The following is a 115,343-nucleotide window of genomic DNA, read 5'->3' as shown; positions in this document are numbered from 1 at the left end:
CCGGTTGAGCAGACCAGGTTGTCCCATGACGACTGCTCCCGGCCAAGCTCCTCGCGGATGCGGCGGCGCTGAGCCGGGTCGCGGAACGCCTCCAGCGCTCCGGGAATGCCTCCCTCCAGCACCCAAGGCGGGAGAACAGTCGTCAGCGACGTGGAGCCGGCGGAATACGGATACACATCGACGGTTACATCCATGCCCCTCGCCCGGGCGTCCTCGACAAGCTCCATCGCCTCCAGCGCTTTGCCCCAGTTGATTTTGCCGGCCGCTTTGAGATGGCTGATATGCAGCGGGACGCCGGACTTCCCGGCAATCCAAAGCACCTCGCGCACCGAAGGGAGCAGGCTGTTCCCCTCGCCGCGAATATGCGTGCTAAGCAGGCCGTCATAACGCGGCAAAATCGAGCAGAGCTCCGCCAGCTCCTCTTTGGAGGTGTAGCTGCCCGGGGCATACAGCAGGCCGATCGACATGCCGATTGCTCCTGCCCGCAGCCCCTCCTCCAGCAGCTCCTTCATCCGTTCCAGCTCCGCCGGGGACGCCGGGCGATTGTCGAAGCCCATCGCGGCGATACGCAGCGCGCCGTGCGCCACATAGGTCGCCATATGCTCCGCCGGAGCGGAGCGGCTAATCACTTCCATATAATCACTCACCGTATTCCACGACCAGGGCTTTCCAGTATCGCCGATTACCGGCGTTATATAGCTGCGCAGCAGCTGCTCGCGATCCGGGAATACGGGCGCAGGCGCCAGGCCGCAGTTGCCGACGACCTCGGCGGTAACGCCTTGGCTGAGCTTGATTTCGCTGAGCGGATGACCCAGAATCATCAGATCGGAGTGGCAGTGGCCGTCAATAAAACCTGGGGCGATAACGTTACCGGCCGCATCAACCGTCTCGGCGGCTTCCTCGTCGATTTTTCCGACTGCAGCAATTCGCCTCTCCTTGATTCCGACATCGCCCCGGTACCACGGATTGCCGCTGCCGTCGACAATCCGGCCGTTCTTGAGCACCAGATCCAGCATTCGCTTGTCATCCTCCTCATTGGATACAGCCTCGCGCGGCGACCTCCACCTGGCGCAGCCCTTCCCGGCCGTTTATATACACGCTGTTATGCAGGTTCATCGTGCTGCAAATATGGTTGGGCACGATTCGCAGCACGTCGCCCGGCTCGCATGTATCCTCCGGCGCAATCAGAATGACGCCATGCTCCTCATTCATGCGCTCAAATACCGCATGCGGCAGCCCGATGATGCGCCCGAAGCCCTCCAGATGCAGAGGAGCTTTATTCGGCTGCACATCGGTGGCGAATGTTTTGCTGCCGCCGTCAATGACGATGCGGTCCGGCGCAGGACGGCTGATAACCGTCGCCCATACTTCAGCCGCGCATTCTTCTTGCCGACATACGCCAAATGCAGCCTGCATCCGGTCCTGAAACACATAGGTGCCCGGCCGGATCTCGGTGACGCCCGGCACCTCGGCTGCATAAATTGCCGTCGGCGTTGATCCGACGCTCACGTCTTGAATCGGCACGCCCTCGCGCCGCAGCGCCTCGGCGACGCCGGCCATCAGGCGGCCTTCCTCCAGGCCGGCCGCCCGCAGCTCAAGCGTCGGCGCGCCGCCAAGCAGCGCGCCGCGATAAGTGAAGATGCCCGTGAGCCGGAGGCCGGGCATCCTCATGATCTGCTCCGCGAGCGGCAATGCCCGCTCCGGGAGCACGCCCGTACGCTGGAGGCCGCTCTCGATTTCGAGGCGGACCTCCAGCGTGATGTCGGCGGCCTCAGCGGCCGCCGACAGCTGCTGCGCGCCGACGGCGCTATCGACGCCGACGACGAGCCGGCAGCGCCGCGCCAGCCTTGCGGCGCGCTCCGCCTTGGCGGCGCCAATCACGGGGTACGCGATGAAAATATCGCGAATCCCGTGATCCGCCATCACCTCCGCCTCGGACAGCTTGGCGGCGGTGATGCCGCAGGCGCCTGCGGCTAGCTGCCGATGCGCCAGCTCCGGCAGCTTATGCGTTTTCACGTGCGGGCGCAGCTGCACGCCGCGCCGTGCTGCCGCAGCGGCCATCGCCGCAATATTGGCGTCAACCGTATCGCTGCGAATGACGATGCAGGGCGTATCGATTGCTCGGACCGTCAAAAAGCCGCCTCCGGCGGCTTGAACGCCTGACGCGCTCCGGCTGGCGCTTGCCTTTTCCGCCGTCTCTACTGACGCTGCCTCCTGAAACTCGCCGCCTTGTTCGGCTCCCGCTGCCCTCGCCTCGCTGGCGCTTGCCTTCCCCACCGTCTCTACTGCCGCCTCCTCCTGAAACCCGCCGCCTTGCGCGGTCCCCGCTGCCTTCGCCTCGCTGTCGGCCTGAAGCTCCGCGCGCTTATTCTTTTGAGCCATCTCCCGAACCGCTCCCTTCCGCCCCGGCTGTTTTTGCCTCCTCCAAATCGCTGTACAGCGTATACTTTGAAATGCCTAAGTATGCACACAGTTTCTCCCCGGCCTTTTTAATGAGAAAAGCTCCCTTGCGGTCAAGCAGGCCAATAAAACGAACCCGTTCTTCCCGGCTCATGAATGCGGGCGGGCGGCCAACGGCATCCTCCGCCTCCTGAATCAACGAATCCAGCAGCTCGCCGACATTGCTGACAAACGATTCCTGAATCGGACTCAGCTCCTGCATGCCGATCAGCCCTTGAATCGCTTTTTCCGCCGCCAGCAGCTCGGAAATATCGAGGTTAATGCACATCGCGCCAATTGCCGTCCCCTCGCTGTTTTTCAAATAAATCGACGTTGAGCGCAGCATCCGGCCGTCCTTGGTGCGTGTGACGTAGTTCTGACGATGACCGCCCTCGCTGGTGCCGCGCATAACCTCCAACCCGAGATTAGTGCCGGGGTCCCCGACCTTTCGCCCGGTCACATGGCCGTTCGCGATAAATACGATTGTGCTGTCATAGGGCCGCGACCAGTCGTGAATGACCACCTCGCAACGGTCGCCGAACTGGGCTGCGATGCCCCCGGCGAGCTCGGACAGCGTAGGCAGCATTGCCTCTACAGAATCCAATCCTTTTCTTCCCCCTTTCCAAAACCCAGAAAAGCGCTTACAACGCTTCAACGATCTCATCCTACACCCGCTCACGCAAAACTAGCAAACTTTTTTTCTGATTCCTTAAATTTTGTCAGTTCATTTACTGGTCGTTTTTACCATTTGTATATGTTAAAATCCAACCCTAAGATGAAAATTCGATGTAGCCCGCCATGTTAATCTTCTAATTTTTTTCACATATTAAATATTGGAGAGATGAGATGAACATACAACATCTGAGGCTTTTAACCCATGAATTAGAGCTGCTTCACAAGTTTTACACGAGCACTCTTTCTCTACGTATTTTGCATCAATCAAACGATGAGTTCACGATTCGGGCCGGGCGCTCCCAACTCACATTTACGCGTACAGAACATTCAGGAGAGCAACCGTTTTACCATTTTGCCTTTAATGTGCCGGGAGATCAGCTGGAAGAGTCGCTTAAATGGCTTCTGTCCAGAGGAGTGAGCTTGCAGCAGCTCCCAAACGGCACCTGCAAAGAGTATTCCGCTACCTGGAATGCCACCTCGGTTTATTTTCTCGATCCTGCCGGCAATATCGTTGAGTTTATAGCCCGTCATAATCTTCCGCATTCAGACTCGCCTGCGTTTTCCTCCGGCAGCCTGGTTGGGATTAGCGAGATCGGGCTCGTCATAGAGGATGTTCCGGCTGTAAAAAGTTTAATTCAATCTAAAGTAACCATTGAAGGATATAAGTCCAGTTACCCTAACTTCGCGGCTGTAGGGGATGAAGACGGCCTGTTCATACTGGCTGCTAGCGGGAGAGTTTGGTTTGGATCGGACAAGCGATACGGCTTCACCGTACCTTGTACGGTGGACGTATGCGACGGAAATACGAGGAGTCTATCCATATAGTAAGAATTCTAGAATGACAAGCGAGCGAATGTATTTAAGACCGAGATTACGATTGAGGGGACTGCTAAAGGGAGCCTGCAGATCGGGGAATATCCGTATTTCATTATAGTCGTTTGAAAAGTACCATTGCTCACTACCTGAAGTAACCCGCGCCAATTCTAACGCAACTAGGATGCGTTATTTACCCATTTAAGCGAGTTTGAAAATTTTAACGCAACTGGGATGCGTTATATGGCGGTAAACGGGGAATTTCCCACTTAAAAAAGAGGGATAAGACCGCTCAGTTTCGTTACATTTCAAAAATGAGCTATTTACGCCGAATAAGCTCTCTCAGTTGCGTTAGCTGCGGGAAAGATCCATTCCACTGTATTAGCTAGCACCCGGACGAGCTCTCTCAATTGCGTTAGCCTCGAAATAAGCCAAAACACTGTATTAGCACTCATACGACTAGTTCAATACTCTGCGAAATGAGCCATTCCATCTTAGCAGCATTTATACCAGCACTCGCACAAGCCGCCTATCGGCTTCCAGCTGAGCTAGCCATTCCATTAGCTACAACGCCCGTATCCGCCGCAGCAGCCCGTATACCCGACACCCTGACAGCCCCCCCTATTTGCTGCAAAAAAACCGGCCCCGCATACGCGGAAGCCGGCTTTTCTATTAGTTTTCTACAAGCTCCACCGCTTCAGCATTGCGCTGGACCTGCTCCGGATTTTTGCAGCCAGGGATGACGCTGGTGACGGCAGGGTGGCGAAGGCACCACGCCAGCGCCCATGCCGCCATGTCCACGCCTTCCGGCACTTCGTTGCGCGCGATCTGCTGAACCTCTTCCAGACGGCTGCGCACCAGCTCAGGATCGTGGCGATGCCGCACGTCGTTGGCGCCGAATTCCGTACCCGGCTTGTATTTACCGCTCAAATAACCGCTCGCCAGCGGAACGCGCGCCAGTACGCCGAGGTCCTGCTCTTGGCAGGAAGGAAATACCCGCTCCTCCGGCTTGCGGTCGAGGCGGTTATACACCACTTGGATAGCCTTGGAGCCGACACGCGTGGAGGCTTCCGTCTGATGGAGATTGTCGTTGCTGCCGATGGACGTGCCCAAGTGGCGGATTTTGCCCGCCTGCACCTGCTTGTCCAGCACTGTCCACAGCTCATCGTTGTCAAACGACGAATCCGGCCCGGAATGGAACTGGTACAGATCGATATAGTCGGTTTGCAGCGCCTTTAACGAGCCGTCCAGCTGGCGCACGACGTCTTCCGCCGAGAACACATCCGTACGGGTGAAGCGCTCATGGAAATGATGGCCGAACTTCGTGGCGACGATCCAATCCTCGCGCTTGCGGCGGCTCAAATACCGGCCGATGAACTGCTCCGACAGATGATCTCCGTAACATTCCGCCGTATCAATTAGATTAATGCCAAGCTCCGCGCCTTTGTCGAGGATCGCATCCACATCATCCTGTGAAAAATCCATACCCCATTCGCCGCCGAACTGCCAGGTGCCGATGCCAACTACAGAAACGTCCAGCTCGGTTTTTCCTAATCGTCTATATTTCATTCGCCAATCCCTCCTCATATATCCAGCTTACCCGCGCTCAAGCCCCGATGCAACTTCACCCCATTGCACCCTGCTTTGCTTCCAATTACCCTCGCCTGTCTGTCCGATATTTCGCTTCCAAATACCCTGTCTTCCCGTCCCGTACTGCATGCCATAATAATTCTTCTCACCTTCCCCTCAGCCCGCACCTCACTCTGTTCCCGCTAAAATAATCCGCCTCTCACCCTGCCGCCGCGACGACGGCGCCCTCCCAACTCGAGCTACACTCACCGATCACCATCCAGCTCCCCAATGCGGAGAGTTTTTTCCTCCTATTGCCACAAAACTATTTTCAAGCTATAGTTAACTCAATTTCATAGCATGCATGGGGGCTCGATGAAGTCGGGCTGAGACTGCGGCCGTATGCCGCTGACCATTGATCTGATCTGGGTAATGCCAGCGTAGAGAGAATGCATCGCGCACGTCAGGCTTCGCTCCCGAACCGCCGCGCCCAGATTCCATCTGGAGCCGCCGGGAGGAGGGCTAGAAGCTTTGCCGTCCTTGCCGCAAGCGGGAGACGGCGGTCATGCGCGCCAACTTCGTTCAATCTAACCGCCGGGTTCCCGGCGGCTTTTTTGCATTTCCAGCCGAGATTTAAAAGACCGATGAACCGTACGCGCTCCGTCAAAACCGTCCTCCGATCGCTGGCCTTATCCGTTTCCTTGAAACGCCGGCGCTTCTGAGGCTCTGTCTTCGGCTTTGCGCGGGATTCACCGGACTTTTAACGCCATGCAGCTGTGGAAGCTCCATTTCCCGATCCGAAAGGAAGCTGATGTCCATGTCCACCGCATCAAAAAGATCCAAAGGATTGACGCTGACTGACATTCTCGTCACGATCGTCATCTCCGTCGTTTTCGGCCTGATCTACAAAATCTGGGGCCCGATGTACGACCTTCTGAAACCGCTTGGCCTGCACGCCGAACAGCTCAGCTACGGCATGTGGTTCATGGCCGGCACATTTGCGTTTCTGTTAATCCGCAAACCGGGCGCAGCCATTCTCGCCGAAGTGTCTGCCGCCGCAATTGAGGCTTTTCTCGGCGGCTCTTGGGGAATCTCCACGCTCTGGTACGGCCTGTTCCAGGGACTGGGAGCCGAGCTGTTCTTCGCGCTGTTCCTTTACCGCAAGGCCGGTCCGGTCGTTGCCGTCCTGGCATCCTTAGGCTCCGCCACCGCTTCGATTTTCATCGACCGGCATTACGGCTACATTGACCAGCTGGCGTTCTGGAATTATGCGCTGTTTATCTCCATGCGTCTGCTGGGCAGCCTCGTCATCGCCGGCCTGTTCGCCTGGGCGCTGGCCCGCGCTTTGGAGCGCACCGGCGTCGTCAATTTGCTGCGGCCTGCATCCGCCAAAGACTATGACGCTCTGGGGAACTAACCGATGACCGCTGCTGCGAGTCCTGTAGCCGTCATGGCGGAACGCCTGCGGCTCAAATATCCCGGTGAACAATCTCCGCTGCTTTTCCAAGGACTAAATGTAACGATCCGGCACGGCGAAAAGGTTCTCCTGCTCGGGCCGAGCGGCTGCGGCAAGTCAACGCTGCTGCAGGTGCTTGGCGGGCTCGCCCCCGCGGCCATTCCGATCCCGCTGAAGGCAGACCGCCTCATCGTGCCGGAACGGGCAGGGTATGTGTTCCAGGACCCCGACGCCCAGTTCTGCATGCCCTATGCGGACGAGGAGCTTGCTTTTGCGCTGGAGAACCGCGGCGTCCCGCAGGAGCGGATGCCCGCGTTCATCGCGCGCTGCCTGGAAGAGGCCGGGTTAAAACTGGACGATCCTCATACGCCGATTGCAACCCTGTCTCAGGGCATGAAGCAGCGGCTGGCGGTCGCCTCCATGCTGGCCGTAGAGCCCGATACGCTGCTGCTTGACGAACCGACCGCGCTGCTCGACGAGGAAGGCACAGCTCAAGTATGGGACGCGCTCAGGCGCATCTGGGAAGGACGGACCGTAATCATTGTGGAGCATAAAATCGGGCTTATTGCCGATGACATGGATCGCATCCTGCTGTTCGCTCCAGACGGCTCTTTCGAAGCCGACGCTCCGCCGGATGTCATATTCCGCGACTGCCGCAGCCAGCTGCAGCAATACGGCATCTGGTATCCCGGCTTCTGGGAAGATTACGCAGCCGATCGGCTCGAGGGGCATCTTCCGAAGCTCGTCGCTCCCGGCACAGCTAAAACCATCTGCAGCGCAGGAGCTGAGCTTGAGCTGGCAGCAGGCTCAGCAGGCATAGCTGGTTCAACAGACATGGAGCAGACGCAGCCAACCGCGCCATCCGCCGCTGCCCAACAAGCGCAGCCCCAGTCCGCTGACTCTGGCTCCGCCCAGCTGGCGGCGGCAGCTCCGGCCCCGCTGCTGGAGCTGGACGGCTTCGCCGGCCTGCGCGGCCGCGCAGCGAAAGTCCGCACCGGCAAGCTGTTTGTTTATCCCGGCGACTGGATCGCCGTAACCGGCGCCAACGGCGCGGGGAAAAGCACGCTGCTGCTCGCCATAATGCGGCTTGTCCGCAGCGAAGGGCGGCTATGCTTATGCGGCGTGCCGGAGCAGCGGCTGCGCAAGGCAAAACAGGCAGCCGAGCATGCCGCCTACTGCTTTCAAAATCCGGAGTTTCAGCTCGTCACCGACAGCGTCCGCGACGAATTGGACTACTCGCTGCCGGACACGCTGCAGGGAGAAATACGGGACGCTCATGTCCGTCAGCTCATGAGCCGATTTCGCCTGAACGGCCTCGGCTCCCGCCATCCCTACCAGCTGTCCATGGGGCAGAAACGTCGCCTCAGCGTCGCTTCCGCCATGGCGCGCGGCCAGCGGCTGCTGCTGCTCGACGAACCGACCTTTGGCCTTGATGCGGCGGGCACAGCTGCCATGATGGAGCATTTGGAGGAGCTGAGAAGAGACGGCTGCGCCATCGTCATGATTACGCATGACGGCGAGCTGGTGCGGCGTTTTACAACCCGTCATTGGCTGGTAGAGGACGGACAGGTGCATGCAGTCCCTTTTACAGCAGCAACCCCTTCGGCCGCCTCTACCACGGCTTCTCTTTCTTTTAAAGGAGGTTTGCCGGAATGAACCTGACCTTCCCGCACCGGCAAACCTGGCTGCACCGGGTTAACCCCGCTCATAAGCTCATGGTATCCGCGCTGCTTTTTGTGCTAGTGCTTTTCACGCATAATCTTAACGTTATGATATTATTGACGGCTGCGGCTTTGCTGCCTCTGCTGTTCACCGGACATCCCCCGCTGCGCCTGCTGCTGTACGCCTCGCCCTTCCTCCTGCTGTTCGTCAGCTCCGCTTCAGGCATGATGATGTTCGGCACAGGGGATACGGTCTGGTTCCGCTACGGGCTAATCCGCATTTCGGAGGAAAGCTTTTACCGGGGGCTGCATCTTGGCTTCCGTTCGCTGCAGGTGGCGGCAGTTGGATTGACGTTTGCGCTGACAACGAGGCCGGTCGCTCTCTTCTATTCGCTGATGCAGCAGCTCCGTCTGCCTGCGCGGTATGCCTACAGCTTTTTGGCTGCCTTTAATATGCTGCCGCTGCTGGCTGGAGAATTCCTGATCCTGCGCCAGTCGCTGCAAATTCGCGGACGCCGTCCACGCGGCTTAAAAGGCTATTACGAGCGGCTCCGCATGTACGCGATTCCGCTGCTGGCCCAGTGCATCCGGCGCGCTCACCGCACAGCCGCCGCTATGGAGGCGAAGCGGTTTGGAAGCGGCTCCGGGGTGCGCACCTACTATTACCGCTACAGCTTCACTGGCGCCGACGTCTGGTACGCAGGCTATATCGTACTGTCTAGCGTTCTGGCTTGGCAGCTCGGACAAATAGGGCCGTTCACGAGCGCCATCGATGTGCGGTAGCCGGGCATCCGCAATAGCTTCACCTTGCCTTTCTGGGCAGCCGCCCGGCCTCGCACAGCCGTTTACGGAAAACAAAAAAAGCTGCCCCCCTCATCCAGCTGGATGAGAAGGAGCAGCTTTTACAAGTCCGATTGCTGACGAAGCTTACAGCTTCACAACGTTCTCGGCTTGTGGTCCGCGGCTTCCGTCAACAACGTTGAACTCAACAGCTTGACCTTCGTCAAGAGTTTTGAAGCCGTCGCCCGTGATTGCGGAGTAGTGTACGAATACGTCGCTTCCGCCTTCAACCTCGATAAAGCCGTAGCCTTTCTCAGCGTTGAACCATTTCACTGTACCTCTTTGCATATGTGACACCTCCTGCCCGTGCAAGTTCTAACCTTTGTATCTGACATGCAACATATTCATTCGGTTATTGAACAATAACGCAACTAATATGAAGATTCAGCCGAGTGGTTATTACGGTAATGGTAGCATATTCATGAAAGCAATTGCAACAAGCCCACCAGCGAAAGGGAAAAATGGCTGAAAACGGCGTCATTTCCCGCTTTTCCAGCTAGGCGCAGCGCTGCTCCTCCGCTATTCTCTGTCAGCCTGCGGCAGCCAACGTTAGGTCCAAGCCCAGAAAAAACCGTCCCTATCCCACGCAACGCGGCCTCGGTGCAGCTTACGGAACGCTTTTTTCACTTCCTTTTCCAGCGAAACATTCCCCTGCTCGTTCACAAACACGTACGCCTCTCCATACTGGCTCCGAACGTAGGCAATCGCGTCCTCCTGGCGCAGCGATCCCTTGTCGCGGATCTCGCCCACCATCCATTGCGCGATCAGCTGCTCTTGGCGGACCGGCTGTCCGCTCTCTTGTTCTTGCTCCATCGGCAGCACCCCCTTCTTCTAATCGAAGTATACCACTGTCGTTTCGTACTGCGTCCTATACTTGCTAATTAAAAGCTTTTTCCCCGAAGGGCTCCAGCTATATTCTGTCGGAACCTTGTCTGTAAGTTCAATCAGTGTTGATCCGCCGCTATTTACATCCAATAAGTAAATCCCATCGGTAGCTGATTCAGGAGTGGTCCTCCGTTCATAAAGAATTCCCTTTCCGTCCGGAGTCCAGCTTGCTGTGAACATAGAACTGCTTTTTACTTGCAGCTTCTGATTGCCGTCCAAATCGGTAATGAGCAAGGTCGATTCGTATTGCCCTGTTTTTTTATTGGTTCCGGACATAAGCAGAGCCAGCCTGTCGCCTCTTGGGGAAGGAAATATTTTTTGAACAAAAGGGGCCTGCGGCACATCTATAATGATACGTTGCTTTCCCGTCTTGGAATCATAAGCTATAACCTCATTTCGAATCTCCTCTGTACCAACAGTGATATAGTACAAGATACCGCCGAACGAATTCACGTCAGAGATATAACCTTCTTTAGGAGTCAGTACCGTTTTGGTTCCGTCGAAATTATATAGACAAACAGACTCCTTTATTTTTTCCCCTCCAGCTCTTGTCACAAAAGCGATCGTATCGTAATCAACCCATGTTCCAGTTCTCAGTTTTACCGGATTCGACTGAATGGCTGTGACAACTTCTAAATGGTTGAGTATTTTGGCTACACCATTCGGCAGGTTATAATCCGTACCCTCTACAAAAAAAATGCGACTGCTTCCCGGCGATGCCTTCATAAATCCGATCTCTTTATCTCCCTTTTTAATTTCCTCCAAGCTACGCAAGGGGTCGCTGGCTTTTAACCCTATGGATGCCAGTGAATAGATGTCATAAGAGTCTTCTGGTCGAACAGCATTCTTCCCCTGTTCCAAATCGACATATTGTTTCACTAACAAGAACCTGTCCTCCGAGATCCAATCGAATCCGCGCCAATACTGTCCTATATCGACCGTTTTTATCACCCGTAGATTGGAGTTGTATACGGATTCGGAAGGATTGTTTATAACCGTGACCTTTTTCCCGGGAGATCCGCATCCATTGAATGCCGTTGTACTCGTCGAGATCAATAAAGCCAACGCTACAAAGCGCATCAGTGATTGGCGCAACTTTAAACCTCCTTAACCAGATAGTGCCTGCATAGCTCAGTCCTTTTGAGAGTAAAGAGGCAGATGCAGCCGAAACACCATACCTCCGCCTTTTCGCGGCAGCGCATAGACTTCTCCACCTTGTTTGTTTGCCAGTTCTCGAACAAGGGACAAGCCGAGCCCCGTCCCTCCCGACTCGCGGCTGCGATCTTTAATTACGGTATAAAAAGGCTCGAATATTTGTTTTAGCAACTCAGGCGGTATGCCAATTCCGTTATCCTCGACTTCAACAATAGCACTATCTTGGGGCCTGCATTTTAAACGGACAAAACCGCCAGGACGGTTATATTTGATGGCGTTGTCAATAAGATTAACAAGCATATGCACAAATGCTTCTTTATCGCACCAGACAGGCGTCTTCGCCAGATTCAGCTCCAAAGCGATGCCAAACCGCTCCGCCTTGCCGCGCATACGTCCAGCCAGATCTTCAATGACCGACTTTGCATCAAAGCTTTCCGCCTGAATTTCAAACTCATAACGCTCCAATGCGGAAAGCTGCAGCACTTTTTCCACCATTTCATAAAGCCTTCCGGTTTCCTTGTCTATATTCGAGTATGCTTCCTTCAGAAGCTGTGGATCATCCTGATACATGCCAACAAGCTCGATGTATGCTTTTATTGAAGTGAGCGGCGTTTTGAATTCATGGCTAATGCTTCCAATGAATTGTTTCTGCTGGCGTTCCAACTTCTGCAGCTTCTCTACCGCAAGACGCAGATGACGCTGTTCCCGCTCCATGGATTGAATGCCGTTTTCCAGCTCACGGCTCATGACCGCTATGCCTTCCCCCAGCTCACCAAGCTCATCGCGCCGCTCTACCGGGGAGTGCGCAATAAATTGGTGACCTCTAATTTGGTCTGCCGCCAGTTTAAGACGAAGGACAGCAGCTGCTATCCGACTGTAATACATAAAGCCAGACGCAAACGCGGCTGCAAGAACACCTAGCCCAATGATAAAAAACAACCGTTTCATTTCTTGGCGGAAAGCTTGAACTTCCACTAATGAATAGTCAAGCTGGATGGCTCCGCTCTGCCCGTCCGGACCATCTATCGGCGCCATATACAACAACCTGCTCTTTTTTTCCATAAAGGCCACTTTATTGTCTAGAGCATACTCAAGCAAGGTTTGTTCTTCGTTATTCGTCACGAGCTGTTGATCCCTTTGTTGTTGAACCACTCCGTTTTCAGCAGAGTTGCCTATCTTCACCCCAGAATCTGAGTAAATAGTTACCGGAATGCCGATGTAATTGTACAGCCCGTATGCTAAACGATTCCCGCTTTCCTTCAAAAAAGATGTAATCCTTTCACCGCCATCAGCATAAAAGTCCTGGCGTATATACAAATTAGCCAGCTTAACCTGTTGAGCCAGCTCCTGCTCTATTGCAGCTTGCTGGTTTTTCTGAATGCCGCTCATAACAAGCAAGCTAAGGATTCCAATGGAAAGAAGAAGCAGCACAGCAAGGAATAGCGTGGAACTCAGCTTGAGACTGATCCGCATCTATGTTTCTCCCCCAGCGCCAGGAGAGGCTTTATAACCGATGCCGTAGACGGTTTGCAGCACTGCCTGCCACGGTTCTCCCAGCTTTTTACGAAGTCGTTGAATATGGATATCCACCGTGCGGGCGCCTCCGATATAATCCATCCCCCATACCATATCCAACAGCTCTTCACGCGTGTAGACACGTTCAGGATGTTGCAGCAGCATCGCCAACAGATCAAATTCCTTTGGTGTCAGGTCGAGCAACCGGTCTCCTGCAACTGCGGTACGGCGCTTTGGGATCACCTTGAGCCCGCCGCTTCCCAATGCCCGCTCCTCCGGTTCTGCAGGAATGCGCTCCAGTCTGCGCGCAAGCGCCTTAACGCGTGCCAACAGCTCGCGAATTTCGAAGGGCTTGGTCATATAATCATCCGCTCCAAGCTCCAGCCCGACCACTTTGTCTACAACATCGTTTTTGACCGTAAGCAAAATAATTCCGATGTCTTCCCGGCTTTCCAGACGACGGCATACCTCGTATCCGTTAAGACGAGGCATCATGACATCCAATATAATGACACGGGGTTGAAAGCTTTTAACCTTAACAAGAGCCTCTTCCCCGTCATGCGCGACCTCGACCGTATAATCTTCTCGTTTAAGCGCATAAGAAATAGCAGATGCAATGCTTTTTTCGTCATCAACTACAAGCACCTTAGTCCCCATCGGAATTAACCACCTTTTACGCCCAAGAAATATATCTACAGTATGTCCCAATCCATCTATGAGTAAAGTAAATCGTTCCTGCAAGTAAAAAGCTGAAACCATTATGTTTCCAGGTAGGTATTATAGAGGATAACACGATGCGAAAGGATGAAGACCGATGTCTAAAAGATGGCTGCTGGCGCTAATCCTTGCGCCTGCATTGATTGCCGGCTGTTCGCTGCCGGGCAGCGTTAACGAAACGTTGGACAATGTGAATAACTCGCTGTCGTACGTCAATGAGGCTACGACCTACATCAACGACGCAACTCAATTTTCCCAGCAGCTGCCTGACTTGGCGCAGCAGGCTTTGACGAGCAAGGACTCCCTTGCACAGCTTGAGAGCGAGCTCATCGGCATGCAGGCCGATATTAAAGCTTTTAATGAACTTTCCGCTCCAGCATTCGCGGAAGGCGTGGATGCCAAACTCGAACAGTACAATGCCGAATTGAACACCCAGATTACCAAGCTGTTGGACACGGTTCAAGCCGGACAACTGACGGTGGAATCCCTTGAGCAATCCCAAATCGGACAAACGGTTTCGCAAATTTCGTCTATATTGGAACAGGTGCAGCAGCTCGGAAATTAATTCAATAGTTTCACGGCCCTCCGGTAAGAGCCTGATTTCCGCAAGTCGGAAAATCAGGCTTTTTTTGCGCGGTTAATTAAATAGACAATTCTCGCCCAAACTCCATCGTTTTAAAGCAGCTTTAACTCCGTAAAACCGTTGGAGACGACCTAAGTATATAAAGAAATTATCTCTAGAACATATCTCAAGTGTTTCCGACTTGTTTCCAAATCTATCGTAGATAAAACTTCTAACATTTCTCTCGTAATCTCAATACCTGCTGCCACATAGCAAAACCCCCGATTTCCGCGAGACGGAAAGCCAGGGGCTTCGTAAAAATCTATTTAAATGAGACAATACTAGTATAATAGGCTTGGCCTGTACCGTTAGGCACTTGGATTGGAATTGCATTCGTAATGAGCAGTTTTGTTCCCGATGGGCTCCAGCTTAATTGCATAGCCCGGTCGATGATGGAGCCGATTAATTGGGTTTTGCCTGTTTTAACATCCAAAAGTCGAATTTTATTATTCTCAAGATTTTTGAAATCCGACATATGATAAGCTATCGTATTTCCTTCCGGACTCCAGCTTGCCGCCAGGAATTGGTCGCCAGCAGCAACCTTTTTCGGCGTTCCTCCTTTTGCTTCCGTCAAATAAAGCTGGTAGTCGTTTCTAATTACATATTTGTTTAAGCTATCTTTTCCTGTTGCGACAAGAGCAGAGTTATTCGTCACGATGAGGAATCGACTCCCGTCTGGCGACGGAATCATTTGCTCCATTTTTCGGGTAATACCTTTAACCGTAATAACGTTTTCTTTTTTGGTATTTAGGTCATAAGACTTCATCTGACTGTCCCAGATTTGTTCGAAATCAGCTTTCATCTTGTTATTAACCGGTTTTTTTGAAACTTGGTAATACAGCTTATCACCGGACTTCTCCAGATTGCTGATCCTATCCGCCTTCGCCAATACGAAAATTTCTTTACCGTACGACATGTCATATCGATAAATAACTCTGCTTGTCGGTTTTGCCCCAGGCTCACTAATGGACCCGCCGCCAATAAAAACAATTGAATCGTTATTCAGCCATAGCCCTTCGCCTTCTATAACATAGTTAGACACAACAACTAGGACTTTACCTGTCTGCAAATTTATGATTTTAGCGGTGCCATATTGGGATTCGTATGTGCTTCTTTCTACATAAAAAAGATGTTTTTTGTCAGGAGAAAGTGTTGCTTGGCTGATTTCCTCTTTGCCCGCTGCGATTGCCTTCGCCCATTTTTCAGGAGCTGTAGAGGTAGGATTGCTGATATTCAGCGTAAACAAGTCGTTAAATTTTTTAGGCAGCTGGTCATGCTTTTTCCAGGAGGCTTTTGTCAGAAACAGTTTATTTTCAGCTTGCCAGCCCAAGCCGCTCCATCCCATGTCCAACTCCAGCGTTTTGATTTCCTTCAAAGCAGAAGAACTCGGTTTATTATCCTTAACGGATGCTTGTTTGCCAACTGTTTTCGTTTCAGGAGCTTTTGCGTATCCATAGGCGGCAGAGGACACCAATGCTGCTGCGCTAAGGGCGACCATAATAAAACGGCGTGTCTGTTGTTGTGGCATCATTTCTTTTTTCCTCCGGTTTCGGTGTAAGTCATTGATGATGTAGTAAATATAAACGAAGGTTTTATCCACAGAATTTCGCATATGTTTCTGACTCGTATCCGGGAGAATTTTTTAACTCCAGACAAAAAAACCGCCTCCCCTCTTCAAAGGGAATGCGGCTGGGTTAAATTTTTACGATAAATTTGACGTTAAGTCCCCTATTGAGACTCAGCCGTTCACATAATAAGGAGCCATAAACAAATATACAACCACTCCGGTGAAGCTGACGTACAGCCAGATTGGCATCGTCCAGCGAACAATGCGTTTATGCTTCTGCACCTGCATCGTCCAGCCCCATACAAGCGCGAATAAAGCCAGCGGCACAATGACTGCAGCCAGGAAGCTGTGCGAAATCAGAATGGTGAAGTAAATGGGACGCACGATGCCCTCGCCGCCGAACTTGGCCGTTTCCGGGGACAGATAGTGAAACGTCAAATAGGTGACCAGAAACAGCGTCGTGGAAGAAAAGGCCGCAAGAATAAAGCCTTTATGCAGCTTGATGTTTTTGCGGATAATCGCCACAAGAGCCGCCACCAAAAAGATAAACGTGAAGCTGTTCAAAATCGCGTTGATTCTTGGAAGGACGGTAATGTCCCAGGTTAAACTGCCTTTATAACCTACAGGCCCAAAAAACAGGAGCAGAATAACAAAGTTGGCAACCAAGGAAATGCCGATAATCCATGCCGTAAAATTGCGGCTTGTCGTCGGTTTTAATGAATCGGGAGTCTGGCTCAGAGCAATAAACCTCCTTACCGCATCGTATGCGGGCTTATGCCTTCATTATAGAGAAGCTCCGCTGTCTCATGTGTGACAACACCTTGAATCTTGTGACAACCCTCGTTCAAAAAGGCCTACCAGCGAATCCGTTTGACTGCTTCAACCTGCTCTCTCAGCCGCTCCGGCGCCTCCCAATCCCAGCCTGCCATCTCTTCCAGCAACCGGGAACGATTGGTGAAACCTTTGGCCAGCCCATTTAATCTGGCGGCTAGAGTAGACGATTGAACAGCATGGATGGAGCCGTACAGCTCTAGCAGCTTTGTGAGCGCATCGGGATATCGCTTCAAATAATACTTCTGATGCCGCTCCTCTGCCGGGTAAACCTTTGTCAGCTCCCGAATTTCGGAAGCCCGCTCCGGCAAACCCTCTGTATCTCTGCGCTCCACCCACAGGCGAATCGCCTCCCGCTGCTCCGGCTTGCTCCAGTACAGGATGGATTGATATTGCCTGCCTTTATAATCGTTTGTATTCGCAGGATTATGATGCTTCTCGAACAAATCCAGCAGCTTTTCGTAAGGCAGCACGGATCCATCGTAAAACACCAGCACGGTTTCGGAGTGATCTCCCATGTTTGAATACGTCGGCCCCTTCAACGTTCCTCCGGCATATCCTGTTTCCGTCTGAATGACGCCTTCCTGAGCCCCAAACAGCGCTTCCGGCGACCAGAAACATCCCATGGAGAACGCCGCCATAGACCGTTGCAAGTTGCCTCACTTCCCTTCGGCTACTTATTCTACTTCGTATTATGCCCTTTTCCGATTCGAACTCAAAACAAAAAGGAAACCTTTGAAAATGCTGCATGTCTCTCAGCATTAGTTCGGCTTCCTTTGTTCTTCCTCTAAGGCATAACTTGTTGCGGGTCCGTCATTATGTACAATGTTACTTGAGCGAACGGATGAGCTGGCTCACTCTGCCTTGCGAAATTCCAAGCAGTCTGGCCCACTCGCCCTGCGACGCGTTTGGATGAGTTTGCATCACTTCCGCCAGCCGCCGCGCCGTCTGCTCCCCTTTGCTGTAATGATTCCGGTTGCCTGATGGAGCCGGCATCCTTGCTGCCTCATTTGTTGTCCGCCCATCTGTTAGCCCCTGAGCACCAAATGCCGCCGGTTGCATTGCTGCTGATGCAGCCGTCTGCTGCAGTGCTTGAGCAGCTATTTTTCTTGCAGATCCGGTCACTCCGGCCACATGACGTTCCCGTTCAAGAGCCTGTTCCGCCTTAATTCCCGGTCCGTTCTGTGCGCCTTCAGCGAGTTGCGGCGGCATTTCTTCTAAACAGCTGGCGCAAACAAACCGGTTTCTGAAATAAGCAAGCGCTTCCGTGTTATGGCAGAACAAACATTCCTGAGAACGGTATTTGCGGAGCACCAAACGTTTTGATGATTCATCGACAAAAAACTCCACCGGGTCGCCTACATTCAGTTCCAGCACCCGACGAAGCTCAATAGGCAAAACAATTCGTCCAAGTTCATCAACCATACGAACTATTCCTATGCTTTTCATCCGACCTCACCCTTTTGCGTTTCTTTACTGCTTAATAATTCGATACGGAGAGTCAAATTCCTTTATCTTTAAATAAAAAAGGGACTGAATTTTCCGATGTCAGGTAAGTAATCACAAAAAAGCCCGCCAACTGGCGGACTTGCAGGATAATATTCATTTCATTTCCAGTTTTTCATGTCGCACCGGACTAATAAACCAATAAGCGGCTCCAACAAATAAAGCGCCGCCAACGATATTACCAAGCGTTACCGGAATCATGTTGTGGAACCAGCCAGTCAGCGTTATGGTATCCGGATGCGACAGCAGCAGCGACAGGCTGAGCAAGGTCATATTAGCAACGCTATGTTCATATCCGCTCGCGATAAAGGCGAGCAGCATCCACCAAATCAAAATCAGCTTAGCCGGCTCGGATCTTGTCCGCAAGCTGCTCCAGAGCGCTAGACAAACGAGCCAATTGCAGAGAATGCCGCGAACGAACAGCTCCCCGTAGCCTAAATGCATTTTTTTGGCGGCAATCGTCATGATGATATGATCGGGACCAATTCCATGAAAAATGCCCGAGGCCACGACAAGTCCCGCCAGGAGCAGCGCCCCAAGCAGGTTTCCGATGAACACCGCTGCCCAGTTGCGAACGGCGTCGCTCCAGCTTGTTGCACCTGCCAGACGCCCGATCGTGAAATACATATTATTACCCGTGAACAGCTCAGCGCCGGCAAAGACAACCAAGGTAAGGGCAATACCAAAAAAAGCGCCCATAACAAGCGATGTAACAGGAGAATGAACGGCAAGCAAAGGCGCTCCAATGGAAAAAATCAGTACAATGGCTAAGCCAACGTAAGCACCTGCCAGCATACAGTGCACCATATATCGCAGCGGCTCCTTCTCCAGCTTGTTCCTTTTGTCAGCTGCCAGCTGCGCAAGCTTCTCCACCTGTTCCTCGTACATCTCGAACACTCCCTTCTGCCCCTCCATTGTACCGCCGGCATCCGAGACTTAATGTGACCGTCCTCACTTGTGAACGCATGCATAGAATAAAAAAAGGGCCAGCCGAAATTCGGCTGACCAAATTCTATCCAACAATCTAATGGTACGAAATAACCGGCAACCCGTTACTCGTCTTTAGATTCCGGCTTGTTTACGACCTGAACCGCTGAGCCAGATTCATTCAGCATAGGAAGCTCACGGGTATCATGCTTCATCGGAGACTGACAAAGGAAGCAGACCGGCTCTTTATCCAGGGCGAAATTTTTGCGCATCCATCCATTGCAGTCCTCGTTCACGCAAGACCAAATATCGGTCATTTCGGTAGGCAACTCCGCCTGAGGTTTCTTGCGGGAATAATACATCGTTACTTCGCCTCCTGTTCAAAGTGAAAAAAGCCCTGCTCGGAAGTGGCAGGGCAATGCAGCTAGCGAAAAGAAGCGCCACCCTAGAACAAGAGCAGTATCGTGGGCCCTTCCTCTCGGCGAAACTTCGCCTCCTATACGATTCCAATATTGTATCATTACGGCATGCAAAATGCAAAGGATGAACCTAACACAATAACAAATTTATCTGAACTGGCTTGCCGAGAGGATTCCGAGCCGCTTCGCCTCAACAATTGCCTCCGATCGGGATCGAACGCCCAGCTTCTCGAATATGCGGGTCAAGTTATACTCCACGGTCCTTTGGCTCATCAACAGCCTTCCGGCAATATCCTTATTGCTGCTGCCGCTGGCGACCTCTTGAAGTATTTCCTGCTCCCGCTCATTAATGCTTACTTCCTCCAGCGCTTTCTCCTCACGCTCCTGCTGAAGCCGGATTTCGCGGCGGCGAAGCTGGCGAAGCAGCGTCACAGGAACGACAGCCTCGTCCCGCAAAACACAGCGAATGGAAGTAAGCAGCTGCTCCCGGGACGCGGTTTTGCTGACAAATCCGCTTACGCCTGACTCGATCAGCAAATTGAAGTTCGGGCTGATCTCATACCCTGTGTAAATGAGAATCCGATAATCGGGATTAACCGCCATCAGCCGCTTCGTAAGCTCCAAACCGCTGATTACAGGCATATTGAGATCAAACAGCATGACGTCGAATGATTCCGCCTTGACCAGCTCCAGTGCCTCCATCGAGGATTGCAGCACCGTGACATTCATTTCCGGGTCCTGCTCAATCATCGTTTTGGTGCCTTCACCAACTGACGGATGGTCGTCAACCAGCAAGATTCGAATCATGCCTATCTTCTCCTTCATAAGCCGCCGTCTCCTCTGGCAGCCAAATATCGACTTCAAGTCCTTTGCCCGGCTCCGTAAAGAAGCGGATTTTGCCGGAAAGACTTTTCACTCTCTCCTTCATGCCCGATAAACCCATATGCTGGTAGGAATCATCCAAGCTTTCCTGAGCCAGCCCGATTCCATCGTCCTTGTAGCGCAGACGAATGCCGTCCTTCTGACTGAGCTCGATCCAGATCCGCGATGCCTGCGCATGTTTGCTGGCGTTCATCAGCAGCTCCTGCACAATGCGGAAGAGTGTCAGAGTAATGTCGTCGCTTAAAGCGTCGGGCAGCTGCCCGGCTTCAAATTCAATGGAGTAATTAGCACGAATCTGCTGACGCTCAAACAGACTGCGGAGCGATTCCACAATTCCCATTTCCTTAAGCAGAGGCGGCCTGAGCTCATTGCATGTTTCACGAATCTGGTGAATGACGTCAAGCAGGCCCTCCCGAATATCCGTTAAATCATTCTGCAGCTCCGGCGATAGCTCATGGTCCAGCATGGCAGCTTCCAGTCTGCGGTACCAGATGAGCTGGTCTTGCAAAGCGGAATCATGCAGATCCGATGCCAGCTTGCGCCGTTCAATCTCCGCCAATTGAAAAATCATGCGCAGCACCCACGCAGGCGTGCCCTGTCGCTTCGACATTTCCGTCTCCAGATCGTCGATTAAATTTTCAATCAGATATAGATTTTCATATACGATGGCGCTGTAGTTGGCCAATGTTTTAAGCCAGCTCAGTTCATCCAGATTGAATTTGGTGCGGTTCGTTTTATCCCCGACCCATAAAATGTGGTAGCCTGATCTTTTTTGTCCGATAACAACAGCCAGTCCCTTGGAAAGAACGACGGCAGTGCCCACAGCGAATTTACGGCCGCTCTCGGTCAGCTCGCGATTCACTCGGTCGGAAATCGGCTCATCATCGGAGCTCGGTATGTAAGTCGCGCTCTCCTGCTCAGGTAAAGCCTTCATATCTTTTGTACGGTCCGTGTCATAACGGAAAAAGAACACTTCCTTAACGGGAAGAATTGACCTTATTTCCTGCTCAAGCACCCGTTCCAGGTCTGCTTGTTTCATGACACGCGAAATACGAGCCGAGAACCGGTCCAGACTGCCTTGAAAATTATTGAGGTCCTTGCTCCATTTTGGGCGCAGCCGATAATCCAGAAATTCCTTGCTGAATAGAAACACAATAATCATTAAGTAAACGACAAGGAATATTTGAACCCAGTTAACCCATTTAAGCTGATTCTGGCTTAATATGAGCACAGCCAAAGCTGTTATAAGCACTGTCGGGACAAACGCAATCATGGTGTAATAAGAGAAGCGGCTTAAAAAGAAATCAATGTCGAATAACCGCTGCGTCGTAAACATATAGAGATACACCATTGGGAGACCCAGGAGAAAAACCGCTGTAAATTCCGGTGGAATAAGCGGGATCGCAAACAAACTAGGCAAACCAAAGAGCAATAAAAACGGCAAAAACCCGACCAAATGGCCGAGGAGTGTCAGTTTAAAAAGTGACTTTAAATCATCCTGACGATGTAGTACATATTCATGAATAAGCCTGCAAAGGATATAAATGTTTCCAATCGCAAAATACGCCATTAATAACCAGTTGTATTCTCTAAACCCTAAATAGTCAGCTGCTTGTACGAGGAGCATTAATATGAAACCGCCCCACATAGAGGCCATTACCCATGGTGAGGAAAATCTTTTACCATAACGCTCTAAATATCGATTCAAAAATAATAAAAACATCATTGGCACTGCTGCGAAGGCAAGCGTTAATATCCCTCTCCCAATAGCATCTCCTCTAGCCGATGAGAAAGAGCTTAAATATGCTATTCCAATGCTTAAAAAGAACAAAATTAGGTAAAAAGCTGCTGGGTCATCTTTTTTGCGGCGGTACACAAAAGCGGCAAAAGTAGCAAACGTTAACATAGCCAAACCTGGCAGAGTCAATCTGAATACAACCTCATTACGAGTTAAATGCTTAGGTATGGAAAAAGACAGCTCCTGTAAGCCGTCCGCGCTGTTCCGTATGACTTTAACAGAGGAAGCCATCTCTAAATAACCAAACGTTCGCAGCGGGTATGAATTCTTAGGGGTTTCACCATCAACTTCTGTTATTCGATCTCCAAGTTGAAGAATTCCTTCTGCCCAATAACCAGGCGTTATATGGAACACCTCATATTGGCTTCCTTTAATCGGTCTAAGCTCTGCTCCAGTTAAAGGATAAAAAGCTATCGTCTGAATTAGATAAAAAACCAAGAGTGAAATACATAGGGTGAACCCAATTGGCTTAATATGCTGGCGCAGTTGACTTCACCCCTTTATTAATTACTTATTTCCACACATTTTCTTGGAAAAGGCGCGGTTCGCTTCCATTCGTACGTTTGTTAACTACGTCCGCAAGCGCTCTTTGCTCTGCGTTGCTGAGACCAGCCAGTTGAAGTTGTCCATTTTGAATTCGTTTCATCGAGCTAGAATCCTTCACAATCGTTTGAACCATTTCCTTCAACATGGTTTATCCCTCCGAAATTATGGTATAAGAGCGTTTTCATCTCTTGAAATTAATATACCAAGAAGCTTGTCCGACGGAAACGAAAATCGCTCTAGTAATTCCCACAATCGACATTGCGCTTCAGTTGCGGGACTTTGCGGTGCGCCTTACGGCCCTGATCACTTGCGTACCCGGACTTTTGTATCGGAACGGACTAATCCGTCCTTCATTTCATACTTAAAGAAGCTCCTCCCGATCAATCTGCTAGAGCAAGCATCTCTTCTTTCCAGCCTTCCCCTACATTCATCTCATCGAGAAAATCCAGGAACTGATAGTAATGCGTCCTCATTCGGACCGAAGAATAAAGCAGAGTCCCGGTTTTCTCCAGGATCGCTTGGAACTCCTCCCGCTTATGCTGCACATCATCCATCGACAGTTTTCCTTCAAAATATTCTACCACCCAGCTGTCCCCGCTGTTTTCGGCTGCAGCCTGCAGCAAATACAGTGTCGGAAGCGTGCGTTTGCGGTTAATAAAATCGTTTTTATGATCCCAGTTGGACAAGTCCCGTATGTCGTTTTTAATTTGGGCCGCAATACCGAGCTGCTCCGCATAGGACCGCACCCGCTCCTGCCACTCTCCCGTGGCAAGCACAGTGCCGATCATGCACGCGCATACGAGCAGCGCCGCTGACTTCTGACCTACCATATCAAGATAGGCAGCCTCGTCAGGAATATCGTTCAACAGGTCCAGCGTCTGGCCATGAACAGCCGTAAGCACCTGGCCGCTCAACAGCTTAGCCGCTTGTTGGACGCGCTCCTGCCCGAATCCGGTATCCAGCATCATCTGCTGGGCAATCATCAATATTCCAAGAGCCAGATTAAGCGTAATCTCCGGCGGATAGCTGTTCCATACCACCAGTTTGTTGTCTTTGTCCTGAACATCATCGATCATATCCAGACTAAGCACCATTAGCTCCACCGCTGCGGCAGCCCGGTAAATCCGCTCGTCCTCTCCAGCGAACATCCGGTAATGCAGAACGGTCATTTTGCTGAAAAGCAATGATTCCTGCAGCTTCTCCTCTAAACAAGCCTGCGCCATTTCCTGCATTCCCGGAAGAAGGAAATACGCCCGCAGACTGTCCCTCATCTCTTGTCCCAAACGCTCCGCCAATTGTTGCATAGCGCCCCCCTGTACTGATGCATACGCCTCTTGCCCCTCTGTCGCTACGGCCAGTCGTATGTATAATTTCCTATGACATATTCCATGGACCGAATCCAAATCCTGCTAACAAACGAATGCACTGGGAAGTCATCGCTACAATTCGGCAAAGCTCAACCAACAAAAAAAGGCCTGTCTGTCCCAAATCCGAATTTCTTCAGACGGACAGATCAAGCCTTTAATGGCGGTCTTGCGCGGGATAACTGGCCAGCATTTCCTTGAGCAGATTTTCCATCTCCTCTGGAGTAAGGCCGTATTTGATGCCTGAGCCGACGGCGCTGCGGAATGCCTCGCTGACAAGCGCTCTTGACCAGGAGCGCCGGCCGGAATGCTCCGCTCCCGGCAGCTGCACAAACGTCCCTACACCTTTTTGAATCGATAGGTACCCTTCCCGCTCCAAATCCAGATAAACTCTGCGGACGGTGATCAAGCTGCACTCAAGCTGCTTGGCCAAATCCCGCAGCGAGGGCAGCTGAGCGCTCGGCTGGAGGCTTCCGCTGCGGATTAATCCGCGGATCTGATCGCGAAGCTGCACATAGATTGGCTGTTCAGAACCGTGGGATATGCGGACCGGCAACGATTCTGCGGGGGGAGGGGAGCTATGCCGGTCTCCGCCGGGACGATCAGATCCATAACGCACGATTCGATTTCTCCTCTAAGTGCATAATCAGGCAGAACAGTACGATTTCATGAAGGCCGTCCAGCCCGAACAGCTCATGAACCCGCGTATCGTAAAAACCGAGAACCGGCTGCAGCCGGCAGTTGGAGCCCGCCGTACATTCTGTCAGCCGCTCCGTCAGCCTGCCCCCTTCCAGCAAGCTCAGCCGATATCCCCTCTCCCCGTACAGCTGCATCGGACGATGCAGGTTGGCCGCAACAAATACCGCCCCTTCCAAATATGCCGGCGCTACCGCAGGCGCAAACAAGGCATATCCGTTTTCGTCCTCAACCGATCCCAGCGATCTCAGCATGTCCCGGTGCGGATGGAAATAGATCAGCTCCAGCACGCCTGTTGCCCGGCTGCGCGACAGCAGATACAGCTCTGGAGAATCGGTTACCGCATCCCCGAGCTTTTCCAAAGGACCAAAATCCCCGAACGGAGGCGGAGCCGTGCTGAATTTTCTAAGCCTGGCCAGCAGCTCCATCACCGCAGGATGATCGTTCCACTTGCCCAAATGCTCCTTTTTCCTTCCGGCAGCCTCTCGAGTCTGGTTTAACGGAACGGCTTTGGACTCGGACTTTTTCCAAGGCACTTCCCTTTGAGAAAACAGCTGGCGAAGCATATTCATGCGGCACCGGGTTAACAGCTCCAATTGGGGGAGCTGGACTTCCTCGGCCCGGACGTCGTTGTGCCAATGTATAGAATTTGAGTGCATGACTGCCTTAGCCCTCCCGTTTGAATTGCAGGCTTGTTGATGTCAAGCGGGCTGTCCCGCTTCTGCTACAACAACATCATAAGGGATTCAGACTTGGGTCACACCGAAAACGATGATACGTATTGCCACAAACAATTTGCGGAGCTAACCGAATGTAAACCGCAACTTTCCCGCAATTTTGAGCCTGATTACCGCCGAAAATAAGAAAATTGGCAGTAAGTATTCAGAAAACGATAAGATTCTCAGCTCATTTATATAAAGAACTAACCCGCATACTTATTGATGTTCCATAACATCGCTTGAACCTGTTTATTGTTTACAAGTCGGAAACAAGGGCGAAATTCTTCACGTTTCGTTTCTGTTTTTTATGCCGGCAGTCTTAGGTCCTGTGAAAAGGAATAAGTAAACGGCCATCGCTCTGGAGGTGCATTCACAATTAAACGCAATTATTTGGCAGAGATTGATCTTGTGCGGGCTTTTGCCATGTTTGGTGTGGTAATGGTCCATGCCACTTCCTTCGCCACGGTTGATATGCGCGAGGACAGTCTGTTTGGCCTTTACAATTTCCTTAATATTTTCTCCAAATTCGGCACAACGACATTTATCTTTCTAAGCGCCTTTATCCTGTTTTACACCTACTTTAATCAGCCCTTCACCATGTCCGACACGATTCGCTTCTACAAAAAGAGACTGAAATTCATCGTCGTTCCTTACGTGCTTTTTTCGGGATTTTACTTTGTGCTGAACTGGTACGGCAGCGGAACCCCATGGGATACTTCGCTGATGCTGGAAAGCTTCTGGCTGAAGCTGGCGATCGGCAAGTCCCACGCACATTTATATTTCATCATTATTAATATCCAGTTCTATCTCCTGTTCCCATTCTTGCTATTCATGTTGAAACGGCTGCGGAAATATGCGGCGGCATTTGTGCTAATCGGCATTACTCTGCAATGGGGATTTTACATCGGGAACGTTTTATCGTGGGATGTACCGAATCGAAACAGCTGGGCCTTCTCTTTTTTGTCCTATTATTTCCTTGGCGCGTTTGCCGGGATTTACTACGAAAAGATCAAAGCCTGGCTTCTATCGCAGCATTCATCCGATTCAAGCTGGAGAAAGGTCATCTTTGTGCTGACGGGAGCCGTTTGGATGAGCGCTTCAACTATAGCGGTTTATATCATGTACCAGGAGCGGCTGCATAAAGTGGAGCTGCATCCGCTCGTGTTTGAAGCATTCTGGAATGCTTACACGCTCATTACAGCGATGATTTTCCTGATCATTGCAGTTTATATCGGGAACAAAAAATCGTGGCTGCTGGGCGTCATGCGCCGAATTGGCGTTTACTCCTTTGGCATTTATCTGGTGCATCCGTTCATTTTGGCGATATACCGGAAATTCCCGCTGAACACAGACAGCTCGCTGCTCAAGCTGGCCTGGTATGGAGGCGGATTCTTCATGGCCATCGCCGCCTCGTACGTCGTCGTTTACGCCATTACCCGCTTGGGAGGGTGGACATGGATTTTCTTCGGCAAGCTGCCCGGCCAATTGCGCGATTCGAGAAGCAGCGAAAAGCCTCCCCGTATGGCTCCAGAGGCCAAAGCCTGGCTGTAACGGGGGTTAGAAAATAAAGGGACGAAGCGGACCCCATGGTCCGTTTCGTCCCTTTGTCGTCTATCCTGCGCGTTTCACCCATAAATGGATAACTCGGGCGTGTAGTCTGTGAACCGGTACAGCTGCGCCGGCCGCTGCGAGTAGCGGTTGGACTGCAGCGGCTGCCCGTCCTCCCCGCGCGCTTCCTCCAAAATGCCCTTGCGGCTGCGTGTAGAGGTGATTTTGCGGATAAAATTGCGCTCCTCGAATTCCGGCACTACGGTCGTAATGACCTGGTACAGCTCGCTGATCGTAAACATCTCCGGCAAAAACTCCTTGGCAATCGCCGTTGTCATCATGCTCGTGCGAACCTTTGCCAGCGCATCGCGCAAAATGTCGCCGTGATCGAAGGCCAGCTCCAGCTGAAGCGCCTCCTCCACCGGGACAAGGCGGACCTCCGCCGCCTCGTCGGAGGTTTTGCGCTCCGCCAACGCCGCCTCCTGCACCAGCGCCATAAAGGCGTGCGAGATCATCCATCCGCGCGGATCACGGTCCGGTCTGCTGTATACGTTAAAGTAGTCCAGATGAAAATCCGCAACGCCGGTTTCCTCCAGCAGCTCCCTGCGGGCGCATTCCGCCACCGTCTCCCCTTCCCGGGTAAAGCCGCCAGGCAACGCCCAGCTGCCTTCAAACGGCGCTTGTCGCCGCCGGATGAGCAGCACTTGAAGCGTGCGCTCCGGAAGAGATTTTTGAGCGGTGCTGCGCTGCAAGGAGGTAATGGTAAATACGACGATATCCGTTGGAACCCCATCCGGACTGCGGTACCGGCCCGCCTCATAGGGAACGTTCATGTTAGCTGCATCACTCATAGTGGATCTCCTGACCGGATTAAACGCCTGCCGTGGGCAGCTGCTCAAGCAGCTCTGCGCGAATTTCGCCTAAAGTCAGCTCGCGAACCATTCTGCCGTCTACGAATACTTCCTCCAGCAGGTCTGCCTCTTTATGAAGAGTGTAGTCTTCTTTGCCCAGGTTGTCGATGTACGTCAATTCGCCATCCTGCTCGACCACACAGACCAGGCCCGTTTGCGATTTTTTGACTTTATTTTGGTCCGTTGCGGGATCCTTGTAGATTTTGCGCTCTTCCCCGTCCACAACCGCATAAGTCGATTTCAGCGCAAAACCAAACGTGTCCCGCGTGTTGTATTGATAGGTAAACGAGCCGATGCCGTAAACCATATTGGTCGAGGCAAATCCCTTGGCGGCCAGCCGCTCGCAGATGTCACGGCAGCGGTCCAGCGTAATGGCATCGCCGTAGATGGCGCCAATATGCGAATCGAGCTGTTTAAAGCCGCGCTCCGTTACCGTCCCTCCAAAAATATCCCACAGCAGCTCGATAACGCCTTTGCGCGCATGCTCGCTATCTGCATCGGGATCGCCGCAAAGAATGCGGACGGGATCTCCGCTGTCGGGGCGGATGACAACCTTGCCGTTGCGGCCCATAATCTCTTCCTTCAGCCCGCGAATGACCTCGTCCAGCACCTTCCACAAATCCCATGTATCCGATACGATCGACACAAATCCTTCCGGATATACTTCCTGGATCAAATAGCGGTACGAGCTCAGCTCGTCGCGGCCATGCGCGCACATAACGCTATGCTCCGTTGCCGGAATCGAAGCGCCGATCAGCTCGCGTTCCATATTCGCTCCGTAATAATCCTCCAGATACAGAATGGCCGGAATCGTGTCCGTGCCTGTGAACGACAGCAGATGTCCCGCGCCGCTTCCTTTGGCCGCCTCCAGCGAGGCCATGCCGCGCATCGAGAAATCATGTCCCTGGAACGGCACGCCGGCCGCGTCTCCGTTCGTCCGCAGTGCAAAGTCCTCCAGCAGTTTGCGATATTCAAAAGCAATCGTTGCGCTGGTCGCCGGCATCCACAGCTGGCACGACATCAGCGTTTCCAAATAATTGGTCAGCCAGAAAAACTCCGGCTTTGTGTTCTCAATTGTCAGCATCGGCACGCGTATCGGCACTAGAGCTCCTTCACGAACCGCCTTAATCCGCACCGGCAAATAGCCCAATTCATGCAGCTCGGCAATATGCGAGGCATCCGGCTCCGCAACACCAAGCGCATAACGGATCACTCTCTGGTACTCCTCCACGACCTCTTCTTTCGTTCTGCCAAAAAAATGCTCGTTGAAGTAACGGATTAAATATTCCTTGATGAACGCCTGGAAACCGAACGCTACGACATGTTTCACGTTGCTTAGTCTGCTTTCACGCGCCGTCCATGTCGAATAGACAAGCTCTGTTCCTTTAGGGTATTGATTTTTGTGGCTGACTTTATAAAAATCGCACAGCAGTGTTGCCGGATAAGTGTAGTTAGTCATGTTTCATTCCTCCAATGGGATAAAGGTTAAATTCCGTTTGTACGTCCGCTTGGCGTCCTGCTTCCACATCGGCCTCGCTCAGCATACTGTCCGTTGCATACACTCGCTTAATCAGACCCGATTGCAGCAGCTTTCCTTTAAAAATTGACCGCTCGCAATGCGCGACGAGCAGATAAATCGGCCCGGCTCCCAGCTCCTTCAGCCGTTCCGCGCTTAGCAGGAACGTGCCGCCGTACGAGCAGAGATCGTCAACAATGATGGCGCTAAACCCCTGTTTTAAAGGCAAGCTGTCTCCGCCCTCAACCTCAAGCTTGCTTATTTGGCCGCTTTGGAAATCGCGGGCTTTTTTGCCGACCAGCTGGCGAAGCCCGCTGAGCTCTCCATAACGCAGCTGTGCGCCAGCATCCGGGAAAAACAGCACATCCGAGTCCGTCTGGAACTGTATGTCTTGCATCACTTCGTCCAGCAGCTCCAGCGTAGGATAGACAGCGCGGCTGCGCTCCAAAAGCTCCAGCGTTACAGGAGAATGCGGCTCAACAACCGTTACGCTGCGAAAATTCAACGAATTCAGGAAGGCAGCCGCATACTTGAGTGTAAACACCGAGCTTCCCACTACGCGGTCCATCCTGCTGTAAGGCATGTAAGCAATCGTAAGCTCCGCCTCAAATCCATGGTCTGCCAGATATCCTTTAGCGAACATCAGCTGCATGAAATCGCCGTCCTGATCATAGTGTAGAGCCAGCTGTACCGGCTCCTGCTTGCCCAAGCCCGCCAACTGCAGCATCTGCTCGCCATCCGCTAACGTTTCACCATTCGGGTAAGCGCCGAAGTTCAGCTTTTCGCCGTTAAGCTTGATCATGTTGTGGCCTCCTGTTTCTATACTGTCATTTGTATATTATCATAATGACATTATATAAAATTGTCAATGGGCCTTATTAAAAAAAAAAGCATTTTGCAGAAAGCTCGGCTTTCTGCAAAATGCTCCGATGGTCGTAAAAAGCGTTTAAGTCGACAGCTTCAATCCGACCACCGCAAAAATAATGCCCAGAATGCAGCCTATCCGCAACCAGGACTTCGACTCCTTAAAAAAGATCATTCCGACAATAGCCGCGCCGACCGTGCCGATGCCAGTCCAAACGGCGTAGGCGGTCGACAGAGGGATGGTCGTCATGGCCTGAATGAGCAGCTGAAAGCTGATGACAAATCCACCGATTAACAGCAGATTGTTTGGCCAGTTGTTTTTTTCCGCCACTCTTTTAATTCCGATGACGCCGACAACCTCCAACAGTCCCGCCAATATAAGCAGCAGCCAGTTCATTTCGCGCCCCCTCCCTTCGCTGTCAGTTTTAATCCGATCATGCAGGCAAGAAGCAGCAAAATAAATCCGATTCGCAGCGGCGAAATTCCGCCCCCCGATACGACAGCATCAACCGCTGTTGTGCCAATCGTTCCCATTCCGGCAAATACCGCATAAACGGTGCCAACCGGAAGCACCTTGGTTGCCCGAATAATCAGATCAAAGCTGACAAGAAGCGAGATCAGGACGATCGCCCCGTTGATCGACTCGTATTTAAAGCCGCTCGCCCACACGATCTCAAGCATGCCTCCAATAACTACATACAGCCAAGCCCGCTGGTCGCTAATTGCTTTCTTTTCCTCCATTGTTAAGCTCATCCTCTCCAGAATGCTGCAAGTACCAATCGATCATCCGGTCTATATAATCCATAACATCTGTATCCATGCCATAAACTCGGGCTTCCTCACCCTGCTCAGGTCTGATATTGTCCCAATATTTCTCAATAAGCTGCTCGTCATGGCCGAACCACTCCATCGCCAGCTCCAGAATTTCTCCGGCCAGCTGCTGCGATTCCGGGGACTCCGGCGGCTCATGAAGCCGCTCTCTGATCTGCCGAATCAGCTTCGCCCAAGCGAGATTCCGCTCGTCATTATCGCCCAAATCCGGCAGTCCCTTTATAATCTCGCTCTCCTGCTCGGTAAAATTGCGGGTCAAAAACCGGTCTCTCATCTCGGGTGTCACATTCAGCGCCCGAATGAACAGGAAAATATCTTCCGGATCAATTTCACCCTTCATCTCGTAAGCATAACGGGCGTTGAGCAGCAGTTTCTCCATTTCGTCAAGCCGCTTGCGCTCGTTGCGGATGGCCGCCAGCTCCATCTGCAGATAGGACTCCCACTGGGCCGCTTCAAGTCCAGGGCCTGAACCAAGCATTTCTTTAATAGAGGCAAGCGTGAAGCCCAATTCCTTCAAGGCTGATATATGCTGAAGACGTTTAATTTCCGCCTCGGAATAGTAGCGGTAACCCGATTCGGCCACCTGCGCCGGTTTGAGAAGGCCAATTTCATCGTAATACCGTAAGGTCCGGATCGATAAGTTCGTTTGTTTGGCGAGTTCGCCGATTCGGTACATCAAGTGTTTCACCTCTAGGTCTAGAATAAAGTATGACGTTTACGTGAGAGTCAAGAGCCAGCGTTTAAATGATGTGCAGGTTGACAGGTTTCGACATTTACTGCAGAACAACAATGGTACTATTTCCTGGGCAATATCCTCGGCAATTTCCTTTTTATGTAACCTATGGATACTCCAATCGTACACTATCTTAATTATTACTGTTAGAGGAGGACTTTACATGTTATTGGGACCGCCTGATGGAATGAACATCATGTTTACAATCGTACCCATCATTATTGGAATCGGGTTTATTTTTATCTTCGCCATGATTATCGCCTCAGCTGTTAAATGGGCGAGAAACACCAATTCGCCTGTAAATACGGTATACGCAACGATCATTTCCAAACGGACCGAAGTCTCCGGCAGCTCGGGCAGCCATTTTAACAACTCGATTCATACAAGGGGCTCCACCCGAACTCATTATTACGTCACATTGGAACTGGAAAACGGGCAGAGGCAGGAGTTTCTCGATGTGAAAAAGCTCTATGGTCTTGTCGTTGAGGGAGATGAGGGATATGCACAAGTTCAGGGGGAGTGGATTGTAGCTTTTGAGCGAAGCTCTTGACTCGGATTTTTAATAGAGAAAAACCGGTCCCTAAGGCCGGTTTTTCTGCTGTTTATTGAGATTTAGGTACGGAGAGTTTATCTGCAACAGCCTTGGTTAGCGATTCAACGTTTTTCGGTACAAACTCCTTCATCACACTGTTCATCATCATCGCCATGAAGCCTTGGCCGCGAATTTCTAGAAATCCCGTAAGCCGCGTTGAGGTTTCCCCCAGAGACACCGCTTCAAAACGACCCGCTCCTTCAACCGGATCGGACAGGCCGCTCAGCTGAAACGCAATTTTTGAAGGCTCGGCAAGCTCCTTAATGTTGACCTGCAGTTTAATCAGCTTTGTCGTGATGCCGAGGTCACCTTTGAAGGTCCAGGTTGATTCACGCTCGTTTATAATCTCATGTCCAATATATCCGGTCATCAGCGGCTCCCAGTTGGCAGGATCCTTCAAAAACCTCCATACTTGTTCAAGGGGTGCCTCCACATCAACCGCATAAGTTCCGGTAGGCATTCGCATCCGCTTCCTTCCCGCTTCGATTTACACTCAAGGAGCTTTAAGATGCCGTATAACCACAAAGTAAGCGCTATCATTTGTTTATCATAGCGATTCATTCACGTCAATAACGGAATGCCCGGCACTTTTTTCCTCATCCGCTTCATGGTACCATGAACGCTGCATGAATAAAGCGCTGAGACCCCATCCTAACAAATAAAATATAGTCGCTCGCTCAAACTGTGAAAGGAGGAATACGATGTCGATCCGCTTTAGGCTGCTGCTGTCCTTCACCTCCGTTGTCGTCGTTTCGGTCATTTTGTTCGTTCTTGCGGCGTACTTGCTGTCGATTGCCGTAACGGGCGATGTTCGGAGCTTCAACAGCTTTTATAACATTCATTACTCCCTGAACCCGTTATCGGAGGAAGAAGAGAATCTGTTCCTTGACCTTAAATACATCGCAAAAAACGATCCCGGGCAGCTAAAGGATCAGACGCTGCTCCAGGAATTTGATACCCGGCTGAAAATGGTGCAGGCCGGTCTCATCGTTAGGGAGGACAACTCCGTCATCTACTCCGCAGCGTCGCTCAACGGGTTGGATCTGTCCACGATTTTGCCGGCTTACGAAATGGGCAATAATTCGATCCGAAATACGATGAACAAAGGAACCCGTTTTTTCTCCTATGCCAAGTTTGATTTTTATTTCTCGCCGGAAACGGGGGAACGCGGCAGCATTTATGTCTTCCATGAAAGAAGTCCGTTTGCCCAGGTTGTCCGCCAGATGCTTCCGCTGCTAATCGGGCTGTTCGCCGCCATTCTGCTGCTTACCGGCTGGCTGCTCTACCGTTACGTCACCCGTAAAATCATTCAGCCGCTTGACCGGCTGAGGCAGTCCGCCGAGCTGATCAAGGACGGTGATTTGACCTTCCAGCTGCAGTCGTCTTCGCGCGATGAGGTCGGGCAGCTTGTCCAAACCTTTGATCAGATGCGCCAAAAGCTTTACGATTCCATCCAGCTGCAGCTCCGGTACGAGGACAACCGCAAGCAGCTGCTGTCGAATATTTCCCATGATTTGCGAACCCCGATCACAACGATTAAAGGGTACGCGGAGGGAATTCGGGACGGCGTTACGAATACTCCCGAAAAGCTGGACCGTTACGTTGCGGCGATTCATACAAGGGCGTCCGATATGGAGCGGCTAGTGCAGGAGCTTCTATATTATTCCAAGCTCGACTTGAACAAGGAGCCTTATTCCTTCATCCGGCTCGAGCTGAGTCCGTTTTTGCACCGGATTGCGGACGAGCTGGCGATTGAGTTTGAAAATAATGCTGTGGAAGTAACCTGGGAGGAAGAGCTGGGAGGGCCGCTGTTCGTGCTTGCCGATGCCGAAAAGCTGAAGCGGGTTGTCATGAACCTGCTCGACAATTCGTTAAAGTATATGAATCAGCCTCCGAAACGGCTGAACATCACGATTCAAAGAACAGATAAGCAGGCCGTCGTGATCGTTGCAGACAACGGCCCCGGCCTTGAAGAGTCCTCCCTGTCTCAAATATTCGAGCGGTTTTACCGCGAGGAGCCTTCCCGCAGCCAAGCTATCGTAAGCGGCAGCGGGCTCGGGCTGGCCATCGCCAAGCAAATCATCGAAGGCCACGGCGGTTCAATCTGGGCGGAAAGCAAGCCCGGCAGCGGATTAAGCGTTTATTTTACCCTCAAATTATATGAAGATCGTCGGTGATAAGAGATGAAGCGCATATTAATTATTGAAGATGACCCGTTGATTGCAGAGCTTGAAAAGGATTATTTTCTGCTGCATGACTATCAGGCGGATATTTGTCCCGATGGCCACGAAGGCCTGAAAAAGGCGCTGAGCGGCGACTATGATCTCATTATTCTCGATCTGCAGCTGCCGGGAGTGAACGGCTTTGACATCTGCCGCGCGATCCGCGAGCAGCTGGACGTTCCGGTTCTGATCGTATCCGCCAAAAAAGACGAGCTCGACAAAATCCGGGGCTTCGGCCTCGGGGCCGACGACTTTGTCACCAAACCGTTCAGCCCTAATGAGCTGGTTGCAAGAGCGAAAGCGCATCTCTCCCGTTACGAGCGCTTCACCGGCAATAACCGCGGCAAACAAAGCAATCAGCTGCATATTCGGGAGCTTACGATCGATAAATCGTCGCGGCGGGTATTTGTGCACGGGAATGAAGTGACGCTTACGACCAAGGAATTCGAGGTGCTCCTCTTTATGGCGAATAACCCGAACCGGGTGTTCAACCGCGCCGATCTGTTTGAGCGAATCTGGGGAATGGATTCCAATGGAGATATCGCTACGGTAACCGTCCATATATCGCGCATCAGGGAAAAGATCGAAGCAGACCCTTCCAATCCGCAGTTTATCGATACGGTGTGGGGCGCTGGCTACCGGTTCACGGTATAGGTGGCTCTTTAAACATTGTTATCCGTCTGTTTAGAAACTGTTTAGACTTCCTTATCCCTCTGTTTAGCTGGCTCGTCTAAGATGAATTCAAGGACGAAACAACAACGACAGGGAGGAATCATTCCTTATGAAAAAACAGATCAAACAAACGGTAGCCGTAGCGGTGCTAGGCACGATGATCGGCGGAGCCGTATTATTGCCGGGCCAGGCACAGGCGCAAACGCCAGCTCAGCCTGCTGCTCAACCTATTTCCGCCAGTTTGGGACAAGCGCCGCTGCTTAATTTCACCGAACAAATCGAGCAAGCGATTAACCAGCTCGTTAACCAGCTCGTCCTTTCCGGATATGCCGATGGACAAATGCGCGCGGACAAGCAGGTGAGCAACGCCGAGCTTCTCAAAATGGTCGTGCTGTCGCTGAAGCTGGAGCCAGCCGATACGGAGAAAAACAACCGCAGCAGATGGTACACGCCTTATGTGGAAACAGCGGTTAAGCATGGTCTGATCGAAAACACCGATCAATTTCAGCCGAACCAGCCGGCAGCCGCCGCTGATGCTGCTGTTATGATCGCAAAAGCGCTGCAGCGCGACGTCAAATCGGTTCAATACTGGATGAACGGCTTTGGCATCGGCGGCCAAACGATGACTCGCGGCGAAACCGCTCAGCTGCTGCTGCTGTCCCAAAAAGCAATCCGTTCCGCAAATGCTGAAATCACGTCCATAAAGGCGCTGAACAAAATTACGCTGGAAGTTACGTTCACCTCGCCGCTCGTTTTGGCGGACGAAGCTACCGATAAGGCAAACGCCAACTTTGCCTTCAGCAATAACCTGAAGCTGGTCAACCAGCCGCGCCTCAAAACCGGCTCCATCTCCACTTATATTGTGCCGGTGCAGACGATGACGGAAGGCATGGTGTACACGACGAACTACAAAGGCAAAGACCAGCATAGCGTAACCGCCAGCTCGGAAACCATCCGTCTGAACGAGGTTCGCCAAGTAACGGCTGACACGTTTGAAGTGGACTCTTTCCGTGAGGACGGCGTCATTGATTACGGCTACCTGATTTCCGCATACTCCGGCGGCCGCGGCGCTAATGCAGCTGTTCTGGACGAGAACAACCGCGTGAACGGACAGCCGATGCAGGTGATTCCATCCCTTGCACAGCGCCAAGCAACGCTCACTCCTGAGAACGGGCAGCCGATTACGGTTAGCTACGTGGGCTTCACCCAGTCGACCGACGGCAAACAAGAGCCTAAGTTCCGCCTTCCGGCTGGAACTACGCTGCAGCCGGGCGTGAAGTACACCGTGACGTCGGACTGGTTCGTGCTGGAGAACAACACGTTCACGGCGCAAGCCATCGCTCCGCTGACGATTGCATCCGTGGAAAAAGCAGACTCCTCCGTGCTTAACGTTACGCTGAGCGAAGACCCTGGCGACGAGCTGTTCGCTTACCGTTCCATTCAGCTGAAAGGCTCCGACGGCACGACGCTCACCGCTCAATACAAGGTTCAAACCCGCAAAGGCGCAACCGGCGTGTTTGAGCTTCAAAACAACGGCAAGCTGGCCGCTGGCGTTGAGTACGAGGTGGTTCCGCTGGGCAGCTGGGCGGTAGCGGCTGGAATTCAGCTCGCCGGGAATTAATGGCGTGCTGATTCAGTGAAATAGTGACCGCTGCGCCCAAGATCGGCCCTCCGATCGCTGTTGACCTCAGATTTCTTTGAATTAACATCGCTCAAGCGGTAGAAATCCGACGTCAAAGGCGAACGCTGACGCTTCTCCGGGCTCGATCTTGGGCTCCGCTCTCCGCCTCACTGGAATTTTAAATAGATGAGGGCCATTCTCAAGATTACTTCGCTTGAGAATGGCCTGAGTTAAAAAGATGAAGCTTCCATTCCCGCTAATGATGGGTTTGGAAGCTTCATTTGCGTTGGATAATTACTTTTGAACGGACCTCGGTCCGCCTAGCCTACATAACGTCCCGAAGCTGCCGCTTGCTATGGCTGTCCAGCTGCTCATAATCGCGGATTTCGCAGCGTTTACCATTCATATCGGTCAGGATGACACGGTTGTTCCCCGGAAACTGCATGAACTCGTGCAGGTTGCGCATGACGATCCGCGTATCGCCCAGATTCGTCCCCAGCTCCCAAATCCACAGATCGGCCTTTTGCTTAACGGACTCGATTCGCGTCACGATCGGGAGGAAATACCGCAGCTGCAGCTCCTTTTCGATCTCCGTCCGGCTCTCCCGGTCCAGCAAAGAGATGTCCCGAACGATGCCAATCTCTTCGTTTTTGGGATTGCGCACGGAAATGAACTGTGTCGTATATCGAAACGGAAAGACGCGGAACAATACGATTTCATCATAGGCCTTTCCTTCTATTACCGCTTGGAAAACGCCCCCTGAGCTGCGGCTGAAGGAAATCCGTTCCGGCTCCAGCAAATGAATTTCGAACGGGTCCTTTTCGGCCAGCTCGGCAGGCTGCTCTTCCTGCACTTCCTTCACTTCAAGTTCGTTCACGCGCTCTCAACCCCCTTGATTTGGGACAATTCCTTCTGAGCCTCAACCAGCTTGAAATACGCGCCTTCCGCCTGGAGCAGCTCCTCATGTGTGCCAACCTCGACGATTTTGCCGTGATCCAGCACGACAAGCCGGTCGGCGTTGCGCAGCGTGGACAACCGGTGAGCTATAGCAAATGTTGTCCTGCCCTTTACAAGACGCGAAATCGCCTCCTGAATCAGCCGCTCCGTTACCGTATCCACCGAAGCGGTCGCTTCGTCCAAAATTAGAATTCGAGGATCGTGAATGATTGCCCTAGCGATCGCTACCCGCTGCCTTTCTCCTCCAGACAGCTTATGTCCGCGCTCGCCCACTCTTGTGTCATAACCGTCCGGAAGCTGCACGATAAAGTCATGGGCATTGGCGATTTTGGCTGCGCGCATGACGTCCAGCTCCGTTGCATCCGGCTTGGAATAGGCGATATTTTCTGCAATAGTCCCGTCAAACAAGAATGTTTCCTGCAGCACAACCCCGATCTGCTGGCGTAGATCGTTCTGGCTGATCGTGCGGATATCGTTGCCGTCAATCGTAATCGTACCTTCGTCACTGTCGTAGAAACGGCAGATCATATTAATGAAGGTCGATTTCCCGGCGCCCGAATGTCCAACCAGACCGATCATTTCCCCTGCTTTGACGTTCAGGCTGATGCCTTTAAGCACGGGATGATGTTTTTCGTAGCCGTACGTAACCTGCTTGAACTCGACATCGCCTTTAACGCGTCCGATGTTAGCCGGATTTACCGTGTCCGGCACATCCGCCGGCGTATCCATAATTTCAAATACGCGGTCCGCCGCCGATATGGCATGAGAAGCCCAGTTCAGCATTTGGCTGACCCATTGAAGCGGGCCGAGCAGCATGCCCAAATACGTAATCATCGCAATAAGCGTACCGATCGACATCCCGTCGTTCAGCACGTTCCGGCCGCCGTAAAACCAGATGAGCAGCGTACCGGCGCCTGCGATCAGGGAGAAAATCGGGAATACTCCCTGCCATATGCCCTGAACACGGATGTCAGACTTAATGAGATCGCGATTGGAAGCCGAATAGCGGGACGTCTCCGCTGACTCTTGGCCGAACGCCTTTACGACACGAATGCCCTGCAGGGAATCGCCGACAATGGAGTTGAGCCGGAAGACCGACCTCCACTGCTGGTACCAGAGACGGCCCATTTTAGGCCATAATAGACTGGACATAATAATCATCAGCGGCGTCGGCAGCAGTGCGAGCAGCGTTAGCTTCCAGTCGAGACTGAACATAATAATGGCTATGGCTACAACTCTTAAAAACTCGCCGGATACCCAGATGACACCATCGGTCATAAACTGCCTCATCGCCTCGGAATCGCTATTGACCCTTCCGATAAACTGCGACGACTGCCTGCGGTCAAAAAAGGACAGCGACAGCCGCATCAAGGACTGGTACACGTCCCGGCGCAGATCGCCCATCAGCTTGGAGCCGATCCATACTCCGATCAGTCCCCGCACAATCTGCATTCCCGTCAGTACAACAGACGTTGCGGCCAGGCCGACAACGATCCACAGAAGTGCTGAGCCCATATCCTTCGGCGTGAGCACATCGTCCACGAGCCTTTTGGTCAGGTACGGCGGGATGAGCTCGATCAAGGTCGTCAGGATGAGCATGATTGCAGCCGCAATCATTTGTTTGCGGTAAGGCTTGGCATAACTGAGCATCCTTAGCAGGACTTTTCCGTTGTTTTTGCAGACCGGGCAGGCCAGCGAGTCATGCGACAGCGGCGTGCGGCATTTCGGGCAGAGACGCGGAAAATCCTTCTCCGATGCCGTCGGCAGCTCCTCGCCTTTGGCGAGCGCGCCGATCAGCTTGGCGACATGGCCAAAGATCGATGTAAGCGCTGCCGTATACCGCAGCACGATGACCGGCCCGCGCTTTGTATCTGCAATAAGCGTGCCGCCTCCGACGCCGCCTGCTACACGGGCATCGGTAATATCCGATAAAGGGAGACTGGAGGTTAAATTTCCATCCTCGGCCCATATCGCTACTTCCGTACGGGTCAATATTAGCCATTGTTTGCCGAATTGTCCGTCATTCATCAAATCCGTTGCCGCATAAAACAGCGGCTGCTCTTTCAATTGAGCCTCGATTGTTATGGGAATCTTCTCAGTAAATTCCATGATCTTCCTCCAATCTTCACTTTCCCATTAACTCACAATCGGCTACCGTGGTAAAGCGCAAAAAGGACTATAGTCATTCTTTTCCAGATCGGCTCTAAAAGTCCTGCGAGAACCTGCCTGCTGCGCCAAAAGTCAGGCTTCCGCCCGCGATTAATCTCGGTTTTACGCGAATTTCCAGAGCCTCAGCGGTTCAAGGTGTAACGGAATTGAATCACAAAAAAACCGGGGGCCATTGCTGGCCATCCCGGCTTATCTCCTAACTTTTGAATTATCCCTTTACGCTGGCTTCAATTTTTTGAACCGCCGCATACGCAACGGTATACGTCTTGCCCGCCTCGACAATCAGCTCATAGCGATTTTTGCCTACTGCCGTTACAGCTCCATTATTACACGAAGGCTCGCTGCTGCTGACGAAGGCCAGCACGCCAGTGCCCGACGTCGTCTTTACGCGGATGGACGCCAAATCCATCTCAACCGTGACCTCGCCTTCGCCGATTGGCACCGTGCCCTTCATCTGCGTGAGTCCGCCAAGATTAGGCTCGATCCGGTATTTGCCGTAGCCCGGCTCCGACGGAGTGACGCCGAGAAAGTATTTTCCGATCAGGTAGACTGGACTTGCTCCCCAAGCATGGCAAAGGCTTTTGCCAAACGGCATGCCGTACATCCCGTAATGCGCATCATCCGCCAGAGACGGATCATACTCTTCCCAGAATGAAGTCGCGCCGAGCTTAATCATACCGCCCCAGTACGATAAGATCTCTTTGCGCACAAAATCATGCTCTCCGCTCTCGCACAGCACGGCCAGCTCATGGAACCGCATATACGGTGTGCGGATGCGCGGCACATCCGGGTTGAGCAGCACATTGCGGATGACGCTTTCCCGCTGCTCCGGCGACAAATACCCAAACGTCATGGCGAACATGCCGGCATGTTTCGTCAGTGTCGGTTTGGTCTCTCCATCCACCCTGTGATGCAGCAGTCCGCCCTCTTCCTCATCCCAGAACAGCCGCAGCGTCGTCTCCTTAATCTCTTCAGCGAGCGCCGTATAAGATGCGGAAGCCGCTTCATCGCCGAGCAGCGAAGCGAACAGGCTCATCGCCTCCAGGCTGCGGGCCAGCAAAATTTGCTCCGTGCTGACGGCTCCGCTGTTGTCCAGATCCGCCCAGTCGACGAACACCCAATCCTGCGGTCTGCCCTCGACCAAACCTTCCTCGTTGCGCTGCTTTAGGCAGAACTCCATCAGGCTCACGGCGCGGTCATAATACTGCTGCACAAAGCCAAAGTCGCCAGTGTACAGATAATAATCATACAGCGAAATGAACCAGTAGAAGGAGTAGTCCAAAATGGTGTTGATGTGCATCGTCAGCGGATCTTTACCGCGCAATGCCGCAAGCGTGCGGCGTGTCACATCCAGATCGAAAAAGCTGTAATAGTTCATCAGAAACGACTGATAAGCGTCCCCGGACCATACCCAGCGGTCCCGCTTGATGCCGTCGATAAAAAATTCCCGCGTATTCAAATGCAGCGTGTACAGCGACATATCGTAGATCTCGTTCAGCTGCGGATCCGAGCATTGGAACGAGCTCCGGTAGTCCAGCGGCACATACTCGTACAGCATCGACACCCGCTCCCAGGTTACGCCGGGCTCAGCATGAATCCAGACATAACGGAAAGCTCTGCTTTCTCCTAGCGTGTACACGCCCTCCTCGGCGTATGCCGCTCCCGCGGCAGCTTCAAACCGGTCCGTTAAAACGCTAAACTCGGTGGACAGCGCCTCGGCCATCGACTCTCCGTAATAAATCTGCACCTTGCCTTCGCCCTTCATTCCGTGAAACCGCAAAAATCCAAACGTTTCCCGGCCGAAGTCCAGCAGCTCATGACCGTCCTGAATCTCCCGCGCAACCGGCTCCTGCGGCTCAAGAGCCAGACGGAACTGCGACGGCCGGTTGTCCGCCGAGTGAAACGTCCAGGCACCGGCGTTTACGAAGTCGCTTTGGTATGAGGTTACCTTCCACGAAGAGTCCGTCCGAATGTTCTCCCCTTCTATAAACAGAGCCGGAGCCTCGGTGTCGTTATACACGCATATGGCCAAGTCATGGCGGCCCGCAGGAAGGGTTACGATTGAATCGTTCGTTCGAATGTTATCCCTGCCGTCGAGATGCAGCGAGAACATTCCCTCGGCCGTGATGCGGACTGTTTCTGCCTCGGGCAAATCATACGTATAGTGGAATCTGACGTTGGAATAATGGCGGTCTATTCTCCATGTGGTCGGGTACATGACGCCGCGCATCCGGCGTTTAACCGATATTTTCTCCAGCAGACGAATTTCGAAATCACCGGGATACCAGATCCAGGTTGCCGCGGGTTTTGCAGTCCCCTCGGGCTTCTTTAGCTTTACGTTTGGTTCCATAACAGCATCCCCTTTCCCGCTTCTACCGCTTGATTGTATAATAGTCGGACAGAACAGAAAGCCGGGGGAAGTGACAACCAACATGGTGAACGGTGACATTTTGCAGCAAAAGCATCCGAAAAAAGCAGCTAAAGCGCCTATCCATCATTCAGTTGGCGTGGATCATTTTCACGGCGATTTTCCGCTCTACATGAACCGCTGGAAAGAGGGCTTCGAGCTGCGGGAGCATGACCATGATTTCTTCGAAATCGCCTATGTTATGGCTGGAGAAGGGTATCATTACGTTGGAGAGAGCGTCGAAAAAACCGGAAAGGGCCTTCTCTATCTGCTTCCGGTCGGGACTCCGCATCTGTTCCGGCCCAGCAGCACGGCGGACAACCACCGGCTTATCGTGTACAACCTATGTATCCGGACGGACTTCCTTGGCGGCCTTAACCATTGGCTAAAAGGGTATGGCGACGACGGGGAAGCGCTCTCGCTGTTTGATGGCGTTCCGGGCAGCTTCGCGGCGGTAATGGACCGGACGATGGAGCTGGGACCGATTTTCGCAGCCATGCTCAAGGAATTTGAGGAACAGCGATTGGGCTATCGGACAAACATGCTGGCCATGCTCATGGAGCTGGCGGTGCGCATTACGCGGCTGCAGCAGGAGACGGAGCCGCCTATGGCGGATTACGCTTCTGCCGGGCGAAACAGCCGCGCCGTTATGGCCGCAATGCTCGATTATATCGACCGGCACGCGCCGGAGCCGCTCACCGCCGAGCAGCTTGCACAGCAGGCCGGCATAAGCCGCCGGCATTTTATCCGGCTGTTTCAGCAGGCAGCGGGCATGGGATTTTCGGATTATGTACAGCTTAGGCGGATTGAGCATGCCTGCCGGATGCTTGCGGGGACGGACCACAAGGTGGCGTATATCGCCAAAAGCTCCGGTTACCGCGACACCGCTCATTTTCGCGAGGTTTTCCGCAAGCTAATAGGCATGTCTCCAAGCGAATACCGCAAGGGCGCGGCGCGAACAGGCCCTCATGCCTGACTGAACGGAATCGGCCATATCATTGTACGAGGAGGGAAACGGGATGCCGGATCAAGATTTTAGAAGGGCCAATGCCTTGCTCAATCAGCATCTGTCCAGCCTTGCCGGGGAGGAGGTTTCCTTCCGCATTCATTATTGGGGGTTCATGCCGGAGCACTACAGCAACTCCCGGCATCGGCATTCTTTTTTCGAAATTTGCTACGTTCATGAAGGAACCGGAGAATATACGGACGGGGAGACCGACTATGCGCTGAGCAGCGGCGTTTTGTTCTGCTCCAGGCCCGGCATTTGGCATCAGATTCGCAGCGAGCAGGGGCTAAATCTGTTTTTTGTTGCGTTTGAGCTGGACGAGACAAAATCCTCCGATACATACAGCCGCAGCTTCCGGCACCTTGCCCAGCGAGGCAGCATTATGGCTGACCCGCGTGACGCGGCCCTATCCGCCAAAATTTGGCAGACGATGTTTGGCTTCCTCTCCGGCAAACAAACGGTGCCTAAGGATGTCGTCCGGCATCTGGCCTTGTCGCTGCTGTTATCCTTTCTGCCAGGCTTTTCCGCCGCGCCGGAAACAGGCGGACAAACACTGGACGAGATGAACGGAGAACGCCGCCTGCTCAAGCGCTCCAAGCTGTATATCGAGGACAATCTGTCCTCCTCTCTGAGAATCGACCACGTAGCTCAGGAGCTGGGCATATCGGCCCGGCATCTGTCGCGGCTTTTTCACGATCAGCTTGGCCAGACGTTTGTGCATTACGTGCAGGAGCGCAGAGTGCAAAAAGCTAAGGAATGGCTGCTGACCAGCGACATTGCGATCAAGGACATCGCCGAGCGCTCCGGGTTTGAGTCCGTGCATTATTTTACCCGTGTCTTCACAAAGATGCTTGGAGTCGCTCCCGCCAAATTCCGCAAATCCCAGTTCTCGGAGGGCAGACAGAACCCGGATTAATACAACGCAACTGAGGAGCCTTATTTAAGGATTTCCCCCTCTTTCTGCAATCTAGCGCAACTGAGTCGTCTTATTGAGGCTTTTTTCAGCAAAATGCCCGTAACCAGGCGCAATAGCGCTTCTGAGTTGCGTTAGACATTCGAAAAGATCAAATTTGGCGAATTAACGCTTCTGAGTTGCGTTAGAGCGCTCGCCAGTAAGGATGCAGCTAGCCCCAGGTCACGGTTCCCGCCTCTATAGCTTAATCATTAGTCTCCGCCCCCTCTAAACCCCCATGTCCGAATTGTACAAAAATCAGAACGGTCTTTCTAAAGATTATAATTCCCCGTCTTCTTACAATGAAGGTATTCAAACACATGTAGGAGTTGGGTAACCATGTTTCAGAAAAGACCTGTTAATCCCGTTCGTGCTTATCCGATCGATCCCGGCGCCGAGGCGCCGTATGCCGCAGCTGGACTGCAATCCGGGTTTGAGGCGATCACCTCTCCTCTGCTCCAGCTTGCGGGACAGGGCAACCCTGTCCACGCCGTCATTGACGGCACGCATGGAGCCAGCTTCCAATCCGTCATCCGCCGGGCCGTAGACGCGCTTGAGCAGCAAGGACATCGCGTGATCGTGCTTGGCAGCAGCAGCTTCCTGCGCTCCGGCGAGGAGCTGCGGCAGCAGTTCGCCCGCAACATTACCGACAACCGCGCCTTCGGTTACGTTACCGATGCTGCGATTGAGGCGTATTTCCTCCCCGATGCCAGGGAAAACTATGCCAACATGCTGCAAGCTGCCCAAGCGGAAGCTCCGGCCGTCGTCATTACCTTCGGCCCAGGCTCCTATTGGCTTGCCCAAGAGAGCTGCGAAATCAGTTATTTCCTGGACGTTTCGCGCGAGCAGCAGCAGCTGGAGCACAAAGGTCAGCTGCTTAACTTTGGCTTCAATTGGAATCGCGACGAGGTCGAAAAGTACAAAATTGCGCTATTTGTGGAATGGCCGGTGCTGGAGCCTTACCGCGCATCCATTCTGGAATCCGTGCATTACTACGTTGACATGAATCAGCCGGCCAATCCTGTATTAGCGACGACTCGCTCTTTGCGCGGGATGATCTCCAGCATTGCGGGCGCTCCGCTGCGCGTGAAGCCGTTTTTTGCTCCAGGCGTCTGGGGCGGCCAATATCTCAAGCAGCTTGCCGATCTGCCCGAGGATTGGGCCAACTGCGCGTGGGGCTTTGAGCCGATTGCACCAGAGAACTCTATCCTGGTCGAATATGACGGGCAGCAGATTGAGATTCCGTTTCTGATCGTCATGTTTTACGAGCATCGCTCCATTCTGGGTGATCGGCTCACAGGACTGTTCGGCGATTATTTCCCGATTCGCTTCGACTACTTGGATACGATGGACGGCGGCAGTCTGTCGCTGCAGGTTCACCCGAAACAAGAATATATTCGCAGCCAGTTCAACGAGCCTTTGCCTCAACAAGAGTCCTATTACATCATGGAGCGCGACGAAGGCGCGACGGTTTATTTGGGGCTGACGGAGTCATGCACGGAGCAAGGCTTCCTCGGCGCGGTGCAGGAAGCGCAGCAAACCGGCGTTCCAATCCCGTTTACGGACTACGTCAATGCTTATGAAGCCAATAAAGGCGATCTGTTCCTCATTCCGACAGGCACCGTCCATGCGGCAGGCACGAACAATTTGGTGCTGGAAATCTCCTCAACAACCTGGTGGTTCACGTTCAAAATTTACGATTACCTGCGCAAAGGAATGGACGGCAAGCCGCGCCCGATCAACATCGATCACGCCGCTGGCAACATCGATTTTTACAAAAAAACGGAATGGGTCGAGCAAAATCTGATCCCCTCCCCCGTTCTGCTGCAAGCGCAGGGAGAAAACGAGGAGTATGTGCTCGGCCAGCGTGACGATCTGCTGTTTTACGTTCACCGCCTCCATCTGAGCGATGAATGGCGGGATCATACCAACGATGAGCTTGTGATGTACAACCTGGTCGAAGGAGAAAAAGTCCGCATCGTCTCCTGCGCCGACGAATCCGTGTTTGTTGAATTCCAATACGCGGAATCCTATATTCTCCCTGCCGATCTTGGAGAGTACCGAATCATCAACCTTGGCAGCGCTCCTTGCAAGCTGATTAAAGCCGGCGTGTCCAAGGCTTGGGATGTGAGCTTCCTTGAAGCTTAAAGCTGTCATCGCCCTGGATGTGGGCGGTACGTTTATCAAAAGCTGCCTCGTAATCGACCGGCTTCCGCTCCCGGCAAGCCGGATGCAGCTTCCTGCTTTATCCGACCGGAGCGAGGATGAGATCGTTGAACAATGGCTCGTTATGATTCAGCGGCATTTCCAGTTTTGCGCGGAGCAGTTTGGCGAAAAGGCTGCGGCGGAAGCGCAGTGGTCCGTCGGACTGGCGTTTCCCGGCCCATTTAACTACGAGGATGGAATTTCTCTTATTCAGGGGTTAGGAAAATTCGAAGCTCTGTACGGGCGTAACCTCAAACAAGCTTTGCGGCTGCGCCTGGAGCAATCCGAAGGCGGCTGGGCCGAGGCGCTGCGGAGCGCGGACATCCGATTCGCCCACGATGCCCGGATGTTTGCTCTCGGAGTCGGCGCAAGCTTCCCGAATGAACGGCTCATCGCATTGACGCTTGGCACGGGGCTTGGCTCCGCCTTCATCGATCCGGACGGGGACGAGCCTCCGCCCGGCATACCCGCTAACGGCTGGCTGTACAACGAGCCGTACCGGGGCGGAATCGTCGACGACGCTTTTTCCAGCAGAGGCCTGCTTTGGTTGGCGGAGGAGCACGGCGTTCTTTTACCCGGAATGGATGTGAAAGAGCTGGCGGCTGCGGCGAGAATCGGCGGCGATGATCGGTGCAAAAAAGTGTTCGATGAGTTCGGACGGAGGCTGGCTGAGATGATGATCCCTTACATTCAAGCCTTTCAGCCCGGCATTATCGCGTTTGGCGGCCAAATATCGAATTGTTATGATTTGTTCGGAGCCTCCCTCCGGGTCTGCTGGAAGTCCAATAAGCTTGAAGTGAACGTCCACATTCCTGAGGATTTGCTGGAGCCTACGTTTATCGGACTTTTCCGTTTATCCGAGCAGCAATAGAACGCCAATCATGCGGCCCACCGCACAAAGGAGAGAACTAACTTGACCACAAAACAACCGTGGAAGTTATATGCCATTCATCATTCTCATACCGATATCGGATATACGGAGCGCCAGGAGCGCATTCAGCAATACCATGTCGATTTCATCCGTCAGGTGCTGCATATTTTGCGGGAAGTCGAAACAGGCCGCCGTCCGGAATGGCGCGGCTTTAAATGGGTGTGCGAGACGTTTTGGCCGATTGAGACGTTCCTGACCAAAGCGAGCGAACTGGAAAAAGAGGAGTTCGAAGCGGCCGTGCGCCGGGGAGATATCGGGCTTTCCGGCACCTATCTCAACATGACGGAGCTCGTCGGCAAAGAGCTGCTGCAATCGATGATCGGCCGCGTCCGCCGCTACGGCGAATCGATCGGCGTGCCGGTTACTAGCGCCATGACCGCCGACATTACCGGATTCAGCTGGGGGTATGGCCAAGTATTGCTGGATGCAGGCGTTCAAAATTTAATTACCTGCATTCATACGCATCACTCCATGTTCCCGCTGTGGCGGAAGCAGCAGCCTTTCTGGTGGGAAATGCCGAGCGGCGAGCGGCTGCTGACGTGGAACGGCGAGCACTATATGTTCGGCAACGATCTCGGCCTTATCCCGGGACTCGGCGGCTCCTATATGGTAAGAGACGAATTCGATACCTCGAGCGGCGGGGTTACGTTTGAGATTGCCGAAGCGCGGATTCACCGGTACGTAGACCGGCTGGAGCAGGACGGTTATGCGTTCCGCTTTGCCCCGGTCATGTTCTCCGGCCTGCCTACGGACAACGGATCGCCGAACCCGCAAATTATGGAATTCGCAGCTGAATGGAATGAAAAACACGGCGAGCGCGTGCAAATCGTGCCTGTTACCTTGGACCAGTTTTTTGCGGAAGTGCGCCTGCATGCCGAGCTGAACCCCGATGACATCCCTGTACACCGCGGAGATTGGCCCGACTGGTGGACGGATGGCGTAGGATCAACGCCGAAGCATGTGCAGGTTTATCGCGAAGCGCAGCGCGCTTACCAAAAGGTGAAGAGATTAGACCCTCAAAACGAGGTCGTGTCTCAAGCTTCCATGCAGGACTTGGAATATCAGCTGACCCTTTTTGCCGAGCACACTTGGGGTTATCATTCATCGGTTTATGAACCGTGGAATCCGTTTGTGCAAGAGCTGGGCTTGCGTAAGGAAGCATTTTCAGCCAATGCCAGCACGGCGGCGCATCGCGCGTTATACGACATTCTTGAGCATAAGGGCGAAGCGCTTCTTGCCCCGAACCGTCCGATGAAATTTAAGCTAACGAATCCGTTTGAATACGCGCAAGAGGGCATTGCACAGCTGATTATGGAGGGCTGGCATTACAACCTCGTTAAAGACGGCTTTGAAGTCCGCGACGAAGAGAGCGGAGAGGTGTACGCAGCTCAGCTGGACCGCGTCATGCGCGGCGTTATTGTGAGCCTCCCCGTTACGCTCCAGGCTGGTGAAGAAAGAACGGTTCAGATTCACCCGGTTAAAAACAACACGGTTCGAACCGCCTATCAGAATGATTATGTGGCAACGGATGCCATCATGGATGTCGATGTGACGCATGAAGAGCAAGCCTTTAGAGTAACATCGACGTACATCGACACGCCGTTCGTAAGGATCGAATGGGCTAAAGGCGCCGGCATTACCGCTTGGATCGATAAACGGACCAACAAGGATATGCTGCGGGAGGACCGCAATCACAATCCGTTTACGCCTGTATACGATGTGACCAACGCCACTCCCAAGCTCGATGTTTATACGATCCGCAACAAAATGGGACGCAACCGTAAAGGGCCGGACGCGGTTACTTCAACGGGGGTTCTCACCAAGGCAGAGGTGCTCTCCAAAGGTGAGCTCTATGCAACGGTCCAGCTGACATTTGAGGTAGCTGGCTGCTCCCATTATTCACTGCTCATGACGGTTTACGCCAACCTGCCGCGAGTCGATGTAGCTGTTCGTATGCACAAAGACAGCGTATGGGCGCCGGAAAACCTATATATTTCCCTTCCATTCGGAAGTCCGGTCATGAGTGAAACCGAGCAATTGTGGATCGACAAAATGGAAGCTCTCACCCGTCCTCGCAAAGACCAGCTGCCGGGCAGCTTGGCAGATTACTATTGCTTGGGTGAAGGCGCCGCTTATGTATCCGCGGATAACGGCGTTGCAATCGCCATGCCGGATACGCCGCTCATCCAGCTAGGCTCATTGGATTACGGGTTCCGTCTGCTAAGCGGAGACGCCAAGCTCCAGCAGGATCCCGGCCATCTCTATGCATGGGCGATGAACAACTATTGGGAAACAAACTTTCCCGCTACTTTGGGCGGCTTCTACGAGTTCCGATATTACGTAGCTTGGGGCGAAAAGTACAATACGCCTGAGGCGGCGATTGGCGCATGCCGCAGCATGAATGCGGGAATTTTAACTTGGAGAAGCAAGTGATTTAGAAGTAAGCAGAATAACCCTCGGCGCTACTTGGAGAGCGGTGCCGGGGGTTATTTTATAATAGTTGTCACTATTTAATCTGGCATTCAACGTGTATATTATATACGTAACTAGTTGGAGGTTAGCCGATGAATTACTCCTTTACTTCCCACAAAACGGATGACAGAAGCAATGTCGATCTTGCCTTATACGAATGCGGCGAAGAGCAATATCACCCTCATTATCACGTTGGGCCGGCTGCAAGAGATTATTTTCTGATCCATTACATTGATCGTGGCAAAGGCATTTTTAAAACCAAAAACCAAACCTATGAAGTGAACAAAGGTGACGGCTTTATTATCTATCCGGGAGAAGTTGTATACTACGGAGTAGAGGAAGACGACCCTTGGCATTGCTACTGGGTGGGCTTCCATGGCATGAACACTTTGCAATACCTGGAGCAATGCGGCCTGAGTGAAACGAACCGCTTGTTTCATTTTGATGACGACAGCCTTCTCGTGGAGAATATGTCATCCATCATTCAAGCTTCCAGCGACTTTTCCATCCCGTATATTAAAAGCTTAGGGTTATTATATATTTTCTTTTCTCTCTTAACGGAACAACACAATAAGGAAAACAACCATTTCGCGAATATAAGCAAGGAAAATATACATGTTCTGCAGGCTGTGCAGTATATTCAGCATCAATATATGCACGATATTAAAATTTCCGATCTAGCCGACCGCTTAGGTTTTAATCGCAGCTATTTTTGTTCGATTTTTAAAAAGTATATGATGGTTTCTCCCAAGCAATATTTAATGAATATTCGAATCGCCCGAGCCTGTGAGCTGATGAAACATTCCGATCTGAATATTTCGGAGATTGCCCGCTCCACCGGCTTTAATGACCCGTTATACTTTTCTAAAATCTTTAAAAGACAACGATTCCATTCTCCGCAGGTTTACAAAAGCCAAGAGCTTTGGAAGCAGGAAGATAACTCCATCGCACAAAAATAAGGTACTGCCCTTTGGAAGCGGCAATACCTTATTTATATTTATTGTGCCCGCCCGGCAACTAATGTCATATCGGGTTTAAGCGTAACATTTTGAGCAAATTTAATGACGGTGCGGTCTGCATCTTCAATTATTTCGCAGCTCATTTTCTCGCCATTGACCTGCACTTGATCAATCGATTTACTATTCAGCACGAGGGTTTGAAAGCTCATTTCGCCCACCGTACATTGGAGCTCAACCTGATCCGATTTTTTGCTGAAACGGCCATATCCGGAAGGCGCAAACCAAGGAGCTTGAATGCTCCCCACCGGAGGCGCAAACGTAACCGTGCTTTTGGGAACGTCCAATTTAAAGCCCGAAGCCGATAATAGAATCGACCATCCCGCCATGGCCCGGTAGTAATGATCTCCGCATTCTTCATGATTAAATATTCTTCCCGCATGAATATACCTTTGATCCACGTTGTGGGATAACTCAATCGCCTCATCCACATGGCCATACTCCATTAAGGCCGAAACAAACGCGTATTCAATACCCGACCAGTTCGCCTCTGCTTGAACATTGCGATGGGTATACAACGTCGGCTTGGCATGTTTCGGATATACCGCATTGATGAGCCCCGTCTCCGTGTGGTAATTATGCTTAAATACAGCTTTCAGCGCTTTTTGCGTGAGCTCTTCCGGGATGAAATTGCCTAATCCGATCAGCTGAGCAAACCACTGTCCGTCGATCTGATCCGCCATGCAGCACTCATCTCTTACTTCGCCATCCACCCACAGGCTAAAATACTCGTCATTCCATAACTTCTGTTCAAAATTCTTTTTGCCAATTTCCAGCATGTTTTGCCATTTCGTTTTAAGCTGCTCTTCCCCAAGATCATCGGCCAGGCGGGACGCCGCAAGCAACGCTGCCAGCCACAAGCTGCTTATATAAGACGGCGTTCCTTTGAACTGCCACGCATCATACGTATTGCTTGCTGTCTCCGTATCCGGCAAACAGTCTCCGTCCTGGTCAATTTTTTCAATGCTGTCCATAGCCCGTACGATGGAATCCCAAAGCCTTCTCACATAGCCGATATCGCCGGTCCAAAGATAATCGCGGCAAACGAGCAAGACGTATTGCGGATTCATGTCCACGCGGTCAAACCCGTTATCTACGGAACAAAAATCGGGAGTAAAGAAGTGATGCACTCTCCCGTCTTCTCGTTGAAACTTTGCGCCAAGCTCCATCTGCCCTAGCTGCAGATCCGGAAATAGCGCCAATAGATTAAACGATCCCTGATACGTAATATCCATCGTATGGAATCCGCAGCTTCCGTAACCTTCCCAGATGGAAAAATCTCCTTGTTTAGACCACCATGAGCTTTTAATTACGGTATTTAACTGATTCGTCCAATTGTTCACGAAAGAAGCATGAGTGTCAGAAGCGACTACCTCGTCCGCGAATCTTTTTACCTTATTTAAAATATCGTTCGAATTGGCGCTCAGATAGTCGTTCACTTCTTGAGCATCCTTGAACCAATTCGTATACATATGCCCGACAAAGCCGCCTTGATCGCTAAAATGATTCGGGAAGTACCAGGAAACGATAAACTGAATTTCTTTTTTCTCTCCCGGTTTTAACGTAATGCTGGAACAAAGCGCGGCGTCGCCCCAAGACTCAAACCCTTCGGCATCCTTAAGGATGCTGTTCATTTGTTCTCTGATGACGCGAATAAACTTTATTTTTCCGGCTGTATCCGCCAACAGCGCTTGATCGATCTCAAGAATGCGTTGATAAGGAGGATTTGAGCTCGCTATTTCAAGGATTTGCGACATCAGCTCGTTAATTTGCGCATCGTTTAATTGCTGCAGCTCTTCATCGGTGATCTGGGCGATCGCTCTAGGAAGGGTCTCCGTCCCTAAGTTAGGCAGCTTGCCCGTCTCTCTAAAGTCAAACAGATACGATTGCTCCGTAACGCCGAACTCGCCCTCCAGCACAAAATTACCAAAGTAGCTTGAGAAATCGCCTTGAATATAACTGTTATCTCCGCCGCTGACGGAAAAGCTGATGCTTCCGTTTTGCTGGCGAGCTTCATTGGAATCGCTGCTCATTGTAACGGAAACGCGGTCATCGCTTTGGTGAAGGCGATTTCTCAGCTCCCGGTTTTTCAACCCTCTATTAATCGGGTTTTTCAGTTTTCCAAGCAGGGATACTTCGACATTCTCGTCGCTGGTGTTTTCAACCGAAAAAGTCGCATAGAAGCCTGGCGTTCCGCTTACACGGGAATCTAAAGGAACAAAAGGCGAAGTAAACTCCGAACGGATGTTAACGGGAAGACTTTCATCCAGGTAACTCAGCTCACTGATTGGAAAAGACGCCTTATAGTGTATTTCCTTAACCTCTTTATGCCAGGAATACATCATGGACCGAAACTCTCCGCCATCCAAGTCATGCGACAGCTTTCTGAATTTCGGCATGTCCTCTCCTTGTTTGGTACGGATATAAAAAGGCATTACATTTGTATCGTAATCGTACAGGTTTTCCAGCTTGTATTTTTTAGCCTCCCTGGATGCCCATTGCCCCAGGTTAAACATATGCCAATCCTTCAGCACGCCGTTTTGATTAATTTCAACCGTTCCTGCGCCAATGCCGCCTAGAGCCATCCCGTTCCGCTGCATTTTCTTATTTATAATCGATTCCATGAATATCCCTCCTGTTGATCAAATTATAAGCTTGATCCGGGCCAATCGATTAGACATAAACTTTGAAAAAATATGGACAAATGTTAGTTTCCGTCCCATGCGTCCACACCTCTCAAAACGGATTGAATAGGATACAAGCATGAAGCGATAGATAGGAGAGAGGTTCATAGTGAAGATGCTTTATTTAGCTCTTGGCGATTCCATTACCTACGGACAAAGCGCGACTTCCAAAGCGCTGGCTTACCCCCAAGTGGACGTCCGCGCACTTAATGCACGCGGCTTCCGGACGAAAGGATTTGTTATCGCTCTCCCGGGATGGAGCAGCGCGGACTTGCTGGCTGCCATTGAAGGGCCAGGCAGTAAATTGATTCGTGAAGCCGATGTGATTACGGTGTGGATCGGGGGAATCGATGTCGCCAACTATGCCCTGGAAGCCTACCGCAACCAGGAGCCAATCAATCTGGAGCCGATTCTGGCCGATTATGCTCAAAATCTCGGCGCCATCCTCAGCTATATTAGACAGAACAGCCGGGCGCGAATTGTTGTCTGCACCCAGTACAATCCTTTTCCGAACTCTACCATTGCCGTGCTGGGCATCCAGCAATTGAACGTCGTAACGAGAGCCGTTGCGATGTCGTACGGCGTGAGAGTTGCTCCAGTTCACCGCTGGTTCGAGGGCAAACAGCGGCAATTGATCTATGGCTACAAAAACGGCATCGTCGAAGACGCTCTGGACGGATTTTTCCCGATTCATCCCAACAACCGCGGACACCAAGTCATCGCGAGAGGACTGCTGCCGTTTTTGGCGAGGCGGCGGTAATATGTGGTGATTATATCTGATTAAAATAAACCCTAAATTCAGTTGAGTTTAGGGTTTATTTTTTCGACTATACCAAACAATTCTTTACATATAGTTTAAATTCATTTCCAGCACCTCGATAATAATTTACGACTAAATAAGTTGATTCAGGGAAATTTGTAACAAAATTAATGAGCGACGTCTTTTTTTCACTAACATATTATTTAAATATAAATACTGACTATTGATATTACAAGATATAACATCGTCTTGCTAACGAAAACCAAAGTTTAATGGAGGAATATTTTAGAATGAAAAGAAATTTTTTTATGTCATTAGCTCTCTCAATAAGCATATTGCTGACAAGCGGTACACTTCCTACTGCTAAAGTTCATGCAGAAGAAATTCAATCCCTTCCTACTGAAATCTCCTCTGAATCTGGCTTAACGACTTTGACAGTCATGGCAGTGGTCAAAGAAGTTATTGATACGGATTTGCATAAGAAGCTTGTGCTTGATCGACAAGACAACACTACATACACCTTGGAAGTCAACAAAATCCCAGATTCCACTTATTATACTTGGAGTATGGAACTAACTCAGAATATGGAAGTGTTAAGTAATCAAGAATTAACAGTACAATCTTTCTCTGAGAATTTTTCAATGGATAGTCTGACTCAAATTGTTCAAATGAATGATCATGAGCAGATTTCTAATTATATTGAGAGCAATGTAGTTTTTAAAGAGGAGGAACAAACGGCCTCGTCCCAACGAAGGGCGATTCCAGTTATAGCAGTAGCTGTGGCAGGTCTTTCTTCATCGACAATTGCCTCTTTAAATATTGCAATAAACGCTGCCACAGTAGCCGCCATTGCTACTGCAATCACTAATGTATACAATGACAAAAAATCAACTTCAACTTTAAGCTTCCCCTCGGGTTCGCAGGTAGATGCAAAGTATGACGACTTTGCAAATTACCCAACAGATTTTCAACGAGATGCCGCCAATCATTTTGAACTATCCTTGGTAAAAACAATAGCAGATATGTTTAGAAATAATAACAACGATGGCTATAGTAATCTTGAAATCTTTGCAACTTCAACGAAAGGGTCCGATTTAGGGGCAAGTATTATGACAGTCGCCACTATAGGCAAAGATTTATATGGGATTGGAAACCGTCACTTGGGTAATAAAATGGGCCGCTCATGGGCAAACAAGAATTACGCCGATGAGAGGTTGAATCTTAAAGGTTACACAGTATACATGGTTTACAATCACCAGTCCAAGAAGATCTTTCATTTCCATGCCGTTCCAAGTGAAAACAGAACTGTTGAGACAATGCATATGCGATATAATTACAATTACGATCTTCAGATTTTCCCAAAATATCAACAGACTAAATTTTATTTGGAGCCACCATCTGATTCTCCCCAGCGACAACAGTGGGAACAAACTAGACTAACGCACGCTAGAAATAGAAATGAGAAATTAGAAATAGAGATTGGTGGTGTTGGAAAAAGGGCCGTAATCCCGAAGAAAAACCCATAGAAAGTGGCGTGATTCGCATTTACAACTACGCTTCAAATAGGATAAATGAACGTACTTTTCAAGATTTAGTTGTTAATGGGCTCTCAGATTTTGATTTCAGTGACATTTCGGTTTCGTCCGAACTGAAAAGCTCAGATATGATTCATGTTGTGGTCAAAAAAAATGATCATGAGCTTACATTTTCATTAGAAGCTCTATCGGAAGCTTTTTTAGTAAGCAACGGACTAATTGATGAATTTAAATTGCCTAATAGTCATAAATATACCCGATTTAAAGTTCTAAGTGATACATCAAGCACAACTGAATTGCTTGAAGCAGCATTAACGATTACAGGCGCTTATTTTTGGATCGTTTTAATCGAGAGCGACTATTTAATGAATAAGTTGCACGATATTCCAAGCGGTATTGCTATTCATTATCTCCGCCCGATAGAAGTGCTGGACAGTAATTTTTCAGCGTATGGACTCTATTGGCTAGTTTTCTAACAAGGCATTATTTTGACTTTTACGTTGAATATTAACGCGGTTTAATCAGCTCTATGATTTACTTGAGAACTATTGTCCAATACCTGTAGCTCACTCTGTTGAAATTAAATCCAAACACTAAGAGCTTATCTCAAAATAATTGGGTAATAAAGGGTACGAGGTGATGAGAGATGCGAATCAAAACCTGGACCCTATCCAATGAATTTTGGGACATGATCAAAGACGAACTGCCGGAACCGACAAAACGAGATCCGAATCGAATCTATAAACGTAAACCAGGCGGAGGCCGAAAATCGGTAGATCCCAGGAAAGTACTGGAAGGCATTTTGTATGTGCTCCGTACCGGCTGTCAATGGAACGCCGTTCCGCGTGAATATGCGAATTCAAGTACCCTTCATCGCTATTTTCAACGTTGGACCGCGGAAGGTTTCTTTGAGCGGATCTGGCTCCTCGGTCTGCAGATGTACGATGAATGGGAGGGCATCGGTTGGGAATGGACGAGTATAGATGGCAGCTTGGTAAAAGCGCCGCTTGCCCTTGAAGCCGTTGGGAAAAACCCAACGGATCGGGGAAAAAAAAGGGACCAAGAGAAGCGTATTGGCTGACCAAACGGGACTTCCGCTGGCGATCGTCATTGATGGAGCCAACCGACATGATGTCAAACTTCTTGAAGAAACCTTGGATCATCTGATCCTTGAGCCCCGGACAACGACTTCACAACCTCACTTGTGTGCGGATGCAGGTTATCAAGGAGAAACAGCCCGTCAGCAGGTCATTGACCACGGTTTCATCCCTCACATTCGGTCGCGAGGCGATGAAAAGAAAGAGAAACAAAAAGGTCAACGTCCGCGTCGCTGGGTCGTGGAAGTGTTATTTTCATGGCTCAATCGCTTCCATAAAGTACTTGTTCGTTTTGAAAAGAAGGCTCGAAACTATTTAGGGCTGCTTCACTTCGCCTGCGCTCTCATTGTCTGGAGAAAAATAATCCCGGTTCATGCTCACTGATTTTATTTTGGGATAGGCTCTAAAAAAGCGACCCCTCAAGGTCGCTTTTCCTTTTCCTACACTAAACTCCCGCTCCATCCAACGCTCCTGAAACAACGTTTCCTTTATACAAAACGGCTTGCCGCTTCGCTCTCCTCGCCACCGCTTCCGCTGAACAGCTGGCGTGCACGAATACTACGCTGGCTTCGTCGCCAACGGCAGGCCATACCCTCTGCCCTTCGCGGTTCAGCGGCGTTCGGCCGCCGGTAATAAAGCCGAGCGTTTGAGCCAAGGTCAACTCTTCGGTGCAACGATACACTTCCGCCAACCGGCCTGCCTTTTCCAAAATATCGCCATTACCCAGCGGTGACCAGTGATCCGTTATGCTGTCATGTCCAAGTTCAACCTTAACGCCTTTCTCATGAAGCATCGGAATGGGCATGATCAGACCGCCAAGTGGAACAGAGGATGCGACCGAAATGCCAAGCGCGGCAAACCGCTCCGCAAGCTCCGCAGCCGAGCCCGCAGGCGCGCCTGCAAAACCAAAGGCATGACTGACTGTCACTCTTCCCTGCCAGCCCGCTTCTTCCGTCAGATCGGCCAGTCTTTTCATCGTAAAAATGCCCAGATGATCGCGGTCATGAATATGCACATCAATACCCGCGTTGGCCTCAACGGCAATGTCCATAATCGTTTGCAGCGACTTTTCAATGTTCTCGTCCACGGTCGCCGGATCGACGCCGCCAACGAGGGTAGCTCCTCTGCGCATTGCTTCCTTCACCAGATCCGTTGCCTGCGAGCGGAGCAGCCCATGCTGCGGAAACGCGACTACCTCGTGAGAGATTTTGCCGGAAAACGTCTCGAGCGCACGCATCGTCGCTTCCAGGTTTTTCAGTCCGATGATTGGATCGACGTTGCAGTGAGTCCGAATATGCGTAGAGCCGGAGCTAATCAGCAGATCGAGCATCTTTTCTGCTCTCTCCTGCGCCGTACTCAGCTGTTTCGGAAGAAGCTCCTTCTCCTCTTCCATCCGCCCAAAAATGCTCGTGACCGGCCGGACCGCCTTCCAGGGCCCGCCGTAATACGTTTTATCGATGTGGATATGCATCTCTTTAAACGAAGGCAGCATCAGCAGCCCCTTGGCCTCTACAATCGGCAGCTCGCCTTGCTGAGGCGCATCGGATGTTATTTCCGTGATTTTCCCGTCCTCAACCCGAATATGGCAAATTTCCGTCTCCGTTCCCGCAATTCTGCCGTTGTCGCGCCGATAGCCGCTTTCCAAACGAACATTCGTGAGCCAGTACGCCGAACTCATCATCGCTTCACCCTTTCTCCGGTTATGATTGATCAAGCTTGAGGCTGTTGCGGCTCGGTTGCCAAAGCTCCCGCACTTAACTTCCCCTTGTACATCACCGCAGGGCGATTCGCCCTTCTGGCCACAGCCTCCGCCGAGCAGCTCGCTTCAGCAAATACCATGCTCGCCTCGTCGCCCGCCTTCGGCCAGACGCGCGCTCCTTCTTTATTGAGAGGAGTCACCCCGCCCGTGATGAACGCCAGCGCTTGCGCTAATGAAAGCTCGTCCGTCCAGCGGAAGCGGTCGGCAAGGCGCCAAGCCTTCTCCAGAACATCGCCGCTGCCAAAAGGAGACCAGGAATCATAAAACCCGTCGTTGCCGAGCTCAACCGCGACTCCTCTGTCCCGCAGCAAAGGAATAGGCGGAATTGATCGGTTAATCGGAGCCGTAGACATAACGGACATCCCCAGCTCCGCAAACATCTGCGCCATATCGTCCGCACGCCCGAGCGGAACTTCACCGAGCGCAAAAGCGTGGCTGACCGCTACCCGGTCATGCCATTTTGCCTCTCGCGTCACATCGGTTAGTTTTTTCATCGTGTACAAACCTAACTGGCCGGAATCATGCAAATGCATGTCGATATCCGCATTGCACTCCACCGCAATATCCATCATCTGATCCAAAGCCGCCTCAATCCGTCCGTCGATTCCGGCTGGATCGAGCCCTCCGACAAGCGTAGCGCCTTCACGCATGGCCTGCCTCATTAAGCGGGGAACATCGTTTTTCAGGGAACCATGCTGCGGAAAAGCAACAATTTCGTACGTAAGCTTATCCTCGAATTGCTCCAGTGCCAGACGTACCGACTCCAAGTTTTGCAACCCGATGTACGGGTCGATATTGACGTGGGTACGCACGTGGGTCACTCCCGACTGCGCAAATAGAGCGAGCAGCAGCTCCGCTCTTTCCCGGACGGTTTTCGCCAGAATCGGGAGCTCCAGCGCCTCCAGCTCCAGCCGATCCGCTAGCGATCTGGCCGGAATACACGATGTCCACGGGCCTCCCATGTACGTTTTATCCAGGTGATTGTGCATCTCCTTAAAAGGAGGGAGAGCCAGGAGACCTTGAGCGTCCAGACGGGGGAGCTCCGATCCAATTTCAACTAAAGCGGCAGGTTCGATTCGGGCTATCTTCCCGTCCTCAATCAGCAGATGGCAAATCTCGCTGTCCGTCCCCGTGACGGCACCGTTTTCGAGCCGATATCCGCTTTCCAGAAGAACATTCGTTAACCAAAATGCATCAGGCTTCATCGTTCCAGCGACCTCCTTATGCTAAAGATCTAGTTCCTGTCCAGTGAACCGGATACAATTTTCCCTTTAAACATAACGGCAGTCCGCTTTGCCCTTCTGGCCACTGCTTCTGCGGAGCAGCTCGCTTCCACAAGCACCATGCTGGCTGTGTCACCGGTTTTGGGCCATATTCGCTCCCCTGCACCGTTCAGCGGCGTTATGCCCCCTGTGATGAACCCTAATGTCTCGCCAAGCGCCCGTTCCGAGCTTCTTCCGAACAGCTCCACCAAACGGTTCGTGCGCTCAAATACGTCCCCGGTTCCAAACGGAGACCATGAATCAAAAATATTATCGCAGCCCAGCGCTATCGGCACGTGTCGCTCATGCAGAAAATTCACGGGAGGCATCATTCTGCTGATTGGCGCACTTGTAATAATCGTAATGCCGAGCTCGGCGAGCATACTCGCCATATCCTCCAATTCCTGCCCGTCCGTATCCGCCAGCGCCAACGCGTGGCTGATCGACACTCTCCCCTGCCAGCCCGCTTCCTCCGTCAGCGCTGCCAGCCGCCGAATCGTAGCCAGGCCGAGCTGGCCGCCGTCATGCAGATGCAGATCAACACCGGCGTTCGCCTCTACCGCAAGCTCCATCATCTGCTGCAGGGATGCTTCCATATTGCCATCGACGTTGGCCGGATCGACACCGCCGACCAGTCCAGCTCCCCGGCGCAGCGCTTCCCGAACGAATGCCGCGCTGTTGCTGCGAAGCAGCCCGTGCTGCGGAAAAGCTACAATCTCATGCGACAGCTTGCCTTCATAAGCAGCCAGAGCCGCTTGAACGGCTTCCAGGTTTTGCAGGCCGACCTCCGGATAAATATCAACATGGGTCCGGACATGCGTTGATCCGGCTTGAAGCAAGGTGGCGAGCATCGTCTCGGCTCGCTCTTTTGTTGTTGTTGGCAAGGTTGGAAGGACGTTTTTCTCGATCTCAAAACGTTCGATCAGATTGGCAGCGGGGGTCACCGCTCTCCATGAATCTCCGAGCAGCGTTTTATCCAGATGGCAGTGTTTTTCAATAAAAGAGGGCAAAGCCAGCAAATTACCGGCGTCTTTTTGAGGAAGGTCATCCATTAATACAGTAGCAGAGGGGACGATTTGGGATATGGTATCGCTTTCAATTAACAGGTGGCAGCTTTCCGTTACGGTCTCCGTAACAAAGCCCTCCTGGTGGAATCGATACCCGCTTTCTAACCGGACGTTCGTTAACCAATAAGCTTCGCTCAATTTTCCGCTCACCCTTCCCGAAAATAAGATTAGCTTTTGTTAGGGTCACTCGTTTCTCTCGCCCTATCTTCATTAATCAGGAAGTTTCTGTCAAGTGCGGGATTGCGTCATAGGGCTATAGCATTCCTATAGTTAACCGATACAGAGTCTGATCCAATTCGAATCATGGAGCTAGTCGCGAACTTACTGTGAACAAATCCCAGCGAGGACAGTATAATTCATAAATTTCCGTTGACATCATGGGTTAATCCGATAGAATTTAAATATTAATTCCGATAAAATAAATAGAATTTATATTCGTTTTTATAATGACAGTGAACAGTAGGGGGTGCCGTATTGATAGAGATCCGGAACGTAACAAAACAATTCCAGTCCCGGGGCCAGAGCGAGCTGTTTACGGCCTTGGACGATGTCAGCTTAACGATCGGAAAGGGCGAGTTTGTGTCTTTGCTTGGCCCTTCCGGTTGCGGAAAATCCACTCTGATGAACCTGGTCGCAGGACTCGAAACAGCAACGGGTTCGGTTGAGGTTGCAGGGAAACAGGTAACAGGACCCGGACCGGACCGCGTTGTCGTGTTTCAAGAACATGCTCTTTTCCCATGGCTGACCGTTCTGGAGAACGTCGCCTTTGGACTAAAACAGAAGGGCATGGGCAAAAAAGAGCGGACCGAGCTCGCGATGGAGCAAATCCGTTCCGTTCACCTGAGCAAGTTCGCCGATCGTTATCCCCATGAGCTGTCCGGCGGCATGCGGCAGCGCGCTGCCATCGCGCGTGCGCTGGCCATGGATCCGGACATTCTGCTAATGGACGAGCCGTTTGCCGCTTTGGACGAACAGACCCGTCTGATTTTGCACCGCGAGCTCGAGGACATCTGGCTGCGCACCAAAAAGACGATTTTGTTCGTGACTCATAACATCCGCGAAGCGGTCATGCTCTCGGATCGCGTCGTAGTCATGTCTACCCGCCCGGGTAAAATCAAAAAGGAATTCCGAGTACAAGCCGCAAGGCCCCGTCACAAGGCGGACTCTTTGCTCCATCACGTAGAGAACAGCATCATGGAGTGTCTGCGGGACGAGCTCGATAAAGTCATCAAGGAGGAAATGGGCGATGAGTACAGCCTTAAGAAGGACGCTGTTCCTGGCGATTCTGATCCTGGCATGGGAAGCGGCATATAGACTAATTGGCTGGCCGGCCTGGAAGTTTCCTTCGGCGCTTCAGACTTTTGAGACGCTGTATAACGGATTCATTGACGGCAACCTGCTCGAAGCGACCTACCAGAGCATGAAGCGGCTGCTTACGGCGTTTGTCATCTCAATCTCCGTCGGCACGGTGCTCGGCTTTTTGTTCGCCCGCTACCGGTGGCTGGACGAAACGCTCGGCTTCCTCGTCGTAGCTCTGCAGACGGTGCCAAGTATCGCTTGGCTCCCGTTCGCGATTATCTGGTTCGGCCTCAGCGACACTTCGGTTATTTTCATTACTGCGCTAGGAGCTACCTGGACGATGGCAATGGCTAGCCGGACCGGTATTATTAACATCCCTCCGATTTATACTAAAGCAGCGCAAACGCTGGGAACCGGCACGGGATTTCGCATGTTTTTTCAAATCATGGTTCCGGCTTCATTCCCTCATCTAATCACCGGGGTGCGGGTGGCATGGGCATTTGCTTGGCGTGCGCTGGTCGCAGGCGAGCTCATTGCCAGAGGCGTTGGTCTTGGCCAGAACCTGCAGGCCGGCCGCGATCTTGGCGATACGGCGCTCATCCTGTCGGTCGTGTTCATCATCGGCATTCTTGGAACGATCTCCGACCACTTCTGCTTCAAAAAGCTTGAGGAAAGAATCCTTGTCCGTTACGGCTTAGCCGGCGTCAAGAAATAAATTTAACTTACGAAAGAGGTACAGTAGATGAAAAAGCTGATCACCACTCTTGTATCCGTGGTTCTGGCCATGACGGTACTGTCCGCCTGCGGCGGCAAAAACAGCGAGACTCCGAGCGGGTCCGAAGGCTCGTCCACAGATGCGATTACCGTCCGTCTCGGCGTGTTCAAGAACATTACGCACGCACCAAGTTATGTTGCGCTGGATAAAGGCTACTTCCAGAAAGAATTCGGCGACAACGTAAAAATTGAAGTTCTCTCATTCGATAACGGCTCCGAATTTTCCACCGCATTGGCTACAGGAGAGATCGACCTCGGTACGGTCGGTCCTGGTCCGTCCACGAACCAATACGTGAAATCGAAAAACTTCCGCGTCGTTTCCGGCTCCAACAATGGCGGCGCTGTGCTCGTCGTTGGCAAGGATTCGGGAATTACCGATGTAAAGGACCTCGTTGGCAAAACGGTTGCGATTCCAACCAAGGGCAGCACAAACGAAATTTCCCTGCGCCTGCTGCTCCAGCAGGCCGGCCTTAAAGTAACCGACGATGCAACGGGCGTACAGATCATCGCCCGCGCGCCTGCTGACACGCTTATTGCCATGCGCCAGAAGGAAATTGACGCAACTCTTATTCCAGAGCCGTGGGGAACTCAAATGGAGCAAGAGGGCATCGGCTCCATCCTCGTCGACTGGAACAAGATTCCGCCGAACAACGGCGACTACCCGCTGACGATCATGGTCGCGAGCGATAAATTTATTAAAGAGCATCGCGATCTGGTTAAAGCCGCCATTAAGGCAAACCTGCAAGCCATCGATTTCATTGAGAAGTCGCCGGACGAAGCTTATACCTCAATCAACAACCAGCTCAAGGAGCTGACGGGCAAAGCGATGGACGTCGAGCTGATTAAGGCCGCTCTGTCCCGCTGCCACATCACTGCCGATCTCAGCACGGAAGCGATTGAAGAAATGGCGAAGGTGTCCATTGAAGCGGGTTATATTAAAGACATTACGGTCGACACCCTCGACCTGAGCGAATTTGTCGACCTTTCCATGCTTGAAGAAGTGAAGAAAGAATCGTAAGGAGCACTTAAGCAATGAGCAAAAAAATCGTAAACAGCGTCATTGAATTGATTGGCGACACCCCGGCAGTCCGCATTAATCGTCTCGTCGGCCCGAACGATGCCGAGGTGTACATCAAGCTTGAAATGTTTAATCCGAGCGGCAGCGTGAAAGACCGCGCCGCTTACAACCTGATTGCCCAGGCCGAGCTGGACGGCCGTCTGCAGCCTGGCGCAACGATTATTGAGCCTACAAGCGGCAATACCGGCATCGGTCTGGCGATGAATGCGGCAGCCAAAGGCTACAAGGCGATTCTGATCATGCCCGATAACATGACCAAAGAGCGCATCAACCTGTTGAAGGCTTACGGCGCGGAAGTCGTGCTGACGCCGGCAGCGGAACGCATGCCCGGCGCAATCCGCAAAGCGCAGGAGTTAAACGCGCAAATTCCGAACAGCTTCATCCCGCAGCAATTCGAAAACCCAGCCAACCCGGACATTCACCGCACAACGACAGCTCTCGAGATCATCGAGCAGATGGAAGGCCGTCTCGATGCCTTTGTCGCCTCCTCGGGAACAGGCGGCACGATTACCGGCACCGGCGAAGTGCTGAAGGAAAAGCTGCCGGGTATCCGCGTTCTCGTCGTTGAGCCTAAGGGCTCGCCGGTTCTCTCCGGCGGCGAACCTGGCCCCCATAAGCTCGTCGGCACCAGCCCCGGCTTCGTGCCCGATATTCTCAATACGAGCGTTTACGACGAGATCGTGCAGGTGGAGGACGAAGATGCCGTGCAAACAACGCGTAATCTCGCCGCCCGCGAAGGCATCCTCGTCGGCCCTTCCGCCGGCGCTACCCTCTGGGCGGCGCTTCAGGAAGCCCGCCGTCTCGGCCCCGGCAAACGGGTGCTGTGCATCGCCCCGGATACGGGCGAACGCTACTTGAGCATGGGGATTTTTTTCTAGCCTTGTGAATGGTGATTGTGAAAAGAGAGCATGCCAAAGACCACAGCCCCTTAAAGAGGCTGCGGTCTTTTTGTTTACATGGTTTCTTTAACCGCTGCGGAAGCCTGCTTCGAAGGCCAGAATACCCGCTTGCCGATCCATACGGTAAGCGCAGGCACAAGGAAGGAACGGACGACAAACGTATCGAGCAGAACGCCAATAGCAGTCACGACGCCGAATTGGACGAGCACCTGAATCGGCAGCGTCACCAGAACGGCAAAGGTTCCTGCCAAAATTAAACCGGCCGAAGTAATGACGCCTCCCGTTTGCGCGACGCCTTCCGCAATAGCCCGGTTAAGCGGCATGGTTTTGCTCTTTTTCCAAATGCTCGATACCATAAAAATATTGTAATCCTCGCCAAGCGCAACCAGGAACACAAAGGCATACAGCGGAATAAGCCCCTGAATGGCCTCCGCTCCAAACCAATGATGCAGCACAAGCCAGCCAATGCCGAGAGCGCTGAAGTAAGAAAGCAGGACCGTTCCCATCAGATAGAGCATGGCAACAAATGAACGCAGATAAACAAGCAGGAGCAGGGCAATCATGATGATAACAACAGGGATGATCCGGTAAGCATCCTGCATGGTTACATGACGCGTATCATATTGCTCGGAGGTAGCCCCCGCAATCCACACCTTGTCCGCCGCATCGGAGATTCCCGCATCCTTAAGCGACTGTTCTGCAGCGGATCGGATAACCGGAATCATATCAAGCGCCTCGATGGAATACGGGTTCATCGCAAGCTCGACTTGGTAGGATACGATGCTCGAATCCCTTGTACTGGGAACCGGTTCGGAGACGCTGCTGATCTGTTCCAGTTCCCCCAGCCTCTGATCAAGCGCAAGCTGTGCGCCGCCGGTTTTGGCCAGAATCTGAACCTTCGCCAGACTGCCCTCGGAGAAATGCTCGCCAATTAGCGTGAAGCCTTCCCGGGAGGGCATATCCTCGGGGAAGGAAGACAGCGTGTCGTACGTAAATTTGATTTGAAATGAAAAGGCAGCCGTAATACCAAGCAGAATAAGCGTTGAAATAGCGATCCTTTTCGGCCGCTTTACGATGGCTTCTCCCAAACGAATGCCAAACTGGGATTGTTTTCTGGCCGCCCGGTACGGCTTGTTTTTTTGCGCAGCGCGCGCAGCTGCCATCTCCGGCGTACGCGGCACAAACGGATAGAAGGATGCTCGGCCGAAAATAGCCAGCAGGGCGGGCACGAGCGTGAGGCTTGCAACCATCATAATCAGAATCGATAAGCTGAACGGTACGGCGAATCGGTGCAGAGCCCCGTATTTTGCCAGAAGCAGCGCCAGCAAGGACATGACAACAGTCAAACCGCTCATCGTAATCGCTCCACCGGTATCTCTCAGAGCTCGGAGCAGAGCTTGTTTTTTATCCGGCTCTGTAGTCAGCAAGCTGCGGAAGCGGGCAATCAGAAAGAGGCAGTAGTCGGTACCCGCCCCGAAGAGAAGCACCGTCATAATGGCCAAGCTCTGCGAATCGTATGTAATCCAGCCTCTGTCCGCCATCCAGCCCAGAACCGGACCTGTCAGCCCATAGGCGAATCCAACCGCGACAAGCGGAATGAGTGCGAGAATCGGAGAGCGGTAAATCAACAGCAGAATAATAAGCACAAGCAGCGTAGTTCCGATCAAAAGCGAAATGTCAGCCGCCTTAAACAACGATGTTGCATCTACGCCTATGCCGGCAGGTCCGGTAATCCGGGCGCCAAGCTCCGCATCCTTCAAGGACATTTCAAAAGGCTTAGATGAAAATATACCGCCAGAGGCCTGCTCCAATTGCTCCAGACTAATCTTCAGCTCATCGGAGGAAGCGTTTTGATCAAAAACGACGGTCTGCAGCAGGGTCGTACCATCTTCGGAAATCATCGCTTTCATACCCGGCAGAGGCATCTCATGCAGCGGCGGCAGCTCCGTTTGATGGGGCAGCGGATGCTCGGCCAGCCGCTTGGACAAGGCTTGGATAAGGCTCAAATCCTCATCGGTAAGCCCCGCCGCTCTGTGCCAGGCGACAATGGCCGGTATGCCTTTATGCTCATTTAAGGCATCCGCTTGAACGGACGGGGAGTTGCTTGGAAGGTTTGCCGCCGTATCGTTTTTGAACTCGTTTGATGAAGGAAGAAATGCGTTAGCAAGACCGACGATGACGATCCAAAGCAGAAGCGTGATCCATTTCCCCCGTCTGCCGCTCACAGCATCCGCGATTCGTTTTAAACCGTTCATACTCCAGACTCCCTTCTTCATCCTAGATAGTTTCTTGTCTGCCCTTATCAGAGGCCAATCCGTAAAGCAAAATATCAACAGTGCCCGCAGCCTGAGCCTCTATCGGCACAGGAATACCGCCGCCAGGTATACCTGGCTTACGCTGAATCATGCTCAGCAGCGTAAAGGCGCTTGGAATCGGATCAAGCCCCGACTGCCGGACGTCCCGCAAATGCCCCTTCCGCTGGCCCTCCTCAAACAGAGACGCGATGGGAAGCAAGTAACACCTCCGCCACCATTGCGTTATCAGCTCCCGGTTTTCCGGGCGAAGCTCCTGCCGGATGTCCCGTTCCATTTGGCTAAGGTCGTCGGGCATGTTCCGCAAAATATAAACGACAACCTTAATCAACCGCTCCCGCACCGAGCCGTCACTTGCAACGAGGCCTTCCATGACGGTTGTTGTAGCTTCCGTAACGGTCCGCAGCACCTCGGTATAGAGAGCTTCTTTATCGGCAAAGTAGTGGTACATCGCAGGCTGCGTCAGGTCGCAGGTGTCGGCAATCTGGCGCGTCGTTACCGACCGGTAGCCATGCTCCATAAACAGGTCATGCGCAGTAGATATAATCTTTGAGCGCGTTGCTTCATCAAGCGCTTGTTTTTTTCGGCGTCCCATAATCCGGTATCCCTTCTTCTAAAATTACGGCACCTCCATTTATTTTATCATGCGATAAATAAAGAGATCCTGTTTATTTTATCAACCGATAAATAAAATGACAAGGCTGAAATAGCAAAAAAACCGCAACCCCTCATTGAGGCTGCGGTCATTCTTAAAGCTGGGTATACCTGCCTAACTGCTTTAATGAGCAAAAAAGACAAGAAAAAACGATGAAATGAAAAAAAACACCTAGCGGTGTTTGCTCCAAAGGCGACTTGGTTTTATTTCTTTATTAACTCATCGATCTCACTCTTCAATAAGAGGTATCTATGGACACTTCTCATGATGGGCACTTTGGTTAACTTGCTTTTGTCGGTGAAGGATTTCATCTGATCTTTGGAAAGGCCTAACAAAATGCCCGCTTCCGTAACCGTTAACACCTCTTCATTGCTTGTGGCGTTAAACGTCTTTTTCACTTTTTGATTCCAGTCCTGGAATGCATTCATATCCGTGCATCCCTCCTTCTTCATAGCCAACAGCACCATTGACCTCATCCTTCTATTATAACAGAGGGTTTGGTCTTTTGCTTAAACGTCTGAAACAACTTTTAGCTAAAAAAGAGACCGTTGCAGGTCTCTTTTTAGTTTGTTCCTGCTGACTGATCACTCAAGGCAACATAAATGTCGATTTCATTAGCAGGACTTTCGGGGTCATAACGCTCATCCCAGATTTCAAAATCATAATCTTTGGGAGCGCGTCCGTGCTGTTCCAGCCAACATTCGTATAAATAGCTGTACGTTAAATGAACATCCGACTCCACACCCTCATGAGTGCAAACTACATATTCGCAGGCTTCTATTTCCCGATGAGCCATGCCAGCAGGAACTGAAGCGGCCTGCGTCACCTCATAACCGATTAAATGAATGAATTCATCCTGTTTGGCATCAAAATGATCATCCAGAGGATAAATCTGCATTAAAATGACATGGTCATTTTTTTGATGCGGAATTTCGTGTTTGCGCTCAAGCAGCCTGTGATACAAGCCCTTGCCCAAGCCTGATTCAAATACTTCCACAGTAGCTGCGACTTTCATTCCTATCACTTGAAACGAGGGCAGATTAGTTGTTTTAGCTCGCATTCATTCTCCTCCTTATAATTAGTTTAACTTTAACAGGGAGAAAAACCCAGTCCGTGTGACTGCTTGAAGAGGTCGCAAAATTAAAGCGCCCAAGCCAGCTCAACAGCTCTCGTGACGGCTTGATGTTTTTTCTCCTGAGCTTCGTCCTTGTTTTTATCCATCCCCTCCATATAGATCGTTTCGATCCGGTCCACGCCGATGAAGGATAAGACGGAAGTTAAATATCTGCTGCCATGCTCAAATTCTTTTAACGGCCCATATGAATACACATCTCCGCTTGATTGGATAAGAACGGCTGTTTTATTTTCCAAAAGCCCTTCCGGGCCATCCGGTGTGTAACGAAACGTTTTGCGTGCAACTTTGATGGTGTCCACATAGGCCTTCAAGAGAGGAGGAACGCCGAAATTCCATAAAGGGAAGGCAAAAACGTATACGTCCGCTTCTATGAACTGTGAGGTTAGTTGATGAATTTGGTCTGTAATGTCTTTTTCCTTAGGGAGAAGCACGACCGGCTCTACTCCGGAAGAGATTTTTTGCCGTGCAGATAAAAAGTGTTCGTCTACGAGCGGAATATGCTGCCGGTAAACATCAATTTCGGTAACAGGTGCATTAGAATGTATGGCAACATATTCGTTTATTAAACTGCGGCCCACGGTTAAACTAGTCGAATTTGCCTCACTCTTCGGATTCGCTGTAATATACAGGAGCGATTTCAAACCGAATCACCTCTAGGTCTAATTTTTTTAAAGTTGAGAAATCAAAAAAATCCCTATGCACGTACAACCTATTCCCGCCCACTGATTCCATGCAGGTTTTTCACCGCCGACAAACACGCTCCAAAGCAGAGTCACAACAGCAAACAAGGAAGTTGCGGTAATGACAATAGAGGTGTCCTCCAAGCCAAGTCCAAGGTTGTAACAAACAAGCGCTAGTGCGTCAAGAATACCCACGATGACGACCAAACCTGCGTTCTTTTTATCCGGAAGAACTACACGCTTCTTGAAACAGGCATACACAACAGGGAGCAATATCACGGCTTGCATGCGACCGATCCAAACGGTTACCAGACCGCCTAACGCCTCATGCGGATAGCGCAGCCCAAAAAACGCCGTACCGAGAAACAGAGCAGCCAAAATCGCCCAGACCACTCCGCTCTCCAGCTTTCGGCCGGATTTACGCTCCCCTCTTTTGGACAAAACCAAGGTTGTAAGCACAATGCCGATTAACGTCAGTCCAATCGCTGCCAGTTTTACTGCGCTTAGCTGCTCTCCAAATGCAAAGGCCAGAACAACGGTGAAGACCGAGAAACTGGATGCAATCGTGACTACAACGGAGGACTTGCCGGAAACCAGACCTTGATAAAGAAACAGAATACCGATTAGATCCAGTGCCATCCACAAGCCGGCTGCCGCTATATGCGGAATAGAACTCAAGTTATGCCACTGCCCATACCAAGTCACCGCTAAGGTCAGAAAGATCAAGCCAACGACCTGCATGTAAAAAAGGGTCGAAAAAACCCCTGTATTTTTGCTTGCTCTACCCGCAAAAAAGTCAGCTGTGCCAAACGAAAAAGCCGAAAAAAGTCCGAATAACAAACCGTTCAAAAATGTTCCTCCTCACTACATAATTGTTCAAGCAACTATTTCCTACGCAATCAAATTAACACGAACTACTTGCGCAGTCAACAAAAATTCAAGTATGCTTGATTTAACGAAGATCGGGAGGCTTTACTTTATGAATGGACTAGAGGAAGAACAGTTGTCCGTTTGGCGTGCGTTTGTGAATGCACATGCAGCCGTAATTGAGCGAATTGAAAAGGATTTATCCGAGCAGCGGAAAATTCCGTTGACGACATACGACGTATTGGTCGCCTTGTATCAATCCCCGGACAAAAAGCTCCGAATGACCGACCTGGCTAAAAAAGTGGTCATAACCCGCAGCGGTCTGACACGTGTTGTCGAACGACTGGAACGTGAAGGATTCGTAACCAGAGAAAGAACGGAGGAAGATCGGCGGGGAGCTTTTGCCATTTTGACACGGGAAGGTAAAAAGGCCTTTCTCGCCACATGGCCAACGTATGCGGACGGGATATCGAATTATTTTCTCAGCGTCTTGGACGAGGAAGAACGTAAGGTGATTGAAAAAGGGCTGGCTAAAGTGTATCGCGCTTTGCAGGAGGAGCGGTGACTGTGAGTGTGAGTGGCGTGTGCTGGAGTCTGAGTAGAAGCGGGAGCTGGCATCGGCATCATCTCCAGTAGCTCCTTGAGTTTGAGCGGTTTACTGCCTTTTTAATTATGAGCATGCAAAAAAAGCGACCGGATGGTCGCTTTTTCTACTGTACCATATGGAGGCGAGGGGATTTGAACCCCTGTCCGAAGGCAACGGCACACAGGCATCTACGGGTGTAGTCACAGATTTGATGTCACCTGCAAGAGCGCCCCGTAACCGGCTATCCTACAGGTCAGCCTGATTGTCTTCTTCAGCACACCCCAGGCGGAGATGCGACAGCGTAGCCTACTAAGGGTGAGCCCCTACATCCGGCACATAGGCGATGCTGGAGAGGAGCTTAGCATACAGTTTCTTAGGCTGCTGCTAAAGTTGTACGTTGGTTGCCATTTAATAGGCTTTAGCGTTGATAAAGCGGACGCGTCCCCACTACCCGCAACCCATGCTCGAACTACCCCCGTCGAATCCATAAACGCCCCCGAAAGGATCCGTCCTGCCGGCGCATACACCTAAGCTGCAGCAGCCGCGCGGCGGTCCGAAGCGCAAGGACTGTGACGAGCATTCCGCACAGCATTGCAATTCAAAAGCCAACGTAACGTTTGATGTACCTAGTATAACACATCTTGCCGGGCAATTGCGAAGCAATGATTGGATCTCATGATGCCTTTTGGTCAAAACGGAAAGTGTTATTAAGCATTACCAGGTCATGCCTATAAGCCCTGCATTTCGGCTCTTAACGAGCCACCTTTTGCTTTTCGCGAAGCGCACGCTGGATATCTCTTTGCGCATCCTTTTTCGCGGCCGACTCGCGTTTGTCGTATTGCTTTTTACCTTTGCCGAGCCCAATGAGAATCTTCGCATATCCGTTGCGCACATAAATCTTCAACGGAACGATGGAGTAGCCTTCCTGCTTGGACTGGCCGAAGAGCTTGGCAATCTGCGATTTGTGCAGCAGCAGCTTACGCGCGCGCGTTGGATCGGTCGGGTTATGGCGATTGCCCTGTTCGAAAGGACTAATATGCAGATTGTGCAAAAAGATCTCGCCATTACGAACGGTTGCAAACGAATCATTCAGGTTTGCGCGTCCCGTACGCAGCGACTTGATCTCGGTGCCCATCAGCACCATACCGGCTTCATACGTCTCCTCGATAAAATAATCGTGGGACGCTTTTTTGTTCTGGGCGAGCGGTTTTTGAGACTGGTCTTTGTTTTTGGCCATGGCATTCGCCCCTTTCATAAAGCTGAACATCTACATTATGTTCGACTTTGAATCTTCTTCCATTGTAATGGAAATGTATCCTCTTCGCCAAATCGCATTTAAGTAATGAAACAGGGACTGCCAATGGCAATCCCTGTCTTGTAAAGGTAAACGGCTATCACAGCCGCTTAACAAAAGTAAACTTCCAAAGCTTATTCGGCACCTTCGCCGCCAGGATTGCTTTGGCGCGGAGCGCTGCTGTTCACGCCAGCGTCTCCTCCGCTCACCGGCGGAGCGCCTGCCGCGCCGCCTTTGTTCTTCTTACGGCGGGAACGGCTGCGCTTGGAGCCGCCGCCGCCCTCCGGTGCCGCTTCCGACGGAGTGACGGAAGCGCGCGATTCCGCGTCCATATCGCGGAACAGATCGGCAATGTCAGCACGCGTAACTTCGCGAATCGAAGGCGCGGTGCTGCTGCCTTTGCGGCGTTTGCGCTTGCTCTTAGCGCCGCTGGAGGTTTGCTCCTGCTGCTGCTGCGGTGCGCTTGCGCCGGCATTGTTATCTGCCGGAGCTGCTGCAGCGCCGCTGATGGACGGCCCGCGGGCGCCTTTGCCACGGCCATTGCCGCGCGGCGCTCCCTCAGGAGCTGCGCCGCGGCTGCGGTTGCGATCGCCAGGCGCTCCGCCTGGACGGCCGCCAGCGCGATTGCCCATGCTGGCCGGAGGAACCGGCAGACCCCACATGTCGGTACGCTTCGTGCTTTCTACTTTGCCGCCTTCTCGCATGCTCCACGGATTGTCATCCCGTACATTCGGGATGTCCTCCGGCATGCTGCCGCGCCAGCCGTTAGGGCCAAAGCCGCTGTCGCGGCGGCCTCTACCGCCGCCGCCCCCACGCTGACCGCGCCCGGCTGCGCCCGGGCCGCGGCTGCCGGCTTCGCCGGCCCCGCGTCCGCGCTGCGCTCCCGGCCGCGCGCCGCTCGCCGGCGCAGCCGCCGGCCCGCCGCTCTGCGCGGCAGGCCTGCCGCCTGCGCCAGCGCGCCCGGCGGCTGCGCCGCCTTGCCCGCTGCCGCCGTTCCGGCCGGCCGCGGCATCCTTGCCGCGGCGCCCTTTGGCTCCGCGCCCTCCGCGGTTCCCGCGCGCTCCGCCCCTTTGGGCTGCTCCGCGAGAACCTCCTTCGACCATCGCGAAGTCAATCTGATGCTCATCCATATCTACCCGCTCCACGCGCACTTTCACCTCGTCCCCGATGCGATACATGTTGGAGGTGCGCTCACCGATGAGGATCATCTGCTGATCGTCAAAGTGGTAGTAGTCGTCGCTCAGGCTGCTCAGCCGAATAAGACCTTCTACCGTGTTCGGCAGCTCCACGAAAATTCCGAAGCCGGTCACGCTGCTGATGATGCCCGTGAACTCTTCTCCTACTTTATCGAGCATAAACTCGCATTTTTTAAGCTGATCCGTATCCCGCTCGGCGTCTACCGCTACCCGTTCGCGTTCCGACGATTGCTGGGCAATGTCCGGCATGCGGGCCGCAAGCGACTCAATCCGCGCTTCGCTAAGCATACCGCCGTTTTCAAGCACCTCTCGAATGACCCGATGAATAACCAGATCGGGATAACGCCGGATCGGAGAGGTGAAGTGGCTGTAATACTCCGCAGCCAAGCCATAGTGGCCAAGGCTTTGGGCGTCGTAACGCGCCTGCTTCATGGAGCGGAGCATCATGGTGGAAAGCACTGTTTCCTCTTTGGTGCCCTTAATCTCCTCCAGCAGCGATTGCAGCGCCTTGGGATGGACCGTGTTGTTTTTGCCTTTCACGCCATAACCGAAGTTGGAGGCGATCTGGATAAAGGTCATCAGCTTTTCCCCGTCCGGATTCTCATGAATCCGGTAAAGGAACGGCACCTTCAGCCAGTAAAAATGCTCCGACACCGTTTCGTTAGCGGCAAGCATGAACTCCTCGATAATCATCTCGGCGATCGAACGCTCGCGCTTGACGATATCAATCGGTTTGCCTTCCTCGTCAACGATGATTTTAGACTCCTGGAAGTCAAAATCAATCGCGCCGCGCTTCATGCGCTGGCGGCGAAGCTTCATTGCAAGCTCCTCCATCAGCTGGAAGGTAGGCACTAGCTCAGCGTAACGCTCCAGCAGCTCGGCTTTCTCCGCACGGCGCGCCGCGCGTTCCTCCCGTTCAGCTGCTTCGCGTACTGCCCGCTCTGCGGCTGTTTCAACAGGACGATCCGACTCCCCGGAGGCTGCAAAAGCGTCCAGTTGGTCAAAATCCTCCTGCCGGGCGCGAAGCTTCTCGCCTTTGCGGCCGCCGCGTTTGTTGTTGACGACCGGCTGAGCTTCCTGCGCCAGCCAAGGGTTGGTCGAGCCGGAGCGGCCCTGTTCGGCCGCCGGAGCTTCATTCGTTTCGGAGCTTCCTTCATAAAAACCTTTGTCGTCCTTCGCAAATTCCTCGTCGGTGTTCTCTCCGGGAATGCCGGCGTCGCCGCCTGGAATGATGAGGCCCATGTCGGAAGGGCTTTGCAGCCTTTCCGGCCGGGTAACAGAATCGTCTTCGGACTCCACTTCGTCGATAGGAAGAGGCTCGGATGCCGTTCCTTCCTCTGATGGAAGCAGCTCGTCCTCCTCGCCAAAATGACGCGGCACGCCGCCATCATCATCGGCAACGATTGTACCCATTCCGCCGGGAGGAAGCTTTTCAGCAGGAACGCTGAGGCTCGGATCAAACTCCGCTTCGTCAACAGAGACAGGACTCCAGTCGCCGCTTGTTAACGGAGCTTCTCCCTCCGGTTGAGCCTGCGCCGTCAGCTCCGCATCAAGCTCCTCCGGCTCGTCCGGCGTAAGAATTTTACGCACATTTGTGTACGACATCCGCTCCTTGGAACGAATAACACTCGTGAAAACATCGTGCCGGACCCGCTTCAGCGTAGCTGCATCGAACTCCATTTCACAGCTCATCGTCAGCCGGTCTACCTTCGGATGCAGCGAGCAAATTCCGTTGGACAGACGGTGCGGCAGCATCGGAATGACCCGGTCTGTCAAATATACGCTTGTCCCGCGGCGGTACGCCTCTTGATCCAATGCAGAGCGTTCGCGCACATAATAGCTGACATCCGCGATATGAACGCCGAGCAAGTAGTTGCCGTTAGGCAGGCGCTCAATATTAACCGCATCGTCCAGATCCTTTGCGTCTTCGCCGTCAATCGTGACGATCGTTTTGTCGCGCAGATCGCGCCGTCCCTGGCTGACAATTTCCTCCTCCGTAATGGAGTCGGGCGCTGCCTCGGCTTCGTCCATCACTTCATCAGGGAAGCTTTCCGGCAGCTGATGCTTGCGGATAATGGACAAAATGTCGACGCCGGGATCGTTTTTGTGGCCAAGCACTTCGATAATTTCGCCTTGAGCGGCCGAACGGCCCTCTGGATAATTCGTAATATTGGCAACAACCTTCATGCCGGTAACCGCACCGCCGAACGAACCCTGCGGGATGAAAATGTCCCGGTTAATGCGTTTGTCGTCCGGGGAAACAAAACCGAAGCTTTCATGGCTCTCAAATGTGCCGACGAGCTGTTTGACGGCGCGTTCTGCGATCCGTACAACCTCGCCTTCCATGCGGCCGCCGCCTGGCCCGCGCGTCGTAACGCGCACCAGTACCGTGTCACCGTTCATACCGGTGTTCAGGTCATTGGCGCCGATGTACACATCGGGATGAGCCTTGTCCTCAGGCAGCAGAAAAGCAAAACCTTTGGCATGCACCTGCAGTCTGCCCTTGAGCAGATTCATGTGCTGCGGCAGGCCATATGCGCCGGACTCGCTGCGGAGAATCGCACCTTTTTCCTCCAGCTCATTGAGCAGCTTCAAAAAGGCTTTAAAATCAGAGGCGTTGTTAATACCGAGCTGCCTTTCCAACTCTTGATACGTCATCGGCTTGTACGCCGGCTGGTTCATCAAGTCGAGCAGTGATTGTTGTTCGATGGTCATGTTCTCCTTCTCACCTCGTGCCGTACCGTCCTGAACTGGCAGTTCCAGCCACTTCTATCTCCTATGTAGTATACACGAAATCAGGCCTCATCAACCGTTGTCTCCTCAGAATAAAAAGAAAAAGCGGGGATTCCCCCGCTTCGTCAATGCTTCATCCGTGCTATTTCAGGTAAGCGACCAGGAGCGCTACGATGAAAAATCCAGCTGCCAGGCCGATGGTCAGACGCTGTAGAAACAGGTCCAGGCCGCGTGCTTTTTGTTTGCCGAACAGATGCTCTGCGCCGCCGGAGATTGCTCCAGCAAGACCGGCACTTTTACCTTTTTGCAGCAGAACAACCGCAATCAGACCAACGGAAAAAATGACGAGCACAATTTTCAGGAAAAGATCCATGCTTGGTTACCTCCCAGCCTTCGTACAGCCTCCCGGCTGCCAGCCGTTATGAGTTTTGCACATGCAGGCCGTCTCCTGCAGCCAGCAAGCGGCATGCATGGGCAAAACCGCATCATAAACAGCGATTTCATTATATCATACGCGCCTCGACGGAAACAAGCATTCCATGACAGGTGAACAATACTTGCTGCGCCAAAGCTCGGACCTCCGATCACTTTTTCACCGCCAACTTAAATGACTAGTTCCCGCTAAACGCAAAAAGGACCGGCCTCTGCCAGTCCTTTCAAGCCAAAGTACAGTAACCTGCACCGCGTGACTACAAGCAGCAGGTCGATTTACACCAGCCGACAAGCTTCTATCCGCCGGCCTGCAGGTTTTTAATACCCTTTGGAGCGCAGATAATCGAGGCTCAGCTTGGCGCTTTCCAGAGAGGACTTCGCAAATTCCTCCTGCTCCACGATAAAGTACTCGATGCCCGCATCCTCGGCGATGGAGAAGACGGTGTCAAAATCGACCGAGCCGCTGCCGACCTCTGTGTCGCGGCGGCCGTCGCCGAAGTCCTTCAGATGGGCAATCGGCGTACGTCCCGCGTACCGTTTCACATATTCGGCCGGAGATTGTCCGCCCATATGAACCCAGCCCAGGTCGAATTCCATAATCATATCTTCTGCCGGGATGAGCTCCAGCAGATGGTCGATGACAGGCTTGCCGTCCACCTTTTTGAACTCAAAGTCATGGTTATGGTAGCCGTACGTCAGACCGGCTTCCTTCACCTGTTTGGCCGCTTTTTGCAGCGTAGCGACAAGGCTTTCCACATCGGACAGCTCCGGATTTTCCGGAAGCGGAGCCCATGGCGTGATGAGGTATTTCAGCCCGATCGCCTTAGCGTATTCGATCTGCTCCGCCAGATCCTGCTGCATTTTCTCCGGGTTGTTGAAATTAAGCCCCACATGGGCGGAAACGGCCTTGATGCCTGTTTCCTGCAGCACCTTGTTGAGATCCTCCGGGCTAGTATTAAAATAACCGGCGAATTCGACGTAGTTGTAGCCCATATCGGCTACCTTGCTGATTGTGCCCAGAAAGTCTTTTTCCGTCTGATCGCGAAGCGTGTAAAGCTGCAGTCCAACTTGAGGTTTAGCCATGCTTGAACACCGCCTGTTCGGATTGGTTAGGTTCGGTTGACGCTCTCCTGCTCGTCTCTTAACGCCTCTTAGTATAGCGTTCCATTGATAGCGCTTGCCATGTCTGTTTTTGCAGCTTTTGTTTGCTATTTTGTCTTTTAAAAGACTGGCTAAAAAGTCCCGCTGCGCCAAAGGTCGGCCCTCCGATCGCTGTTAACCTCGGATTTCTTCGAACTCAACCTCCCAAAGGGGTTGAAATCCGACGTTAAAGGCGAACGCTGACGCTTCTACGGGCTCGACCTTTGGCTCCGCTCTTTTTACCAGCTTTTAAATATTTGTGTGTGTATAAAAAAGTCCCGCCCGCAAAAGCGGACAGGACATTTAAACCATTACTTCTTGAAGTTTTTGAGGTTGTAGAACGCGCTGCGGCCGGCGTATTGAGCCGTGGAGCCGAGCTGGTCCTCGATGCGAAGCAATTGGTTGTACTTCGCAACCCGGTCCGTACGGGAAGGAGCGCCCGTTTTGATTTGGCCGGCGTTTGTTGCAACAGCGATGTCGGCAATCGTGCTGTCCTCGGACTCGCCGGAGCGGTGGGAGATAACAGCCGTGTAGCCAGCGCGTTTTGCCATTTCGATGGCGTCGAACGTTTCCGTCAGGGAACCGATTTGGTTTACTTTAACGAGGATGGAGTTGCCTACGCCTTTGTCGATACCGTCGGACAGACGCTCGGTGTTCGTTACGAACAGGTCGTCGCCAACGAGCTGCACTTTGCCGCCCAGCTTGTCGGTAAGCAGCTTCCAGCCATCCCAGTCGTCTTCGGAGCAGCCGTCTTCGATCGTGATGATCGGGTATTTGTCCGCCCAGCTTGCAAGCAGGTCGACAAATTCAGCGGAAGTATAGGATTTGCCTTCGCCCGTAAGATGGTATTTGCCATCTTTGTAGAACTCGGTGGAAGCAACGTCCATGCCCAGGAATACGTCTACGCCCGGCTTGTAGCCAGCGCGCTCGATTGCGGAGATGATCGTCGTGATCGCTTCTTCGTTGGAAGAAAGGTTAGGAGCAAAGCCGCCTTCGTCGCCAACAGCCGTGTTCAGGCCTTTGTCTTTCAGAACGGATTTCAGGTTGTGGAAAATTTCCGCGCCGATGCGCAGAGCTTCCTTGAAGCTTTCAGCGCCAACCGGCAAAACCATGAACTCTTGCACGTCAACGTTGTTGTCGGCATGCTCGCCGCCGTTGATGATGTTCATCATTGGAACTGGCAGCACTTTAGCGTTGAATCCGCCCAGGTACGTGTAAAGAGGCACGTCGAGAGCGTCAGCAGCAGCGCGGGCTACAGCCATCGAAACAGCGAGGATCGCGTTTGCGCCGAGTTTGCCTTTGTTGTGCGTGCCGTCCAGCTCGATCATTTTACGGTCGATCAGCACTTGATCCAGCGCGTCGAGGCCGATGATTTCCGGAGCGATCAGCGTGTTCACGTTATCAACGGCTTTCAGAACGCCTTTGCCGAGGTAACGGCCTTTGTCGCCGTCACGAAGCTCTACCGCTTCGTAAGCGCCAGTGGATGCGCCGGAAGGAACGATAGCGCGGCCTTTGCCGCCGGACTCCAGGGATACTTCAACTTCAACCGTCGGGTTGCCGCGGGAGTCAAGCACTTCGCGTGCGTATACGTCAACGATAATAGACATAGGTTCAACACTCCTTGTTCGTAGTTGGATAATTAGGCAGTCTAACCCGACTGCGTGGGACAAACATCTTTATCAGTATAACAGCAGGCGGGCTCCGGTACGAGCCTGTCTGCCGCATAACCGATCATCCGCCCGAGGGCGGTCATCAAAAAGCCTGTTGGCCGATGTTTACGCCTTAACGATCAGCGACTGGCCTGTCATCTCAACCGGCTTCGCCAGACCCATCAGGTCCATCAGCGTCGGTGCGATGTCAGCCAAAATGCCGCCTTCACGCAGCGAAATTCCTTTTTGCGTCACGATGAGCGGAACCGGGTTCGTCGTATGAGCCGTAAAAGGACGTCCGTCCGGGCCGATAACCATATCAGCGTTGCCGTGGTCCGCCGTGATGAGCACAACGCCGCCTTTGGCAAGCACAGCGTCTACAACGCGGCCCATACACTCGTCCGTCGCTTCAACCGCTTTGATCGTCGGCTCCAGCATGCCGGAGTGGCCGACCATGTCAGGGTTGGCGAAGTTCAAAATGATCGCGTCGTGTTTGTCGGAGTTGATTTCACGAACGGCGGCATCCGCCACCTCGTACGCGCTCATCTCTGGCTGGAGGTCGTATGTGGCAACCTTCGGCGAATTGATGAGCACCCGAGTTTCGCCCGGCAGCTCCTGATCGCGGCCGCCGCTGAAAAAGAACGTCACATGCGGATATTTTTCCGTCTCGGCGATGCGCAGCTGCGTTTTGCCTTGCTGCACAAGCACCTCTCCGAATGTGTTGTCCAAATTCTTCGGCTTATACGCAACGAAGCCGCCTACCGTTTCGCTAAACAGCGTCAGGCAGACAAAGTACAGATCCTTCGGCGCTTTATCGCCGCGGTCGAAGCCGCGGAAATCTTCATTCGTAAACACTTGGGACAGCTGAATCGCACGGTCCGGGCGGAAGTTGAAAAATACAACCGCGTCCTCGGATTCTACGAGCGCCACAGGCTGGCCATCCGCATCGATGATGACCGTCGGCATGACGAACTCATCATATACGGACTTCTCGTAAGACTCGCGCACGGCCTGAATCGGGTCCACATACTGCGGTCCGTCGCCATATACCATGGCGCGATAGGATTTCTCCACACGCTCCCAGCGTTTGTCGCGGTCCATCGCGTAATAGCGGCCTTGAACGGTCGCGATACGGCCGATGCCCAGCTCTTCGATCTTGCCCTGCAGCTGCGTCAGGTAACCTACTGCACTATCCGGCGCTACGTCGCGGCCGTCGAGGAAAGCATGGATGTATACTTGCTCCAGCCCTTCCTTTTTGGCAAGCTCAAGCAGCGCGAACAGATGCGCGATATGGCTGTGTACGCCGCCGTCGCTGACAAGCCCGTACAGATGCAGCTTTTTGTCGTTCAGCTTGGCATGGCGAACGGCGCCGATCAGCGTGTCATTGTCATAGAACTCGCCGTCGCGAATCGACTTCGTGATGCGGGTCAGATCCTGGTATACGATGCGGCCTGCGCCGATGTTCAAATGGCCAACCTCGGAGTTGCCCATTTGACCTTCCGGCAATCCTACCGCCTCACCGCAAGCGGTCAGCGTTGTATTGGGATACTCCGCCATGAAACGGTCGTAGTTCGGCTTGTTCGCTTGCGCGACCGCATTGCCGACGATGTCATTGCGGAGGCCGAAGCCGTCCATAATGATCAGCGCAATTGGAGCTGCCATCTTACTTAGCCCCCTCGACCAGGGCGATGTAGGAAGCCGGCTCCAGACTTGCGCCGCCTACGAGCGCGCCATCGATATTCGCTTGGCCCATGTATTCTTTAACGTTAGCAGGTTTAACGCTGCCGCCGTATTGAATGCGGACTGCATCAGCCGTAGCTTGATCATATAGAGCCGCCACAACCTCGCGGATGTATGCGATAACGTCCTCGGCGTCTTCAGCCGTAGACGATTTGCCCGTTCCGATCGCCCAGATCGGCTCATATGCGATAACAACTTCGGCGGCCTGAGCGGCGCTAAGGCCTTTCAGCGCGCCTTCCGTTTGCACTTTGCAAACGTCCTTCGTTTCGCCGGCTTCGCGTTCTTCCAGCTTTTCGCCTACGCAGAGGATCGGAGTCAGACCGTGCTTGAAAGCAGCGGCGACCTTTTTGTTCACGATCTCGTCCGTTTCGCCGAAATAAGCGCGGCGCTCGGAGTGGCCAACGATAACGTATTTCACGCCGAGATCAGCCAGCATAACGCCGGAAATTTCGCCGGTGAAAGCGCCGTTGTCCTCGAAGTGGAGGTTTTGCGCGCCGATGGAAATCGTCGTGCCTTTGGATGCCTCTACGAGAGCCGGGAGGCTCGTGAATGGAGCGCAGATGACGCTTTCCACGCCTTCAACTTCCGCTCCGCCCTTCACTTCATTGAAGAAAGATACAGCCTCGGAAACGGTTTTGAACATTTTCCAGTTGCCTGCAATAATTGGTGTTCTTGCCACGATGGTATCTCCTCTCTTGGCTTATTTATCGTTAAGAGCGACTACGCCTGGAAGGGCTTTGCCTTCCATGAACTCCAGGGAAGCTCCGCCGCCCGTGGAAATGTGGTCCATTTTGTCCGCCAGCTCAAACTTCTCTGCTGCCGCTGCGGAATCGCCGCCGCCGATAACCGTGTAACCGGAAGTTTCGGCACAAGCTTGTGCGACCGCGCGCGTGCCATGGGAGAATGGCTCGATTTCGAATACGCCCATCGGTCCGTTCCACACAACAAGCTTGGACTCTTTAATCACGTTTGCATACAGCTCGCGGGTTTTCGGTCCGATGTCGATGCCTTCCCAATCTGCCGGAATGCCGTCTACGTCAACGATCTTCGTATTGGCATTTTTGCTGAACTCGTCGGTAACAACGATATCAACCGGAAGCATGAAGTTTTTGCCGAGCTTTTTGGCTTTCTCGATGAATTCAAGCGCCAGGTCCAGCTTGGAGTTGTCGCACAGCGATTGTCCGATCTCGTTGCCTTGAGCTTTGAAGAACGTGTAGGACAGGCCGCCGCCAATGATGATGTTGTCAGCAATCTCGATCATTTTGTTGATGACCTCGATTTTGTCCTTAACCTTGGAGCCGCCTACGATAGCCGTAAACGGACGCTCTGGATTGTTCAGCGCTTTGCTGAGCACGTCCAGCTCTTTCTCCATGAGCAGGCCGGATACGGCCGGGAGCAGATGCGCGATGCCTTCTGTGGAAGCGTGAGCGCGGTGAGCGGCGCCAAAAGCGTCGTTCACGTACAGATCGGCCAGCGAAGCCAGCTGTTTTGCGAACTCCGGATCGTTGCTCTCTTCGCCAGCGTTGAAGCGCGTGTTCTCCACAAGCAGCACGTCGCCGTCTTGCAGCGCAGCCGACTTAGCTTGTGCGTCAGGACCAGCCGTATCGTCGGCTTTGGCAACCGGCTTGCCCAGCAGCTCCGACAGGCGAACCGCAACAGGCGTAAGACGCAGCTCTTCCTTCACTTCTCCGCCTGGACGGCCAAAGTGAGCGGCCAGAATGACGCGCGCGCCTTTTTCGATCAGGTATTGAATCGTTGGCAGCGTCTCGCGGATACGAGTATCGTCGGTAATCGCTCCGTCTTCCATCGGCACGTTAAAGTCAACACGTACGAATACGCGTTTTCCTGCTACTTCCACATCACGAACACTTTTTTTGTTCACAGTCGCTCGCCCTCCCGGTGTTAAGTATCTATAGATAAAACATTGTTAAAAGAGGAGAACGATCGATCGCCTCTCCTCTTTAACTGTAACGCTGTCTATGCAGTTAAGCGCAAACCTTACAGGCCTTTGGAAGCGATGTAAGCTGCGAGGTCAACGACGCGGTTGGAATAGCCCCACTCGTTGTCATACCAGGAAACGACTTTAACCATGTTGCCTTCTACTACCATCGTGGACAGGCCATCGACCGTGGAGGAAGCAGGGTTGCCGTTGTAGTCGCTCGATACGAGCGGCTCTTCGGAGAAGTAAAGGATGCCTTTCAGCGGGCCTTCAGCTGCTTCTTTAAGGGCAGCGTTCACTTCTTCAACCGTTACGTTGGATTTAACTTCAGCTACAAGATCCGTTACGGAAACGTTTCTCGTAGGAACGCGCATTGCCATGCCGTTCAGTTTGCCTTTCAGCTCAGGCAGCACGAGGGATACCGCTTTTGCAGCGCCCGTGGAGGAAGGAATGATGTTTTCTGCAGCAGCGCGAGCGCGGCGCAGGTCCTTGTGAGGAACGTCCAGTACGGATTGGTCGTTCGTGTAAGCATGAACCGTCGTCATCATGCCTTTTACGATGCCGAACTTGTCGTTCAGAACTTTCGCGAAAGGAGCCAGACAGTTCGTCGTACAAGAAGCGTTGGAGATAACCGTATGGGAAGCAGCGTCGTATTTGTCTTCGTTTACGCCCATAACGATCGTGATATCTTCGTTTGTAGCTGGAGCGGAGATGATAACTTTTTTCGCTCCGCCTTTCAGGTGAAGCTCAGCTTTTTCTTTAGCCGTGAAAATACCAGTGGACTCAACAACGATTTCAGCGCCTACGGAAGCCCAAGGCAGGTTCTCTGGATTGCGCTCTGCAAATACTTTGATTTCGCGGCCGTTCACAACCAGCGCGCCTTCTTTTGCTTCAACCGTAGCGTCGAGAACGCCATGAGTCGTGTCGTATTTAAGCAGGTGAGCCAGTGTTTTCGTGTCCGTCAGATCGTTAACTGCCACGATTTGAACTTCGCTGTTGTTCAGGGCTGCGCGGAACACGTTGCGTCCGATACGTCCGAATCCGTTGATACCAACTTTTACCATTGTTGATAACCTCCTGATAAATTAAATTTCGTTCTTGCTTGCTATGTCAAAACAATTCGCTTGGCCCTGCTCCTGACAGGCGCAGAGCCTGCGGCTTGTGATGAATCCTGATTTCTGCGGCGCATACCGCCGGAAACAACCCCTGCACCATTATCGCCATCATTGGCGTGATGCTATTCCGGCTGCGCCGCAATTTCGAGTGCTGCCGCCTCGTCCGTGACGAGAACATCCTCGTGGCCGAAGCGCAGCACAGCGGCAATCGCCTCCGCTTTTGAACGTCCGCCGGCGACGCCGATGACGACCTCCGTCGTCATGATGTCCTCCAGTCGGATGCCCGCCGTCTGCATCTTGTGCACAACGGAGCCGCCCCGGTCAAAATAGTACCCCCATGCTTCGGCTAATGCTCCCTCCGCATTCAGTTCCTCTACGACGCTGTTGTCTACGCGTCTGCGCCGCGCCATCGTCATCGCGTCCCCGATGCCGTGAATCACGATGCGGGCGCTCCGGATGACGCCGACAATCTCCTTCACGCCCGGCTCATGCATGAGGCTTGTGTAAGCCTCCTCGCTAATATGATCGGGCACGTGAAGCATTCGGTACTGGGCGCCGGTCCGCTTCGCCATGGCGGAGACGATCGTGCTGGCCTGATACTCCAGGCTTTCGCCCAAGCCTCCGCGTGCAGGCACGAACAGATTAGTCGGATGCGGAGCCGGGGAATTAAGATGTGAGGCAACCTGAGCGAGCGTTGAGCCTCCGGTTACAGCGACGACGTCGCCCTCCCGCAGCTGCTCAAGCAGCACGGCCGCGCCAGCGCGGCCAAGCTCCCGCTTCGTGCTGCTTGACGTGTCGGAGTCACCCGGCACGATAACAACCTTGCGCAATCCGAAGCGGCTTCGCAGCTGCTCTTCAAGATTGGACAAACCGAGCAATCCGCTCAGCACAGGCTCCATCTCTTCCAGCAGGCGGCGGCCGCTTTGGCTCACGCGCATGCCTGAGGCGTTAATTTCCAGAAAGCCTTGTTCCTTCAGAAAGTCGGTCTCAGCCCGCAGCACGCGTTCCGTCATGCCAAGGGATGCGGCTAGCGAGCGGCGGCCGATCATATCCGCGACCAACACCTGATGGAGAATGGAATACCGCAGACGCACCGTCTCCAGCAGATCCGGCACAAGCTGCCTCTGCAAATCAATTAGACTGCGCATAAGCGCTCCAACTCCACTCGTAAGCTTCCCGATTCGGGACGAATAACGTCCCGGCCATTCAATAAACGTCCCACAACCTCATTGTACTCCTTCTTTTATAGACCCGCAAGTGAGGTTTACCCGCTGAAAACGATTACCTGGGCCTATTTCTATTGAAAGTTTAGTAAAACCGCTTTAGTGTTGCTTTTTAATGCCAGCTGTTATACAATCTTAGACGTTACGCTTTTCAAGCGCCCGTGGTCCAATGGATATGACGTAGGCCTCCGGAGCCTGAGATCTAGGTTCGATTCCTAGCGGGCGCGCCACTTTTACTAATTACATACCGAATTCATACAATCGCGCATTTTTCTGAATCGTTCAGAAGGATGACGCGATTTTTTATTGTATATTTAGAAGCAGACCGGAAACCTTTGTGGCAGCTTTCGTTTAAGGCCGCTTCGAGCCGGTTAGAATGGGCTATGGGGAGCCTTTTCAAGCGTTCCCCGCGCCCTTTGACCAAATTTGACTTTCGTAAGAAGTTCCATTAAAATGAAAGCCAGCAAACCGCTATCTACTGTCTAATTGAAGGATATAAGGGAGGGACTTGCACTTGAATATGAACTATGTGCCTATGGTCATCGAGCAAAGCAACCGCGGAGAACGCGCTTATGACATTTACTCCAGGCTGCTCAAGGATCGCATTATTTTCCTCGGCACCGGCATCAATGACGTCGTAGCGAACTCCGTCATCGCTCAGCTGCTGTTCCTCGCAGCAGATGATCCCGAGAAAGACATTTCCATCTACATCAACAGCCCTGGCGGCTCCATTACAGCCGGTATGGCGATTTACGACACGATGCAGTTCATTAAGCCGGACGTATCGACGATTTGCGTCGGCATGGCTGCATCGATGGGCGCTTTCCTGCTGACAGCAGGAACAAAAGGCAAGCGTTACGCGCTGCCTAACAGCGAAGTGATGATTCACCAACCGCTTGGCGGCGCCGAAGGCCAAGCCAGCGATATCGAGATTCGCGCCCGCCGCATCCTGAAGATGCGCGACAAGCTGAATCATATTCTTGCAGAACGTTCCGGCCAGCCGCTGGAGCGCATCGAGAAGGATACCGACCGCGACTACTTCATGAGCGCTGAAGAAGCCCGCGAATACGGCCTCGTTGACAAAGTCATTGAGACGCTGTAAAAATTAAAGCGGACCAGCTTTTCTCCTTGGAGAGAGCTGGTCTGTTTTTTGTTTAGGTCCTGTAAAGAAATGAAAAAAGCCCGGCCCTCTGCAGGGATCCGGGCAATTCTATATAATGAATCTTTTATTTCAACTGGAATACAACCGTCAGCTGCGCCTGAACGTCCACTTCTCCTGGCTCTACGGAGGTGCCGGCTGCGTCGTTAGCTTCCTTCGCCATTTCTTGACGGAAGACAGGCTGCACTTGGGCGCCGTTTTCCGTAATATTAATGACCGGGCCGAGCGTCCGTCCTGCTGCAGCCGCAAGAGCTTCGGCTTTGGAGCGGGCGTTTTCCACCGCTTTTTTGAGCGCGTCGTTTTCGTACTGGTCCTTTTTCTCGGTATCAAAGGTTACGCCGCCGATTTGGTTCGCTCCTGCTGTGCCCAGGCTGTCGAGCAGCGCGCCGGTTTGCTCAATGTTGCGCCATGAGATGCGAATCTCATGTACAGCGGAGTAGCCCGTCAGCACCTGACCGTCTTTTTCCGAGAATTTGTATTGAGGCTGTACGTAGTATCCGGTTGTTTTCAGATCCTTGTCCGTCAGCTTGTACGTCTCGGTTAATACTTTACGAACCGCCTCATAACGCTTTGCCGCGGCAGCCTGAGCTTCCTTCGCAGTTTTGGCCGTTACATTAACGCCTGCCGAGATGTATGCAATATCCGGAGTGACCGCAAGCTTGCCGTCGCCCTGCACCGCAATCGTATTTTCCATAACCGCTCCCTGCTCCGCATATACAGGTTGAACATTCGGGCTGCCGCTCAAGCCGTTCCAGGCCAGCAGCGAGCCTGCCGTCAGTCCTACTGCCAGCAGCACCACTTTTCCGCGATGAACCAATTTGCCCATGCCTTTACTATCACTCATTATTGACGCCTCCTTATTTCTATTTGTCCTTGTAAACGGATTCTTGTATGTAAAGGTTGCAATTTCCATCCATTGTTCCCTAGAAGGTTTTTGATATACGAGAATGAGCGCACAAAAAAAACAGCCCCTGCGTCCCAAGGACACAAAGACCGTTTTGCTGCATTACTGGTTTTCCAGCTCTTCCTTGCTAACGAGTGAGACTAAAGCGTTTACAGCCTGTTCGGCGTCCGAACCCTCCGCACTGATGTAAACCTCGGTGCCGGAGCTGATGGCCAAGCTCATAATGCCCATAATCGACTTTGCGTTCACTTTTTTCTCGTCCTTCTCGACGAAAATTTCAGAGGAGAATTTATTGGCTTCCTGAACGAAGAGCGCGGCTGGTCTAGCATGAAGACCTGTCTTCAACTTCACGACTACGGGTTGTCTTGTCATGAATAGTTAACCCCCTAACGTATATATAATTGATTACAAGCAAAGCGCCTTCGCAAAACGGCTTCATCGTCGCCGGGACGTAAATCGCATGCGAATGCAGAGGAGTAACTCCCAACAATCTGAGAATCGCTGTCTCCCTTACCGGACTAGGCGCGTTTCATCCAACTTTAATGGGCTTTGCGAACTACGCAAGGAGCCCTTCCTGTAGTCAAGACTGTTATCATTATACCATCGTAAATCCGAAGTTAAAAGTTTAGCTGCCTCGGATTTTTTCGGCCAATTCGTCAATTTTGCGCAATCTGTGGTTAACACCTGATTTACTGACGGAGCCTTTGAGCATCTCTCCGACTTCCTTCAGATTCATATCGGGATGCTGCAAGCGTATTTCCGCCACTTCGCGCAGCTTTTCCGGCAAGTTCTCCAAGCCGATTTCTTTTTGCAAAAGACGGATGTTGTCGATCTGCCGCACCGCCGCTCCAATCGTTTTGTTGAGATTTGCCGTCTCGCAATTGACGATTCGGTTCACGGAATTGCGCATATCGCGCATAATGCGCACATCCTCAAACTTAAACAGCGCCTGATGCGCGCCGATAATGTTCAGCAGCTCGATGATTTTTTCGCCTTCCTTGATATAAAAGACGAAGCCTTTTTTGCGTTCGATGCAGCGGGCGTTAAGCCCGAACTTGTTGGCTAGAGACACCAATGCGGAGCAATGCTCCTCATACATGCAGGCTATTTCCAGATGGTACGAAGAGCCCTCGGGATTGTTGACCGAACCTCCGGCGAGAAAGGCCCCCCGCATATAGGCCCTTTTACAGCAGGGCTTACGGATCATATCTTTATCGATGCCTTGATTGAACATGAACCCTTCAGAAACAATGTTCAGTTCTTTAAGGATTTCCTGTACGCGGGCCGGAATACGCACGATGTAGACATTATTTTTTTTGAGCCGCATTTTTTTGCGGACGAGCAGCTCGGTATGCACATCAAACAGCTTTTTAATCAAGCTGTAAATGCGTCTTGCGATCGCCGCATTTTCGGTGGAGATATCCAGGATGACCTTGCGGCTGGACAGGTGAACCGAACCGTTCATGCGGATCAGCGAGGACAGCTCCGCCTGCTCGCAGCACGCGTCCTGATTTTCCACGAGCGTTAATTCTTTTTTCGTTTGAGCAGCAAAGGACATCCCTTCATCTCACCCCTTCCGGTCCATCCAGCTGTCAACCAGCTGGTATATATGATGGCTTAGCCTGACGGCGTCATGCCGTAAATAAGTGCGGAACAATACGAGGCGGTCGGCGATGACCTTATACCCTCGCCGGGTAACCTCATCCAGATCGAGATGCACTGCCTTGGCACCCATTTCGGCGTAACGGTCTTGCACTTGAGGAGGAATCTCGCCATCGTTAACGATGACATAGTCAAACAGCTGATGGCCGATATGCTGCTGAATCGCTTCCAAGTGATCGCTAACCGCATAATCGTCCGTCTCCCCAGGCTGGGTCATGACGTTGCAGATGAAAATTTTAAGCGCATTCGATTGCACAATCGCATCCGCCAGCTTAGGCACGAGCAGATTAGGGATAATACTTGTATATAGGCTGCCCGGACCGATCAAGATTGCATCCGCATCCTGAATTGCTTGACAAGCCTCTTCAAGCGGCTCCACATCCGCAGGCTCGATGAACACCCTCTTAATCGGCTGCCCCGCCAGCGGAATATTGGACTCGCCTTCCACAATCGTTCCGTCAACCAGCTCGGCCTTCAGCACGATCGACTGATCGGAAGCTGGGAGCACCGTGCCGCGCACGGCCAGTACCCGGCTCAGCTCACGGATGCCCGTAACGAAGTCCCCGGATATATCCGTCATGGCAGCGAGCATCAGGTTTCCAAGACTGTGTCCTGCCAGTCCGGTGCCGTTGGTGAACCGGTACTGCAGCATTTCCGACAGCAGCGGTTCCACATCCGCCAGTGCGATAAGCACGTTGCGAATATCTCCCGGAGGCGGCATTTGCAGCTCGCTGCGAAGCACACCGGAGCTGCCCCCGTCATCGGCCACCGTGACGATGGCCGTAATGTCGAGCGCCTTCTCCTTAAGTCCCCGCAGCATAACGGACAGTCCCGTGCCTCCCCCGATTACAACAATCTTCGGGTTCTTCTGGTCGGTGTATCTCTTTCTTGCCATTACCATCCCGCCTTATGGGCGGTCACGGTCAGCATCGCGATGGCTCACCCGGACAATCTCCGTCTCGCTGCTGCCGAGCATTCGCCCGAGATATTCCGCTATGGCTACGGAGCGATGCTTGCCTCCCGTACAGCCGATGCCGATGACGACCTGGCTTTTTCCTTCTTTGCGGTAAAGGGGAATCAAAAACTGCAGCATATCCAGCAGCTTTGTTAAAAACATCTGGGTATCCGGCCACTTCATAACATAATCATATACATCCGGCTCCTGGCCTGTGCGTGGACGCAGATGATCCACGTAATGCGGGTTCGGCAAAAAGCGGACGTCGTAAATGAGATCGGCATCAATCGGTATGCCGTACTTGAAGCCGAACGAGGTAACAATGACGGTAAACTGTCCCTGCTGCGTGTTCGTAAAGCGCGAAATAATCGCTTCCTTCAGCTGCGCAGGCTTCAAATTGCTTGTATCAATTACCTGGGTGGCCGACGCTTTCAGTTCTTCCAGAAGCCTGCGCTCCATGCCGATGCCATCCAGCGGCAGCCCTTCGGGAGCAAGCGGATGGCGGCGGCGGCTTTCCTTGTATCGGCGTACCAATACGCTATCGGTCGCATCCAGAAACAGAATTTCATAAGGAATTGTAAAATGAGAACGGATATAGTCCAGCGATTCCGACAGAGCGGTGAAAAACTCGCGTCCGCGCAAATCGATGACAAGCGCAACCTTGGCAATCTTGCCGCTGGAGCCGTCGATCAGCTCTGCGAACTTCGGAATAAGCACAGGCGGCAGATTGTCCACGCAGAAAAAGCCGAGATCCTCCAGGCTTTGCACGGCAAGCGTCTTGCCGGCCCCCGACATTCCTGTAATGATAACCAGTTGTGCCGTATTCATTTCCATTAAGATTCCCCCTCCAGCTGCTGAGCTAACCCCGCACTCGCCTGTAAGCTAGGAACGCAGAATCAAACCTGCCGCGCCAACGACGCCTGCATTGTTGCCAAGCGTAGCCGCGACGATTTCGACGCCTTCTTTTGCCTGCTCTTGCGTGTACTTCGCGAACACTTCGCGGATCTGGTCAAACAGGAAGTCGCCGGCTTTTGCTACGCCGCCGCCGATAATAAAGCGCTGCGGATTCAGCATAACAGCTGTTGCCGCCATAGACTTGCCCAGGTAAAATGCCGCGCGGTTGACGATACGAGCCGCCACCTCGTCGCCGGCTTTTGCCGCGTCGATGACTTCCTTCGCCATAATGTCCGGTACGAGCGCCAGGCTTGTTTTATCGCCGCGCGCAACAGCATCCTTAGCCATGCGGATAATTCCCGTTGCCGAGGATACCGTCTCCAAGCAGCCGGTCATGCCGCAGGTGCATTGAATTGCTTCAAGGTCAGGCACGATGGACACATGGCCGAGTTCTCCCGCCATACCGCCAAAGCCTTCATAAATGCGGCCGTTAATAATAACGCCTCCGCCAACACCGGTGCCGAGCGTATAACATACACAGTTCGGAATGCCGCGGCCAGCTCCTGCCCAAGCTTCTCCAAGCGCAGCAACGTTAGCGTCGTTATTTACTTTAACCGTAACGCCAAGCTTCTCCTCCAGCTGCTGTCTCAGAGGAACATTGCGTATATTCAAGTTATTGGAGAACTTCACGATGCCGTTCGGAATGTCCAGGAAACCGGCAATCCCGACGCCGACGCCGCCGACCTGATCCCAGGCGAATCCGGTTGCATCAACAATATGGCGAACGTACTTCACAATATTGTCGACAATGCGGTCCGCACCATGGCTGGACTCGGTCGGGCCTTCATACGTCTGAAGCAAATCGCCCACCGCATTGCATACTCCTACTTTAATGGCGGTGCCGCCAATATCCGCTCCAACGTAGATCGTCTCTGACATGTGATAGCCACCTCAAATAATTAAGTTTAACTTTCTTAAGCTACTATAAGGCAACGTTTGGTTCTGGTCAAGGTAACAACGCGGCCCGGCGGTTCATCCCGCCCATCCTGTGAAGAACTTGTTTCCGCCATAGGTTTACTGCTGACAGCGGCATTCATATAGAGCGTTTTTAATAGAAAAAGCGTCCGCCGCTCTGGAAACGGGGACGCTTGTTTGCCTAACAAATTGGGCTTAGAGGGACTGGCTCCAGTCATGAACCATAGCGCCCTCAAGGTATTTCTCGCAATCAAGCGCTGCTTGGCAGCCGCTTCCTGCAGCGGTAATCGCTTGGCGGTACTTCGTATCCTGAACGTCGCCGCAAGCGAATACGCCTGGTACGGAAGTTTCTGTCGTTCCCGGCTTCACGACGATATAGCCGTGATCGTCTGTTTCAACTTGGCCGCCGAGGAACTTCGTATTCGGCGTATGGCCGATAGCAACAAAGATGCCGTCCGCCGAAATAACCTCTTCCTGGCTCGTTTCGTTGTTGCGGACCTTCAGGCCGGTTACGCCGAGCGGTCCGGCAACAACCTCAACCGGAGTGCGGTTAAGCGCAAACGTAATTTTTTCGTTTTCGCGGGCACGGTCCTGCATGATTTTCGAGGCACGCATCTCATCGCGGCGGTGAACCAGGTCAACATTGGTCGCGAAGCGGGTCAGGAAGTTCGCCTCTTCCATAGCGGAGTCGCCGCCGCCGACAACAACGATCTTTTTGCCGCGGAAGAAGAAGCCGTCGCAAGTGGCGCAAGTGCTAACGCCGCGTCCGACATTTTCTTTTTCGCCTGGGATGCCCAGGTAACGAGCGGATGCTCCCGTGGAAATGATAATTGTTTCCGCTACGAGCTCGCCCTGTCCTTCCACCTGGATTTTGAACGGACGCTGGGACATATCAACGCTGTTCACCCAGCCGGTGCGGAATTCCGCGCCAAAGCGCTCCGCTTGTTTACGCATATTAGCCATAAGATCGGGACCCATAATGCCTTCCGGGAAGCCCGGGAAGTTCTCGACCTCAGTTGTAGTTGTAAGCTGGCCGCCTGGCTCTGGCCCTTCAATAATGAGCGGCTTCAGATTGGCGCGGGCAAGATAGATGGCAGCGGTCAGTCCGGCAGGACCCGTACCTATAATAACGGATTTGTACATCGTGTAACTCCTCCTCAAATACCTGCTTGATTGTAATTATTCTTATTCTAATTCATAGCAGTGCCATCCGTCAAAGCCGCTTGCCGTTTTTCATGAAACGTTCATTCTAATATGGAAAAATTTTAAAATTACTTTTTCATCACGCCGCAGATTTCGTCAATCCGCTTGGCGTATTTGCTTACTGTGGCCGCCGAAGCCCCGTAACGCTCCGCAACCTCTTGATAAGAAACCGTCCTCCGGTGGAGCTTAGCCGTCAAGTATTCCAAAGCGGCGGACCAGCTCTCCGGCTTGGCCAGCTTAGGCACATTCGGGTAAACGCGTCCCAAAAAGTCCAGCCACAGCTTCATCAGATCGTACTGCTGAAGCAAGCCGTACTCGCTGCCCATGCACGAAAAAGCCTTATCCAGCACCGATTGCCAGCCCGGCTCCCAGCCGGGCAATTTGCCTGCGGCCGGGTCCGAATCAGTCAGCGAGCCAAGCAGCCGGCGCTCCCCCTCTAGCACAGCGGGAAGCGGCTCTGCTACACCGATGGAACGGAGAACAAATAGCGCCAGCCGCTTCAGATCGTCATCCTCATCCGGTTCCAGAAGCAGCGCCTGCAGCGCCTCCTTCACCTCGCTGTCCGCAATGAGACCAAGCGCTTGAATGACCTGCAGCTTCGTCTTACGGTCGCCGTGGCGAAGCGCCCAGAAAAAGGAGGAGCGCACGAGCGGATTGCTTTTCATTCCGTCCGGCATCGTACCGGGCATCCGCTCCCACATGCGGAACTGCTCCTCAAACGGGAGATGATAATGATAACTCGCCGCCATTTTGCCTTGGCCCTTTTTCACAAGAGCCAGCTGCTCCAGGTAATACCGGGCAACATCGGACTTCGGATCGCGGCGGACGGCCTGCTGCCACAGCTGCTCCGCTTCTCCAAAACGGTTCGAATGTACAGCTGCAACGGCTGCATAATGGTACAGAGACGCTTCCCTCTCGCCTGATCCGTCCTTCAGCAGACGGCGGAAATGCCCGAGGGCGCACTCATGCTCCCCTAGAATGCCCATCGTGGTAGCCAATTTAAACACATGCTCCTGATGAAAGGGCACGGTCCGGCGCAGCTGATCCGTAAGCGGAGCCAGGTTTTCGGTGTCGTTGGCATGCTGATAAAAAATAGCCAGATTGCACAGGGCGTGAAGGTTTCCCTCCTCCTGCTCCAGCGCCTCCCGAATCGTCTCCATCGCTGTGTCGAATCGGCCCATATAATAATAAGCTAGCGCCAAGTTGTTGCGGGCAGCCATGAATTCGCCATTTTGCTCGACGATGGACTCCAGCAGCTTCACCGCTTGGGAGAACTTGCCTTCCTCAAGCAAAGCGCGCGCCCGGTCATGCTCGGCATACCCTTGCCGCGCTTTGATGGTCACAACTTTGGCAGGCCGCTTGAGCTCATAGTGGAGCAGCTCCATCATTTCCTCGGCCTCATCCAAATAATGCCCTTCCTCGTCTTCCTCCAAATAACGCAGCAGCGCCTGCTCCGCCTTTTCATACTGCTCCATGTTCGCGAAGTTGTTGGCCATATAAAAGAAACATTCCGTCAAGTCCGGCTCCAGCGTCTCCAGAATCTCTACCAAAATGCGGTTCGATTCTTCATACTGGCCCATCTCCGACAGGATGCCGGCAAGATTGCAATGATTGACCGGATTTTCCGGCTCGTACTCTACCGCGCGTCGAAAATATTTAAGTGCCTTGTCGTAGTGAAAGCGGTCCATCGAGCGCACGGCGCGCTCGAAAAAGAACGTTGCGTCCCACTGAATCGGTATGATCTTTGCTGCCCGGTCCGCAGCCGCCCTGTTGTCCTCTTTCACCAGCCAAGGCACCTCCCTGTTTCATCCTGCAGAAATCGAATGCACATGATTATACCATAACCCTCCCTTCCTTACACGGTACAAAATACTCCTAAACGAAACACATCCGGTACGTCGGACGGATGATTGGAGTTAAAAGAATTGCCGTCGGCACATGGCCAAAAAAGAAAAAGCCTCTCCGTCTTCGACGAAGAGGCTGCCTGCGCTCGTCCGAAAGCGGACTATACGCCAGCGTTTTTGAACAGAGTGCTGATAGAGCCGCCCTGCATAATGATTTTGGTGGCATCCGCCAGCATCGGAGCGACGGAAAGCACCCTGAAGCGGTCGGAACGAATGTCCGGAAGCGCAATGGAATCCGTTACAACGACTTCTCTTATCATAGGATGATCCAGCTTCTGGAGGGCATTGCCGGAAAATAACGGATGCGTTGCACAGACATAAACGTCTTCCGCTCCGCGCTCTTTCAACCCTTCTACAACATTGACGATCGTAGAACCGGTATCGATCAGATCCTCAATAATGATCGGAGTCTGCCCCTCGACGTCGCCGATGACGTGAGTAATAACGGACTCGTTGTGGGCCGGGCGTTTTTTGATCATGATTGCGAAAGGCGAATCCAGGTAATTGGCCAGCTTCTCAGCGGTGGAAGCCCGTCCGGCATCCGGAGAAACGACAACGGGATTCTTGATGTTTTTGCTCTTCAGATGATCGCTGATCAGGTCCAGCGCCGTCAGGTGGTCCACCGGAATGTTAAAGAAGCCCTGGATAGCCGGAGCGTGAAGATCGATCGTGATGATACGGGTTGCTCCAACCGTCGTCAGAATGTCGGCCAGCATCTTCGCCGAAATCGGCTCGCGCGGCGCGGCTTTGCGCTCCTGGCGCGCATAGCCGTAGTACGGCATGATGATGTTGATCGTCTTGGCCGATGCGCGCTTGGCGGCATCGATCATAACGAGCAGCTCAACCAGGTTCTCGTTGATTGGGTGGGAGAAAGACTGAACCAGGAACACATGGCAGTTCCGGATCGTCTCCTCGTAGTGGCAATATACCTCCCCGCTTTTGAACCGGGAGATCGTGATGGCCCCCAGCGGAAGTCCGAGCTCTCCGCTGATTTTTCTCGCCAGTTCCGGGTTCGAGGAACCCGAAAAAATTCGCAACTTGTCGCTAAACATGATACCCTCCTGAGCGTTCCAACCAAAAATTTGACAACATCCTGCTAAAACCTCTGCATGTTCTGCATCTTCGACAATTCTATTATACATCTTGAGCCGCAGATTTCAAAAAGGAATCAGGAAACGGTTCCGGTCTTGGAAGGTCAACAATTGCGTATAACCGGCTTCTTTCAATGCTTCGCGCGCTTCTGGTAGATATTGCTCCAGCCGCTCCGGCTGGTGGCAATCCGAACCGATGGTGATCGGGATGCCAAGCTCTTGCGCTTTTTTCAGCATCCGCGGGCCCGGGAACATCTCGGCGCATGGCATGCGCAGGCCGGAAGCGTTCAGCTCAATCGCCATGCCAGCCGCACAGACCGCCTCCAGCGCCGCGTCCTCCAGATGCGCCACATCCTGCTCCGGCGGAAAGCCAAACCGTTTGATTACGTCAATATGTCCAATATAGTCGTAAAAACCAGTTTTGGTTGCTTTAATGACTGCATCGTAATATTGCTCGTAGACCTGAAGGCGGTTTTTCCCTTCCCAACCAGCTGTTTGGCGGAAGTCGGTAATGTCCCAAGTGCCAAGAAAATGCACGGAGCCGATGACGTAATCCCAAGGATACGCTTCAATAATCGCCGAAATTTGCTCCTCGTATCCTTCGATATAGTCTCCTTCCAGGCCAAGGCGGACCTCAATCTGGCCGCGGTACTTCTCCCTCAGGTGAAGCACCTCGTCGACATAACGGGGCAGCTCCTCCATCGGCATAGCCATTTCCGGGTAATATTCCTCCGGTTTCACATGCAGCAGCGGCATATGGTCAGACAGCCCGATTTGGCCGAGACCATTGCGGATGCCCTGCTGCACATAGTCCTCCAGCTTGCCGACCGCATGCCCGCAGCGCTCGTGATGGGTATGGTAATCGATTCGGATCGCCATTTCGTCGATCGCTCCTCCCTCGTATGGAGAAACGCCTGCCCGGCGGTCGCTTCGCGGGCAGGCGTTCCTTGTTCTTTATTTAAGGGCGTTTGACGCCCTTACCGACGCTCTTTTGCGCGCTTTGCCGCTCCGTAAGGTCGTTTGACGCCCTTATCGACGCTCTTTTGAGCGCTTTTCCGCTCCGTAAGGGCGTTTGACGCCCTTACCTACGCTTCTTTTGCGCGGTTTGCCGCTCCGTAAGGTCGTTTGACTCCCTTACCGATGCTCTTTTGCGCGCTTTGCCGCTCCGTAAGGTCGTTTGACTCCCTTACCGATGCTCTTTTGAGCGCTTTGCCGCTCCGTAAAGTCGTTTGACTCCCTTACCGACGCTCTTTTGAGCGCTTTGCCGCTCCGTAAGGTCGTTTGACTCCCTTAATGATGCTCTTTTGCGCGCTTTGCCGCTCCGTAAGGGCGTTTGACGCCCTTACCGGTTACATCGTTTCCGCAGTGCTCAGCCGATTCGCTCGAAAACCGTCCCGTTCTCCTAACCATCGAAACGGTGCTACTGATGTCATCTCTGCTCGGTGCTGGCTTCAAAACGTGTTACCGGTTCATTTTATTCGTCGTAGGCTTGCCGTGCCGGTCGCGAAGAACCGCCATCACTTCATCGAGCGAAACGCCGCGCTCGCGCAGCAGCACCATCAAGTGAAACAGCAGATCGCCGGCTTCGGCGCGAAGCTCTTCGTTGTCGCTGTTTTTGGCAGCGATAACAACCTCAATGCTTTCCTCGCCGAATTTTTTCAGAATCTTGTCCAGACCCTTCTCGAACAGATACGTCGTATACGCGCCCTCCGGCCGTTCCGAATACCGCTGGCCAATTGTGCTCTCCAGCTCGCCAATCATACCGAAGCGGTCGCCTTCAACCGTTTCCTCACGATCCGCCTGCCCCTTCACCGGGAGCGGATTATGGAAGCAGCTGTATGAGCCGGTATGGCATGCCGGACCCTTTTGCTCCACACGCACGAGCAGCGTATCGCCGTCGCAATCGTAGTGGATGGAGCGAATGCGCTGCGTATGGCCGCTCGTTGCGCCCTTATGCCACAGCTCCTGGCGAGAACGGCTCCAGTACCAAGTTTCGCCGCTTTCCAAGGAAAGCTTGAGAGACTCCTCGCTCATATAGGCAAGCATAAGCATTTCCTTCGTGACCGCATCCTGCACAACCGCCGGCACAAGGCCGTTATCATCGAATTTGATTTTGCTTAGGTCCAGCTCCAGCGAAGAAGTCTCGCCGCTGCCCGAAATGGTGTGACTGCTCATCGCATCTCCACTCCTTCCCGCCGCAGCTCATCTTTCACTTCACCGATCGTCAGCTCTTTGTAGTGGAAAATCGTCGCAGCAAGCCCGGCATCGGCATGTCCTTCACGGAACACTTCGCCAAAATGCTCTTTGCGCCCCGCGCCGCCGGAGGCAATAACCGGAATGCCGACCGATTGGGATACCGCGCGCGTCAAAGGAATATCAAATCCGTCCTTCGTGCCGTCTGCATCCATGCTCGTCAGCAGCAGCTCCCCTGCGCCGAGCTGCTCGGCCCTTCTAACCCATTCCAAAGCCCGGATGCCGGAAGCTTTGCGTCCGCCATGCGTATATACTTCCCACTCGCCCCATTCGGCGTTGAACTTGGCGTCGACAGCGACAACGATACACTGGGAGCCGAAACGGCGCGCTCCATCCGAGATCAGCTGCGGATTAAGCACCGCCGCCGTGTTGATGCCGATTTTGTCCGCTCCTGCGCGTAAAATCCGCTTCATATCGTCCGTGGCGGAGATGCCTCCTCCAACCGTGAACGGAATGGTGATTTCGCCTGCTGTACGGCGAACGACCTCAATCATCGTCGCCCGTCCCTCTACGGAAGCGGAAATATCGAGAAAAACAAGCTCGTCCGCGCCCTCCCGGTCATAAATTGAAGCAAGCTCAACGGGGTCTCCGGCATCTCTCAGATTGACAAAATTAACGCCTTTGACGACGCGGCCGTCCTTTACGTCCAGACACGGAATAATTCGTTTGGCCAGCATAGGCCCACCTCTTTCCTGACTAATCCCTATTTCCCGGCCTCGAGCTCCCGCACCGCATCTGCCAGTGAAATTGCGCCCGTATAAAGCGCTTTGCCGACGATAGCGCCGCTAATGCCTTGATCCGCATATTGGGACAGCGAGCGCAGATCCTCGATCCGGCTCACGCCGCCCGATGCGATTACTTTGGCTCCGGAGTATGCCGCGAGCGAGCGGATCGCCTCCACATTAGGGCCTTCCATCATGCCGTCGCGAGAAATATCCGTAAAAATAAACGTTTCAGCGCCTTTGGCCGCCAGCTCCTTCGCCAGCTCCTCGGCCTTCACCTCGGATGTTTCCAGCCAGCCGCGCGTCGCCACGTAGCCGTTTCTGGCATCGATTCCGATGGCAACCTTATCCCCGTACTTCGCCAGTACGCGCTCAACAAAGCTGCGGTCTTCAATCGCCGCAGTGCCAAGAATAACGCGGGAGACGCCGAGCGCGACTAGTCGCTCTACATCGGCTTCTGTGCGAAGTCCGCCGCCAAGCTGCACGGGTACGCTGACAGAACGGGCAATTTCGCCAATCAGCTCCGCGTTGACGGGATGTCCAGCCTTTGCTCCATCGAGGTCAACAAGATGAATCCAGGAAGCGCCAGCGGCTTCCCAATCGCGCGCCGCGCTGACCGGGCTGTCATTATAGACTGTTTCCTGATTGTAATCGCCCTGTACAAGACGGACTGCTTTGCCGCCGCGAATATCGATAGCGGGATATATGGTGAAAGTGGACATTAAGATTCCTCCAAACGGTTATCGAAATCGTTAGCTTTGCTGACCGGAAGCAGCTGAAGACGAAGCTTCAGCGGGAGCGCCCGCCAGCGCCAGGAAATTACGCAGCAGCTGCATGCCGAGCTCGCCGCTTTTTTCCGGATGGAACTGCATGCCCATTACATTCCCGCGGCCTACGATGGCCGTCACCGGCTGGAAATAATCCGCTACGGCGATTAGATCGGACTCCTGCTCCGGCAGCGCGTGGTAGGAATGCACGAAGTACACATGCCCTTCCTCCAGCCCTGTCAGCAGCGCGCTATCACGGCGGAACTCAAGCCGGTTCCAGCCCATATGCGGAATTTTGTACTCGCCCTTAAAACGCACGACGCGCCCGGGCAGCAACCCAAGCCCCTGATGCGTGCCGTGCTCCTCGCCTTCGCTGAACAGCAGCTGCATGCCCAAGCAAATGCCGAGCAGCGGCTTGCCCGATGCGGCGAATGCGCGCGCTGCCTCATCCATGCCGGTCTCGCGCAAAAATTCCATCGCATCGCCGTACGCTCCGACGCCGGGGAGAATCGCTCCGTCCGCCCGGAGAATCTCCTCCTTGTCAGACGTTACAACCGCTCGATAACCAAGGCGCTCCACCGCCTTGCTGACGCTATGCAGATTGCCGAGGCCGTAGTCGATGATCGCGATCATGCTACAGCACTCCTTTTGTAGATGGAACTCCCTGCACGCGCGGATCGAAAGACGTCGCCTCGTCCAGCGCGCGTCCCAGCGCTTTAAACACCGCTTCAATCATGTGATGCGTGTTTTTGCCGTAGTGAACGATAACATGCAGCGTGAATCGGCCCTCAAGCGCAAGCTTCCAAAGGAATTCATGCACAAGCTCCGTGGAAAAGCTGCCTACCTGCTGGGACGGGTATTCCGCCCGGTACTCAAAGTGAGGACGGTTGCTCAAGTCGATGACCACCTGCGCGAGCGCCTCATCCATCGGCACAAATACGCTGGCGTAACGCTTAATGCCGCGTTTGTCGCCGAGCGCTTCTGCAAGCGTCTGGCCCAGGCAAATCCCGATATCCTCAACTGTATGGTGATCGTCAATATCAACGTCGCCGCGTCCGTCTACCTTAAGATCAAACTGGCCGTGCTTCGTGAACAGGTCCAGCATATGATTCAGGAAAGGAACGTCCGTCTCGATTTCCGATACGCCGGTTCCGTCCACTGCAAAGGCCAATTTAATATCCGTCTCGTTTGTTTTGCGCGCCACCTCAGCGCGGCGGATCTCCCGCCCATTGTCCCCATTCGCCATCGTTAAGCCCTCTTCCCTTCCGTCGTCTGTTGCCCGGCAGCATTAGCCGCCGTTCCTGCTTCCTTCTCCAGCCGCACCTCAATCGCCCGCGCGTGGCCCTCCAGCCCCTCGTGGCGGGCCAGCGTCATGATGTGGGCTCCGTCGCGCAGCAGCGCTTCGCGGCTGTAGGAGATCAAGCTCGATTTTTTGATAAAATCGTCCACATTCACCGGTGAGCTGAAACGCGCCGTCCCGTTGGTCGGAATAATGTGGTTCGGTCCTGCGAAGTAGTCGCCGACCGGCTCCGAGCTGTAAGGACCAAGGAAAATAGCTCCGGCGTTCTCGATCGAGCCAAGCAGCGCCATTGGCTCTGCAGTCAAAACTTCCAGATGCTCCGGAGCCATCCGGTTAATGACCTCTACTCCGTCCTGAAGCGAATCCACCAGCAAAATCGCACCGTGCCGGTCAATCGACTCCCGGGCAATAGCGGCGCGCGGCAGCAGCGGAAGCTGACGCTCCACCTCTCTGCTCACAGCCTCCGCCAGCTGCGCCGAAGGCGTAATCAGCACGCTGGACGCCATCTCGTCATGCTCCGCTTGCGATAGCAGGTCGGCCGCCACATACACCGGGTCGGCCGTATCGTCGGCAAGCACCGCAATCTCGCTTGGACCGGCAAGGCTGTCGATATCAACAGCACCGTACACGGCGCGCTTAGCAAGAGCGACATAGATGTTGCCCGGCCCGCAGATTTTATCTACCGGCGCAATCGTGTCTGTTCCGTATGCCAGAGCAGCGATTGCTTGCGCTCCGCCAATCCGGTACATCTCCTTCACTCCCGCCTCGGCGGCAGCGACAAGGATATAGGGATCAATGCCCGGCTTGCCTCCGGTTGCAGGAGGCGTCACCATAACAATTTCCGGCACTCCGGCCACCTGCGCCGGTATAACGTTCATCAGCACCGATGAAGGATAAGCCGCCTTGCCGCCTGGTACGTATACTCCGACCCGTTTAAGCGGGCGGATAACCTGGCCAAGCACCGTCCCATCCGGCTGTACATCCATCCAGGACTGGCGAAGCTGCCGTTCATGGTAGGTGCGGATGTTTACTGCCGCTCCCCGCAGCGCGTCAAGAAAATCCGGCTCGACCCGATCGTAGGCCGCCTGTATTTCCTCCTCGCTCACTCTGAGCTGGGACGCGTTCAATCGTACGCCGTCATACCGCTCCGTCAGCTCCAGAAGCGCTTCATCTCCGCGCGTGCGCAGCGCTTCAACCGTTTGGCGGACCGACTCGTTTTGCTCGGGCGTGCCATACTCCACTTGCCGGTCCAGCTTAAACTGCTCCGCTCTCAAAATTCGCATAACCGCTCCTCCTTCCTTTTGCCGAAAATCAGCTGCAGCGCAGCGGCTAAGCCAAAAGCCGCTACCCGATTCTTCTAAGGTTCAAGTCCGGTCCAATGCCGCAAGCAGCTCATCCAGCGTCATATCCGCCATAGATTGCAGCTGCAGATCCGCACCCGGAAAGCTCATATGTTTGGTGACCTCGTTCGGAATGACAACCGTACGCAAGCCCGCCGCTTTTGCCGCCGTAAAGCCGTTCAAGGAATCCTCGAAAGCCACCGCTTCCTCGCCCTGCACGCCAAGCGCCTCAAGCGTGGCCAAGTAAAGCTCGGGATCCGGCTTGACCCTTTTCACCATATTCTTGGTTTGGAAGGAATCGAAGCTCTCTGCAAGGCTGTGCTTTTGCAACAGCGGCTGAATCCATCCCCAAGTGGAGCTGGACGCTAGACCGACCTTAAGCCCAAGCTCCCGCGCCCGCCGCAGATTCTCTCTCACTCCAGGCAGCACGGACGATTCTCCGACGATTTGGTAATAGAGCTCCTCGTATCGGGTCTTGATCAGCTGGCGTTCCACCGGCCTGCCTATCGTCTGCTGCAAATAATCATAGGGATCAAAGGCGGCGAAGGTTGTCCCGATGCATTGCGCGAATGTCTCCAGCGGAAGAACGGCGTCATGCTCCCGGTAAATGCGGTCAAATGCATGGTAGGACGGTGTCTCCGTATCAAGAATTAATCCGTCGAAGTCAAATACGACTGCTTTAATTTTGCCCATGACAACCTCCTAAGGTGATTCGCTTATGTCGTGCATCGCAATCCCGCCGCCCGCTTCTGTATGCTCTAAGCTCGTAGGCTGCCTAAAGCTATATGCTAAAGACGTCTATCAAACTGCGTCTAGCGTTTATACCCGTGACGAAAGCGTCGCCTGGAGCCTGTCGCACAGGCTCTGAATGCGGTCGTTTTTCATCCGGTAGCTGACACGATTGGCAATCAGCCGGCTCGTGACGCCAAACATCGGCTCCATCTCGATCAAGCCGTTATCGCGCAGCGTTTGCCCCGTCTCCACCATATCGACGATCCGGTCGGCCAATCCGATCAGCGGCGCCAGCTCGATAGAGCCGTTCAGCTTAATGACCTCGACCTGCTGGCCGCGCTCGCGGAAGTATTGGGACGCAACGTTCGGGTACTTGGTCGCAACCCTTGGGTTGATGACCGGCTTCCAGTCCGGCAGCCCGATGACCGACATCCGGCATGGTGCAATGCCAAGATCGAGCAGCTCGTAGACGTCTTTATTTTCCTCCATCAGCACATCCTTGCCAACAACGCCGATATCGGCAACGCCGTATTCCACATAGGTCGGCACGTCCACCGGCTTTGCCATAATGAACTCCATGCCGGCATCCGGCACCTCAATAATCAGCTTGCGCGTATCCTCCAGATCGTCCTGGATCAGAAGTCCCGCTTCGCGGAACAGCCGGGAAGCCTGCTTATAGATCCGGCCCTTCGGCATCGCTACCTTTAATATATCCTGCGACGCTCCAATGCCGCTGCTCATAATGCTGCCCCCTTCTCCGCTGCCTCTTCCTCAAAAAAAGGCAGGAACACGCCATATACTTGGCCGCCGTAGCTGACCGATTCGCCGTCCGGCAGCCGCCGGACTTTGCGGTCGATCTGCTCAACGCCTGCAGCAGCAGGCTGCCTGTCTCCGCTCGTAACCGGCTCATCGCCGTGATGCACGCCCGGAGCCTCCAGCAGCGCCGTCACTACCTTAGCTCCGCTCTCGCGCAGCCGGTTCGCTTCAGCAAACGCGAGGCGACGTCCCGCATTGTTATAACCGATCAGAATGCGCCGCTGCGGCTCGCTTTCTTCGCCGACAAGCTCCAGCACCCGCGTCGTTTTAATGGCAAAGCCCGTAGCCGGAGCCGAACGCCCGAACTGCTGCAGCAAATTATCATACCGTCCGCCCGCTACAACCGGGAATCCGAGATCCGAAGCGTAACCTTCAAAGGTCATGCCTGTATAATAGGAAAAATCTCCAATCATCGTCAGATCGATCAGAACGTGGGCGCTTACGCCATAAGCCTCAAGCGCATCCCATATTTGACGCAGATGGCCGACGGATTGGCGGGCTGTCTCGTTTGTGCTCAGCTCAATCGCCTGCTCGCAAATTTCCCGGCCGCCGCGCAGTCGAAGCAGCCCTTCCAGCTCGCGCTGCACGCACTCTCTCAGGCCCAGCCGCTTAAGCTCATCCCGATAGCCGACATGGTCGCGATTCAGCAAATAATCCTTCAGCTTGCTCTGATCGCTTTCGCGGCCGGGCAGCAGCTCTTCCAGCAAGCCGTTCAGGAAGCCGACATGCCCGACAGCGATGCGGAAGCGTTTTACGCCCGCTGCTTGCAGCGAAGCAATCGCCAGCGCAATGACCTCTGCATCCGCCTCCGCCGAGGAATCGCCGACAAGCTCAACGCCGGCTTGGAAAAACTCAGCGTCCCTGCCAGCCTCGTTCTCAAATGCCCGGAATACGCTGGCATGGTAAGACAGACGCAGCGGGAACTCCCGGCTGCGCAGCAGAGATGCGACCACGCGCGCAATCGGGGCCGTCATGTCCGAGCGCAGTACAAGCGTGGTTCCTCTATTATTAAGCAGCTTGAACAGCCGCTGATCGGAGGTGGAGCTGGCTACGCCAACCGTATCGTAATACTCCAGCGTAGGCGTGATGATTTGCTCATAGCCCCAGCCTTCCATGCAGGTGAGCACGCTTCGCTCGATCTGTCGGAGCTTGGTGACAGCCAGCGGCAAATAATCTTTGACGCCGACTGGCTTTTCAAACACCTTTGGTTTAGACATCATTCTATCTCCTATACATCGCTAATAAGCGTGTTATACTTTATTACGTTAATGTGCTACCATGTTACCATACTGCCAAAGTAAAGGTAATGGTTATACTAACATGAGGACCACGCTTCGTCAACCGCCGCAAAGCCGCCCCCGCCGGCTTGAGCCGACAGGGGCGGCTGCGCCGTTCCTGCATTTAATCCTGCTCTATTCACTTGTGCTGAGCTCCTGTTGGACCAGCTCTTTCTCCGCATTTTTCATTAGCTCAATAAGCTCCTCGGGATCATTATCATAGTTTCCGGCATTCAGCCGGTACCCGATGAACTGGCCAGGGCCGTTAATACCAGGTTTGACCCGAAACATGATGTCGATCCCTTCCTCTTGAGCCACTTTATGCGTAGTATCCGAGGAAGCTCCGTACGGAAACGCCAGCACATCGTTTTTTACGCCCAGCTTGTCGGAAAGAATCTCGTTTGCTTGTCTAAAATCGCTGCGTATGCGTTCTTCATATTCCGAATCAAGCTCCCTGCGGCCAAGCTCTTCTTTATAAATCCGTCCGCGAAGCGCCGGGATTTTATTCGTCCCTTTGTCATTAGCCGACGAGTAAATATGCGAGTTGTACGTATGGCTGTAAAAATCGAATCCCGCCTGTTTCATCTCCCGCATCTGCTCCCAAGTTATTTTGGGCTCCTGGCCCTCCTTGAAAGCGTCAATCGAGCTGACAATGATGAAGCTGGTCGCTGTAGCCCCGTGTTTCTTCAACATCGGGTAGGCGTGTTTATAAAAAGATTCATATCCATCGTCGAAGGTTAGCGAAACGGCATTATCCGGAATTACCGCACCTTCACGAATAAAACGTTTGTACTGGTCCATCGAGATAATGTTGAACTGATTTTCGCGGAGCAAGGTTAGTTGACGGTCCAGCTTGTCCAGCGGAAGCGATTTGGTATTGGTCAGCTCAGGCCGAACATCGTGGTACATCAGCACAATGACTTTGTTTTTATAATACGTTCCTACACTCATCTCTGCCGCGCGGGCTTCCTTTACCACCATTGATACCCCAACGCCGCCTGTAATGAGAATAACCAGCGTCAGAAACAGAGACAATGCCAATAGTACCATAACCCGAGGTTTTGCTAGTGCTGTCATGCTGTCCGTACAACCCCTTGCGCGTAAGATGATGTTCCTATAACGCCACCTTACTGCAAAAAGTTGCCGATATGTGATTTTGCATAAAAAGTTAAGATTTTCTTCGGATTATCTTTGGATTTCCCGTGCGGGATTACCTCCAACAAAAGCTCCTGCCGCTACGTCCCGGTGCACAACGGAGCCTGCCGCCACGACCGCTCCGTCCCCAATGGCCACACCCGGCAAAATCGTCGTATTCGCGCCGATCATGACATTGGAACCGATTATGACATCGCCGAGGCGGTATTCGTGAATCAGATACTCATGTGTCAAAATGGTCGTGTTATACCCGATGATGCAGTTGTCTCCGACGGAGATCCGCTCCGGAAAAAACACATCCACCATGACCATCAGCGCAAACGAAGAGGTACGGCCGACCTTCATGCCGAGCACATTCCGGTAGATCCAATTTTTCACCGGCAGCGACGGACAGTATCGGGTGATCTGAATGGCGATAAAGTTCCGCACCGCTTTGAAGCGGCTTACCGTCCGGTACACCTGCCACAGCGCATTCGGCCCCTCCGTCGGATAGCGCTCGACTTTTCTCACAGCACTTCAGACTCCACGCCGAGCAGGCTGTACAAGTCCCGCATATCCTGCAGAACATGTACGGCTCCATATTCGCGAAGCAGCTGCTCGCCTTTCAGGGACCAGGCCACACCGACGGGAACAGCTCCGGCCTCCAAAGCCGACTGCATATCAACTGCGCTGTCTCCAACCATAAACGTCTCCTCCGGCTTCGCTCCAAGCAGCTGCATCGCCTTCAGCACCGGTTCGGGATGAGGCTTAGCGTTTTGCACATCATCCAACGTGACAATGGCATCCATGAAGTCGTACATACCCGTCAGCTTAAGGCCTTTGTCCGTAGACATTCTGATCTTGGTCGTCACAACCCCAAGCCGAAAGCCTTCTCCCTTCAGGCGCTGCAGCACCTCCACCGTGTTCGGGAACGGCTTGACCAGATCGTCGTGAAGCCTCATATTCATTTCCCGGTAGATTGGAATGAGGTGAGAAGCGTCCGGCAAGCCGGAAAAATAATTCAGCTGGTCAATTAGTCTGAGGCCCATATGCGGTATCATCTGTTCCCGGCCAAATCCGGCAGGCGCAATTCCCTCCAGCGCGTGAAGGAAGCTGCGCATAATCAATTCATTTGTATCTAAAATCGTTCCGTCTAGATCAAACAGTAGGTTTTTTATCTTCTTGCTGCTCATGCTGATTCTCCTTAGGCTGCGCGGAAGCATTGGAAACGGTCGCTTCCGGCTCCGTTCCGGCCGGCAGGCCGGTTTTGCGATTGATAATAGGATCGACATATCTTTCAGCTGCCATTCCCGTTTGGCGTCTAACAACGATCAGCGCGATACATGCAATAACGAGCAGCACCGCGATCAGCTGCGAAATACGCACATTGCCGTAGGACGGATCAAGGTAACCGGCTTGGAATACCGCCGTCATCGGCGACCATAGCGCGTCCATGAAGGAAGCAAGCCAGGATGGTCCGACAAAAGCCAGGCTGTCCGTCCGAAGCGCCTCAATAAAGAAGCGGCCGATGGAATACCAGATTAAATAGGAGATAAACACTTCTCCGGCGCGCATCCAAGGACGGCGGCGAATCACGAAAATAAGCAGAATGCCGAGCACGTTCCACAGCGACTCATAAAGGAAGGTCGGGTGATGGAACAAGCCGTCCTGCTCCACATACATTTGGTTCACAATCCAATTCGGCAGGTGCAGCTCATCGGTTAAAAAGCGCTTGGTTACCGCACCGCCGTAAGCTTCCTGGTTAACAAAGTTGCCCCAGCGTCCGATGATCTGCCCGATGAGCAGCGATGGAGCGCAGATGTCGGCAATTCGCCAAAAGCTGTAGCCTTTTGACCGCGTGTAAATGACCGCACAGATGACGGCGCCGATCAAAGCTCCATAAATGGCGATTCCGCCGTTCCAAATCGAAAAAATCTCTCCCGGGTTCTGCTTATAATAGTCCCATTTAAAAGCGACAAAATAAGCTCGCGCCGCGATAATCGCGGACGGTACGCCGAGCAGGAGCAGATCCATAAAAAAGTCGGAGGAAAGCCCGAAGCGTTTGCCTTCCCGAATGGCCAGCAGCAGGCCGGCCAGCGCACCCAGTCCAAGAATGATGCCGTACCAATGGACCGAAATCGGACCGATGCTGAAAGCAATTGGATTAATGAGCAGACCGATAGTTGTCATTCGCACAGACCTCTTTCTTATTCATAATCGTCCATATCATCGGCAATCGTCTCGGTAAGTTTATTCGTGAACTGCAGCGCGGCGTTATAGCCCATCCGCTTCAAGCGATAATTCATCGCTGCAACCTCAATAATAACAGCCAGGTTTCGGCCTGGACGAACCGGAACGGTGACAAGCGGCACATCCGTTTCAATAATTCGCGTTGTCTCCTCGTCGAGTCCAAGGCGGTCATACTGCTTGTCCGGCTGCCAATTTTCTAAACGAATAACAACGCTGATCCGCTTGTTGTTGCGGATAGCTCCCGCTCCGAACAGCGTCATTACATTAATAATGCCCAGCCCGCGAATTTCGAGCAGATGGCGAATTAAATCAGGCGCCGTTCCGTGCAGCTGGCCGTCAGACGTCTGCCGGATTTCAACTGCATCGTCGGCTACAAGGCGATGTCCGCGTTTCACGAGCTCAAGCGCCGTTTCGCTTTTTCCGATGCCGCTGCCGCCGGTAATGAGAATGCCCATTCCGTAAACATCAACAAGCACTCCATGAATCGTCGTGGTAGGAGCGAGCCGGCGTTCGAGGAAGTTAGTCAGACGGCTGGAAAATATCGTTGTAGAAATCTGGCTGCGCATGACGGGAATATTTTTCTCGGATGCTTGCTCCAGCAGCTCAATCGGCGGTTCCAAGCCGCGTGTCAGCAAGATGCACGGCGTCTCGTCATGGCATAACCGCTCCAAGCGCTCACGGCGCTCATTGCTGTCCAGCGTCTCGATAAACGCCAGCTCGGTTTTGCCAAGCAGTTGAACGCGCTCTTTTGGGTAATAATGAAAATACCCGGCCATTTCCAGCGCGGGCCGGTACAGATCGTCGGTCGTTATAATACGTTGAAGCCCGTCTTCTCCGGCCAGAATCTCCAGCTGGAACGGCTGAATTAATTCGGATACTTTGACTTTTTTGGGCATGAGGGCCTCCTGTATTGGTTCCTTGAACACAAGCTTATGTAGGAATAGATCGTTTGGATTGTTACAAGCAATGCTGATAGTTCCATCCTAATGGAAATCGCTGTTCAGCGCAACGTAGCAAGGTTTTGACAGCTCTCTGGCGCCAAGCGTTTTTAAGCTTTGTGTAGGTGAAATTGACCTGAATTAGCTCATTGTTTCCGTTTTCACAGTATGATACCCTTGGGGAGCAAACATGAGGGCAACCTTAATCAATTCTTTTCGTCCATAATAGTGAAGCAACCAAATCGACCTTTGATTGATCTAATCCTATAAAGAGAGGCGAGGTGCTGAATATGAGGTTTAAGCGCAAATCGCCGGCAAAAAGAACAGCGAAGACTACCTTTTCGGTATCGCTGCTGCTTGCCGCATCTGTAGGCATTTTTGTGCAATTGGGCAGCCATCCTGACGACACAGCCGCTTTATCCGCCGCCCTGACAGCCATTTCTCCGGCTTCTGCCTATCACCCCGCCCCCCTCCCTTTAAAACACGAGCCGATGAAATGGCCCGCAGCACCGGGACTTACCTTAGAACAGCAGGTCGCAACAGCCGAGAAGGTAATGGATATGAGCACATCGGATAAAGTGGGACAGCTCATCATTGCCGGTCTTGATGGCGAAGTTGCTGATACTGAGACCCAATCGATCATTAACAACCGCGAAGCGGGAGGCTTCATCCTGTTTCGTCCCAATATGAAGTCTGTTTCCAGCACCGTTGCCTTAACCAATCAATTAAAAAATTTGAATCGCCGGGCAGGCGGCGAGCCGTTGTTCCTTTCTGTTGATGAAGAGGGCGGGCGCGTATCCAGACTGCCTTCTCAAGTAGACAAACTTCCCTCGAGCGGTGAAATAGGCAAAAGCGGAAGCGAGGCATACGCCCGCACGGCCGGAGAGCAACTAGCGAAGCGGGTAAAGGCTTTTGGCTTCAACTTGAACTTCGCTCCTGTGCTGGATGTGAACAGCAATCCTGACAATCCTGTAATCGGGGACCGCTCCTTTGGCAGCTCGCCCTCACTGGTCGCCAAACTTGGCATTGCTGAGCTCAAATCGCATAAAAACAATGGCGTTCTTGGTGTCGTGAAACATTTCCCTGGCCACGGAGATACATCGGTTGACTCTCATTTGGAGCTTCCTGTTCTCAGTAATGGCTTGAGTCGCCTGTCTCAACTGGAGCTCCCGCCGTTTGAGGCTGCAATCGACAATGGCGCTGAAGCAGTTATGGTTGCTCACATTCTGCTGCCAAAGCTTGATCCTGATTATCCTGCTTCGCTTTCAAAGCCGATTATAACCGGACTGTTGCGTGATAAGCTCAGCTTCGACGGACTTGTCATTAGCGATGATTTGACGATGGGAGCAATTAAGGAAAACTATAATTTAGGGGATGCGGCGGTTCGTTTCGTGTTGGCTGGAGGCGATATTGCGCTCGTCTGCCACGGCGACGAAAACATCAGCCTCGTTTATAACAGCCTCAGAAACGCCGTCAATCGAGGAACAATCTCGACAGAGCGTCTCAATGAGAGTGTGTACCGGGTTCTAGCTTTAAAAACCGTCTATAAACTTAACGATCGAACTGTCCCGATTCCTTCAGCCGATCAACTCAATAAATTGACGGAAACAGCGTTAGCACCGTACCGTCCAGCTGCTGTCACTAAATAAAAAACGGGCCAACTGGCCCATTCATTCAAAAAGAGGCGCACCCTGTGGGGTGCGCCTCTTTTTATGAAACGAGAGAATTAGTTCTCGAACAGGTTCAGTTCGGTCGTTTTGTCGAAGACATGGATTTTGTTCATGTCCAGCGCAAGTTTAACCGTCGTACCGTCACGCATACCGGAGCGTCCGTCTACACGAGCGATAACCGTATCTGTGCCAATACCGTTCAGATACAGGTACATTTCATGACCAAGGTTCTCAGCAACCTCGATGTTAGCCGTTACGATGCTGTTAGGGGAAGCTTCCAGGAAAACTGGCTCTTCATGCAGATCCTCTGGACGAACACCCAGAACAACCTCTTTGCCAACGAAGCCTTTGTCGCGCAGGACTTTTGCTTTGCCTTCTGCAAGAACTACGTCTACACCAGCAGCTTTGAAGCGGAGAGCTCCGCCAACTTCGCTCAGTGTACCCGTAATGAAGTTCATGGCAGGAGCGCCGATGAAGCCCGCTACGAAAATGTTTACTGGATGGTTGTACAGCTCTTCCGGGGAAGCGTTTTGTTGAATAAGGCCGTCTTTCATAACGACGATACGGTCGCCCATCGTCATAGCTTCAATCTGATCATGCGTTACGTAGATCGTCGTTGTTTCCAGACGTTTCGTCAGCTTGCTGATCTCAGCGCGCATTTGACCGCGCAGCTTGGCATCAAGGTTGGAAAGTGGTTCGTCCATCAGGAACACTTGCGGTTCACGGACGATTGCACGGCCCAGAGCGACACGCTGACGTTGACCGCCGGACAGAGCCTTAGGTTTACGGTCAAGCAGATGCTCGATGTCGAGAATTTTAGCAGCTTCACGAACGCGTTTATCGATGTCCGCTTTTTTGAACTTACGCAGCTTCAGGCCGAACGCCATGTTCTGGTATACGTTCATATGCGGGTAGAGAGCGTAGGATTGGAAAACCATCGCGATGTCGCGATCTTTAGGAGCTACGTCATTCACCAGGCGGTCGCCGATGAACAATTTGCCTTCGGAAATTTCCTCAAGGCCGGCAATCATACGAAGAGTAGTGGATTTACCGCAACCGGACGGTCCAACCAGAACGAGGAATTCCTTGTCCTTGATATCGAGGTTGATGTCTTTAACGGATGCGTTGTCGGATCCAGGGTATTTCTTGTAAACATGCTCTAAACGTACGCCTGCCATGTTGGTTTCCCCCTAATGAATGTTGATGTAAGTTCCTGATGCATTCCTGTTATGAATCTATCTTAACCGAAAATGTAAGCGTATGACTATGCACAAACTTTACAAAAATATCAGGTTCTTTTCGTAACTTTATACAATAGAAGAATGACCTTGACCATGACGGCATCCCTAAACTGCCTCACATCCAGTCCCGTCTCCTGCTTCAGCTTGTCCAGCCGGTAGAGCAGCGTGTTGCGGTGAATATACAGCTTTTTGGCCGTTTCGCTCACATTGCAGTCCAGCGAAAAGAACGTTTCCAGCGTCGTCATAATCTCCGGCTCCACATAATAATCGGAACGGCTGAAGGCTTGCTCGACAAAACGAGCGCGATCCGGCTCCGGAATCGTACTCAGCAGCCTTTCTAAATGCAGCTGCCACGGGAGATGGACGTTGGAACCATGCTGGAACCGCCGGCCCAGCTGGACCGTTTCACGCAGCAGCGCTGTACTTTCCACAATTGTTTTGGAAGGCTGTATCGGGAAAGAAACGGCCAAGTGGCATTCGCCCAGCCATTCGCTTGCCAGCATCTCATGCAGACCAAGACCAATGGACATCAAGCTATCTTCTTCGGATTCATCCTCGTCCGCTCCGTCCATGCGGGAATCGCTTAGAGGAGATAGAGGACTTAAAATAAGCCATTCATTGCGCTGCAGCGGCACAAGAACGATTTCCTCCGCAAAAAAAGAACGCAACAGCTTTTCCAATTCGGAATATGGCTCTTCTATTAATCCGTTATATTCTCTAATGAGCAGAAAAGGAATCATGTCCGCATACAATCTGCCGCCAATAACCAGATCTTCGGGAAGCATGTCGGCAACGGGCCTGTCCAGCTGCTCCATAATCCAGGCTCCCAGCGCCAGAGCTTGTTTCTCCGCTCCAATCGCTGTAGACTGTCCACTGCGGTCATTTTTACGTTTACTGATCAAAAGGCCGATCAAATTCAATTCTGTCACGCTAAGCGGCTCGGGCCGCCGAATCTCCAAACACTCCAGAAGCTGAGGGTCAGCAGTAAGCCATACGGTTCCGTCTGTCTGCATGCCTGCCAGATAAGGGCCTTCATCCAGAATCGGCTTTAGCTCCCGCCATTGCTCTGCCGTATAGGCTCGCATCCGAATGTCTGCTCCCAGGATGCGCCGCATTTCATCCAGCCAATCTCCTGATGCCATGTGTCATCTCCTGTTCGTGTTTTAGGCAGAGCCATGCATCAAGTGTACCATGAACCGGTGAAAATGAAAAAAAGCACTGACCGAGGTCAGCACTTTGATTGTGTAATAAACTGGTGAGCCATGAAGGACTCGAACCTTCGACACCCTGATTAAAAGTCAGGTGCTCTACCAACTGAGCTAATGGCTCTTATAAAAGAAGTGGTGGAGGATGATGGATTCGAACCACCGAACTCGTCAGAGAACAGATTTACAGTCTGCTGCGTTTGGCCACTTCGCTAATCCTCCACAATTGCTCTAAGATGCGCCATTCATTAGCTCACTTAGAAAACCAATGGTGGCTCGGGACGGAATCGAACCGCCGACACAAGGATTTTCAGTCCTTTGCTCTACCGACTGAGCTACCGAGCCGAACTTGATGTAAAAATGGCGGAGCTGACGGGATTCGAACCCGCGGTCTCCTGCGTGACAGGCAGGCATGTTAGGCCTCTACACCACAGCTCCAGGAAAATATGGTGGAAGCTGAGGGGATCGAACCCCCGACCCTCTGCTTGTAAGGCAGATGCTCTCCCAGCTGAGCTAAGCTTCCATATTAAGGTGGTAGCGGCAGAGGGGATCGAACCCCCGACCTCACGGGTATGAACCGTACGCTCTAGCCAGCTGAGCTATGCCGCCACGCGATTCAGGTAAGGCATCGCCAAATGCCCGTACAACTTGTCCCATCTTACAGAGCTTGTCCTTGAACGGAACAATCTTGCGCCCTGAAAACTGGATCGAACGGTATGCCGTGCTGACCGGCTGTTGTCTTGCGTAGATAAGGATAAGCCCTCGACCGATTAGTATTCGTCAGCTGCACGCATTGCTGCGCTTCCACCTCGAA

At 52.7% G+C, this 115,343-nt stretch carries 105 protein-coding genes, 7 tRNA genes, 1 other RNA gene and 1 riboswitch (1 of these 114 running past the window's edge); of the genes, 28 read left to right on the top strand and 85 right to left on the bottom strand.

The genetic code is table 11. The features are described 5' to 3' along the window. The 3 genes in view from M3223_RS18795 to M3223_RS18785 are tightly spaced (at most 16 nt apart) and all read right to left on the bottom strand, a layout consistent with a single transcriptional unit that may run on beyond the window. Nucleotides 1-1,016: the 5' portion of an N-acyl-D-amino-acid deacylase family protein gene (locus M3223_RS18795; protein WP_251564403.1), read on the bottom strand. It extends 589 nt beyond the left edge of the window; 1,016 of the gene's 1,605 nt are visible here — the first part of the coding sequence; its start codon is at nt 1,014-1,016; its stop codon lies beyond the left edge, outside the window. Between the two features lie 16 nt (nt 1,017-1,032). Next, nucleotides 1,033-2,382: an alanine racemase gene (locus M3223_RS18790; protein WP_251564401.1), complete on the bottom strand. Its 1,350-nt coding sequence runs from the start codon at nt 2,380-2,382 to the stop codon at nt 1,033-1,035. Beyond that, on the bottom strand, nt 2,366-3,043 hold the full coding sequence (locus tag M3223_RS18785) for a helix-turn-helix transcriptional regulator (protein ID WP_251564399.1): 678 nt from the start codon (nt 3,041-3,043) through the stop codon (nt 2,366-2,368). Before M3223_RS18785 ends, M3223_RS18790 begins: the two co-directional genes overlap by 17 nt. Before the next feature lie 242 nt (nt 3,044-3,285). On the opposite strand from M3223_RS18785, the gene M3223_RS18780 reads away from it, so the two are divergent. Beyond that, nucleotides 3,286-3,939 (top strand): VOC family protein, encoded by a 654-nt coding sequence (locus M3223_RS18780; RefSeq protein WP_251564396.1) that lies wholly within the window; start codon nt 3,286-3,288, stop codon nt 3,937-3,939. Nucleotides 3,940-4,599: 660 nt separating this feature from the next. Here the strand turns inward: M3223_RS18780 and M3223_RS18775 are convergent. Together M3223_RS18775 and M3223_RS18770 are read right to left on the bottom strand one after the other, a co-directional pair. Then, nucleotides 4,600-5,496 (bottom strand): aldo/keto reductase, encoded by an 897-nt coding sequence (locus M3223_RS18775; RefSeq protein WP_251564395.1) that lies wholly within the window; start codon nt 5,494-5,496, stop codon nt 4,600-4,602. Nucleotides 5,497-5,850: 354 nt separating this feature from the next. Further along, a riboswitch (TPP riboswitch) is annotated at nt 5,851-5,960 on the top strand. Beyond that, a complete protein-coding gene (locus tag M3223_RS18770) occupies nt 5,960-6,163 on the bottom strand; it encodes a hypothetical protein (RefSeq protein WP_251564393.1) in 204 nt (67 codons plus the stop codon). It overlaps the preceding riboswitch by 1 nt. A 150-nt stretch (nt 6,164-6,313) precedes the next feature. On the opposite strand from M3223_RS18770, the gene M3223_RS18765 reads away from it, so the two are divergent. Genes M3223_RS18765 through M3223_RS18755 form a run of 3 tightly spaced genes read left to right on the top strand, consistent with a single transcriptional unit; the run spans nt 6,314 to nt 9,396 of the window. After that, a complete protein-coding gene (locus M3223_RS18765) occupies nt 6,314-6,913 on the top strand; it encodes an ECF transporter S component (protein ID WP_251564391.1) in 600 nt (199 codons plus the stop codon). A 3-nt stretch (nt 6,914-6,916) separates the two neighbouring features. Further along, complete coding sequence (locus M3223_RS18760; protein WP_251564389.1) at nt 6,917-8,608, top strand: ABC transporter ATP-binding protein; 1,692 nt, start codon at nt 6,917-6,919, stop codon at nt 8,606-8,608. Continuing rightward, complete coding sequence (locus tag M3223_RS18755) at nt 8,605-9,396, top strand: energy-coupling factor transporter transmembrane component T family protein (RefSeq protein WP_251564387.1); 792 nt, start codon at nt 8,605-8,607, stop codon at nt 9,394-9,396. Before M3223_RS18760 ends, M3223_RS18755 begins: the two co-directional genes overlap by 4 nt. 144 nt (nt 9,397-9,540) lie before the next feature. On the opposite strand, the gene M3223_RS18750 is transcribed toward M3223_RS18755, so the two are convergent. The 5 genes from M3223_RS18750 to M3223_RS18730 all read right to left on the bottom strand — a co-directional run bounded on the left by M3223_RS18750 (nt 9,541) and on the right by M3223_RS18730 (nt 13,665). Beyond that, a complete protein-coding gene (locus M3223_RS18750) occupies nt 9,541-9,741 on the bottom strand; it encodes a cold-shock protein (protein WP_251564385.1) in 201 nt (66 codons plus the stop codon). A 261-nt stretch (nt 9,742-10,002) separates the two neighbouring features. Continuing rightward, nucleotides 10,003-10,266, bottom strand: coding sequence for a DUF6953 family protein (locus tag M3223_RS18745; RefSeq protein ID WP_251564382.1), 264 nt, complete (start codon nt 10,264-10,266; stop codon nt 10,003-10,005). Nucleotides 10,267-10,284: 18 nt separating this feature from the next. Further along, nucleotides 10,285-11,433, bottom strand: coding sequence for a TolB family protein (locus M3223_RS18740; RefSeq protein WP_251564380.1), 1,149 nt, complete (start codon nt 11,431-11,433; stop codon nt 10,285-10,287). A gap of 36 nt (nt 11,434-11,469) precedes the next feature. Next, nucleotides 11,470-12,966, bottom strand: coding sequence for a sensor histidine kinase (locus M3223_RS18735; RefSeq protein WP_251564378.1), 1,497 nt, complete (start codon nt 12,964-12,966; stop codon nt 11,470-11,472). Next, nucleotides 12,967-13,665, bottom strand: a complete 699-nt coding sequence (locus tag M3223_RS18730) for a response regulator transcription factor (protein WP_251564376.1) — start codon at nt 13,663-13,665, stop codon at nt 12,967-12,969. Nucleotides 13,666-13,822: 157 nt separating this feature from the next. Between M3223_RS18730 and M3223_RS18725 the strand changes: the two genes are divergently transcribed. Continuing rightward, a complete protein-coding gene (locus M3223_RS18725) occupies nt 13,823-14,290 on the top strand; it encodes a DUF6376 family protein (RefSeq protein WP_251564374.1) in 468 nt (155 codons plus the stop codon). Nucleotides 14,291-14,609: 319 nt separating this feature from the next. Here M3223_RS18725 and M3223_RS18720 read toward each other — a convergent pair whose 3' ends face one another. The 12 genes from M3223_RS18720 to M3223_RS18665 form a co-directional block, all read right to left on the bottom strand. Continuing rightward, nucleotides 14,610-15,878: a WD40 repeat domain-containing protein gene (locus M3223_RS18720; RefSeq protein WP_251564372.1), complete on the bottom strand. Its 1,269-nt coding sequence runs from the start codon at nt 15,876-15,878 to the stop codon at nt 14,610-14,612. Between the two features lie 207 nt (nt 15,879-16,085). Then, nucleotides 16,086-16,652: a DUF420 domain-containing protein gene (locus M3223_RS18715; RefSeq protein WP_251564472.1), complete on the bottom strand. Its 567-nt coding sequence runs from the start codon at nt 16,650-16,652 to the stop codon at nt 16,086-16,088. 116 nt (nt 16,653-16,768) lie between these two features. Next, nucleotides 16,769-17,398 (bottom strand): peptide-methionine (S)-S-oxide reductase MsrA, encoded by a 630-nt coding sequence (locus M3223_RS18710; RefSeq protein WP_251564369.1) that lies wholly within the window; start codon nt 17,396-17,398, stop codon nt 16,769-16,771. 175 nt (nt 17,399-17,573) lie between these two features. Then, entirely contained in the window at nt 17,574-18,170 is a 597-nt protein-coding gene (locus M3223_RS24350; protein ID WP_285891357.1) for an AbrB/MazE/SpoVT family DNA-binding domain-containing protein, read from the bottom strand. Between the two features lie 177 nt (nt 18,171-18,347). Next, the gene (locus M3223_RS18700; protein WP_251564367.1) at nt 18,348-19,139 is read right to left on the bottom strand and encodes a formate/nitrite transporter family protein; all 792 of its coding nucleotides are present in this window, start codon (nt 19,137-19,139) and stop codon (nt 18,348-18,350) included. A gap of 164 nt (nt 19,140-19,303) precedes the next feature. Next, complete coding sequence (locus tag M3223_RS18695; protein ID WP_251564366.1) at nt 19,304-19,540, bottom strand: cold-shock protein; 237 nt, start codon at nt 19,538-19,540, stop codon at nt 19,304-19,306. A gap of 204 nt (nt 19,541-19,744) precedes the next feature. After that, entirely contained in the window at nt 19,745-20,404 is a 660-nt protein-coding gene (locus tag M3223_RS18690) for a response regulator transcription factor (RefSeq protein WP_251564364.1), read from the bottom strand. Next, complete coding sequence (locus M3223_RS18685; RefSeq protein ID WP_251564362.1) at nt 20,382-21,815, bottom strand: sensor histidine kinase; 1,434 nt, start codon at nt 21,813-21,815, stop codon at nt 20,382-20,384. The genes M3223_RS18690 and M3223_RS18685 overlap by 23 nt, the downstream gene beginning before the upstream one ends. Nucleotides 21,816-22,788: 973 nt before the next feature. Beyond that, nucleotides 22,789-22,968 (bottom strand): competence pheromone ComX, encoded by a 180-nt coding sequence (gene comX, locus M3223_RS18680; RefSeq protein WP_251564360.1) that lies wholly within the window; start codon nt 22,966-22,968, stop codon nt 22,789-22,791. A gap of 235 nt (nt 22,969-23,203) precedes the next feature. Next, nucleotides 23,204-24,127 carry a polyprenyl synthetase family protein gene (locus tag M3223_RS18675; RefSeq protein ID WP_251564359.1) on the bottom strand — a complete coding sequence of 308 codons (924 nt, stop codon included), beginning with the start codon at nt 24,125-24,127 and terminating at the stop codon, nt 23,204-23,206. 217 nt (nt 24,128-24,344) lie between these two features. After that, nucleotides 24,345-24,806: a GntR family transcriptional regulator gene (locus M3223_RS18670; protein WP_251564357.1), complete on the bottom strand. Its 462-nt coding sequence runs from the start codon at nt 24,804-24,806 to the stop codon at nt 24,345-24,347. Then, a complete protein-coding gene (locus M3223_RS18665) occupies nt 24,790-25,542 on the bottom strand; it encodes a hypothetical protein (RefSeq protein WP_251564355.1) in 753 nt (250 codons plus the stop codon). Before M3223_RS18665 ends, M3223_RS18670 begins: the two co-directional genes overlap by 17 nt. 450 nt (nt 25,543-25,992) lie before the next feature. Between M3223_RS18665 and M3223_RS18660 the strand changes: the two genes are divergently transcribed. Continuing rightward, entirely contained in the window at nt 25,993-27,153 is a 1,161-nt protein-coding gene (locus M3223_RS18660; RefSeq protein ID WP_285891356.1) for an acyltransferase, read from the top strand. A 74-nt stretch (nt 27,154-27,227) separates the two neighbouring features. Here M3223_RS18660 and M3223_RS18655 read toward each other — a convergent pair whose 3' ends face one another. From M3223_RS18655 to M3223_RS18630, 6 genes are all read right to left on the bottom strand, one after another. Further along, on the bottom strand, nt 27,228-28,001 hold the full coding sequence (locus M3223_RS18655; RefSeq protein WP_251564351.1) for an NUDIX domain-containing protein: 774 nt from the start codon (nt 27,999-28,001) through the stop codon (nt 27,228-27,230). A gap of 19 nt (nt 28,002-28,020) precedes the next feature. Then, nucleotides 28,021-29,520 carry a nicotinate phosphoribosyltransferase gene (locus tag M3223_RS18650; protein WP_251564350.1) on the bottom strand — a complete coding sequence of 500 codons (1,500 nt, stop codon included), beginning with the start codon at nt 29,518-29,520 and terminating at the stop codon, nt 28,021-28,023. Continuing rightward, nucleotides 29,513-30,379, bottom strand: coding sequence for a ribose-phosphate pyrophosphokinase (locus M3223_RS18645; RefSeq protein WP_251564348.1), 867 nt, complete (start codon nt 30,377-30,379; stop codon nt 29,513-29,515). The genes M3223_RS18650 and M3223_RS18645 overlap by 8 nt, the downstream gene beginning before the upstream one ends. Nucleotides 30,380-30,523: 144 nt before the next feature. Further along, nucleotides 30,524-30,838, bottom strand: coding sequence for a DMT family transporter (locus M3223_RS18640; RefSeq protein ID WP_251564346.1), 315 nt, complete (start codon nt 30,836-30,838; stop codon nt 30,524-30,526). After that, nucleotides 30,835-31,182, bottom strand: a complete 348-nt coding sequence (locus M3223_RS18635) for a DMT family transporter (RefSeq protein WP_251564344.1) — start codon at nt 31,180-31,182, stop codon at nt 30,835-30,837. The genes M3223_RS18640 and M3223_RS18635 overlap by 4 nt, the downstream gene beginning before the upstream one ends. Continuing rightward, nucleotides 31,160-31,948: a MerR family transcriptional regulator gene (locus M3223_RS18630; protein ID WP_251564342.1), complete on the bottom strand. Its 789-nt coding sequence runs from the start codon at nt 31,946-31,948 to the stop codon at nt 31,160-31,162. The genes M3223_RS18635 and M3223_RS18630 overlap by 23 nt, the downstream gene beginning before the upstream one ends. 220 nt (nt 31,949-32,168) lie before the next feature. Between M3223_RS18630 and M3223_RS18625 the strand changes: the two genes are divergently transcribed. Then, nucleotides 32,169-32,555, top strand: coding sequence for a DUF2500 domain-containing protein (locus M3223_RS18625; RefSeq protein ID WP_251564340.1), 387 nt, complete (start codon nt 32,169-32,171; stop codon nt 32,553-32,555). A 52-nt stretch (nt 32,556-32,607) separates the two neighbouring features. On the opposite strand, the gene M3223_RS18620 is transcribed toward M3223_RS18625, so the two are convergent. After that, entirely contained in the window at nt 32,608-33,057 is a 450-nt protein-coding gene (locus tag M3223_RS18620; protein WP_251564338.1) for a CoxG family protein, read from the bottom strand. 241 nt (nt 33,058-33,298) lie between these two features. Between M3223_RS18620 and M3223_RS18615 the strand changes: the two genes are divergently transcribed. From M3223_RS18615 to M3223_RS18605, 3 genes are all read left to right on the top strand, one after another. Continuing rightward, nucleotides 33,299-34,774 (top strand): sensor histidine kinase, encoded by a 1,476-nt coding sequence (locus tag M3223_RS18615; RefSeq protein WP_251564336.1) that lies wholly within the window; start codon nt 33,299-33,301, stop codon nt 34,772-34,774. Nucleotides 34,775-34,780: 6 nt separating this feature from the next. Further along, complete coding sequence (locus M3223_RS18610) at nt 34,781-35,473, top strand: response regulator transcription factor (protein ID WP_251564334.1); 693 nt, start codon at nt 34,781-34,783, stop codon at nt 35,471-35,473. A gap of 127 nt (nt 35,474-35,600) precedes the next feature. After that, nucleotides 35,601-37,112 (top strand): S-layer homology domain-containing protein, encoded by a 1,512-nt coding sequence (locus tag M3223_RS18605; RefSeq protein WP_251564332.1) that lies wholly within the window; start codon nt 35,601-35,603, stop codon nt 37,110-37,112. A gap of 325 nt (nt 37,113-37,437) precedes the next feature. On the opposite strand, the gene M3223_RS18600 is transcribed toward M3223_RS18605, so the two are convergent. The 3 genes from M3223_RS18600 to M3223_RS18590 all read right to left on the bottom strand — a co-directional run bounded on the left by M3223_RS18600 (nt 37,438) and on the right by M3223_RS18590 (nt 42,588). After that, on the bottom strand, nt 37,438-37,989 hold the full coding sequence (locus tag M3223_RS18600) for a DUF1854 domain-containing protein (protein ID WP_251564330.1): 552 nt from the start codon (nt 37,987-37,989) through the stop codon (nt 37,438-37,440). Then, complete coding sequence (locus M3223_RS18595) at nt 37,986-40,178, bottom strand: ABC transporter ATP-binding protein (protein WP_251564329.1); 2,193 nt, start codon at nt 40,176-40,178, stop codon at nt 37,986-37,988. The genes M3223_RS18600 and M3223_RS18595 overlap by 4 nt, the downstream gene beginning before the upstream one ends. A 268-nt stretch (nt 40,179-40,446) precedes the next feature. Beyond that, complete coding sequence (locus M3223_RS18590; RefSeq protein ID WP_251564327.1) at nt 40,447-42,588, bottom strand: alpha-rhamnosidase; 2,142 nt, start codon at nt 42,586-42,588, stop codon at nt 40,447-40,449. A gap of 70 nt (nt 42,589-42,658) precedes the next feature. Here M3223_RS18590 and M3223_RS18585 point away from each other — a divergent pair, with 70 nt between their 5' ends. The 6 genes from M3223_RS18585 to M3223_RS18560 all read left to right on the top strand — a co-directional run bounded on the left by M3223_RS18585 (nt 42,659) and on the right by M3223_RS18560 (nt 51,170). Beyond that, complete coding sequence (locus M3223_RS18585) at nt 42,659-43,621, top strand: helix-turn-helix domain-containing protein (protein WP_251564325.1); 963 nt, start codon at nt 42,659-42,661, stop codon at nt 43,619-43,621. 43 nt (nt 43,622-43,664) lie between these two features. Continuing rightward, nucleotides 43,665-44,567, top strand: coding sequence for an AraC family transcriptional regulator (locus M3223_RS18580; protein WP_251564322.1), 903 nt, complete (start codon nt 43,665-43,667; stop codon nt 44,565-44,567). A 375-nt stretch (nt 44,568-44,942) separates the two neighbouring features. Further along, nucleotides 44,943-46,751, top strand: coding sequence for a class I mannose-6-phosphate isomerase (locus M3223_RS18575; RefSeq protein WP_251564320.1), 1,809 nt, complete (start codon nt 44,943-44,945; stop codon nt 46,749-46,751). Further along, nucleotides 46,741-47,679, top strand: coding sequence for an ROK family protein (locus tag M3223_RS18570; protein WP_251564318.1), 939 nt, complete (start codon nt 46,741-46,743; stop codon nt 47,677-47,679). Before M3223_RS18575 ends, M3223_RS18570 begins: the two co-directional genes overlap by 11 nt. A gap of 42 nt (nt 47,680-47,721) precedes the next feature. Then, entirely contained in the window at nt 47,722-50,172 is a 2,451-nt protein-coding gene (locus M3223_RS18565; protein WP_251564316.1) for a glycoside hydrolase, read from the top strand. A gap of 131 nt (nt 50,173-50,303) precedes the next feature. After that, nucleotides 50,304-51,170, top strand: coding sequence for an AraC family transcriptional regulator (locus M3223_RS18560; RefSeq protein WP_251564314.1), 867 nt, complete (start codon nt 50,304-50,306; stop codon nt 51,168-51,170). A 38-nt stretch (nt 51,171-51,208) separates the two neighbouring features. Here M3223_RS18560 and M3223_RS18555 read toward each other — a convergent pair whose 3' ends face one another. Continuing rightward, nucleotides 51,209-53,851 carry a GH116 family glycosyl hydrolase gene (locus M3223_RS18555; RefSeq protein WP_251564312.1) on the bottom strand — a complete coding sequence of 881 codons (2,643 nt, stop codon included), beginning with the start codon at nt 53,849-53,851 and terminating at the stop codon, nt 51,209-51,211. A gap of 175 nt (nt 53,852-54,026) precedes the next feature. Here M3223_RS18555 and M3223_RS18550 point away from each other — a divergent pair, with 175 nt between their 5' ends. From M3223_RS18550 to M3223_RS18535, 4 genes are all read left to right on the top strand, one after another. Then, entirely contained in the window at nt 54,027-54,671 is a 645-nt protein-coding gene (locus tag M3223_RS18550) for an SGNH/GDSL hydrolase family protein (RefSeq protein WP_251564470.1), read from the top strand. A gap of 290 nt (nt 54,672-54,961) precedes the next feature. Further along, entirely contained in the window at nt 54,962-56,197 is a 1,236-nt protein-coding gene (locus M3223_RS18545) for a hypothetical protein (RefSeq protein WP_251564310.1), read from the top strand. Between the two features lie 8 nt (nt 56,198-56,205). Beyond that, the gene (locus tag M3223_RS18540) at nt 56,206-56,682 is read left to right on the top strand and encodes a hypothetical protein (protein ID WP_251564308.1); all 477 of its coding nucleotides are present in this window, start codon (nt 56,206-56,208) and stop codon (nt 56,680-56,682) included. Between the two features lie 170 nt (nt 56,683-56,852). After that, a protein-coding gene (locus M3223_RS18535; protein WP_251564306.1) for an IS5 family transposase occupies nt 56,853-57,687 on the top strand; the annotation gives its coding sequence in 2 pieces (ribosomal slippage) (nt 56,853-57,254 and nt 57,256-57,687; 834 coding nt in all). 61 nt (nt 57,688-57,748) lie between these two features. Here M3223_RS18535 and M3223_RS18530 read toward each other — a convergent pair. Genes M3223_RS18530 through M3223_RS18520 form a run of 3 tightly spaced genes read right to left on the bottom strand, consistent with a single transcriptional unit; the run spans nt 57,749 to nt 61,529 of the window. Further along, nucleotides 57,749-58,981: an amidohydrolase family protein gene (locus M3223_RS18530; protein ID WP_251564468.1), complete on the bottom strand. Its 1,233-nt coding sequence runs from the start codon at nt 58,979-58,981 to the stop codon at nt 57,749-57,751. A 32-nt stretch (nt 58,982-59,013) separates the two neighbouring features. After that, nucleotides 59,014-60,267 carry an amidohydrolase gene (locus M3223_RS18525; RefSeq protein WP_251564304.1) on the bottom strand — a complete coding sequence of 418 codons (1,254 nt, stop codon included), beginning with the start codon at nt 60,265-60,267 and terminating at the stop codon, nt 59,014-59,016. A 29-nt stretch (nt 60,268-60,296) separates the two neighbouring features. Next, a complete protein-coding gene (locus tag M3223_RS18520) occupies nt 60,297-61,529 on the bottom strand; it encodes an amidohydrolase (protein ID WP_251564302.1) in 1,233 nt (410 codons plus the stop codon). 336 nt (nt 61,530-61,865) lie between these two features. On the opposite strand from M3223_RS18520, the gene M3223_RS18515 reads away from it, so the two are divergent. The 4 genes from M3223_RS18515 to cysK are packed head-to-tail and all read left to right on the top strand — an operon-like array spanning nt 61,866 to nt 65,420. Beyond that, nucleotides 61,866-62,705 carry an ABC transporter ATP-binding protein gene (locus tag M3223_RS18515; RefSeq protein WP_251564300.1) on the top strand — a complete coding sequence of 280 codons (840 nt, stop codon included), beginning with the start codon at nt 61,866-61,868 and terminating at the stop codon, nt 62,703-62,705. After that, nucleotides 62,638-63,405: an ABC transporter permease gene (locus tag M3223_RS18510; RefSeq protein WP_251564298.1), complete on the top strand. Its 768-nt coding sequence runs from the start codon at nt 62,638-62,640 to the stop codon at nt 63,403-63,405. Before M3223_RS18515 ends, M3223_RS18510 begins: the two co-directional genes overlap by 68 nt. 27 nt (nt 63,406-63,432) lie before the next feature. Beyond that, nucleotides 63,433-64,482 carry an ABC transporter substrate-binding protein gene (locus M3223_RS18505; protein WP_251564296.1) on the top strand — a complete coding sequence of 350 codons (1,050 nt, stop codon included), beginning with the start codon at nt 63,433-63,435 and terminating at the stop codon, nt 64,480-64,482. A gap of 14 nt (nt 64,483-64,496) precedes the next feature. Next, on the top strand, nt 64,497-65,420 hold the full coding sequence (gene cysK, locus M3223_RS18500; RefSeq protein ID WP_251564294.1) for a cysteine synthase A: 924 nt from the start codon (nt 64,497-64,499) through the stop codon (nt 65,418-65,420). A 74-nt stretch (nt 65,421-65,494) separates the two neighbouring features. On the opposite strand, the gene M3223_RS18495 is transcribed toward cysK, so the two are convergent. The 6 genes from M3223_RS18495 to M3223_RS18470 all read right to left on the bottom strand — a co-directional run bounded on the left by M3223_RS18495 (nt 65,495) and on the right by M3223_RS18470 (nt 71,072). Next, on the bottom strand, nt 65,495-67,696 hold the full coding sequence (locus tag M3223_RS18495; RefSeq protein ID WP_251564292.1) for an MMPL family transporter: 2,202 nt from the start codon (nt 67,694-67,696) through the stop codon (nt 65,495-65,497). Nucleotides 67,697-67,718: 22 nt separating this feature from the next. Beyond that, on the bottom strand, nt 67,719-68,348 hold the full coding sequence (locus M3223_RS18490) for a TetR/AcrR family transcriptional regulator (protein ID WP_251564289.1): 630 nt from the start codon (nt 68,346-68,348) through the stop codon (nt 67,719-67,721). Between the two features lie 263 nt (nt 68,349-68,611). After that, nucleotides 68,612-68,836 carry a DNA-binding protein gene (locus M3223_RS18485; protein WP_251564287.1) on the bottom strand — a complete coding sequence of 75 codons (225 nt, stop codon included), beginning with the start codon at nt 68,834-68,836 and terminating at the stop codon, nt 68,612-68,614. Nucleotides 68,837-68,970: 134 nt separating this feature from the next. Further along, nucleotides 68,971-69,468, bottom strand: a complete 498-nt coding sequence (locus M3223_RS18480; RefSeq protein WP_251564285.1) for a GyrI-like domain-containing protein — start codon at nt 69,466-69,468, stop codon at nt 68,971-68,973. A gap of 80 nt (nt 69,469-69,548) precedes the next feature. Then, nucleotides 69,549-70,184, bottom strand: coding sequence for an FMN-dependent NADH-azoreductase (locus M3223_RS18475; RefSeq protein ID WP_251564283.1), 636 nt, complete (start codon nt 70,182-70,184; stop codon nt 69,549-69,551). Nucleotides 70,185-70,211: 27 nt separating this feature from the next. After that, nucleotides 70,212-71,072: a DMT family transporter gene (locus M3223_RS18470; protein WP_251564281.1), complete on the bottom strand. Its 861-nt coding sequence runs from the start codon at nt 71,070-71,072 to the stop codon at nt 70,212-70,214. A gap of 130 nt (nt 71,073-71,202) precedes the next feature. Between M3223_RS18470 and M3223_RS18465 the strand changes: the two genes are divergently transcribed. Next, nucleotides 71,203-71,655: a MarR family winged helix-turn-helix transcriptional regulator gene (locus M3223_RS18465; RefSeq protein ID WP_251564280.1), complete on the top strand. Its 453-nt coding sequence runs from the start codon at nt 71,203-71,205 to the stop codon at nt 71,653-71,655. A gap of 155 nt (nt 71,656-71,810) precedes the next feature. Here M3223_RS18465 and ssrA read toward each other — a convergent pair. The 11 genes from ssrA to M3223_RS18410 all read right to left on the bottom strand — a co-directional run bounded on the left by ssrA (nt 71,811) and on the right by M3223_RS18410 (nt 86,062). Continuing rightward, nucleotides 71,811-72,174: a transfer-messenger RNA gene (ssrA, locus tag M3223_RS18460) on the bottom strand. A 253-nt stretch (nt 72,175-72,427) separates the two neighbouring features. Further along, nucleotides 72,428-72,913 carry an SsrA-binding protein SmpB gene (gene smpB / locus M3223_RS18455; RefSeq protein ID WP_251564277.1) on the bottom strand — a complete coding sequence of 162 codons (486 nt, stop codon included), beginning with the start codon at nt 72,911-72,913 and terminating at the stop codon, nt 72,428-72,430. A gap of 191 nt (nt 72,914-73,104) precedes the next feature. Beyond that, nucleotides 73,105-76,881 (bottom strand): VacB/RNase II family 3'-5' exoribonuclease, encoded by a 3,777-nt coding sequence (locus M3223_RS18450; RefSeq protein WP_251564275.1) that lies wholly within the window; start codon nt 76,879-76,881, stop codon nt 73,105-73,107. Nucleotides 76,882-77,041: 160 nt separating this feature from the next. Further along, entirely contained in the window at nt 77,042-77,272 is a 231-nt protein-coding gene (gene secG, locus M3223_RS18445) for a preprotein translocase subunit SecG (RefSeq protein WP_251564274.1), read from the bottom strand. Nucleotides 77,273-77,649: 377 nt separating this feature from the next. Next, the gene (locus M3223_RS18440; RefSeq protein ID WP_251564271.1) at nt 77,650-78,414 is read right to left on the bottom strand and encodes a sugar phosphate isomerase/epimerase family protein; all 765 of its coding nucleotides are present in this window, start codon (nt 78,412-78,414) and stop codon (nt 77,650-77,652) included. A 368-nt stretch (nt 78,415-78,782) separates the two neighbouring features. Beyond that, nucleotides 78,783-80,078, bottom strand: a complete 1,296-nt coding sequence (eno, locus tag M3223_RS18435) for a phosphopyruvate hydratase (protein WP_251564269.1) — start codon at nt 80,076-80,078, stop codon at nt 78,783-78,785. 168 nt (nt 80,079-80,246) lie between these two features. Beyond that, entirely contained in the window at nt 80,247-81,782 is a 1,536-nt protein-coding gene (gpmI, locus tag M3223_RS18430) for a 2,3-bisphosphoglycerate-independent phosphoglycerate mutase (protein WP_251564267.1), read from the bottom strand. A 1-nt stretch (nt 81,783) separates the two neighbouring features. Next, entirely contained in the window at nt 81,784-82,503 is a 720-nt protein-coding gene (gene tpiA, locus M3223_RS18425; RefSeq protein WP_435368029.1) for a triose-phosphate isomerase, read from the bottom strand. A gap of 57 nt (nt 82,504-82,560) precedes the next feature. Then, nucleotides 82,561-83,742 carry a phosphoglycerate kinase gene (locus M3223_RS18420; protein ID WP_251564262.1) on the bottom strand — a complete coding sequence of 394 codons (1,182 nt, stop codon included), beginning with the start codon at nt 83,740-83,742 and terminating at the stop codon, nt 82,561-82,563. A 116-nt stretch (nt 83,743-83,858) separates the two neighbouring features. Then, nucleotides 83,859-84,863, bottom strand: coding sequence for a type I glyceraldehyde-3-phosphate dehydrogenase (gene gap, locus M3223_RS18415; protein ID WP_251564259.1), 1,005 nt, complete (start codon nt 84,861-84,863; stop codon nt 83,859-83,861). Between the two features lie 173 nt (nt 84,864-85,036). Then, a complete protein-coding gene (locus M3223_RS18410; RefSeq protein ID WP_251564256.1) occupies nt 85,037-86,062 on the bottom strand; it encodes a sugar-binding transcriptional regulator in 1,026 nt (341 codons plus the stop codon). Between the two features lie 230 nt (nt 86,063-86,292). Here M3223_RS18410 and M3223_RS18405 point away from each other — a divergent pair. Then, nucleotides 86,293-86,367, top strand: a tRNA-Arg gene (locus M3223_RS18405). 290 nt (nt 86,368-86,657) lie between these two features. Then, a complete protein-coding gene (gene clpP / locus M3223_RS18400; RefSeq protein WP_251564467.1) occupies nt 86,658-87,239 on the top strand; it encodes an ATP-dependent Clp endopeptidase proteolytic subunit ClpP in 582 nt (193 codons plus the stop codon). A gap of 124 nt (nt 87,240-87,363) precedes the next feature. On the opposite strand, the gene M3223_RS18395 is transcribed toward clpP, so the two are convergent. The 24 genes from M3223_RS18395 to hprK all read right to left on the bottom strand — a co-directional run bounded on the left by M3223_RS18395 (nt 87,364) and on the right by hprK (nt 110,371). Next, nucleotides 87,364-88,140 (bottom strand): SIMPL domain-containing protein, encoded by a 777-nt coding sequence (locus tag M3223_RS18395; RefSeq protein WP_251564254.1) that lies wholly within the window; start codon nt 88,138-88,140, stop codon nt 87,364-87,366. 162 nt (nt 88,141-88,302) lie between these two features. After that, nucleotides 88,303-88,572 carry an HPr family phosphocarrier protein gene (locus M3223_RS18390; RefSeq protein WP_251564252.1) on the bottom strand — a complete coding sequence of 90 codons (270 nt, stop codon included), beginning with the start codon at nt 88,570-88,572 and terminating at the stop codon, nt 88,303-88,305. Nucleotides 88,573-88,825: 253 nt separating this feature from the next. Further along, complete coding sequence (gene whiA, locus M3223_RS18385) at nt 88,826-89,758, bottom strand: DNA-binding protein WhiA (protein WP_251564250.1); 933 nt, start codon at nt 89,756-89,758, stop codon at nt 88,826-88,828. 9 nt (nt 89,759-89,767) lie between these two features. Beyond that, nucleotides 89,768-90,757, bottom strand: a complete 990-nt coding sequence (locus tag M3223_RS18380) for a gluconeogenesis factor YvcK family protein (RefSeq protein WP_251564247.1) — start codon at nt 90,755-90,757, stop codon at nt 89,768-89,770. Between the two features lie 12 nt (nt 90,758-90,769). Then, nucleotides 90,770-91,651 carry an RNase adapter RapZ gene (rapZ, locus tag M3223_RS18375; protein ID WP_435368028.1) on the bottom strand — a complete coding sequence of 294 codons (882 nt, stop codon included), beginning with the start codon at nt 91,649-91,651 and terminating at the stop codon, nt 90,770-90,772. A 48-nt stretch (nt 91,652-91,699) separates the two neighbouring features. Next, nucleotides 91,700-92,650: an ROK family glucokinase gene (locus M3223_RS18370; RefSeq protein ID WP_251564245.1), complete on the bottom strand. Its 951-nt coding sequence runs from the start codon at nt 92,648-92,650 to the stop codon at nt 91,700-91,702. Nucleotides 92,651-92,881: 231 nt separating this feature from the next. Next, entirely contained in the window at nt 92,882-93,829 is a 948-nt protein-coding gene (gene trxB, locus M3223_RS18365; RefSeq protein WP_251564243.1) for a thioredoxin-disulfide reductase, read from the bottom strand. A 128-nt stretch (nt 93,830-93,957) separates the two neighbouring features. Continuing rightward, nucleotides 93,958-95,673 (bottom strand): tetratricopeptide repeat protein, encoded by a 1,716-nt coding sequence (locus M3223_RS18360; protein WP_251564241.1) that lies wholly within the window; start codon nt 95,671-95,673, stop codon nt 93,958-93,960. Nucleotides 95,674-95,894: 221 nt separating this feature from the next. Then, nucleotides 95,895-96,845: a ribose-phosphate diphosphokinase gene (locus M3223_RS18355; RefSeq protein ID WP_251564239.1), complete on the bottom strand. Its 951-nt coding sequence runs from the start codon at nt 96,843-96,845 to the stop codon at nt 95,895-95,897. Nucleotides 96,846-96,950: 105 nt separating this feature from the next. Next, nucleotides 96,951-97,757: a histidinol-phosphatase HisJ gene (gene hisJ / locus M3223_RS18350; protein WP_251564462.1), complete on the bottom strand. Its 807-nt coding sequence runs from the start codon at nt 97,755-97,757 to the stop codon at nt 96,951-96,953. Between the two features lie 588 nt (nt 97,758-98,345). Continuing rightward, a complete protein-coding gene (gene hisIE, locus M3223_RS18345) occupies nt 98,346-99,059 on the bottom strand; it encodes a bifunctional phosphoribosyl-AMP cyclohydrolase/phosphoribosyl-ATP diphosphatase HisIE (protein ID WP_251564237.1) in 714 nt (237 codons plus the stop codon). After that, complete coding sequence (hisF, locus tag M3223_RS18340) at nt 99,056-99,814, bottom strand: imidazole glycerol phosphate synthase subunit HisF (protein WP_251564235.1); 759 nt, start codon at nt 99,812-99,814, stop codon at nt 99,056-99,058. Before hisF ends, hisIE begins: the two co-directional genes overlap by 4 nt. 26 nt (nt 99,815-99,840) lie before the next feature. Further along, nucleotides 99,841-100,581, bottom strand: coding sequence for a 1-(5-phosphoribosyl)-5-[(5-phosphoribosylamino)methylideneamino]imidazole-4-carboxamide isomerase (hisA, locus tag M3223_RS18335; protein WP_251564233.1), 741 nt, complete (start codon nt 100,579-100,581; stop codon nt 99,841-99,843). A gap of 30 nt (nt 100,582-100,611) precedes the next feature. Beyond that, nucleotides 100,612-101,259, bottom strand: coding sequence for an imidazole glycerol phosphate synthase subunit HisH (gene hisH / locus M3223_RS18330; RefSeq protein WP_251564231.1), 648 nt, complete (start codon nt 101,257-101,259; stop codon nt 100,612-100,614). Nucleotide 101,260: 1 nt separating this feature from the next. After that, nucleotides 101,261-101,872 (bottom strand): imidazoleglycerol-phosphate dehydratase HisB, encoded by a 612-nt coding sequence (hisB, locus tag M3223_RS18325; protein ID WP_251564229.1) that lies wholly within the window; start codon nt 101,870-101,872, stop codon nt 101,261-101,263. A gap of 2 nt (nt 101,873-101,874) precedes the next feature. Then, nucleotides 101,875-103,209, bottom strand: coding sequence for a histidinol dehydrogenase (gene hisD, locus M3223_RS18320; RefSeq protein WP_251564227.1), 1,335 nt, complete (start codon nt 103,207-103,209; stop codon nt 101,875-101,877). Between the two features lie 81 nt (nt 103,210-103,290). Continuing rightward, nucleotides 103,291-103,959 carry an HAD family hydrolase gene (locus M3223_RS18315; protein ID WP_251564225.1) on the bottom strand — a complete coding sequence of 223 codons (669 nt, stop codon included), beginning with the start codon at nt 103,957-103,959 and terminating at the stop codon, nt 103,291-103,293. 126 nt (nt 103,960-104,085) lie between these two features. After that, the gene (hisG, locus tag M3223_RS18310; protein WP_251564223.1) at nt 104,086-104,739 is read right to left on the bottom strand and encodes an ATP phosphoribosyltransferase; all 654 of its coding nucleotides are present in this window, start codon (nt 104,737-104,739) and stop codon (nt 104,086-104,088) included. Then, nucleotides 104,736-106,031, bottom strand: coding sequence for an ATP phosphoribosyltransferase regulatory subunit (locus tag M3223_RS18305; RefSeq protein ID WP_251564221.1), 1,296 nt, complete (start codon nt 106,029-106,031; stop codon nt 104,736-104,738). The genes hisG and M3223_RS18305 overlap by 4 nt, the downstream gene beginning before the upstream one ends. A gap of 195 nt (nt 106,032-106,226) precedes the next feature. Continuing rightward, on the bottom strand, nt 106,227-107,168 hold the full coding sequence (locus tag M3223_RS18300; RefSeq protein ID WP_251564219.1) for a polysaccharide deacetylase family protein: 942 nt from the start codon (nt 107,166-107,168) through the stop codon (nt 106,227-106,229). 108 nt (nt 107,169-107,276) lie between these two features. After that, nucleotides 107,277-107,756: an acyltransferase gene (locus tag M3223_RS18295; protein ID WP_251564217.1), complete on the bottom strand. Its 480-nt coding sequence runs from the start codon at nt 107,754-107,756 to the stop codon at nt 107,277-107,279. Then, the gene (gene ppaX / locus M3223_RS18290; RefSeq protein WP_251564215.1) at nt 107,753-108,418 is read right to left on the bottom strand and encodes a pyrophosphatase PpaX; all 666 of its coding nucleotides are present in this window, start codon (nt 108,416-108,418) and stop codon (nt 107,753-107,755) included. The genes M3223_RS18295 and ppaX overlap by 4 nt, the downstream gene beginning before the upstream one ends. After that, a complete protein-coding gene (lgt, locus tag M3223_RS18285; protein WP_251564212.1) occupies nt 108,384-109,415 on the bottom strand; it encodes a prolipoprotein diacylglyceryl transferase in 1,032 nt (343 codons plus the stop codon). The genes ppaX and lgt overlap by 35 nt, the downstream gene beginning before the upstream one ends. Nucleotides 109,416-109,432: 17 nt before the next feature. Further along, nucleotides 109,433-110,371 carry an HPr(Ser) kinase/phosphatase gene (gene hprK / locus M3223_RS18280; protein WP_251564210.1) on the bottom strand — a complete coding sequence of 313 codons (939 nt, stop codon included), beginning with the start codon at nt 110,369-110,371 and terminating at the stop codon, nt 109,433-109,435. A 422-nt stretch (nt 110,372-110,793) separates the two neighbouring features. On the opposite strand from hprK, the gene nagZ reads away from it, so the two are divergent. Further along, a complete protein-coding gene (nagZ, locus tag M3223_RS18275; protein WP_251564209.1) occupies nt 110,794-112,062 on the top strand; it encodes a beta-N-acetylhexosaminidase in 1,269 nt (422 codons plus the stop codon). 77 nt (nt 112,063-112,139) lie between these two features. On the opposite strand, the gene M3223_RS18270 is transcribed toward nagZ, so the two are convergent. From M3223_RS18270 to M3223_RS18235, 8 genes are all read right to left on the bottom strand, one after another. Further along, nucleotides 112,140-113,261 carry an ABC transporter ATP-binding protein gene (locus tag M3223_RS18270; protein WP_251564207.1) on the bottom strand — a complete coding sequence of 374 codons (1,122 nt, stop codon included), beginning with the start codon at nt 113,259-113,261 and terminating at the stop codon, nt 112,140-112,142. 110 nt (nt 113,262-113,371) lie between these two features. Next, nucleotides 113,372-114,466: a PucR family transcriptional regulator gene (locus M3223_RS18265; RefSeq protein ID WP_251564205.1), complete on the bottom strand. Its 1,095-nt coding sequence runs from the start codon at nt 114,464-114,466 to the stop codon at nt 113,372-113,374. A 111-nt stretch (nt 114,467-114,577) separates the two neighbouring features. Next, a tRNA-Lys gene (locus M3223_RS18260) sits at nt 114,578-114,653 on the bottom strand. A 12-nt stretch (nt 114,654-114,665) separates the two neighbouring features. Further along, nucleotides 114,666-114,751, bottom strand: a tRNA-Tyr gene (locus M3223_RS18255). A gap of 47 nt (nt 114,752-114,798) precedes the next feature. Continuing rightward, a tRNA-Phe gene (locus M3223_RS18250) sits at nt 114,799-114,874 on the bottom strand. A gap of 16 nt (nt 114,875-114,890) precedes the next feature. Then, a tRNA-Asp gene (locus tag M3223_RS18245) sits at nt 114,891-114,967 on the bottom strand. A 9-nt stretch (nt 114,968-114,976) separates the two neighbouring features. Next, nucleotides 114,977-115,052, bottom strand: a tRNA-Val gene (locus M3223_RS18240). A 9-nt stretch (nt 115,053-115,061) separates the two neighbouring features. After that, nucleotides 115,062-115,138 (bottom strand) — tRNA-Met (locus tag M3223_RS18235). Nucleotides 115,139-115,343 lie beyond the last annotated feature (205 nt).

Source organism: Paenibacillus pasadenensis (assembly GCF_023715725.1).
GTDB classification, from domain to species: domain Bacteria; phylum Bacillota; class Bacilli; order Paenibacillales; family Paenibacillaceae; genus Paenibacillus_O; species Paenibacillus_O pasadenensis_A.
The sequence above is the reverse complement of the archived record's forward strand: the minus strand, read 5'-3'. Positions and strand labels throughout refer to the sequence as shown.

Bases quoted from the DNA above. Each gene is read 5' to 3' on its own strand.
- M3223_RS18790 (WP_251564401.1), bottom strand. From the start codon at position 2,382: ATGGCTCAAAAGAATAAGCGCGCGGAGCTTCAGGCCGACAGCGAGGCG.
- M3223_RS18780 (WP_251564396.1), top strand. From the start codon at position 3,286: ATGAACATACAACATCTGAGGCTTTTAACCCATGAATTAGAGCTGCTT.
- M3223_RS18775 (WP_251564395.1), bottom strand. From the start codon at position 5,496: ATGAAATATAGACGATTAGGAAAAACCGAGCTGGACGTTTCTGTAGTT.
- M3223_RS18765 (WP_251564391.1), top strand. From the start codon at position 6,314: ATGTCCACCGCATCAAAAAGATCCAAAGGATTGACGCTGACTGACATT.
- M3223_RS18760 (WP_251564389.1), top strand. From the start codon at position 6,917: ATGACCGCTGCTGCGAGTCCTGTAGCCGTCATGGCGGAACGCCTGCGG.
- M3223_RS18755 (WP_251564387.1), top strand. From the start codon at position 8,605: ATGAACCTGACCTTCCCGCACCGGCAAACCTGGCTGCACCGGGTTAAC.
- M3223_RS18750 (WP_251564385.1), bottom strand. From the start codon at position 9,741: ATGCAAAGAGGTACAGTGAAATGGTTCAACGCTGAGAAAGGCTACGGC.
- M3223_RS18745 (WP_251564382.1), bottom strand. From the start codon at position 10,266: ATGGAGCAAGAACAAGAGAGCGGACAGCCGGTCCGCCAAGAGCAGCTG.
- M3223_RS18735 (WP_251564378.1), bottom strand. From the start codon at position 12,966: ATGCGGATCAGTCTCAAGCTGAGTTCCACGCTATTCCTTGCTGTGCTG.
- M3223_RS18730 (WP_251564376.1), bottom strand. From the start codon at position 13,665: ATGGGGACTAAGGTGCTTGTAGTTGATGACGAAAAAAGCATTGCATCT.
- M3223_RS18725 (WP_251564374.1), top strand. From the start codon at position 13,823: ATGTCTAAAAGATGGCTGCTGGCGCTAATCCTTGCGCCTGCATTGATT.
- M3223_RS18720 (WP_251564372.1), bottom strand. From the start codon at position 15,878: ATGATGCCACAACAACAGACACGCCGTTTTATTATGGTCGCCCTTAGC.
- M3223_RS24350 (WP_285891357.1), bottom strand. From the start codon at position 18,170: ATGGTTGATGAACTTGGACGAATTGTTTTGCCTATTGAGCTTCGTCGG.
- M3223_RS18700 (WP_251564367.1), bottom strand. From the start codon at position 19,139: ATGTACGAGGAACAGGTGGAGAAGCTTGCGCAGCTGGCAGCTGACAAA.
- M3223_RS18695 (WP_251564366.1), bottom strand. From the start codon at position 19,540: ATGTATTATTCCCGCAAGAAACCTCAGGCGGAGTTGCCTACCGAAATG.
- M3223_RS18690 (WP_251564364.1), bottom strand. From the start codon at position 20,404: ATGATTCGAATCTTGCTGGTTGACGACCATCCGTCAGTTGGTGAAGGC.
- M3223_RS18685 (WP_251564362.1), bottom strand. From the start codon at position 21,815: ATGTTTACGACGCAGCGGTTATTCGACATTGATTTCTTTTTAAGCCGC.
- comX (WP_251564360.1), bottom strand. From the start codon at position 22,968: ATGTTGAAGGAAATGGTTCAAACGATTGTGAAGGATTCTAGCTCGATG.
- M3223_RS18675 (WP_251564359.1), bottom strand. From the start codon at position 24,127: ATGCAACAATTGGCGGAGCGTTTGGGACAAGAGATGAGGGACAGTCTG.
- M3223_RS18665 (WP_251564355.1), bottom strand. From the start codon at position 25,542: ATGCACTCAAATTCTATACATTGGCACAACGACGTCCGGGCCGAGGAA.
- M3223_RS18655 (WP_251564351.1), bottom strand. From the start codon at position 28,001: ATGAGTGATGCAGCTAACATGAACGTTCCCTATGAGGCGGGCCGGTAC.
- M3223_RS18650 (WP_251564350.1), bottom strand. From the start codon at position 29,520: ATGACTAACTACACTTATCCGGCAACACTGCTGTGCGATTTTTATAAA.
- M3223_RS18645 (WP_251564348.1), bottom strand. From the start codon at position 30,379: ATGATCAAGCTTAACGGCGAAAAGCTGAACTTCGGCGCTTACCCGAAT.
- M3223_RS18640 (WP_251564346.1), bottom strand. From the start codon at position 30,838: ATGAACTGGCTGCTGCTTATATTGGCGGGACTGTTGGAGGTTGTCGGC.
- M3223_RS18635 (WP_251564344.1), bottom strand. From the start codon at position 31,182: ATGGAGGAAAAGAAAGCAATTAGCGACCAGCGGGCTTGGCTGTATGTA.
- M3223_RS18630 (WP_251564342.1), bottom strand. From the start codon at position 31,948: ATGTACCGAATCGGCGAACTCGCCAAACAAACGAACTTATCGATCCGG.
- M3223_RS18625 (WP_251564340.1), top strand. From the start codon at position 32,169: ATGTTATTGGGACCGCCTGATGGAATGAACATCATGTTTACAATCGTA.
- M3223_RS18620 (WP_251564338.1), bottom strand. From the start codon at position 33,057: ATGCCTACCGGAACTTATGCGGTTGATGTGGAGGCACCCCTTGAACAA.
- M3223_RS18615 (WP_251564336.1), top strand. From the start codon at position 33,299: ATGTCGATCCGCTTTAGGCTGCTGCTGTCCTTCACCTCCGTTGTCGTC.
- M3223_RS18610 (WP_251564334.1), top strand. From the start codon at position 34,781: ATGAAGCGCATATTAATTATTGAAGATGACCCGTTGATTGCAGAGCTT.
- M3223_RS18605 (WP_251564332.1), top strand. From the start codon at position 35,601: ATGAAAAAACAGATCAAACAAACGGTAGCCGTAGCGGTGCTAGGCACG.
- M3223_RS18595 (WP_251564329.1), bottom strand. From the start codon at position 40,178: ATGGAATTTACTGAGAAGATTCCCATAACAATCGAGGCTCAATTGAAA.
- M3223_RS18590 (WP_251564327.1), bottom strand. From the start codon at position 42,588: ATGGAACCAAACGTAAAGCTAAAGAAGCCCGAGGGGACTGCAAAACCC.
- M3223_RS18580 (WP_251564322.1), top strand. From the start codon at position 43,665: ATGCCGGATCAAGATTTTAGAAGGGCCAATGCCTTGCTCAATCAGCAT.
- M3223_RS18575 (WP_251564320.1), top strand. From the start codon at position 44,943: ATGTTTCAGAAAAGACCTGTTAATCCCGTTCGTGCTTATCCGATCGAT.
- M3223_RS18560 (WP_251564314.1), top strand. From the start codon at position 50,304: ATGAATTACTCCTTTACTTCCCACAAAACGGATGACAGAAGCAATGTC.
- M3223_RS18555 (WP_251564312.1), bottom strand. From the start codon at position 53,851: ATGGAATCGATTATAAATAAGAAAATGCAGCGGAACGGGATGGCTCTA.
- M3223_RS18550 (WP_251564470.1), top strand. From the start codon at position 54,027: ATGCTTTATTTAGCTCTTGGCGATTCCATTACCTACGGACAAAGCGCG.
- M3223_RS18545 (WP_251564310.1), top strand. From the start codon at position 54,962: ATGAAAAGAAATTTTTTTATGTCATTAGCTCTCTCAATAAGCATATTG.
- M3223_RS18530 (WP_251564468.1), bottom strand. From the start codon at position 58,981: ATGAGTTCGGCGTACTGGCTCACGAATGTTCGTTTGGAAAGCGGCTAT.
- M3223_RS18525 (WP_251564304.1), bottom strand. From the start codon at position 60,267: ATGAAGCCTGATGCATTTTGGTTAACGAATGTTCTTCTGGAAAGCGGA.
- M3223_RS18510 (WP_251564298.1), top strand. From the start codon at position 62,638: ATGAGTACAGCCTTAAGAAGGACGCTGTTCCTGGCGATTCTGATCCTG.
- M3223_RS18505 (WP_251564296.1), top strand. From the start codon at position 63,433: ATGAAAAAGCTGATCACCACTCTTGTATCCGTGGTTCTGGCCATGACG.
- cysK (WP_251564294.1), top strand. From the start codon at position 64,497: ATGAGCAAAAAAATCGTAAACAGCGTCATTGAATTGATTGGCGACACC.
- M3223_RS18495 (WP_251564292.1), bottom strand. From the start codon at position 67,696: ATGAACGGTTTAAAACGAATCGCGGATGCTGTGAGCGGCAGACGGGGG.
- M3223_RS18490 (WP_251564289.1), bottom strand. From the start codon at position 68,348: ATGGGACGCCGAAAAAAACAAGCGCTTGATGAAGCAACGCGCTCAAAG.
- M3223_RS18485 (WP_251564287.1), bottom strand. From the start codon at position 68,836: ATGAATGCATTCCAGGACTGGAATCAAAAAGTGAAAAAGACGTTTAAC.
- M3223_RS18480 (WP_251564285.1), bottom strand. From the start codon at position 69,468: ATGCGAGCTAAAACAACTAATCTGCCCTCGTTTCAAGTGATAGGAATG.
- M3223_RS18465 (WP_251564280.1), top strand. From the start codon at position 71,203: ATGAATGGACTAGAGGAAGAACAGTTGTCCGTTTGGCGTGCGTTTGTG.
- smpB (WP_251564277.1), bottom strand. From the start codon at position 72,913: ATGGCCAAAAACAAAGACCAGTCTCAAAAACCGCTCGCCCAGAACAAA.
- M3223_RS18450 (WP_251564275.1), bottom strand. From the start codon at position 76,881: ATGACCATCGAACAACAATCACTGCTCGACTTGATGAACCAGCCGGCG.
- secG (WP_251564274.1), bottom strand. From the start codon at position 77,272: ATGGATCTTTTCCTGAAAATTGTGCTCGTCATTTTTTCCGTTGGTCTG.
- M3223_RS18440 (WP_251564271.1), bottom strand. From the start codon at position 78,414: ATGGCTAAACCTCAAGTTGGACTGCAGCTTTACACGCTTCGCGATCAG.
- eno (WP_251564269.1), bottom strand. From the start codon at position 80,078: ATGTCTATTATCGTTGACGTATACGCACGCGAAGTGCTTGACTCCCGC.
- gpmI (WP_251564267.1), bottom strand. From the start codon at position 81,782: ATGGCAGCTCCAATTGCGCTGATCATTATGGACGGCTTCGGCCTCCGC.
- tpiA (WP_435368029.1), bottom strand. From the start codon at position 82,503: ATGTTCAAAACCGTTTCCGAGGCTGTATCTTTCTTCAATGAAGTGAAG.
- gap (WP_251564259.1), bottom strand. From the start codon at position 84,863: ATGGTAAAAGTTGGTATCAACGGATTCGGACGTATCGGACGCAACGTG.
- M3223_RS18410 (WP_251564256.1), bottom strand. From the start codon at position 86,062: ATGCGCAGTCTAATTGATTTGCAGAGGCAGCTTGTGCCGGATCTGCTG.
- clpP (WP_251564467.1), top strand. From the start codon at position 86,658: ATGAACTATGTGCCTATGGTCATCGAGCAAAGCAACCGCGGAGAACGC.
- M3223_RS18395 (WP_251564254.1), bottom strand. From the start codon at position 88,140: ATGAGTGATAGTAAAGGCATGGGCAAATTGGTTCATCGCGGAAAAGTG.
- M3223_RS18390 (WP_251564252.1), bottom strand. From the start codon at position 88,572: ATGACAAGACAACCCGTAGTCGTGAAGTTGAAGACAGGTCTTCATGCT.
- whiA (WP_251564250.1), bottom strand. From the start codon at position 89,758: ATGTCCTTTGCTGCTCAAACGAAAAAAGAATTAACGCTCGTGGAAAAT.
- M3223_RS18380 (WP_251564247.1), bottom strand. From the start codon at position 90,757: ATGGCAAGAAAGAGATACACCGACCAGAAGAACCCGAAGATTGTTGTA.
- rapZ (WP_435368028.1), bottom strand. From the start codon at position 91,651: ATGGAAATGAATACGGCACAACTGGTTATCATTACAGGAATGTCGGGG.
- M3223_RS18370 (WP_251564245.1), bottom strand. From the start codon at position 92,650: ATGTCAGAGACGATCTACGTTGGAGCGGATATTGGCGGCACCGCCATT.
- trxB (WP_251564243.1), bottom strand. From the start codon at position 93,829: ATGTACAAATCCGTTATTATAGGTACGGGTCCTGCCGGACTGACCGCT.
- M3223_RS18355 (WP_251564239.1), bottom strand. From the start codon at position 96,845: ATGTTTAGCGACAAGTTGCGAATTTTTTCGGGTTCCTCGAACCCGGAA.
- hisIE (WP_251564237.1), bottom strand. From the start codon at position 99,059: ATGAGCAGTCACACCATTTCGGGCAGCGGCGAGACTTCTTCGCTGGAG.
- hisF (WP_251564235.1), bottom strand. From the start codon at position 99,814: ATGCTGGCCAAACGAATTATTCCGTGTCTGGACGTAAAGGACGGCCGC.
- hisA (WP_251564233.1), bottom strand. From the start codon at position 100,581: ATGTCCACTTTCACCATATATCCCGCTATCGATATTCGCGGCGGCAAA.
- hisH (WP_251564231.1), bottom strand. From the start codon at position 101,259: ATGATCGCGATCATCGACTACGGCCTCGGCAATCTGCATAGCGTCAGC.
- hisB (WP_251564229.1), bottom strand. From the start codon at position 101,872: ATGGCGAATGGGGACAATGGGCGGGAGATCCGCCGCGCTGAGGTGGCG.
- hisD (WP_251564227.1), bottom strand. From the start codon at position 103,209: ATGCGAATTTTGAGAGCGGAGCAGTTTAAGCTGGACCGGCAAGTGGAG.
- M3223_RS18315 (WP_251564225.1), bottom strand. From the start codon at position 103,959: ATGGGCAAAATTAAAGCAGTCGTATTTGACTTCGACGGATTAATTCTT.
- hisG (WP_251564223.1), bottom strand. From the start codon at position 104,739: ATGAGCAGCGGCATTGGAGCGTCGCAGGATATATTAAAGGTAGCGATG.
- M3223_RS18305 (WP_251564221.1), bottom strand. From the start codon at position 106,031: ATGTCTAAACCAAAGGTGTTTGAAAAGCCAGTCGGCGTCAAAGATTAT.
- M3223_RS18300 (WP_251564219.1), bottom strand. From the start codon at position 107,168: ATGACAGCACTAGCAAAACCTCGGGTTATGGTACTATTGGCATTGTCT.
- ppaX (WP_251564215.1), bottom strand. From the start codon at position 108,418: ATGAGCAGCAAGAAGATAAAAAACCTACTGTTTGATCTAGACGGAACG.
- lgt (WP_251564212.1), bottom strand. From the start codon at position 109,415: ATGACAACTATCGGTCTGCTCATTAATCCAATTGCTTTCAGCATCGGT.
- hprK (WP_251564210.1), bottom strand. From the start codon at position 110,371: ATGCCCAAAAAAGTCAAAGTATCCGAATTAATTCAGCCGTTCCAGCTG.
- M3223_RS18270 (WP_251564207.1), bottom strand. From the start codon at position 113,261: ATGGCAGGCGTACGTTTAGAGCATGTTTACAAGAAATACCCTGGATCC.
- M3223_RS18265 (WP_251564205.1), bottom strand. From the start codon at position 114,466: ATGGCATCAGGAGATTGGCTGGATGAAATGCGGCGCATCCTGGGAGCA.